The sequence below is a fragment of the Rubripirellula amarantea genome (genome assembly GCF_007859865.1).
Taxonomy (GTDB): Bacteria; Planctomycetota; Planctomycetia; order Pirellulales; family Pirellulaceae; genus Rubripirellula; species Rubripirellula amarantea.
This window is the reverse complement of record NZ_SJPI01000003.1, coordinates 806,704-922,046: the sequence shown is the minus strand read 5'-3', so window position 1 is coordinate 922,046 and position 115,343 is coordinate 806,704. Positions and strand designations below refer to the sequence as shown.

The following is a 115,343-nucleotide window of genomic DNA, read 5'->3' as shown; positions in this document are numbered from 1 at the left end:
TGCGGGAGCGGGAGGGTAGACAGCAACTTCGTCAGCCGAGTAGGCCATCGATCCGCTACGGTCGACGACGAGAGCGATGTCAATCACACCCTGTGTACAAATCGCGGTACGCTCAGGTCGGATCACAAAGCTATCGCCGAAAAACGGGAAGACGGTTGGCATACCCGCAACAGCGCCGCTTGAAAGTGCCCGCGTTGTTAAACGAACAGAGTTACCCGAACCCGAGTTCGTGAACTGATAAGCCGAATCAACGTCGTCTCGATCACTCACACCAAAGTCGAGGTCACCCGCAGAGATCGGTAGAACGTAATCACCGATCGGGTTTCGCGCGGCGGCTTCCTGGGCTGCGACTAGCGATGCGTCCTGGTCACCGGTCAGAGCATAGGTCCGCCCTGCTGCTCGGACCGCCGCATCGGTAGCGATTTGGATCTCGGTATTGGCCGATTCGATGTACGCTACGTTGATAGCCAATGCGGATATCGCGAACAGAACGGGAAGCAAGATAACAACCAACGCGATCGTAGCACCGCTACGATTTCGGTTTGCGTTGGAAGAATGATGCGGTGAAGGAACGGATGTATGCATGGTTATTCAGCTCTCAGAGCGACTGATCTAGAAAGGACTTTGTCGGCGTAGAGCCATCCACCCACGAGCGAGTTGGGGCCGCATGGTGCTTCGACGGTGACCGTAAACCAGTCACCTTGATTCAGCGTGCTCGGATCGGCCGGGTCCATCGCAACGGAGTATTGATGAACTTTGTGCCCATCGAGCAATAGCTCGCACTGATATTCGACGTTGACCTGCTTAGAGCCGGGGACAATGCCCACTCGAGCACCTTCAAACGCTGTTGTTTTCAAACGCTGTTGCACGTGCATCATGGTGCAAGCTTCGATCGTCGCGAGCATGATGATTACGAGCACGGGAAGACATACTGCCAACTCGGTGACGGCGGTGCCCTGGCGAATTCGAGTGGCACGAGGTCGAGATAAAAGCATGAACAGATTAGGTAGAGCGAAGTTCGAGATTGAATTGCATCTACAAAGAACCTAGGTCGCCGATCCATCTGACAACGCCACGATTTGGATCTCATCGTTGATGGAGCAACAAGAGCCGTTCCGGCAGTGTTGGATATTCCGATTATCCGTATAAGACCCAGCCAGGGTGCTAAGTAAGATCGCCAAGCCAGTTGGGAAAGCTCGGCTACCGAACGCTGTGCTCAGCGTTTCAAGTCAGAACTCTGAACAGGGGCTGGAGCTGTGCCTTTGAATCTCGTCTCGCTCTTTGTGTTTTGAAGCGGAAAGTGCAATGACGTGAGGCCCCGCAAATTGCGATGGTGACTCGCGCCAGGGAACGAGTAACTATTGGCTCGCGGCGTAGCGATGGACAAACGCAGCAATGCTTGCCGAAACGTAAGTCAGATCGTCCGCATTCTTAGCGAGAAGATGATCCGCCCCATGGAGCGTAACCAAGCTGGCGTTCGGGTTGATCAAACCCATGATGCGAATTGCATGGTCGTATCCCACGGTTTGGTCTTCTGGGGAATGAAGCACGAGTGTGGGCAATCCAATTTTGCCAATGAGTGAGGGCAGGTCGTGACTCCGGAAGTCATCGAGCATCTCTTTTGAAATCGACCACGTGCGACCTCCGATCGTGACCGTGCCCAATCCGTCTCGCGGAATACTCGGATTCATGCGTTCGAGCAACTTGGCCAATTGAGCGGTATCGCTTGGTGCTGCTAGCGTGATGATTGCCGACAGCGATGATCCGGCGGAAAATTCTGATCCAACAGCAAGCGATGCTGCGCCGCCAAAGCTATGCCCTATCAATGCTGCTACGGGGCCGATTTCCCCAGATGCGAAACGAATCGCTTGGCGGAGATCGTTGCAATTGGAAGTAAAGTTGGTGCGAGCAAAGTCACCTTCGCTTCCGCCCAAGCCGGTCATGTCAAAACGCAGTACTGCGATGCCCTGTTCAGCCAGGGATCGCGAGATACGAACGATTGCTTTGAGGTCTTTATTGCAAGTAAAGCAATGACTGAAAACAGCGACCGGGCTTGGTGCATCACCAGAACCCGCTGGCAGATCAATAATTCCTGCGAGCGAGTCGCCATCGCCGCCGGGAAAGTTGACTCGATATGAGCGGCGGGGTGTGACGTTCAAGGCTAAAGAGACTTTCTATTTGCAGCCGATGGTTTGGTCGGCAAGTTAGTTGTCGAGTGCTGTCGGCGCGGCGATTCGACCAGCCTTAAACGCCTCAGCCATTGCACGGGGGACTTCAGCTTCGGCCAAAACCAATTGAGAGCGGTTATCGGTGACTTTCGCTTTCATCTGTTGTTCTTCCGCGATCGCTTCGGCGCGTCGGCGCTCGGCTTGGGCACGGGCGACACGAGTATCGGCTTCGGCTTGATCGGTTTGCAGGCGAGCACCGATATTTTCACCGACATCAATGTCGGCAATGTCGATCGAAACAATCTCGAAGGCGGTCTGCGCATCTAATCCGCGGGACAGGACCTTGCGGGTAATCATGTCTGGGTTCTCCAGAACATGAAAATGCGTATCAGCAGAACCAATTGAACTGATGATGGCCTCGCCAACGCGAGCGATGATCGTATCCTCGGTAGCCCCGCCGATCAGTTGAGAGATATTGGTTCGCACGGTGACGCGTGCACGAACACGAAGCTCGATTCCATTTTTAGTGATGGCACTAAGCGTCGTCTTACCACTGCGAGCCGGATCGGGGCAATCAATCACTTTGGGGTACACACTGGTTTGCACCGCATCGAGAACATCGCGACCGGCCAAGTCGATTGCTGCGGCTTGGTCAAAGTCGAGCGGGATTTCGGCACGGTGGGCAGCAATGATCGCATGGATCACGTTCATCACATTGCCGCCGGCCAAGTAGTGAGCTTCCAGACGTCGAGTACTGATTCCGTGCTCTCGGTCGATGTCGAGGCCTGCTTGTGCCGACATCACTTTCGCCTGCACGACGACGTTGGGGTTCACCTTGGTAAAGTGCATTCGGATCAGACTAATCAAGCTCACATCGGCGACCGACATGTAAGCCTGGAACCAAAGCTTGAAGTACTTGATCAGGAAGATGAACGCGAATGAGATAATCGCAAGCAAGAACAGCCCAGCGGCTAGCAAGGCGATGCTGGTGGGACTTTGCGCAAACAAGCTTCCCGATACCAATCCAGTCGGCAAGAACTGATCCTCAACCGTCAAATTGTGTGAAACGAGTTCGTAGAGGAAGAGCGACATGGTGGAAGTCCGCGATTACCAGTCTGAAAACGTGCATGAACCAGACTCAATGATAAGGGTCACGTCGGCCACCGCAAGCAGAGAGCCCACATCCCACAGTCGTGTTTCCCCAAACGGTCTTTCAGAGAAACTTCTGGATCGCTTCAGCGACCTTGGCGGGATCGTCGTCTTTGCGAAGCTTCTCGATCTGAGCCGCCGACAGGCCCACCTTTTCGAGATGACTGGTCAGACGTTTCCAAACGGTTTCCCGCTTTTTGCCCTCGCTGAGGTACAATTCCGTAATCGCTTCCTGGGCCTTCTGCAGCCCAATGGCATCACGGTTTTGGTAATAGTTCTTGATGATTTTTTCTTGATGAGCAGATCGATCGGCGGGCATGCTGGACTCGTTTGGAGTGGAAAAGAGAAGTGATGGTTGCTGGGAACGCGATGATTGGTTCGATATGCCACGGGCGAGAATGGCAGTGCCTCGATTATCGGCGATCTGCCGCGTATTCTAAAGCACCCATTTTTTCTATAGTCATGGTTGTTAGAACAATCAGTTACTTTCGGAATCGTCAAGTTGTCGACGATTCCGCCTCCTCCCCTGCTTGATAAATCTGTCATGGAAGCCCGCAAGAACGAAGGTTCCGTCTATTGTCGTGGTGTGCGTGGCGCCACCACCGTAGAAACCGACGACCGTGACCAAATTTTGGCCGCGACAAGGCAAATGATTGCTTTGATGATTCGCCGCAATGAAATGGACCCCGCGGACATTGCCAGTGCTCAGTTTACGGTGACCAAAGATTTAACGATGGAGTTCCCTGCTTTGGCGGCTCGGCAGCTCGGTTGGTTGGAAGTCCCGTTGCTTTGCGGATATGAGATATCAGTGCCGGGATCGTTGCCGCGATGCATTCGCGTTCTGTTGCACTGGAACACGACACGAGCCCAGAGCGAAATTCAGCACGTTTATTTGCACGAGGCTCAGCGACTGCGCCCTGATCTGACGAAGCTTCCGCCTGTTGACTTTGACGAGTTGGAACAATGGATTGCGTCACAGATGCCGGCTGCAAAGTCATGATCTCCCTTGTTAGCCCCAGCAACTAGTCAAATCCCAGCAACTTTAAGGAACGAGTTCTTGCCGCGATCCGAGAGAGCCAATCGAGTTTCGGTTTTGTGGTCGGTGTCCGATGAATTGAGTGCTGCGCACGCGACCTATATCGTCGCCACCGGTGGCCAATGCAACGATCCGAAGTTAGAAGCGTTGTTGATTGATTTCGTCGTACAGATCAACACGCGATTAGCAACCGAATCTTTGGAAATGGGGCCATTCTGGAATGAATACATTCGGCAAATTGCATCGCGAATTCCGGTAGCCAACGCTACTAAGGCGTCGCTTGCATTCGCCGGGTGCAGTGAGCTGCAGCTTGACCAAACCGCTGGCGCGATTGCCAAACGATTGAGTGATGCACGAGAGGTTTACCTACGTCGATTTCCGCGTCTGGTGGAACAATTAGAACTGCGAGGCCAACCGCTGCGACAACAATGGGACTCTTTTGGAGCCGGATTGTTGCTGCAGATGGAAAAGTTGGTTCGGGATCCTGCGGCCGATCAAGCATTTTGGTCCAATCGCGTTCAAGCTCATCTGATTCAACCTTCGCGTGGCGGCGATGGGGGTTGGGATGCCGATGCAGAATTGATTTGGATTGAAGCGATGCTGACCGATGCTGATCCTTTGGTCCCCGAGGTTCTGCGAGTCGCGTGGCTGATGTTGGGGCTAGGATTGGATCTTCGCGCCGGGGATCGTAAGGAGGCAAGCGATCGTGATGTACGAGCGTTGGCGAGTGTTCCCGTCGTTCTGACCGCGGGAATGGAGCTTGGTCTTTGTCAAAGCGAGCCGCTGCCGATAGAAACCGCCATGCGTTTGTGGGGCATTGGTTCGCCTGCGTCGGCGAAAAAGGTAAGAGATTGGTGGAACGACTGTTCGGATGCCAAAACGCCGTGGATCGACTCACTTGACGAGCTCACGACACGGTTATCGTTGGCGTAACCAAGCCGTTTTTCCTGGCTATTGGCGCATGGAATCGCCCGAGGGTAAGTGGGGCAGCTTTCCAACTTGTGTTTCCTGGCAATTTCTGTGGCAAGCCGGTTGTGCCTCCCCTCCAGCAAACCGGTCGATGTGGGCTAGAATCCCGACTGTTGAAAGGTGGCGCCGCTTGGTTCAATCTGGCCGCGCGTCGCCCTATGGTCCAAAATCCTTCCTAAGCCCCCGAATCATTCGTGCTACGCACTCACACCTGCGGACAACTCCGTAAAGACGACGTTGGAAATGAAGTCACCCTCTGCGGCTGGGTGGAAAGCAAACGCGACCACGGCGGAGCGGTTTTTATTGATCTGCGAGATAGATATGGGTTGACCCAGGTAGTAATTGGGCCGCCCGAAGCCGGGGCAGCGATGATTGACGAGGCAGGCCGGGTACCCACCGAGAGCGTCGTGCTTATCCGAGGAAAGGTTGCCGATCGACTTGAAGGCAAGACCAACGACAAGCTTGCCACCGGCGACATCGAAGTTCGGGGCGAACACTTCCAAATTCTCAATGCGTGCCAGACACCGCCGTTTACTCCTAGCCAGTCAGATTTGCCAGGGGAAGATTTGCGGTTGAAGTATCGCTTCTTGGATCTCCGTCGGCCTGCGATGTTGCGAGCCCTTGTGCTGCGAAGTTCGATCATCAAGGTCATGCGAGACTACTTCGCCGAGAATGACTTCATCGATGTCGAAACGCCGATTCTTGGTCGCAGCACGCCTGAAGGAGCACGTGACTATTTGGTGCCCAGTCGTGTTCACGCAGGCAAGTTTTACGCGTTGCCTCAATCGCCGCAGCTCTACAAACAGATTCTGATGGTGGCGGGATTCGATCGCTACGTGCAAGTTGCCAAGTGCTTTCGTGACGAGGACCTAAGAGCCGACCGCCAACCTGAATTTACTCAGCTCGATTTAGAAATGTCTTTTGTCGATGCTGAAGACGTGATCGGAATGATCGATGGTTTGGTCAAACGAAGCGCCAAAGAGATCCTCGGCAAAGAAATCTCGTTGCCTCTTCCGCGAATCACCTATGCCGAGGCAATGCGTCGGTTTGGTCATGACGCGCCCGATCTTCGCTTTGGCATGGAGCTGGTCGACATCACGTCCGTCGCCAAGAAGACCGAGTTCCGAGTCTTTCGCGGTGTTGCCGATGCGGGCAACTTCGTTCGCGGGATCAACGTCAAAGATGCCGCTATGAAGTACTCTCGTCGGCAAATCGATGAGCTAACCGAGTACGTAAAGAATGACTTCGGTGCCAAAGGTTTGGCATGGTTCCGAGTTGAAGATGACGGAACGCTTTGGAGCCCGACTAGCAAGAATCTCGAAGCGGAACACCTCGACGAGATCAAGACGTTGATGTCTGGCGAACCCGGCGATTTGCTAATGATTTTGGCGGATACATGGGAAGTGACGTGCAAAGGTTTGTCGGGACTACGTCGACGTTTGGCAGCCGAACTGAAGTTGATCGATCCGGAAGAACTCAATTGCAGTTGGGTGACCGAGTTTCCGATGTTCGAAAAAGACGAGGAATCTGGTCAATGGAATGCGATGCACCATCCGTTTACCGCACCTCTGGCAGAAGATCTGGAAAAGCTCGATACCGATCCGACTCAGTGCCGTGCCCAGGCGTATGACTTGGTCATCAACGGTAGCGAAGCGGGCGGGGGCACCATCCGGATTCACGACGCCGAAACACAATCTAAAGTGTTTGGGTTGTTAGGAATTGACGATGAAACCGCGGAAGATCGCTTTGGTTTTCTACTTAACGCTCTGAAGTACGGTGCTCCACCGCACGGTGGAATTGCGTTGGGTGTCGACCGCTGGGTGATGCTATTTGCTGGGCTGGACAACATCCGCGAAGTCATTGCGTTCCCCAAAACGCAGAAGGCAGCCGATATGATGACTGAGGCTCCCGGCAACGTGGACAAAGCTCAACTAGAAGAACTGTTCTTGAGAATCGCAAAGGTCTCGAAGTAATGGCTGCGACGTACAAAGACGCTGGCGTGGACTTGGACGTATATGCCGAGTCGATGAGTCGATTGCCCAAACTGATGCACCGTACCTTCACGCCTCGCGTGATTCCAAGCGACGGTGGATTTGCGGGGCTCTTCAAGCTCGATTTTGCGGGCAAGTTGTTCGCTCGCAACTATCAGGAGCCCGTTTTGGTAAGCGGCACTGATGGGGTCGGCACCAAGCTCATCATTGCTCAGCAAACCGGACGTCATGACACCGTTGGAATTGACTTGGTTGGCATGTGCGTGAATGACTTGCTATGCACCGGAGCCGAACCACTTTTCTTCCTCGACTATGTGGCGATGGGAAAAGATGATCCATCACGACTTGAAAGAATTGTTCAGGGCATTAGTGACGGCTGCGTGGCAGGCGGCATGGCGTTGCTTGGTGGCGAAACAGCGATCATGCCTGACCAGTACGGCGAAGAGGACTATGACTTGGCAGGTTTCGCCGTCGGCGTTGTTGAGCGAAAGAGATTGATCGACGGCAAGCAGATCGAAGAGGGAGACGTGGTCCTGGGATTGGCATCCGATGGTCTGCACAGCAACGGTTACTCACTTGTTCGAAAAGTCATATCCGATGCCGGTTTGAATTGGGATGATTGCCCTGAAGTCTTTGGTGGTCACTCGCTCGCGGAGGTTTGTTTACGTCCGACACGAATCTATACCGAAGCCATTCGAAGCGTGCAGACACACTACCGAGTCAAGCAAGTTCTTCACGGACTCGCTCACATTACCGGTGGCGGTATCGAAGAAAACCTCGATCGGATTTTGCCGTCGAAGGTCGACGCGGTGATTGATGCTAGTTCATGGGAAGTGCCCGCGATTTTTCGTTGGCTCCAAGAAACTGGCGAAATCGAAACGAGCGAGATGCGTCGCGTGTTCAATATGGGCATCGGAATGATTGCTGTAGTGAACGAATACTACGCAGCCAATGTTGTTGCGCAGTTAGCCGCCTCGGGAGTGGATTGTCGAGTCATTGGCAAGGTCGTCAGCGGGACCGGCAAGGTTCATTATGCGCACGAATGATCACCTGATACGACCAGTCAGGACACGCTTCGGTCGCCTGATGTCAAAACCGTCACAAACTTGACAATCCTTACCCATAGTTTGCTTGACTGACGTTGAGTGGTAGTTAATCTGCAATCTGGATTGGTAGCATTTAAAGTGCGCCAAGTCTGGAGTTCGCGTGGATACAACCGGATGAATGCTGTTTAGGGCTTTCAGTCGAAGCTCAATGTGGCGGAAGTGTATGTTTCCGGGCGTGTCTCCCTCCACTTTGTTGCCCCCTGGTAGTCTAGAAAAGACCCCGTGAGACCCATAATGAATCGCTGCTTTAGATTCTCGAAGTTCGGCATTGTGCTGCTGAGTTGTCTTGTTCTTTCAAACGTTGCTGTTTCTGACGATTCGGCGAGTCGGTTGACTAACCGATACATGCAGGATGAGCTAGATGAGTTGCCTGAAGACAACACTGCGTTCTTCACGGAAGCTCGCGAAGTCAAGATTCAGCTTGATTTGCTGGCTGCTCTCGAGGATGTATCGAGCCTATCGGAAACCGTTGTCACCGTCGTTCGTCCTGATGGCGAATCGGAAGAGTTGGCGGTTGATGAAAATGGCGAGTTCACCATTGATAATGTGGAACGTGGGCCCCATGCGATAGTCGCTTCGGGCGATAATGTTCACGGCGCAATGCTTTATTACTTCGATGAAAAAGTGGCAGATGCTGACGGCCTGGATGCTGGCCTTGGCCAAGTAGCAGCGACCAAGAAAATGACAATGTTGCAAGTCAATGCATCCGACTTGCGAGAGTCGATTGATCGCATCCGAGACATCACAACGTTTGCAAGTAGTCGCAGTAGCGATATTCGCGTCGGCGAGACTTTTGGTTACGACGTCACACTTGGTCCTAACGGCGAGCTTGTTGGTCGCGTCATGAGCGTGAACGAATCGGCACCACTCGGCGGTACTCAAGTCAAAATCTTCCACAACGGTGTCGTCGTGGGTTCGACACAAGCTGGTGACGATGGCAGCTTCCAAATCACCGGTCTACGTGGTGGTGTTCACGGGTTGGTCGCTTCGGGACGAGCTGGATATTCGGCGTTCGCATTCAATGCGGTTCCATCGTCCGAGATTGCTCAGACTGCTTCAGTTGTCACTCAAACCTTTGTTACCAAGTTGGCGGCGGGCGACACGCTGCCCGTGGTGTTGGTTCCACCTCAAATGTCAGAGCCTTTGATCAAGGCTGTTGAAAAGAGCTATCCCGAAATCGCTCGATCAAGCGATCCTAGTGGCATCCCAGCGGATCCTGCACCGTTAGGCACCGCAGGAGCACCTCTTGCTAATTCTCCGATGGCATCGTTCTCACCTACGTCGGGTCTTACCGCATCAGCTCCCGGCGGTTATGGCGGCGGGTACGGTGGCGGATTTGGCGGCGGCGGTGGTTTCGGTGGCGGACTAGGTGGTTTGGCCGCTCTAGCTCCCTTGGCTCTGATTCCTGCTCTGACAGACGATGACAACTCAGTTCAACAACCTGTCATCGTTTCTCCTTCGAGCCCTTAAGCCTGAATCGACTGACCAACGTTAGACGGTTGGTTCGCAAGCAAATCCTGAAGCACCGCAGATTTACTGCGGTGCTTTTTTCTTAGACATACAATGCCCGCTTTGTACCGTTTGATTTTTACTAGGCTCTTCACGCATTAGCGGGGCAATGATGAAAAAGATAACGATAGCCTGCCTGTGGGTTGCGTTAGTTTCGACCACAGTTGGATGGGAGAAGTCGAAAGTATTGGCTGACGAGCAAAGTCAGTACTTAACGCTACAGCTAAACAATCTCAGGCTTGCTGTGGATCCAAACCTGGGCGGCAGGATAGTTTCATTCTCACTTGATGGCATTGAGGTGCTTCGCACGACCCGAGATGAGAAAAATTTGCAGTGGGGAAGTACTGCGTGGTCGAGCCCGCAAAGTGACTGGAACTGGCCACCGTTAGAATCTTTGGACAGCGAGCCTTACGTCGTCCGCTCCCACACGGCAGATGCGATCGAACTCGCTAGCGGCATCGACGAAACAACTAAGCTGCAGATGATCAAGCATTTCCAGATGAGGATGGGAAGCAACGGTGCGCCGCTTGCTGTCGTAAGCTACCGGATTGCCAACCGGGGATTAGTCGATACAAAGGTCGCGGTCTGGGAAAACACTCGAGTTGATTGGGGTGGCTTCACCGAGTTTTCTGCAGGTAGCCAAATCCGGCTAAGTCATCCAGAAAAAGCAGTCGTTACTGAAGACCGAAACGGGGTGACAAGGCTAGCGTTCAATGGAATGCAGCCTCATGCTCAAAAGGTTTTTGTCACGCCCGCTGAGGTGACTAACAGCAAGGGCGAAAGACAATCGTCGGTCTGGAACCGTTACCATCGTCATGATCTCGTACTGATCAAACGATGCGAATTGCTGGCCGATACGGCGCCCGGGCAAACGCCACTGGAAATTTATCTCGCGCCTCAAAGCGATTTCGCTGAATTAGAGCTACAGGGACCCTATGAATCGCTGGCACCGAACGAAGAGGTATCGCTAGTGGTTCATTGGCAACTTTTCAAAACGGAAGATCCTCGTATTGAAGACCTTCGCCAGTGATTCTTCCGAGAGTTTTCTTTTGACGTGCATCATTTGAACGCCAACGTTTAATTGTCAGCGTTCGATAACAAAGTGTGATCAGCAGAGTTTGTGCTCACAAAGCTTGTCAATTGGCCGCGCGATACTCTCCACCGGATTGTTCCGCGATTGCACTTAAGAACGCTTCAGTAGAACGGTTGATCGCAATTCCGATGGTGTTGAATTTAAGGTGACGAAAGCGATTTCGTTGCATGATGTCCTGAACAATCTCTGCTGGCTTAACGAAGTCACCAATAGTCGGCTGACCATCGGTTAGCAGAAAAACGGCTTCGAGCTGCTGGTCAAATTCGATCGCGTTCTTCAGTGCACCGTAGGTGTTAGTTCGATCTCCGTATTGAAGCCGTTTTACGAACGCTATCGCTTCACGCTTGTTTTGATCATTCGCTAGAAGCAGTGTTGATTTCCACACATGCACGTCCGTCGCATAGAACATCAGCGCGAATTCGCTTCTTGGATCGAGTTCCTCTATCGTTTTGATGAGCTCGGACTTTGCTCGCTGCAATCGGCTAAGGCCATCCCAGTATTCTTCCATGCTGCCGGAATGGTCGATGATGAACATCAATCGTTTCGCGTGAATGTCAATTCCGTAGTACTGCGACGACTTCGACAACTCAACACGGTTAGGAGAGTCGGACGCATGACTCGCGGGATAGAGTTTGATCTGTGCTGGGTTTGTTGCTTTGAGATTCTCGTCCATAGCGTCCATGTCATCTTCATCAGGGGACACCGAACCCTCGAGGGACATCGACCGCTGCCAGGCGTTAAACCTCTTTTCGTCTCCGCCAAAATCTCTGACGTCGACTTCAGTAAGTAGCTTTTTGATTTCGTGTCGGAGCTGTCCGTCGAATTCGTGACGCCATTGAGTCAATAGTTCAATAGCGCGAGGGTGTTGCATCTGAGCCAGCGCACGTATGAGGTTGAATCGAAACCCATAGTTTTCTGTAAATGCCGGATGGTCTTTAAGTTGGTAGATCGTTTCAATCGAATTGTGAAACTTGTTCTTTCCCAGCACATCCGCAGCGATCAGGACAACGTCGGTGTGTCGTGAATCTAGCATGCTGATCAGAGATTCTTCAGCTTCTTTTCGGTCGATCGTTCCGAGTGTGTAGATCAAAGTCACCGTGCCAATGCTTAGTTGATCTTCTGGGGAAAGTTCAGCGATCAGCAATTCGGCCGCCTCCTTCAATTCCGGAAGTGCCTGGTACTTCCGCTGAACAGTGCGACTGACTTCAGCGATTGCTCGGATGCGTGCCTCGTCGCTGCGACCGGCAAGGCGTGCAACCAAGCGGGTAGAAGTTGTCTCCGCTGCGTATCCGCTCAACGATATCGTCGGCAAACAGCTAGACCACAGCAGACATAGACATAGCAGGGTACGGTGGATCGCCATCCCAATAGTTCACTCCTCAAGGCCGTGCGTCGCGATCCATATCGGCACCGACATACCGCCTCGCTGATTGGCATTTGTTCACAGCCGCTAGTCAGATGGTGAGCTAGTCAGACGGTGAAAGAGACGACGCCTATTTTCTGACTTACGCCGCGTCGCGGATAGCCTCATTTCACAATCTATCGCTGATAATTTTGCACGCGATCACGAATAGTGAGCGATATGCACGCGGCATTGTGATGGGACGAGTCTAGAAAAAGCGTCCGCGATCTACGGAACCATCGTCACAGCATTGACGCTGCGCTCGACCGATTGGTGAATTTGATCTAAACGCTGTTCAAGGGCAACGTTTTGCTTGTGCAGGCGAGCCATTTCTTTTTTCATCGCCGCCAAGTCTTTTGTGAGCGTGTCGGTGTATTCCCGAATCGCTTCGGTTTCGACTCGGAATTGTTTCAAGTCGGCTTCCAGCTTGATCTTAATTTCGGCATTGGCAACCAGCATGGTGTTGCTGCGGTCAATCGCTTCTTGGAGCACTGCTTTTTGGTCGACCAGTTCCTCGCTTCGGTTAGCTAAGTTGGCCAAACGAAGCTGAATGTGTCTGAGGACGAACCGGTAATCGTTCAATGGACGCAAGTAGTATCGGTCAATCAATTTAGCAACACCGGAATCAACGAGCTGTTCTGCTGCTTCCTCCTGCATCACGATTTGATCAGTCTTCTTAAATTTGACCGAACCGTCCTCTCCACGTTGCAACCGACCATCGACGGCGCGGCCGTTGCCGTCGAAGAATCCGCCATCGACAGCACCACGCTGTTCGGGGCTATCCACCTGGATGGCATGGTTTTGCGTGAATTCAATCTTCGCCCACCGGCTCAGCGGAGGATCGTTGTCTCGAAGACGACGGCCGTCTCCGAGATAGGATTGTCGAGTTTCGGGTGTGGTGTTGGACAAGACTGAATTAACCAATGCATCATCCACGCGTCCGAGGATGTTGTCGTCATTGGGTGAGCTACCGTCGGCGATGAACGGTTCGTGCCCATCAAGGGGCAATAATTCGTAAACGGACCAACTGATCGCTTGCTGAGAATCGATCGCTTGCGCCTGGGCCGGTGCTAGTGCCGACGTGGGCTCAAGAGTGACCTGAGCTTCCGTTGATGCCTTAACGATAAATTCGCCAAGGTAAAAGGTTGGCACCGCTATTTGTGTATTGGGATCAATGAACTCGGCAAATCCGTAAACCACCAGTCCTTCGGGAATCAATGGCGGAGCTGCCGCTGCAGCCCCATCTTCGGCGGGTTCAGCTGGTGCTACGGCCGGAGCTTGCGGATTCACCAGGATAAGAGATTGGCTAGTGCCACCTTGGAGTCTGAGGTTCCGCCAACTACGTCCAGCTTCAAGTCCGATTTTGGATAGTTTGGTGGCCAAGCTGGTAACGCCTTCCGTGCCTGACGCATCGCCATACTTGAGCGATTGATATTCGCTTTCGACCTGGGCGGCCTGAACCTCAAGCTTCTCTTTTACTTTGTGCCAAGCTGCGCGGCTCTTAAGAACGCCGGCAGTTGGGAATAGCAAGGCAATCGCTAACAACATCGTGATCACGACGGGAACGATTTGGTACCAGCGCCAATTTTTGGAAGCTTTCCAAATCAGAACACCGAAGCCGATCAGAAAGAGCAGCAGAACGCCAATGATGACAAACTTCATGATTGTTTCGAGCGCACCACGGCGGAATCGGTCAAGAGAAGAGGCTCAAATGCCTCAATGAATACTAAGTTGGGCAAGTTGCGCCGTCAAGGAAATACCACGATTCGCTACATGAAACCCAAAGCTACTGGTCATACGAGCAGCTCTCGCGGGGGTGGAGCCACCGTTGTAATCGCCAAGGTCTGCGCGACCTGCACCACCGGAGGGCGCCTTGGTGTGATTTGACGGTTCAGGAGGGCAAGCACGTGGAGTCCAAGCCGGTAACACCCGAATCCGAAAGAGGGAGATGCCGCTTTTGCGTCTTGTGTCGATTTTCCCCAATGAACTGAAAACAACTCATGGGAAGCCTTTTGATGGTGCCAAAGAAGTCAATGACCAGATCTGGTGAACATCAGTCAACTTTGGATCTTGGGGTGCATACCGAGCACCTTGAAACTAGGGATGGCTGCTCTTCAGGCAACGTGGTTCTGCAAATCACTTTGGCCCTGATGGGGATCCTGATGTTGCTGGGCTCGATTGGCTGTCATCGCCAGTACTATCGAAAACAGGCGGACATGGAAGCTCATCAATTGATCGACCAGAATGCATTGCGCGTGGCACGTCCACCGAATCAACCGCTTCGAATCGACGTGGATCGTCGCAGCCGGATGTTCAATCCGTTTGACCTCGACTTCCAACCGATGCCGCTCGACGATCCTGCGTCCTATCAATACATGCAGTGCGTCGATGGACGTCGCGGCTATCCGATGTGGGAAGCGGCTGGGTTTACTAACACTGTGGAAAGTCCGGATTGGTGGCAGTTTTTGCCTTTGGACGAAGACGGTGTGTTGTCACTCAACATGGAAAACTCGGTCAAGATCGCGTTGCTTCATTCGCCCGAATACCAACAACAAATTGAGCAGTTGTATCTATCAGCGCTCGCCGTCAGCAGCCAACGCTTTGTGTTCGATACGCAGTTCTTTGGTGGTGCAGATACGTTCTTTACTCTTGCCGGCAGACGACGATCCGGCGCTAACGGACGAAGTCAATCTGCCTTCTCTGTTGGTCCGGATAGTACAAGCGCCGCTGGCAATCGCGACTTTTCCCTTGAGCGAAGATTCGCTAGCGGCAGTCAGTTGATCGTCGGGCTGGCGAACAACATCGTTTGGAACGTCAGCGGTCCTAACACTCAGTCCGCATCGACTACGCTCGACTTTGCCTTCCTGCAGCCTTTGCTGCGAGGTGCGGGGCGTGACGTGGTCATGGAAGACTTGACTCAAGCCGAACGCGCCTTGCTCGCGGACGTACGCTCGTTCGAACGATTTCGTCGCAGTTTCTTCTTGAACATCACCGTGGGGAGACAACTTGAAGGCCAGCCGCAATCCGTTGTCAATGAGGCCAGCGGGAACCTAAACATTAACGTTGCTGGACAAGGTGGCTTCGGCAATGCAAATGGTTTCTTGGGATTGCTGCAAAGCCAACTAAGGATTCGCAACCTCGAAGAGAACATTGCTCGACAAGCAGAGAACTTATTGATTCTTGAAGATTCACTAATCGAATTGCTCACCACTATTCCCGATGATGCGGGGTCAATTGTTCGGCAGCGATTGCTAGTGGCACAAACCAGGCAAAGCCTTTTGACCGCCCAGCGAAACCTGGTCAATCAGCAGGCGTCATATCAGCAATCCGTCGACGCTTTCTTGATCACAATGGGTTTGCCGCCGTACTTGTGTATCCGACTTGACGACCCGATTTTGAACCGATTTGAGTTGATCGATCGTAGACTGCTCACGCGTCGTCAGGAACTGAGTGCACTCCGCAGTTCCGTGGGCGAACTCAACGTCAAGCTGTTTGAAACTGCCCGATACAAGATTGATGAGGAGTCGGGGCTTCCTGTATCGGAAGTGGAATGGTCCGAGGAAATTTCACAGACGCTCAAGCGACTTCGCGACGAAATTGCACCTTTGAAGGAATTCAATCGTACGCTGATCGATGAAGAAATTCCGCGAATCGCAGAAGACATCGATGCCTATGAAAAGGCATTGCCCAAACGACGACGAGACGGAGTCAAACTTCTTGATCTCTACGAACAGGAAAAAGAAGGCATTTGCGGGTTGCTCAATGTCACAGACATTGATGACTCGATCTTCGCTCTCGAAGAACTCGACGAGCTTAGTGACGGCCTCCGGCAATCGTACGTTCTGCTCGAGAAACGATTTGAAAGCTACGAAGAAACAATCTCTAAGCTGCAAGCAACCCTTGAAAGCTTCACGGATGGACGAGCGGCTGAGCTCAATAATCGTGAGCTTGCGAAGACGTTAAGAGACGATATTATTCTCGAGACTCAACAGGTCCTTACCGACCTTGGCGACGACGTACTTGCACTGCAACTGATCCAAGCCCGTGCTCGAACCGAGAGCTTGTTATTGCCGGAAGTTGAAATGGACCCGCAAACGGCGTTCTATATCGCACGCCGCAATCGACGAGACTATGCCAATGCGAAAGCCAGAATCGTCGACGCTTGGCGTTCGATCGAAGTTGCCGCAGATGATTTGGAAAGTCAGCTCGACTTGGTTGTTAACGGGGACGTGCAAAACGTCGGGAACAACCCGCTCGACCTAAGGTCAAGCACAAGTCAGCTAAGGATCGGTCTGCAATGGGACGCTCCTATCACACGGTTGACCGAACGAAACACGTATCGAGAACGATTGATTCGGTTCGAACAGATCAAGCGAGATTTCTATCAGTTTGAAGACAGTTTGTGGCAATTGCTTCGTGGCGAGGTTCGCCAGTTGCAAGCGAATCGTTTAACGTTCGAACTAGGTCGCCAAGCTATCCGGATTGCTGCTTCGCAGATCGAACTTAACGCCGACATTCGTGCTCTCAATGATGCTCGTGGTCAAGGTGCTGGTCCCACGGCTGCTATTGACGCCATTCGTGCTCTTGATGCTTTGCTTCAAGCCCAGAATGATCTGCTAGATATCTTTGTTGGTTACGAAGTGACGCGACGAGGACTGGACTTCGATTTGGGAACCATGGAATTGACTCCGGATGGTTTGTGGATCGATCCGGGTAAGCTGACATCCGATTCGCTGATCTCGTTGGTGGGGACCACCGAAGGTGGCATGATGCAGAACGCATGCAATGAATGCTGCTTGCCAAACAGGCCGCTACCACAAGCACCGGTCTACTTCGAACCGATGGTGCTTGGCGAGGTCAATGCGACTGATTTTGAAACTACCGATTTTGGAGATGAGCTTCGCATGTTGGAAGCGAATGAATCAATCGGTGAGCTCAGCGATCCTAGCATCGAAGTTGATAGTGACGCACTCCGGGAGTCGATCGAATCAGGACTCGAGCCGACAGACTTACCGAGCGAAGAATAAGCTCGCTATAGCTCGAATTCGTCTGTTGCCGAGTAGAGCGGCAAGTAGCGGTAGTAGACCTCTAAGGTCAACGTGCACATGGCGGTCGTGTAAAGGCGACCGCCAACGTCTCCGAAGCGATCTTTAAAGTGCCATGAACCTTTTTCATGGCCTGTTTTCTCCTGGGTGGAGACCAGGTGATCTCGCATCTGCTGGTTCCAACGATCCCAGTCGGGGTGGCGAGCGTGATGCAGTGCGAGGGTGGCGTAGTAATCGTGATAGACGTTCGTCTTCATCGGCCCGCGTTCAGCCATTTCAGTCAATGCGATCTTGAGCGGCGTGAACTGAATTGACTCACCCAAATAAAGCATTAAAGCGAGCCCCACTGCAGTTGTTGTTGGTTGTCCGGGAGGACCTTTATAGCCAAACCAATACCTGCGATCCTCCGGGCACGTTGACAGTGCAAAGGCTTTGGCATCGCGAAGCGTGTGAGTCTGCAAGACCATCTTGTTTCGCTTAGCTGCGATAAGCGAAAGGACTTGCCACCCGGTCACCGTGAGGTCGCCGGGGCTGTTGGGATAGTATCCCCACGATCCGCTTGAATGCTGTGCGATGCACGAGAACGCGGTACCGCCACTAACGAGTTGATAGAACTCATGATTCCACGGTTCTTTTTCGTTCATCGTCATTGCCATGGCTTCCGACATCGCCATCAAAGCAATCCCATGTCCGTACATGCTGCCGTGTTGCCAGTCGAATCCTGATTCCGTTTCAGAGACGACATCGCGCAAGTAATACAGACCTCGGCGGACGTTTTGAGTGTAAGGCCCATCATTTTCATGAGTGTGTCCGGCACCCAAGAACGCCAGGAGGGCGAGTCCCGTTGCTGCAGTCGACGGAGTTGGATCTTCACCGCTTTTCTTGGAATCACGGCACTTACCATCGCACGGATCTTTCGAAAGATCAAAGGACCAACTTCCGTCTCGTCTTTGATGTGCTGCTAAGTAGGCAAGTGCCGCCTCGACGGCATCTTCGCTTTCGGGCGTCGCACCGTATTTCTTGGCAAGCTCGCTACGACGTTCTGGTGTTCGACCGGACAGTCCACCACCGGTAGCGATTTGCATGAGTCCTTGTTGACCAGATGAACCACCGCCACCACCTTTGATTAATAGATCGACTTTGGGAAGCGGAGTCGTCACTTCGGTAGGTTCGCTGGCCGGATTCGGAAGTGAAGGTTTGAAGTCCGTCGCAAAAGTAATCGCGACAGGAACCGTCGCGGTATCATGGCTCTTGTGGTTTAGCTCTTGTTGCTCAAGATCAACGGCTTGCAATGTGACTGTTTCGCTTGGACCCGTCTGGCGACCCTGAAGCTTGACGCCTACGACTGATCCTTTGGGAATCGTGACGAGTGCCAAAAGGATAAGCAGCGACGTATGTACAATCATGCTGATCAACAAAGCAGGAACTCGCGTTCTCTGGCTCAGTGGAGCGCTCGTGAGCGAAGCTGAGTTGGAAGAAACCCCAAGCTCGACCGGTTGAGCACTCGATGAGTTTTCCTGTGCCTCTGCGCGTTTAGGCGTTGGCGGCACTCCCGCCCACCGCGCACGATCGCCCCCCGTCACCGGTTGAGGTGATGAATCCGTGGAAGACGGAGGGATGCTATCGGTGGTAGCGATTATGCGGACCTTCATCGAGAGAACTCTACAGTCGACTATAGCTTGCGATATGGTCTCAGTAGAAATGCAACTGCTAATGCGAGTTGCCGTTTGCCTCGAAATTTTGGCTGACGGCGAGATCTTTTCGCCGAGATATCAACTGTTTTCCGCGATTTCCTATCCACGCGTTCCAGCGTCTACTTAGTCATCGCTGCCACTGGCAGATCCGCCATTTGATAGGCTCGCGAACGGAACAAGAATTCAATGATGTTCCCTTCGTGTGGTTGCAACCAATTCAACCGGTTTGTTGGAATCGGGCCCACATTCAACCGGTCAATCTCAACGCAACTGCCCGCCGCATCTATAAACGACTGGTCGGCGGTTAACACCGTTCCCACCAAAGTCGGGCCGATCCGTTTAAGCATTTCTGCTTGCGGGCATTCAACAACACTGACAAACGGGAACATGTACTCCTTGGCCGCGACCGCGCGATCCGGCGAGTTGGCGTGAACAACCATCGGTCGAAGATAAGCACAATGGTCTCGTTCGATGAGTTTCTCACCAAAAGCAGCAGTCATGTCTTCGACGCCACTTTCCGCAAGATCTTGTTCAACCATCGACCATGTTCCAGTCGCCATCGCTTTTACCGTGAACGCAGCCAAAGCCGCATCTGGATCACTAGGCGGAAGGACGTTGACCTCGCCAATTCGATCAGCGATCGCCGCGGCAATTTCGCGGGTATGACGACTCGCCCAAATGCCGCTGCAATTAATGCAACTTCGGCCTGAGTTACTGAGAACACTTTCGACCATCATGTCGAGATAGTTTTCCCAATCGTCGACGACATCATCGCAGATCAAAATTTTCGAAAACCCGGGACCATGAGCCTGGACCTTCGGATTGCCTTCGTGCTGCGCTACCGTTTGCGCGCTTCCAAAGATCATGCTTCGAGGCGTCTTAGTCATGATCGCACCACCCGCGTCGTGACCACCTGGGTACAAGCCAAAAGCCTCCTTGGGAATTCCAGCTTCGATGAAAGCTGAAACCATCCGATAAGGAGTCCAAGGTTCTTGCGATCCAGGCTTAAGGGCCAAGCCGATCTGAAGCGGAATCGCTGGCAGCCAAAGCGTATGAACCCCTGGTGAGTTATTCGGCAGGACGGCGCCCAGTACCGGACTTTGGCACTGGTAGCTGACCGTAACGCCGCGTCCCTCTTCGCCATAACCACGCGAAAGAATAGACAGGTCCAATCCCCGTGTAAGACAATCAAGAATCTGATCAATGTTGCTAAGAACAAAACTGTTCTTCGTCATGTTTGATCGGCACATGTGCTCTGGCAACCCGGTGCTCGCGGACTGCTGGTGCACAAACTGATCAACTGATTGCGTTGAGTCACCTACGGTCAGGTCCGCTGACTCGAACAACACTGCGGCCCGCTTGCATCGCTCGATCAAATCGTCGGTTGAATGCTGCAGTAGCGTTTCGCGCGCCTTGTGCGCTTGACGCATGTCTTTGCCGACAATTCCGCCGCCAACGTTTCCAATGCGGGCGATCGGCTCACCGGTGTCAAAGTGGACCACATTGGTATGGTCAAGTGACTCGTACGGTTTACCCCAACGAAGCGGGCTCAGTGTGATCATCGTTTCTAATCTATCTTGGAAAGGAGGCGGAGGAACAAAGTTCGCTTTGACAGCGGACCGCAATTCGTCTTAGTAAACACCAACCGTCGTTGAAGTTGCCAATTCGTGGAATGGGCGAACACCGCTTACGCCATCCCAGGGATAGGTTTCAAACGGTGCTTCACGTTCACCTTCGTCACGTTCCATGAACCCGGGTACGAAGAATTCATCCGTTAGCGTGTACAGTTTGACGCGACCGGTCTCACCGTAACCTACCACTTGGTTGTAATCGTCGAATGAAACCACTTCGGTTGCCGCCCGAGGTTGAGGCGCGTAATACGAAATCTTATAGCCCTGTTCAGCAGTGATCGGTTTGCTGCATGCCAAGCCCATCAATGTGTTTCCATAGGTTGGCGTCATGTAGATGCCGCCTTCGGACGCTGGGCCGCCAAGCATCTCTTCCACGCAAAATTTTGTCCACTGAGGCGTGAACTCTGTTCCACCCGAGAAGATACCTTTGATGCCCACTTCTTGAAGCGATGTGCCCTTCTCTTCTAACGCCTCACCAAGCGATTCAAGAAGTTTGGGAGTCGCGAACATGCACTTAATATCGTGCCCGGCCGTCAGGACCGTCACGGCTTGGTCGACGCAATGCTTCTTGTACTCTTCAAGATGTTCCATCCAGCCTTTCTTGATCAACTTCACAACCCAACGTGGGTCGAGGTCGATGCAGAAACAGATTCCACCTCGGTGCTGGGCCAAGTGCTCAACCGCCAATCTAAGTCGACGAGGTCCGCTTGGGCCGAGCATCAGCCAATTTGAACCCTTAGGAAAATACTCATCGGGAAGCGTGTCGCTGAAGAGTTCGTAGTCTTTCCAGTGATCTTCAATCACAACACGACTCTTAGGAATTCCCGTTGTGCCGCCGGTTTCGAAAACGTAGGTCGGCTTGCCCTGGTGCCCTTTAGGGATCCAGCGATCGACGGGGCCACCCCTCAACCATTCGTCCTCGAACTCAGGAAACTTTTTCAGATCGTCAAAGCTCTTAACGTCCTTCAAGGGGTCAAACTTGAGCTCTGACTTTTTTGCCAACCAAAAAGGGCTGCCCGTTTCGTCACTGAAATGCCAATGAACAGTCTTAAGCGTGTGCTCATTAAGACTATCTTTGGCCTCAGCGGCCTTTTGCTTGACTTCGTCGCTGATCGCAGTATCGGCAGTGCTCATGGTTTCCTTTCAACTCGTTTGCATGGATGAATGACTTATTATGCACGCTGGGGAAGATTGCATCATGCCCCCATCCGGCCAGAGGAAGCATTGAATCACGAAACAAAAAAACCACGGCCGAAAACGACCGTGGTTTGATGAGAGGTATTGAATCGCCTTAGGACTATCCAGGATGGCGATTCCTTACGTAGGGTGCCTAGTTTGCACCGGATGGGCTAACGATAACCGGAGCACGGATCGAGTTGTTGTCGTCGTCGATAAGTGCTGGGATCAAGGCAAGAGGAGCCAAGGCAGCCAAGCCACCGATTCCGCCGCCGAATCCACCACCGCCACCAAATCCGCCGCCGCCACCATAGCCGCCACCGTATCCAGGAGCGAATCCACCACCTGCGAGAGGCGTTCCAAATCCGCTGTCCAAGATTACTTCGCCATCAATGAATTCGCCTTCGATGATTTCTTCGCCGCAAACGCCGCAAGCATCTTCAACGATCGGTTGCTCGATGATTACTTCTTCGACGATGCTGCAAACTTCTGGCATAGGAGCAATTTGCATAGCAAACTCGGTGCAGCAGTTGCAGCAATTCTTGCGATGGTGCCCGAAACCAACCAATTGAGTTCCGTCGGTTCCAACGTTGGATGATGCGGTTGCTTGAAGCTCAGTTGCGTCAACAAGCTCAAAGCCGATTAAGCCAATACCGTTTGGACCAATGGCAAGCAACGAATAAAAGCCAGGCTCGACAGTTTCGAATTCAAACTCGCCACTATCGCCACTGAGTGTACGGTCGATTTCCATGGCATCCTTAAACAGGAAGACATTGGTCATCCCAGCACCGGAAAGTTCATCGGAAACGGCACCAGCAACGTGAAGATGACCCTTCATGCCGTTGCCTGCTTGAGCGACGCGGAACAAGTCCTGACCACAAACGCGGTCCTTCAACCCATTAAAGTTGAGTTCTTGGAAGTTCACGTTCTGTTGCTTGACAGTTGGTGGCAGGTATCGAATCACCGCAGTGTTCACAACGGTGTAGTCGACGTTCGCCATTGCGATGTCAGCCACTTGTGGGAAGTCAATTGTTTCGGCTTGTTGTGAATCAACGACGTGCATAGCACAGCATGCGAACACGTCTTTGCCACGAGCGGTTAGTGCATAGACACCACTCTTGATGTCCTCGATTTCGAACCGGCCTTCACTGTCCGTCTTAGCGCGGAGGACTTCACCGTCACGGGCAAGGACTGCGACCGAGACATTTTCGAGAGCTTCCGACTGACCGCCTGACTTAGGCAGGAAAACTCGACCGCTCAGATTACCGTCCGCTGTAAGGCGGACCCACTGATTCATCGTCAAGTGATTAACCACTTGGCTTTGGTCGCTTGAGGGTGTGTCGACAGCTTGCGCTGACGTACATGTCAGCAGAATAATAGCGGAGCAAATGAATGAAGTGATACGTCGCATGGGAAACCTCTCGGAGTAATTCTGAGTCCATAGATAGTAGGTCTATAGTAAAGATAGGTAAGCAGTGAGGCCAGTCCCTTTCATCCAGATATTTGGCATTATCTGCCAAATATCGCATGCTTTGACGTCTTTTCTAAGCGATTTGTCCACTGCTCTTGATAGGGGGTGGTCAGCAGGCCCTTTGTGGCCGTTAGCTCGCTGTTGAATGGGTTTCGATGGAGGCATTGGCACCCTTCCGTTGGTCCACCGCTTCGCAGCTACTTGATCTTCTGTTCGAAACGCACAATCGAGGTAGCCAAGCCCTGTGGATTGCTTTCGACAATTGCACCGCAAAGTCGTACGTCTTGAGTGGCTACATAGAAGTGAGTTGGTTCAAACGTTCTCGACGTACTCATCACTCGACTGATGTCGCGTCCGATGATGCTTTCGTATGGACCGCACATCCCTACATCGCACTGAAACGCTGTACCGCCCGGCAGTACAGTTGCATCCGCAGTCGGGACATGTGTATGGGTTCCGAGCACCGCGGTGACTTTTCCATCGAGGTATCGACCTAGAACTTGTTTGTCGCTCGTCGCCTCGGCATGCACGTCTACCAGGATTGGCGGTGGACCGCCGGTTGCCGTCCCCTGGAATCGATCATCCGCGGATACTTCCGCGAGCACGCGATCTAGAGCGTCAAAGGGACAGTCGACTGGGCGCATGAACACGCGTCCCATTATCGAGATGACCACCAGAGGCCCAGCTTCGGTATCCACAATTGTCCAGCAGCGTCCGGGAGAATCCAATGGATAGTTTGCGGGTTTGACTATCCGGGAACTTTTCGCCAGCACCTCGATGATATCTTTGTTTTTGTAGATGTGGTCACCCATGGTGATTGCATCCACGCCGGCGTCGGTTAGGCGTTGGAATTGTCGAGGCGTTAGACCGGAGCCATCGGCGGCGTTTTCTGCATTTACCACAACGGCATCGAGCGACAATTCCTTACGCAGAGCCGGGACCTTCTTAACCGCAGCTGTGAAGCCTGGTTTTCCCACTAGGTCTCCTAAGAACAGTATTTTCATGGAATCTAGTGGTTCGTCGATGAGTGATGATGGCAGAGAAGAACGAGAATGTAGATATCAGATAATTCGTTCGTGCTAATTTTGACGGTGCGGTCAACCGTGCGGACGGCACTTTGAAACGATCTGTTTCGGTAGGCCTTTTGAATCAACGAACGTACGAACGTCAACTAATCTGAAACGTTGAAGCAATCCTTTAGTGTCGATAGCTCTTAGCTAGATTCCTAATAGTCCTCGTTTGCTACTGACTAAACGTGGGAAAGGCAGGGTAATCTTGGCATGATCGACGCCCAGGCTTGACGACTTCGCGAGTGAGTTGCTCCTTGTTCGCTTTCAGTGTCCCCCAGTCTGCACTTTCGCGACTGATTCCGCTACGAGCGTGAGCTTTTATGGTGTTAGATCCCCTTCCACAATCACGTAAGTCTCGATGGTTTGTTCGATCATTTGGCTCGTGCCTACTGATGTTTGTCGCAGCCGTTGTTGCGGGTGCGGATGAACCATCCGAAAACCCTCTGGTGCAGGTTGAACTGGACACGTCGCTTGGCAAGATCCGGGTTCAGCTTGACTCTGATCGGGCCCCTCAAACTGTTAAGAACTTCATGGCCTACGTGGAAAGCGGCTTCTACGAGGGCACTGTCTTTCATCGCGTGATCAAAGATTTTGTTATTCAAGGGGGCGGACGTGGAACCGATCTTCGCCTCAAGGACACCCAAGCCGCCATTGCCAACGAATCGGACAACGGACTGAAGAATGATGAGTATTCGATCGCAATGGCTCGCAAAACCGATCCTGATAGCGCGACGAGCCAGTTTTTCATCAATACCGCTGGCGATAACCACAGTTTGGACCGTGACCAATGCCCCGATGGGGTTGGCTACACCGTCTTTGGCGAAGTGATTGCCGGGAAAGAAGTGGTGGATTTGATTGAGTCCGTTGCCACTCGCAGTGTTGTGGATCCGCACTTTCCAGCGATCGCTTTGGGGAATGTTCCAATCGAGCCGATCGTCATCCATCGTGTCACAGTGGTCGAGCCTAGCCCGGAAGCAATAGATTCCAGCGACGTACTCAACGATCCCTCCCCCGCAACGAAAGAGCCCAGCACGGCAACCAACCAGCCCAGTCCTGCAACCAGCGAGCCCAGCACGGCAACCAATGAGCCCAGCCAAACGACGGAAGAACCCTAAGAGACCACAGCGAAAGTCGCCTGCTACCAAACTGACATGGTCACAAAAACAACACACAAGCGATCCCGGTGCCTGGCCGAAATGGCGATGAGCCCCAAGAGACGCCACAACCACGAACGAGTTCGTTGCTTATTATTTCCAATCTCGCGATTTTCGAAGCGTCCGGCCACCCGTCCAAGCTATGAACCTATGCATGACGCGAGCCCCCAAAAACCGCAATTAGGCCATCAACGGGATTGCGCAAGCCAGCATGGCACCCACCACATCAAATACCGTGCCTCTTGACGAAAAACGCCTTTCTTACGTATTTTCTAAGGCTCGCGAAATGTACATTTCCCTTTCGTTTCAGTTTTACCACTGAAGAGGGGGCCGTTCGCGGCCATGAGACCAAAAGATGGGGCACGGCGGCGATGCCGGCGTACGCCTCGAACGCCAGCGTAGCTTCAATTGGCAGAGCATCGCATTCGTAATGCGAGGGTTGCCGGTTCAAATCCGGCCGCTGGCTTTTACTTTTGACCGCGACCTGTCCTTGGATAGGGCGAACCAGTGCGTCCCGCCGACGTTTTTCGGTGACGCTACTGAATCAAAACTTTGCATCCTTTTGTTAAACCACATTGCTTGGGCGGTAAGCTCAGGCGGGAGTTCTTTGTCGATGAGTGAAGTCGAACTCGACGTTCTCGACTTGAAGGAAATGATCCTTTCCAACAACTCGTTCGGTCCCGCAGACGTGGGTGAAATCCGCGGTGCGATTTCGGAAAACTACGGTCACTTTGGTGAGCTTCGTGACGCCGTTGGCGAAATGGAAGAGGACGAATCACTAAGTCCCGCTGGCAAGACGAAGATGGGTGTGTGCCAGTTTTTGCTGGGACGATTCAAGGACTCGCACGAAACGCTTCAGGCCGCCGATGGCAGTGCCATGGCTCTGTTCTATCAAGCTCGTTGCAATTTCGAACTTGGTCGCTACGAAGATGCCATTAAGGTCTACGAACAAGCCCAAACTTCGGGCTACAACGAAGACCAATGCAAGATTGGAATTGCCGAAGCTCATCGCTATGCCGGTCGCATCGAAGAAGCCCTGGCAATCTTAGACAACATCTTTGGCCCCGCTGAGCAAACTGCTGACTACATGTACCAACGCGCGGCAACCGTTGCTGCCGTCGGTGGACGTATGGACGAAGCGTTGAAGTTGTATCAACGGGCCGTTCAAACGGACGAACATCACGCAGGTGCTTTGTTCGGCTTGGCTCTTGAAAACGACCGTATGGGCAACGATGAAGAATCATTGGCGCTTTACGAACGAGCTGCCAAGACGTTTCCCACCGGCATCGGTGCATTGATCAATTTGGGTTTGGTTTACGAAGACAATAACCAATTCGATAAGGCCCAGATCTGCTACAAGCGAATCCTTGATTGCTATCCTGACCATCCTCAGGCCCAGCTTTACATGAAGGATGCTGCCGCGACTGGCAACATGCTTTATGACGAGGAAGCTCAGCGTCGTAACGATCGTCTGGCTCAAATCCTCAATATGCAGGTCACCAACTTTGAGCTCAGTGTTCGCAGTCGCAATTGCCTTCAGAAGATGGGCATCGAAACGATCGGTGACCTGACTCGTACGAGCGAAGCTGAACTATTAAGCAGCAAGAATTTCGGCGAAACCAGCCTCGTGGAAATTCGAGAAATGCTAACCAGCAAGGGACTCTCGCTGGGGCAATTTGCTCACGAAAAGAAGAGCAGCGATCCACCGATCGACACCTCGCACATGTCGCCCGACGAGCAAGCGTTGCTCGATCGACCGATTTCCGATCTGAACCTTTCCGTCCGTGCTCGCAAGTGTATGAATCGCTTGCAACTCAACACGATCGGCGAACTGATCCGCAAGACGGGTGACGATATGCTTGAATGCAAGAACTTCGGAGTGACAAGCCTCAACGAGGTTCGCGAAAAGCTCACGGATCTTGGTCTCAAGATGCGTGGTGATTGATCACCGCTGTGAGCTCCTTCAAATTTGAACTCAGTCACCGCGACGCGACCACTTCGGCGCGTCGCGGTGTTTTTGTTACGCCTCACGGTCCCGTGCAGACGCCAGGCTTCATGCCCGTCGGCACCCAGGCCACGGTGAAGGGTTTGACCATCGATCAGGTTCGAGCCACCGGTGCCCATATGATTTTGGGGAACACCTATCACTTAGCGCTTCGGCCTGGCCACGAAACCGTTCGAAAACTGGGTGGTCTGCATGGCATGACCGGTTGGGATGGACCGATCCTAACTGACAGTGGCGGGTTCCAGATTTTCAGCCTCGATGCGATCAATGACATCAGCGAAGAGGCGGCGACGTTTCGAAGTCATCTCGATGGAGCAGTGATTCGGTTGACACCCGAGCATTCGATTGAGATCCAAGAGTCGTTGGGCAGCGATGTCGCCATGGTCCTCGATCATGTGGTCGCACTGCCGGCGGAGCGAGACTTGGTTCAAGATGCAATGGAGCGGTCCATTCGATGGGCTGGTCGTTGCCTTAACGCTGCCACTCGCGAAGACCAAGCCAAGTTTGCGATCGTGCAGGGCGGGCTCGATGTGGAATTGCGAACTCAGTGCGCACGCGAACTCGCGTCGATGGATTTTCAAGGCTATGCGGTCGGCGGATTGAGTGTTGGTGAAGCACCGTCGGAAATGTACCGGATCACGGCGGCCACCTGCCCCGAACTGCCTGAGGACAAGCCTCGCTACTTGATGGGCGTGGGGCGGCCAATCGATTTGCTCGAAAGCGTCGCTCGTGGCATCGACTTGTTCGATTGTGTGATGCCCACTCGTAATGGACGTAACGGACTGGCATTCACGGACGGTGGCTCGCTCAAATTTAAGAACGCTATCCACCGCGAAGACAATCGTCCGATTGACGAAACGTGCCCATGTTTGGCATGCAAACATTCCCGAGGCTATCTACGGCATTTGTTCAACGCGAAGGAAATGCTTGGCCCTATTCTGCTTTCGATTCACAACTTGACTTATTACCAAACAATCATGCAGGGCGCTCGTGCGGCAATCGAGCGAGGTGAATTTGACGCTTATCTTGCCGAAAAGAAACGTGGTTGGGGCGAAGTAGCGTCGGCATAAGCGGTTGACTTCGTGCCCGTATCGTTAAGTTGTTGTTTGCGACGATTGCCCTTGGCATCGCTGGCGTTTCGCAAAGCCGTTTGCTAGGCAAGGGCGGGACGCGAAAGTCGTTTGGAAACAATCCATCGATGCTTCCCGGCCAGGTTGCCGGCCAGTTGTTTCGTTAGCGTTGTGCGAACCGCAAATCCGTCAACAAGCTGAGATAGAAGTTGCTCGATTCGATCCGTATTGATCTTTTCATTTAGGTCGAACGGTTCGATCTGAACGTCTAGATCACCTGATTCTTGTTGAATGACCTGAAAGCGACGAATGCGGTGATCGGCTTCAAGAACGTGTTTGATTGCCATTGAATGAATGTGCTTTCCCGTGCGGCTAATCAAGCCATCGTTATCACGGCCCTGTACGCAAGAAATCGGTGTGAATCCCGACTCCGGTGCGACGATCGGACTGCACGCCATGTCATCGATTTGGTAACGCAGCAATGGAAAAGACGGGTTGTTAAGGACCGTAACAACAATCGCATGGAGGCCTGAAGGTTGAGCAATGGTTTCCACCAAGACCATGTCTTCACGTATACGCAAAGTTGCATCGGGGTAGCCGCTCGCGATCAACCCGCACTCCACCGATCCGTACTCGATCGTTGCCTGGCAACCCAAAGCAGCACTGGCAGTGTCCAGGAAGAACTCAGGCGCCGGTTCAGCCGTTAGAACGCACAATCGTAACGAGTCGACTTTTACTTGCCGCATCGCGGCGTGTCGGGCCAGCGTGTAAATCGCTGAGCTGTATCCATATAGGCTGATGGGTTGAAACGATTGCATTCGCGCCAAGTGCTCGTCCAATTCATCGTTGCCAAGGCGGTACGCGCTTAGTCGTAAGCGGGACCGAAACTTATCGGACGCGGATTGGCTCCATCGCTGCATTCGTCCTGACCAACCGGGGGCGAAGCTGCCGTGGTGCCCCCAAAGAAACGCTTTCCGGTCCAAAAAATCAACATCGAAGGATTGTTCCATTCGGTATTTGGCGCGCAACATTTCTCGATGAGCCTCGTGCGACCAATACACACGGGTCGGGTCTCCGGTGGAACCGCCGGTTCGGTGCCATCGGCCGGGGGCTGGATTTCGCGACATGAAATCAGCCGGGCATCCTCGAACGGCAGATTTCGGCAGCAGAGGTACGGTCGCACGAAATTCGTCAAGGCTTTCGAAGCGTGCCGGTACCTCGCCAGATCTAAAGAGCCTTTGGCAATATGGAACCGATACGCGCGCCGAGTTCCAAACGTGATTTAATCGTTCCAGTTGAAACGATTCAATGTCAGATCGCGACCAACTTTCGCGACTTGCAAGCGTGTCGAGCGAGCGTCTAGCTGCTCGAAAGCGGGGTAGCCAGTGCAATGTATTCATTGAGACTGCCCGTGGGACGATTGGGTCAGATCATTTACTATTGCCGGTGCCGGCTTAACGACCTCGTTGGCAAGCCAGCGATGATCACCCACTGTGGTTCTGCCGCGACGTTTGCGTGATCGAGTTTCAGCGGCGTCGTAGATTTCCATCAATTTGGTATAGGTCGCTGGTTCAGTATAATGCTGCAAATAACGATCACGAGCGGATTGACGCATTTCCATCTCATCTTTGCGACTGAGTGCTTGAATTTTGAGCACTTGTTTCGCCAAGTCGTCATCAACGCCCGCGGTAAACAGGAATCCGTTGACACCATCGTCGACCAATTCTTCCATCGCACCTAGACGTGAGGCTAGCACGGGGGTGCCTCGCGAAAAGGACTCTGCGATGGTTCGTCCAAAGGTTTCGTACCACACCGAAGGCATGACTAGGAATTTCGCGTCGCCAATTCGCTGCAGCAAGTCAGCGTGCGAAAGATGGCCAACGTAATTGATTCGTGGATTCTCATTCGCCATCGTGATGACTTGTTCACGCAACGGGCCATCGCCGACGATTTGGATGGTGGGTGGATCTGGCAAACGTTTCCAAGCCCGCAAGATCACGTCGAGTCCTTTCTCTTGACTCAAGCGTCCGACGAAAATCGCGTCGCCGCTCTGGCCAGGGCCTGGACCGGGATCCGGATCAATGAAGTTGGGTTTGACGTGCACTTGGTTCGGATCAAAGCCGCCACGAACATAAACACTGCGCGCAAATTCCGATGGCGTGAAGTAAGCGTCAACGGCTCGTCGCCATGTTCCTATCGTTCGGTGAGTCCACTGCATCGCCACCACCGTTGAGGTAGCCAAGCGGTCATCGCGATAACAGGCATGTCGGATTCCCGATGTTGGGAACGACTTGGAAAGACAATCTTCACAAACTTTTCCATCCCGGAACAAGAACGAGTTAGCGCAGAAGTAGCGATAGTTGCGAAGCGCTTGGACGACCGGAACACCTGCCAATCGAGCCGGTCGATAGACCGACGCCGATAGCTGGGGAAACAAGTTGTTGCAGTGCATGATGTCGGGACGATGCAATTTAATTGCCCGATCAATTTCACGACTCGCAGAGTGACTCCAAAGAGTCCGGGCCGCCATTCCCGCTTTTCCCAGCCCGATCTGATGCAAAGCTGGCGGGTTCATGTCGCGGTTATCGCGAGTTAACGTCACGACTTCGTGGCCATGCCCGCGAAGCTGGCGAACCTCTGAATTGAACGAAAGGTCTTCACCACCAAGGAACTGATAATAGTTGTGCAGGAATAGGATCTTCATATTGCGAGTGCTCCTGCCTCGGTGCTCTCGCAGCTCAGATGAGTGGCGATACAGAGTCCCACCAGGCTAAAGAAAAACACAGAGTCGGTGCTGACGGGGCCCAGGAACGAAATGCATGTGATCGTCCAACCGGCATACCAGAACGCCGCTAGCACCATTAGATAGCGAAGCCAGCCAAGCTCGCGGGCGATGGACGCGTGGGGTTGCCGTTGTACTTGGGTGGGCGGCCAAAGCAGTTCGCGAAGTAATCGAATAGCACCCCAAGCAAATATGGCCGTTCCCACAATCCCGGTCGAAACGAGTAGCTGTAAGTAAATGTTGTGAGCGGTGTAGTTCGTTTCCGAATGCCAAACGTCTAGTTTTCCAGCAGCACTGGTCACGAAGTAGCCGTGCCCAATCCAAATGGAGGATTGGAATTCGTGCCATATCGCCGACCACATCTCGGCGCGCCCGGAAACCTCTTTCAGGTCTTCGCTAGACTGCCCTCGGGATACAAACTCGATCGCCTTATCTATCGCGTCTCCAAAAAGAACAAAGCCGGGATCCACCAGCACCATCGCAAGCATTCCGGTGGCGATAGCGATAACCCACTTCCCCTTTGCTTGAAGCGATAAGCCCCAAGCCAAAGCAATGGCTACGGTTATCAGTCCCATCGCGAGCGATGTTCGGCTTTGCGCTAGCAACAGCAGAGACACGTGCATCACGATGGCTACGCTGCAGAATGTACGTGAGCGTGAACGAGGTAACCTAAGCCAGTTCCACACGGCGAACATGAGTCCTAGTGATGCATTGGCTCCGGCAGCAGTAGGGTGCACGATTCCGATTGCGCCGACGTTGCTGTAGTCGCGCAGCAAGCCTGAGCTATCGGGGGCAATGAGGTGGCAAACGAGAACGAATCCGGTGTAGCCCACAAACATCACATTCAGGCAAACGAGAATCTGTTCTCGCATTTCGCGTGTGGTCGCGAATACTGCCACGGCAGTGGTTAGCAGCAGCATGGATCCTAGACCGATTGCTTGGCCGATAGACACCGATTTCAGTGGCGACCAAAGGAACGAACAAACTGCCCAGCCGAAGAAAGCGATCCAGGGCGTCAGCAAACGCAAAGTCTTCATTAACCGCACTTCGAAAAGTTGACTTAGCGAATCGCGATGATAGATGACCCGAGTCATCAGCCATCCAGCGATGATCCATATAGCCCCGCGAGTCGCAAGCTTCATCAGTGCGATCGCGTCCAACCCGCCGCCGCCGGTTCCTGGCATCGCGCGATTGGGCAGCGAGAAGGTAATCCAGCCCGAGGCGAATATCGCCAGCGCAATCCACATCAATGGCTCGCGAGCACTGACGCGGCTTAGCAAAGGGTGATGCCAATGGCTGTGATGCGGTTGATGCGTAACCGCTTCGGTCATCGAACCGATCCTCCGGACGAGGCGGCCACGTCACGTCGCGATCCCAGTGCGTTAGGCGAGTCGACGTGATCGCGATCGGATCGTTCATCGGTATCGCCCGAGTCCCAATCGCTTGGACGATAGAAGTCGTCCTTGTCCTTGGGCTCGAGATCCTTTTTCGCTACACGTCCCGGGCCCAACAATAGGGGAATTCCGACCAGGGCACCCAAGGTTGCAAGTCCGCCCGCAAATACGCAAAGCAGTTTGTTGGGGGAAACAGGGCGGTTTTCCAAGCTTGCCGGTTGGATGACTCGCACACTTGTGATTCGTTGTTCCTGAAGGACTTGCTCGAGGCGAGACTGTTCCAAGCGTTCGCTCTGCAGCAGATATTGCGCATCGAGGATCTTCAAATCACGCTCAAGGTTTGCGATCGTTTCAGATTGCGAGTTGAGCAATTGCACGTCGTCGGCCAGCGACTTGAGTTGTTCCTGTACGACCTCGTGTTTCTTTGACAATGCATCACTGGAAGCATTCTCAAGAGCTAGCTCAGTTTCGATGCGTTGATAAGTGGGATTGAGCCCGGTGGTGACTTCGTCGCGTCGATTACTTTGCCCGTTGAGCAGTTGGCGAGTTTCGTCGAGCTGGCGTCGCGTGCTAACCAAACGCGGGTGATCTTGCGTGTAACGGCTGGCGAGTTCTTGTTCGATCACTTCGAGCTCGAATAATTTGGAACGCATCGTTTCGAGCGAATCACTTGTGCTCGAAGTTTCTTCAACGACCGCGTTGCGACTAAGTCGAGTGAGCTCTTGACTCAATTTCTTTCGACGCGACTCGCTGGCGGCCAACGCTCCTTCGACCTCATGGAGTTGATTGCGAACTGCTGCCATCTCACCTTCTAAAAGCAGTCGTTCACCTTCGAGAGAAAGCAAACCGACTCGGTTCTTTTCCTCACGCAGCTTCGCTTGGGCTACGCTTAGTTGTTGATGAAGTTTGCTGAGTTCCGCCTTAAAGAAAGCGTAGGTCCCTTTGCTGCGGTGAAAGTCGTTGTGGTGCGAGATGTAGTTTTCGACCCAACAATCGACAACCGACTGCGCTAGTTCCGGTGACTTGGTGCGATATTCAATGTCAACGACACTTGAATCTCGTCCAGCAGATATTTGTAGCGACTTACCTAACTGCCGAATGGCTCGTTGGTCCGACGGCACAGGATCGACCCATGTTAAGGGTGCCTTGACGACCGACTTCAGCGATGACAATACGCCACCTGTGCTTTCGTTACCGTCTGCTGAGTGCGGAAGTCCTTTCAAGATCGCAGACTCGCCGACTTCATCGACGACCGCAGCAAGCAGCGACCGGCTTTGCATCACGTTGAGTGCGGTTTCAATCTCATGGTCTCGAGTTTGATGCAGCGGCATCATTTGTCCGGTTGCCGCGGCGGTTGGGTCCAAGGTCACGCTCTCGCGACCGAGTTGCAGTAACAGTTTGGCGTGCGAACGATAGACTCGTGGGTAAGTAAGTAAGACTACGATCGTCAGCAACGCGATCGTTCCGGCGGCCAGCAACGTGGGGAGCCAAGTGGCACGAAGCAGTCGAGTCCAGACGCTTGCGTCGAATCGTACCAGTAGGCCGGGCGGCGGTTCAGGAAGTTCGCCAGTGGTATCAGGAGAAGGCGAGCGCGTCATAATCGAGGCAGTAAGGGAAGCATTTTTCTGAAACAGCAATTCGACTTTCGGGGAACAAGCTCGACTCAATCGATTAAGCAAGTACCCTGGACGACCACGGGTCTAGGCTAGTCACTGAACCATCGGACAGATCGAAACCCGAATGCGTTTTTGGTAATTTTTTGCAGTAATGGCGGGCGATGAATTTCATAAGTTATTGCTGTTCGTGAGCACTTGGGGTGTTCCGTTGAACGTTTTCCGAATCCTTCTTCATAGTTAGCAACCCGACGATGAACGATGCTCCTTCATCGTCAAGCGAACCCTTGGAGGCGCATTCTTCCGTTAGCGTCAAAGAACGTGGTTCACTCTCTCGAAAAACACTTCAGGTCCGCGGTGGAGTGAGTCGGGGGGTATGGGCGATCGCCGATCAGGCAGTTATCAGTCTTTCCAGTTTGTTGGCCACGGTCGTGATCGGTCGATTCGCAGGGGCAGAATCACTCGGGCAATACGTCGTCGGTTTTTCGATCGCGGTAACGTTTAGTTGTCTTGTGCGTGCGTTGATCGTGGCTCCGTTTGGCGTGTTTATCTTTCGAGCACCCGAGGCGGACCGCTGCGTCATGCGTTCGGCCATGTGGTTGCAAGCGGGAAGTGTGATCGCACTTACTGTTGTCTTGGGAATGCTCGCGTCAGTAGCCGTTGAGCTTTTCGATGTCAGCATCTCGGGAAAGATGTTGATGGCGGTGACCTGTATCGTCACGGGCATGATGGCCAGAGAGATCGCGCGCCAAGCTTGTTTCGCTGAGCTTCGCTTTGCCTCGGCCATGGGAGGAGACGTCGTCTCGTCGTTGCTCACCATCGGGGGCATTGCCGGGCTTTGGTACTTCGAGCGGCTCACTCCAGCACTGGCGCTCGTTGCAGTCGGCACTGCGGGGTGGATAGCCAGCGCGGGGTGGTGGATCCGAATACCACTGAACAACGGGATTGACGTTTCCGAAACGATTCGGCGGTGGTCGACCACTTGGCGGTTTGGTCGCTGGGAAGCACTGGGGCAAACCTGCCAAGTGCTTCAGGGTTACGTCCTTTCGTGGATCCTTGCGATCTCAAGCGGATTCGAAGCGGCCGGTTTCTATGCAGCGACTTGGTCGATAGTCCAATTGGCGAGCCCGTTTGCGCAAGGTGCGGGCAATGCCATGGGGCCATCACTTGCTCGCGCGTTTGCCGATCATGGAAGCGTTCAACTTCGCAAAACGACGCGACATTTAACGATGGCGGCACTGGGCGCCTCGATCGTCTATCTGATAGCCATCGCGATCGTCGGGCCTGAGCTATTTCAGTTTGCCTACGGAGATCAATACCCGCGCCCCACCAGTTTGTTGATTGTTCTCGCGGGCGTCGTTTGCGTTTCCGTTATCTCGATGGCAATCACTAAAGCAATCGTGATTCTCGAGCGTCCCCACCACATCTTTTTAATTCAAGCGGGGGTGTTGGCCGGGATCGTCGGTTGCTCGTTGGCACTGGGATCGATGTATGGCCTGATTGGCGCGGCCATTGGGTTGCTTACTGCCCAGATTGGCGGACTCGCCGCCAAGGTCTGGGCTTACCGGGCTACTGCAGCTTCCCAAGAACGATAGAGACTCGTCGTTAGAGCCGGTCTTCTAGTTCAACAGCTTCCATGACCTTCGTGTTCCGCTCGACGGCAATCACGGTGGTGCGTTGACGCAGGCCATCACGGCTTTCCGCCGTAACCGGAAGTACTTGCCGTTTGTCGGCCAACTCCATACGAACGGTGAATGAGCCATCGGCTTGAAGTTTGACGGGATTACCGCCGATTTGCACCGATGCCGAAGGAACCGTTTTTCCGAACACGATGAGTTCAGCGTCAACTTCGAACGGCAGGCTAACTTGACGAAGCAGTGAAGGTTCGGTGACCGTTTGGCCTTGTTCGCCACGTAGTGGCATGCTTCGGCGAAGTCGTTCCTCGAATACTTCCTTTAGATCGCCACAGTCCGTGTCGTAACCACCACTAAGTGAGTAGATACGCTCGTAATCTTCGGCGATGTCATGCCAATGTTCGTCGAGTCGTTCGCATTCACCTGGTCGGGGTGTTTCAACGACGTTGCTGCGGCACAGTGTGTAGAACTCACCGTTTGGCACAGCGTATCCAACCAGGACGCGGAAACGCGATGGTGGCTCGTCAACGTCGATGTACCAATTGTTGACGCCACCATGAATGGGAATGTCTCGGGCGATGCTTTCGGCCGCGTTGCTGTCTACTTCGCCCACACTTAGGACTCGCAGTGTGGGAATCGCAGTGTGCCAACGTTCGGCCAACGACGACTGGGCTCGTTGAACCGAAGCACGCGTGATTTCCCAAGTCGCTTGCAACCAGAACGCATCGCGAACCAATAGCACAATTCGATCTTGGTGAGGTTGGTTGCCTTTGACACGATTGGCCCCATTTTCGACAGCCGCGCCTGCGACGAGAGTTCCCGTCGAAAGGTCGCGGTTCTTTTGCATGGTTTCGCGGCGGCGACGGATCTGTGCTCGGATGCGAGCGGTCTTGGGGTCGATCCGTGGCTCGGGCAGCTTTGGCATCGGTTTGTTCAGGCGTTTTTGGTCAGCCTTTTGAGCAGCCGTTTTGATGGGCTTGCGTGCTGGCTTGATGTCGTCGTCATCCGACGTTCGGGCTTTCAAGCTTGCCGCCGCCGTCGATTTGGCGGAGGAAGCGGAGCTCCCGTTGCGGCTGGACTGTCGAAGTTCAGCGGATTTGACTTGCTTTGATTTTGAGGGTGCCGATTTGGCGGTCGGTGACGACGCGGCTTTGGTTGTCACCGATTTAGAAGATACGGCCTTGGAAGTGGTTTTGGATGCCGTAGCCCTGGTCGTCGAAGTCTTGGATGCAGCGGTTTTGGTCGTGCTGCTGGACTTGCGTCTCGCTTTTCGCTGAACCTTTTTGATTTCGTCGATTAGCTCATCCTTTTTGAGTCCATGCCAGCCAACAACTCCGTAGTTTTTGGCCAAGTCGGCTAATTCTCGTCGAGTTTGGGCTTTTAGATCGGCAGTAGTAATCACTTGCAGGCACCTCCCAGGATTTGTCGCATCAGGCGATTGGTTCGCTGAGCGTTTTGAAACAACTAATAATTTGAGATGCAAACCTTCCTGGTTCGACCTCAAGACCCCGTCAAAATGGCATCCATGGCAGGCGATGAAATCCACACCCCCCAGTCATCTCGATGACTTTAGGGAGCGATGCAATAGCATTGCGGACTCCCGCACGTCGAGCATTTGCACAATGCAAACCAGCTAGCCAAGGCGACTTGAGGTGGAATTGTGTTCAGCGTGCAGGTGATCGGTAATGGCATAATCGTCACCTGAAACATTATGCCAAGGGGGGCCGGTTTGTTCTAGTTGCCCTTTTGTGGTTTTGGTCACATTCGCCGGAAAACAACCCAGATCAGACGGTACTCTCGGCCGCATTGCTACATCTTTTGGGCGTTGCTGACATGGATTCAGGTTTGGACCGGCTTCGCAATTACGCAACTGATATCCTGCCATATCAGCAGGACACTGTGATTTGCCAAGCAGGATTTGCCAAACAGCAGAGGGGGCCAGGGCACGTGACTGACGTGAACGCGACCCGTGATGAGGCCCCGATGACACCTCGATCCCAAACATCTCGATCCAATGCATTTCTGCCCGATGGACCCCCTGCTAAATGAATCTCAGCGCAATGATCTTCTGCCAATGATTTTCTGCCAATGATTTTCTGCCAATGATTTTCTGGGCAATGAACCTTCGGTCCGATGGCATCAAGGCACCATGGCACGATGACATCTAGATGGCACCTCGGCGGCCAAGGTGAATCCATAGGTGGGTGATTCAGGGAAGGCGATTGGGCGAAGCGGCAGGTGGGAAGCGGCAGGTGGGAGTCGTCGAACGCCCGCTTCGCCCGAAGCTGATGACGTTTAGCATCTGCGGTGATTTTGTCGTTGCATGGCATTCGTCACCGGCATTCGTCACCGGCACGCGTCACCGGCACGCGTCACCGGCACGCGTCACCGATGTTGTGTCGATGGGCATCCGGTCATCAAACTGGTGATTCACGCATCGAGGGTGAAGCGGCACCGGTTGCAATGGAGATCGCTGGGCAAAAAGATTGCTTTTTAGGTGCGGCTATCCGTCGCTGCCTCTGGCGGTTGGCAATCGTCCGATCAAACTACGCCCGTCCAAGTTCGACGTTGCCCTTCCCGAAGAGCGAGTTGAGATGTCCGACCAAGAACCTGATTCACCCCAATCTAGAGAGGATCGGTCGCGATGGATGCAGTTCGCTGCGATGGGCGTTGAGTTAGCTGGAATGACCATCGCCTGTTTAGGGCTTGGTTATTTGGTCGACTATTACCTCGAGGCTCAAACCTTGTACGGATCTGCGTTCGGGGCTCTGGTAGGATTTAGCTTCGCGATGTTCAGATTCATTCAAAAGGCAACTGCCTTGTGAGTGTTGACGGCATCCGCGAGTTCGCCGCTTTTAATTTTGTCTTCGATCTTTTTGTCACTGTTCTTGATGTCCAACGTCACTCCACTTCCGCCGGTCGATCGCTTGCCAGTAGTGGCAATGCGTTTGTTCGGGCGAGCTGCAGTGCGAGTGGTGATGGTTTCGGCTGTCGGGCTCGCGGTGTTGGTGGCGACGTATCCGCTGCTGAATTGGCAACTGTCGCAGCTTGCCGTAGTGATTATTTCGCTGCTAAGCGTCGCGACATCCATCGCAGCGTTGATTCCGGGATATTCGATCGCCAATTCGATTGCTAATCGCGTGATTCCCGATTCGGTGGCTGCAGCGTTTAGCCAAGATAAAGATGAAAAAGACGAAGCCGCCAAAGCCAAATATGTAGGGCATGTGCGTCAGGCATTGGGCAAGCTGTCGCAAGTCGCAATGGTTGGTGGGACCGCCGCGATGGCAATTCGTTCGCTAGGCACCGTTGCACTGTTTGCAGTGTGCCGTTATCAATTTGCCGAAGTCGTGAATCAAGTCGCTTTTCTGGTGATTGGTTGGTACGTGCTCTTGACGGTCACCGAGGTTGTCAGCCTCAGTCGCGGTGCGGCTGTGCTTGATACCTTCGCGGTGAACAGTCATGATCGCCGAACACTGGCCAACACGGACTTGCCCGTCACTTCGACAGGCTGTTTTGGGCCCGCAAGCCGAGTCAGCTCACCGTCAAATTTCTTCGTAGAGTGGTTGAGATAAATTGTCTGGGATGCTTTCGATAATCGCCTCGGCCGGAAACCCGGTCACTCACGCGGTCCCGCATCGGATCGGCGACGAAGTCTTTTCGGTAAATACCGGGGGCGGTGATATTCCTGCGCTGAACATCTATGACGGTGTTTATCGTTTCTTTGTCACCAATCACCTGATCATGTCGCTGGTCTCCGCGATCGCCGTGATTTTGGTTTTCTGGTTCGTTTCGCGGCGAGTTCGCGTCAAGGGCGATGATCTTTCGTCCTATCAGACGCGTGGTCGTTTTTCCCAGTTGTTCGAAACGATGTGTTCATTCATTCGGGACGAAGTGGCACGGCCAAACTTGCACGGGCTGACCGACAAGTACATCTATTACATTTGGACGATCTTTTTCTTTGTCCTGTTCGCCAATGTGCTCGGGCTAATTCCTTTTGGTTCGATCATCTACATGATCACCGGGAACCCGCATCACACGCACCTTGGTGGAACCGCGACAGGCAACTTGTCGTTGAACCTTGTGTTGGCGATGGGCAGCTTTATCGCCATCGTGTTCATCGGCATTCGCGAAACGGGTGCCAAGGCGTTCTTCTCGCACTTCAATCCGATTGGCTGGGATAATCCTGCCATGCTTCCAATCGGTATCCTGCTCTACTTCTTGGAATGGTTGGGTTTGGGTATCAAGTGCGTCGTGCTTGCGATGCGGCTTTTTGGAACCATGATGGCAGGTCACTTGGTCATCGCCGCGTTCATCGGGCTGATATACATGGCCCGTGAAGTTTCCAATGGGCTAGCTTACGGTGTGCAGCTTTCGGTCATTGGTGGCGGCATCGTGTTAACGTTGCTGGAGCTGTTTATCTGCTTCCTGCAAGCGTTCATATTTACATTTTTGACCGTGTTGTTCATCTCGTTGGTGGCCAGTCACCATGACCACGAGCATCACGAAGAAGAAGATCCGTTCAGCGACGAAGGTCAGATGGACCTCGACAAATTGATTTCGCCTGAGCGGATAACACCGATGGCTGACCCCGCCAGCTAGTGTTTTTCGATAAAACATGTTGCCTGGGATCAAAGCGTCCTTGGCAACGATAGAAGTTCAAGAGTTTACTGTTCCCCTATTTCCCTTAGACCCTTAACTCATCCGCACTTGGATGGGACCACCGAGAAGAATTCTCAGGAGTAGATGAAAGATGTTTGAATTGGCAATGTTGCTGGCCCAAGAAGCGGTAGCGGACTACGGCACCATCGGTGTTGGTATCGGAATGGGTCTGGCGATCCTTGGCGCTGGTCTTGGTATCGGTCGTATCGGCAGTGCTGCTGTCGAATCAATCGCACGTCAGCCTGAAGCTGGCGGAACGATCGCGACTCAGATGCTGATTTCAGCCGCTCTGATCGAAGGTGCGACCGTGATCGCGTTGATTTTGTTGTTGATCCGATAAATCCGCAGGCCAACCGTTGCGGCTCGGCATGATTTCGGTCTGTTTGTCGTCTCGGTCCTAAAAGGAATTCCGATGAGTTTCGTTGATTCGTCCGCTATGAACCGATTGCGTCATCTCGTGGCTTTGCTCGCGATGATGGGTTTCGTTGCTGGCACCCATGTTGTCGTGACGGCTGATGAGGCCGCAGTGGTCGATGCTGCTCACGCAGACGACCATGCTGATGCAGATCATGATCACGCTGATTCGTTGACAGGCCTTGCGGCCGGTCATGACGGCGATGCCCATGGCGATGCAGAACACGGTTCCGGACACGATGGCGAGGAAGGCGTTCCGCCGCTTTTGCAATTTGACTTCGGTTCGGCGCTTTGCAACCTGGCAATTTTCCTGGGTGTGTTCGCGATTCTTGCTAAGTTTGTCTGGCCAGTGATTCTCGATGGATTGAAGGCTCGCGAGCAGAAGATTCACGGTGACTTGATTGCAGCTGAAAAAGCAAACGCTGAAGCGCGGGCTTTGCTGGCTGAATACCAAGTCAAGTTGGACGAGGCATCCGGCCAAGTGCAAACAATGCTCGCGGGTGCACGAATTGACGCCGAGGCAAGCGGCAAGCGGATTGTCGAAGAAGCAAAGGCCGAAGCCGACGCTCAGCGTCAGCGTGCCTTGTCTGATATCGAAACCGCTAAGAAGGTTGCGTTGTCTGAGTTGGCCGGTTCAACCTCGGACATGGCCATGGCCATTGCTGGTCAAGTTGTCGGTCGTGAACTCCGCCCCGAAGATCACTCGGAATTGATTCGCAGTTCCATCGAGCGAATGCCTAGCAACAACTAGGTCTAGTCGACCGAGTTCTCTTGTGGACTCGGTCATGTGTGGCGGGCGATTGCCTGTCACTTCGATTTGTAACGTTCTTATATATTTCCTCCTCATCGCCATCATCACTGATGACTGAACCTATCAAACACGACACCGTGCTAGACACCGGAGCCGAACAGCTTGGGAAGACCTATGCACGGGCTCTGATCGGTGCGGCTCAGAATGAAGGCCATGGTGTTGCCGACACCGTGGTCGAACAACTTGGCCGCTTGGTCGATGAGTACATCGCCGGCAATCCCAAGTTGGCCGCCGCCCTGCGATCACCTCGCGTATCCGAGAACGAAAAGGTTCGCGTGATTGATCGATTACTTGGCGGCGAATTCCATCCGTTGTTGATCAAGTTCTTAAAGGTGATGGCTACTCGCGATCGCCTTGGGTTCATCGCTGCGGTACGCACCGCTGCGGACTCAATTCTTGACGATATGATGGGGCGAATGGTCGCCTCGGTTCGCACCGCGGTGCCATTGGACGACAACCTGCGTGCCCAGATTGTTGATCGTCTTTCTTTTACCATGAATCGCCAAGTGCGTTTGATTGAATCCGTCGATCCAGCATTGATCGGTGGAATGGTCATTCGCGTTGGAGATAAGGTTTTCGACAGCAGCGTCGCCAACCGACTTGACGCAATGGCTCATCGAGCACGAGCGGGTTTCTCCAGCAAGTTGCTTGAGCGATTTGAGCAGTTCACATCCCAATAAAATCGTTTTGCATCAGACACAGTCATGAAATTTAGCAGCGACGAAATCGCATCGGTCTTGCAACAAGAGATCGAACAATTCGACAGCAAGATCGACGTTCGTGAAGTCGGCACCGTCCTCGAAGTCGGTGACGGTATCGCACGCGTTTACGGTCTCTCCGGCGTTATGGCTGGTGAGATGGTAGAGTTCCAGAACGGAGCGATCGGGCTGGCGTTCAACCTCGAAGAAAACTCCGTCGGGGTTATCATTCTTGGTAACTACCTCACCATTAAAGAAGGCGAAGAAGTCAAGGCTCTCGGGACTCTTCTCGCAGTACCATGCGGCGATGCCGTGATGGGACGAGTTCTCGACCCACTTGGCAACCCTCTCGATGGCAAGGGGCCTGTTCAGACGGACTTAACTCGTCCGGTCGAAGTCATCGCGACGGGCGTGGCCGAGCGTCAACCCGTTACCGAGCCGATGCAAACCGGCGTCAAGGCGATTGATGCCATGACACCGATCGGACGCGGCCAACGTGAATTGATCATTGGTGACCGCAAGACTGGTAAGACTGCGATCGCGATTGACGCGATTTTGAACCAGAAGGGCAAGGGCGTTAAGTGCTTCTATGTCGCGATCGGTCAAAAGGACTCTGCGGTTGCTTCGATCGTAGACGTGCTCGAGAAGAATGGTGCGATGGAATACACAACCGTCGTCGTCGCCGGCGCTTCGTCCCCTGCTCCATTGCAATATGTTGCTCCATACGCCGGTACCGCGATGGCCGAACACTTCATGTTCAATGGCGGACATGCGTTGGTGGTCTACGACGATTTGTCGAAGCAAGCTACCGCTTATCGTCAGATGAGCTTGTTGATGCGTCGCCCACCAGGTCGTGAAGCTTACCCTGGTGACGTGTTCTATTGTCACAGCCGTTTGTTGGAACGTTCCGCGAAGCTATCGGATGCACTCGGTGGCGGTTCGATCACGAGCTTGCCAATCATCGAGACGCTTGAAGGCGAAGTTTCCGCTTATATCCCCACCAACGTGATTTCGATCACTGATGGTCAAATCTACCTGCAACCCGACTTGTTCTTCGCAGGGATTCGTCCCGCTATGAACGCCGGTATCTCGGTGTCCCGCGTGGGTGGTGCTGCTCAAGTGAAAGCGATGAAAAAGGTGTCGGGCGGCTTGCGTCTTGACCTCGCAGCTTTCCGTGCTTTGGAAGCTTTTGCTCAATTGGGTACTGATCTCGACGATGCTACCCAGCAGCAACTCGATCGTGGATATCGCATGGTTGAGCTGTTGAAGCAGCCTCAGTATCAACCGATGAGTGTGACCGACCAAGTCCTAAGCCTTTATGCCGGTACACGAGGTTTCCTTGACGACGTGCCAGTGAAGTCCGTTCCTCAGTGGGAAAAAGACTTCTTGCAGTTCGTTCACGATAAGCATTCCGCTACGGTCAGTCTCATCGACGATAAGATGGACCTGACTGACGAAGTCGTAGAGAAGATCGAAGCTGCGATCAATGACTTCAAGAGTGGCTACAAGATTGTTGAGCACATCGCTTAGTAGATCCGTTTTTGTCTTGCTCAAGAAGATTGATGCTTGAGCAAGATTTGTTTGACAGTATTCCCCTCCAATCCGCGATCGCACCGCAATCCTGATTTCGGAACACGAAGAAGACCATGGCCAACGCTCGCGCTCTCGATAAACGACGCAAGTCCATTCGCAACATTCGCAAGATCACGCGGACGATGGAATTGATCGCTACGGCGCGCTACAAGAAAGCCATGGATCGCGCCGCCGCTGTAACCGCTTACACGGATCGACTTTCTCACATTGTGAAAAGCTTGGCCGCGAGCGGAACCGAGGTCCAGCATCCGCTGCTTCAACCTCGCGACGAAACCAAAGCGGCACGGATTTTGGTGCTTTCGAGTAATCGTGGATTGTGCGGTGGGTACAACGCAGGCATCCTTCGTGCCACGATGCCGCTAGTGAAAGAGCTGTCAGCTTCAATTCCTAAGGTTGATATTGATGTCAGCGGGAAGCGAGGCATCAACGGTTTGAAGTTCCGCGGGTTGAAGGTTCAAGAAGAGTACATGCAGTTTGAAGATCAACCTGCTTATGCCGAAGTCGAGAAGATCGCTTCGATGTACTTGGATCTTTTCATTTCCGGAAAGATTGATCGTTTGGACGTTGTTTACACCAAGTTTGTCAGCACCAGCAAACAGATTCCCACAATCGAAACGCTGTTACCGCTTGGATCGCTTGCCGACGGTGATGATCAACCGGTCACGGTAGGCCCCAATAAGGAATACGAGTTCTTGCCATCGGCTGAAAGCATCTTGGAAGAAGTGGTGCCGACAAGCTTTAAGGCGAAGCTATTTAAGTGTTTCCTGGATTCCGCCGTCAGCGAACAAGTTGCACGAATGATCGCCATGAAGGGTGCTACCGAGAGTGCGGGCGACATGATCAAGCAGCTTTCCATGACTTACAACCGTGCCCGTCAAAGTCAAATTACCGGCGAGATCATGGAGATCATCGGCGGAGTTGAAGCTCTCAAAAAATAGTTTCAATAAATAATCTAACACCTCAACCTAACCCCTAAACACCTATTCCCCTCATGTCCACCGTAACTGAAAACTCTGTCGGACGCGTCACGCAAGTCATCGGTTCAACCTTTGACCTTGAGTTTCCTGAAGGCCAACTGCCACCGATCTACAACGCCGTGACCATCAAGTCGCAGCACAAGGGCGTGACGATTGATTTGGTTGGTGAAATTCAACAGCACCTCGGTGGCGGACGTGTTCGAGCCATCGCTTTGGGTTCGACCGAAGGCATGATGCGAGGCATGGAAGCAGTCGACACAGGGAAGCCAGTGTCGGTGCCAGTGGGGCAAGATACTTTAGGCCGCGTGTTCAACGTGTTGGGGCAGCCGATCGATGGTCGGGGTGAAGTCAATGCAGATGAGTACCGTCCTATCCACCGCCAAGCTCCGATGGTCAGCGAACTGTCGACAAATACCGAGGTCTTCGAGACCGGGATCAAGGTGGTCGACCTGCTAACCCCGTTTGTGCGTGGTGGTAAAGCCGGTTTGTTCGGTGGTGCGGGTCTTGGGAAGACGGTTATTTTGACCGAGTTGATTGCTCGGATCGCGTCGGCTCACGGTGGTTACTCGGTGTTCGCGGGGGTCGGTGAGCGAACTCGCGAAGGAACTGACCTTTGGCTTGAAATGCAGGAAACTGCCATCGGCGATACTGGCCGCAAGGTTATTGAACAGACATGCATGGTGTTCGGTCAAATGAACGAGCCACCAGGATCGCGTCTTCGTGTTGCCCTTTCGGCACTGACGATGGCAGAGTACTTCCGCGATTCCACGGGAGCGGACACGCTGTTGTTCGTGGACAATATTTTCCGCTTCTCGCAAGCGGGATCGGAAGTTTCCGCGTTGCTCGGACGGATGCCGTCGGCCGTTGGTTATCAGCCGACTTTGGCTACCGAGATGGGAGCGTTGCAAGAACGAATTACCTCGACCAAGAAGGGCGCTATCACGTCGGTTCAAGCCGTTTATGTGCCTGCTGATGACCCGACGGACCCTGCTCCGGCGACCGCATTCGGCCAGTTGGACGCGTTCATTTACCTTGAGCGTTCGATCTCGGAGAAGGGTATTTACCCGGCAATTGACCCGTTGGCATCGAACTCGCGAATTCTGGATCCGCAGTACGTTGGCGATCGCCACTACACCATCGCTCGTCGCGTTCAAACAACGCTGCAACGTTACCGCGAACTTCAAGACATCATCGCGATTCTTGGTGTCGACGAACTTAGCGAAGCTGACAAGACGATCGTTCACCGCGCTCGCCGCATCGAACGCTTCATGTCTCAGCCGTTCCTCGTCGCGGAAGTGTTCACGGGCAAGAAAGGCGAAATCACGCCACTGGCTGACACCATCCGTAGCTTTGAAGAAATCTGTGACGGTAAGTGGGATCACCTGCCCGAGCAAGCGTTCATGTACGTCGGTTCAATTGAGCAAGCGGAAGCTCAAGCGAAGAAGATGGAAGAAAAGGGTAAGAAGTAAGCATGGCGATTCGCTGCATTGTTGTCACACCTGAACGGACCGAGCTTGATCGCGAGGCGGATTATGTTTCGCTGCCGATGAACGACGGTGAATTAGGTGTCTTGAAAGGTCGAGCGCCGATGATCGGTCGTCTAGGCTATGGAGTGCTACGGCTAAATACTGCTGCTGGTCCAGAGAAGTATTATGTCGACGGTGGCTTCGCGCAGGTGGAAGACAACGAGATCAGCATCCTTACCGGCAAGCTCATTCCGGCGGACTTGATCAATGGAGACGAAGCTCGCGCTGCCTTGGAAACGGCACGCGAGATGTCCGGAAGCAAACCCGAAGAAGCGGATGCGAAGAACATCGCCATCGCTCGGGCACGCGGCCAACTACGAGCTTCTCGCTAGTTCGCGGTTAAGTCTATCTTTCTGGATTATGGATCAGGTCCCTATGTGGACACTATTTGAGGCCTGATCCGCTGGGGCGTTTCGAAAGTGCCCCGCGTATCCCAAGTTCGCGTGGATCACGAGCGATCTTATCGGTGAAGATTCGAACGTCGTCCAAAATGGGTCGCACACGTGCGGTCGCCTCTTCGATGTTTTCGACAGAGCGGCGTACTTGGAAGTAGATGTCATCGTCTTCGAGGAAGCGTCTAAGCGAACCATCACTGTTGTTCAGCGTTTTTCCAAACTGCTCAACCTCAGTAAGTGTGCGTTCTAAACTGGCCAATGTGGTTAGCACTTGGCTGGCAAATTCGTCGCCGCGATTGGCAAACGGGCGAGTAAATTGTTCGAGGTTTGCAAACGTCTTTTCGGCGTTCTTGACCGTGTTGCCGAGCCGTTGCTCAGTACGTTCGACGGCTGACCTTGCTGACTTCACGGTTTCTTCAGCGGCTACGCCTACTCGTTCAAATTGCTGACCTGCTCGATCGATAGAATCGAACGTCTTCTCAGTTCTGCTGAGTGCCTCTTGGGCGTTCTGAAGCAGTAGGGGGAGCTGTTCGAGCGAGGCTTCTAGGTTTTGCTGAAGCTTGGGATTGCCCACGATTGCACGAACGTCGCGCATCGCCCCTTGGAATTCTTCGAGTGCTTTCTTGGCTTCAATTGCGACCTCGTCGATCCGCCCGTCCGTTCCGCCCACCACTTCACGAACTTCGCGAGCGAGTTGATCAACGCTTTCGCCAGCCGATGCGATCGATTCGCCGGCGACTCGAATGGATTCGAAAGTGCTTTGCAAATCATCCTGCATTTCGAAAATGCTCTCGGACTTGGCTCTGGATTTTAAGAACTCACCCGGCGAATACGGACTCTCGATCAATTGCCTGTCTTCACCAAACAACGACGTGAGTTCACGCTCGCTGGCTTGCACAAATTCTAGTTTGGCATCACCGGTAACAAGATTGGCCGACCCGATTCGAGGAATGTATTGATGCGTTAGCGGCTTGTCGCTATCCATCGAAAGCGATACGAGCACGCCGCCTTCGGGACGCAACGCAATATCAGAGACTCGGCCAATACGGACCCCGTCCCGCACCACCGATGTGTTTAGTCCAATGCCTTCAGCAGAAGGAAAGACCACCGAAAGTGGGTATTCGCTGCTAAGGACGCTGGGGAAGGCGCCGAAGAGAAACGTCAAGATGATGCCGATTCCGATCGACGAAATCACCAGCACGCCAACACCGAATCGTAGTTTGTTCTCGTCCATGAGTGTGCCGCCTGCACTTATCCTTGGCTTGCCAATTCACGAATGCGATCGCCCGCTTCACCGCGGACAAATTGTCGAACACGTCGCTCTTCGGCGTGTTCGAGATCGCTGGGAGGCCCATCAAAAATGACTTGAGATTCGTGAGGATCCAAGCGTCGTCGTGGGAAAAACATAAGCACGCGGTCGGAAACCTTGCGAGCGGTGTGCATGTCGTGAGTTACAACCACACTGGTGACGGGATATCGACGTCGCGTATCGAGAATGAGTTCGTTGATGACGTCGCTCATGATTGGATCAAGTCCCGTCGTTGGTTCATCGTATACAACAAGTTCGGGGCGTAGGATCAACGCGCGAGCTAGGCCAACCCGCTTTCGCATCCCTCCGGAAAGTTCGGCCGGCCGTTTGCGTGTTACGTCACTGGGAAGCCCGACTTCCGATAGGTGTTGCATGACGCGTTCTTTCACCTCGCTCTCTTTGACGCTGCGGTCGCTTTGACGAAGTGGGAATGCCACGTTGTCAAAGATAGACATACTGTCGAACAAAGCCGCATTCTGAAACACGAACCCAATCCTGCGTCGAAACTTCGCAAGTTCCGAGCCGTTCATTTTTGCAAGGTCTTGATGATCGAATTGAACAGTACCCGAAGAAGGCGTGACCAAGCCAACGAGCGTTTTCATGAACACGGTTTTGCCGCATCCGCTTTCCCCGATGATCGCGAGAGTTTGCCCACGAGGAATATGAAGGTTGATATCTCGAAGAACCCATTGTCCATCGAAGCCCACGGAAACATCGTCGACCTCGATCAAGTTTCCGTTGCTAGGGTTCGTTGCAGTCGGCTGATTGTCGCTCACAGGAATGACGCTCCCGACGGATAGAAGGTGTAGTAGATGGAATTGAGCACGATGGTCAAAAACAAGTCGACAGCTAGGATCAAAACGAACGAGTACACGAACGCGGTCGTTGCCGCCTTGCCGACGCCTTCGGCACCGGGTTGGCAGTGGAATCCTCGATAACAACTGACGATGGCAATGATGCCGCCAAAGAATATGCTCTTAAAGATGCCGCTGAACAAATCGAATCCCGCTACGCCCTCGCGAGAGTGGTTCAAGTACGCTGCGTGATCGATGCCCAAGATGATCACGCTGTAAAAATAGCCACCGACGATGCCCATGAAGTCTGCCATAATCGTGAGGGCAGGTATCAGCAGAATGCATGCCAAGAACCGAGGCACGACAAGGTAGTGAATCGGGTCGGCACCCATCGTCGTCAACGCGTCGATTTGTTCAGTCACGCGCATGGTGCCCAGAACTGCCGCCATGGCACTGCCAACGCGACCAGCGAGCATGGTTGCCGCGAGCACCGGGCCGAGTTCTTTGACCAGCGTGCTATTGATGACGGCACCGAGTCGAGTGTCGAGTCCGATCGCATGAAATTGAGCGTAGCTTTGCACAGCCAAGACCATGCCGATGAATGTGCCCGTTAACGCAACGACTGGCAAACTGAGTGCGCCAACTTGGTAGAAGTTGATCATCACCGTCCCGCGGCTAGGCAATCGCGTGAACATCCAACCGAGCATGCGGTAGGTGAACATGGCCAAGTCACCGATCGTCATGACCCCGTCGACAACCGCGGATCCCCAGTCGGTGATCCAGCGCGTCAACGCAGTACCACGCTGATTACGCGGGAGGCTCGATATGGAGGCGGCCGATTCTGACACGAGCTTCTGGTGACCCTGGCTGAAAGGAGTTTCCGTACTCCCTCTTTATCGGCTAGGTAAACCTTGCGGCTTGAGTAAAGTGTGTAGGCTCAACGGCGATCCGCAGGAATCGATCCGATCGAGTCGTCAGTCGTCCGGGAATAACGCAAACTGCGCAAAAGTAACCGGTCGGACAGCAGCCAACCGATCCGAAATCTGCAGGGTGGGCAAATTACCGGGCAAAAAGAGACTCGATCAAAACCATTCGGAGTCGCTCGAAACTAGGTCGTTGCCACAGCTTCTTCTAGACCAAATGCAAACAGAGTTTCACGCAGAAATTCCATTTGATTTTCGTCCAATGGTGTCATCGGTAAACGCAATTCACCGGTGTCGCGTCCGACCATTTGCATTGCTGCTTTGATCGGGATCGGGTTGGTCGCAATACCTAGCATGTTGCTGCATAGCTTGTACATGCGGTGGTGGATGTTACGCGCGGTTTCGAAATCGCCTTGGGTGGCCGCATTGACCAGTTCGATCATTGGCTTGGGAGCAACGTTACCGACCACCGAAATCACGCCTTCGGCTCCCACGCTCATCATGGGCAAAGTCAACGAGTCGTCTCCGCTAAGGACCGTCAGGTTCGTTGTGCTTAGGATAGCGGAGCACTGGTCAAGCTTGCCGGTCGCTTCCTTGACCATCGTAATGCCAGCAAGATCCGACAAGCGTTGGATCGTTTCCACATCAATTTCTTTGGCTGAACGTCCAGGAATGTTGTAGACGCAAACTGGAATGTCGACGTCTTCGGCAATCGCTTTGAAGTGCTGGTAAAAGCCTTCCTGAGTGGGCTTGTTGTAGTACGGAGCCACTTGCAGCGTAGCGTCGGCGCCTTCTTTGGCAGCCCGCTGAGTCAATCGCAATGCTTCCGCAGTGCTGTTGCTGCCGGTTCCCGCCATCACCTTGGCTCGGCCAGCGACGCATTGGATGACTTCCGATATCACGCGCTCATGTTCATCGTGCGACAGGGTTGGCGATTCGCCGGTAGTGCCCACAGGAACGATGCATTTGGTACCCGCTTCGATCTGGAACTCGAGTTGTTCCCGAAGACGGGAATAATCGACTTCACCGTCGGCGAACGGCGTGATAATGGCGACGGATAATCCGGCGTAGTCGGACCCTTTACGCTGAGTCATGGAAGCAGCCTGAGAACGGATGATAGGAGTTTTAAGTGGTTTTGCTAGGACTGGAGTTTAGCAGCGAACTTGCAGTGCCGGGAGGGCCGAAAATTGGGAAAGGCCTACCGCTGAAGGCCGCGGAGTTGGTAAGAGTGCCCGAGACGAGCAAAAGTTCGCGGTGGTTTTCCAACGCGAGTTTCACGAAACTTTCGCTCCCTCTACCACTTAACTATTGGTCCACTGCCATCGTGCCCACCCGTCTGACGCGATACGTGTTGCTCGAGATCCTTAAGATCTTTGTGGTGTCCTTGGTTGCGCTGACGCTACTGATCTTGCTGATTGGTGTGGGGCGGGAATTGATTCGTCGTGGACTCGGCGCGATGGCCGTTCTGCAGCTTCTGCCATTTGTGCTTCCGATATCGCTGCAGTTTGCGTTTCCAGCGACTGCTTTGTTCTCGGTATGCTGCGTTTATGGCCGAATGGCTTCCGATGGCGAGGTCGCAACGGTGAAGTCTTCTGGCATTTCACCGCTGAAATTGTTGCAGCCAGCCTTAGTTTTTGCAGCGTTACTGAGCCCGATTGCGGTTGGAGTTTCGGATTTGGCGGTTTCCTGGGGACGTCCGGGGGTCAACCGCGTCGTGATGTTGTCGATCGAAGACATCGCCTATCGCGTACTTCAATCGGACCATGTTTATCGCTCGGACCACGGTTTTTCGATCCACGTTCGCGAAGTGGTGGGCAGACGTCTAATCCAGCCTGAGGTGACGCTGCACAATGGCAGCAAGAATGGGCCGATGAAATTGACGGCTCGCGAGGGCGAGTTAAGTCTTGATCCAGACACGCAAATGTTGCTGCTTCGAGTCGTCGACAGCCAGGTCACCGCGGGAACGTCGTTTCAAAGCATCATGCCTGGTGAGGAAGTCATTCGCATCCCGCTGGCCGAAGCGATGGCGGAACGGGACATCAGCACTCGCAGTCCTAGCGAATTGCCGCTGCGATTGATTAGCAGTGAACGAATCCGTCAAGAAAGTCGCACGCATGCGGCGACGGGACGATTGGCGGCTCACACAGGCTTCGCCATCCTGACGTCCCGCAGCGAAGAAATTGAGGGGCCTGGCGGACGCTTGATCACCAACGAGTTGCATCAAAGCAAACGCCGGCTGACGAAGTTGCAAACGGAACCTTGGCGTCGTTGGGCGTGGGGGTTCAGTTGCTTTTTCTTTGTGGTCGTAGGAGCCCCGCTGGCGATGATCGCCAAGACCAGTGACTACTGGACGACGTTTGGGCTTTGCTTTTTGCCGACCCTGATCCTGTACTACCCGCTCTTCATTTTGGGGCTTGAGCAAGCCAAGGATGGTAATGTTCCGCCCTACGGGGTGTGGTTGGGAAACATCATCCTAGGCGCAATCGGGACCGTTTTGATTGCCCGTGTGCGACGCTATTGAGCGGGGACGAGTTGGTTCCGGCGGGATGGTTCAAACGCCATTTCGCCGTGCGCTTTCTAAACGCCCGTTTTAGGCTCTGGTGCCGTGTAGGCTTTGGTGCCGCGTGGTCTTTCGCTTTGCCAACACCAGCCATTTCACAAAAAAAGCCTCTTAGTGATCGAGTTCACCAAGAGGCTTTTTAGATTGATCGGGCCGACAGGACTTGAACCTGCGACCTCCACCACCCCAAGGTGGCGCGCTAGCCAGACTGCGCTACGGCCCGTTTGTAAGGCAAACTCACTGTCCGGAACGAAAATCCGTCCGAGTTTTTCTCTCACAATCCAGATGCTAATCAACGCGTCGGCGGTTCGCTAGGTGACATTGACGATGCGGCTTGCAGGGCTTCAGATTGGAGGCAAATGTTGTCTGTTCACGCTGGAATCTCACCATGTCGCTCGCTGATTCGACCTTTGCCGATTCGTTGGCCCAAGCCGTCCAAGCTACTCGTTCGGTCACTTGCGTGGGGCTTGATCCTCGCAAGGCAAGTCTTCCACCTGCGATCACGAAAGACCTCGTGACTTCGGGCGCTGGATCGGCGGACGCGTGGGCAGCCGCCTACACGCAATTTTGCACCGAAATCATTGACGTTGTCGCTGGCAAGGTCGCGTGCGTCAAACCACAGGTCGCGTTCTTTGAGCAGCTTGGACCAGCGGGCTGCATTGCGCTGGGCGAGGTGATTCGCTATGCACGTTCGAAGGAGTTGCTAGTCATTGTTGACGCCAAACGCAACGACATTGGTAGCACCGCCGAGGCCTATGCGGATGCTTACATGGGCGCGGCGAGCCCATGGGGTGGCGATTCGCTAACGGTTAGTCCCTATCTTGGTGAAGACAGCCTAGAGCCCTTTGTGAAGGTGTGTGACGAGCGAAACGCGGGCATATTCGTACTCGTCAAGACATCGAACCCCGGGGGTGGCTTTCTACAGGATCGCAAAACCGGTGATGAAACGGTGTATCAGTCAGTCGCTAGTTTGGTGCGCCGTTTGAATGAAACGCGACTGGGTAAGTGCGGCTACGGGCCCGTTGGTGCGGTTGTCGGCGCGACCTATCCAGATCAATTGGCGGAACTGCGTGCAGCGATGCCGACAAGCTGGATTTTGATTCCAGGCTTCGGTGCCCAAGGCGGCGGTGCAGACGATGTGAAGGCCGGCTTTGACGATTCGGGACTCGGAGCCGTAGTGAACAATTCGCGAAACATCATCTTCGCTCATCAACGACCTGAGTTCAAAGATCGTTTCCAAGATGGCCAATGGCAGGATGCCGTCTGTGCTGCCGTTGACGAAATGAATCAGCAACTTCGATTCTAAATCGTTGCACTAAATCGTTGCACTAAATCGTTGCACTAAATCGTTGCACTAAATCGTTGCACTAAATCGTTGCACTGGGTAGCAAGATTTTGGACGTTCGATTGACCGTTCTTAAAAAAGCGATTCAGCTAGGCCATCGCTCGAGCATCCAATCGACGATGCGCTGGGATGCTTTTCCATCGCCGTACGGATTAAGGACGATTTCGTCGCGATTGCCTTGGCTGTTCTTCGCGTTTTTCGAACGCTCGGCGATCGCGTGGCTCACTCGCGATATGATTTTTTGCTTGTCGGTTCCTACCAACTCAGCCAGTCCTGCATCAACAGCCTCGGGGCGTTCCGTTTTCTCGCGAGTCACCAATACCGCACAGTGCAACGACGGCGCTTCTTCTTGCACGCCGCCCGAGTCAGTAAGGACGACGGACGCTCGGTCCATTAGCCAGACAAATTCGGGATAGTCGGCTGGTTTCACTAAGTGAACATTAGGCAGTCCACCAAGTCGTTCATGGACGGGGCCCTGCACGTTGGGGTTCAGGTGAACCGGATAAATGAACTGAGTTTCTGCGTGGGTCTTGGCCAGTTCCATGATCGCGTCGCAGGTATCGGCTAGCCCGCCACCGAAGTTCTCGCGTCGATGTCCGGTGATAAGCACCACTGAATCGGCAGTTGCGGCAGGATACTTTTCTCTTAGCGCCGCATCATCGCTGCGTTCTTTTGCCACCGTGTGCAAAAGCGCATCGATGACGGTGTTGCCGGTGACACGTATTTGGCTTTCGGGCACTCCTTCACGCCGCAACGCATCAGCGCTTCGCTCTGTTGGGGCGCAATGCAGTTCGGTGACAATTCCAGCCACCCGGCGATTAAACTCTTCGGGCCATGGAGCCATCAGGTCGCCGGTGCGTAGGCCCGCCTCGACGTGAACGACGGGGATTTGGTGGTAAAAGGCCGCCATGGCCGAGGCCATCACGGTCGTGGTGTCACCCTGGACGACGACACAATCCGGTTTCTGGTCCTGGATCACTTGGTCGACCGCCGTCAAACAGGCTGCCGTCAGCCCAGTGAGTGTTTGGCCTGGTTTCATCAGACCGAGGTCTATATCCGGTTGGATTCCGAAGTAGCCCAACACCTGAGCGAGCATTTCGCGGTGTTGGCCGGTGCTGCAGATAATGGGAGCGATTTCCGTGGGCCGTTTTTGACATTCGATCAAAATCGGGCACATCTTGATCGCTTCGGGACGAGTGCCGAATACGACAAGAGGACGTAGGGGAGCGGATCGGGCGGGGTTGGACGGTTTTAAAGTCATCTGCAATGTTGTTTTCGGGCTATTTCGGTGGCTAAGAAGCAGGCTTGGCCTTGGGTGATAAATGATCTGGGGCTATACATATAGCTCGGCAACGGCAGCTTTACGAATTGCCACCGAAAATCTTCGGTCGGGTTGCCCTATATTCACAGAAAAACTCCCGCGATCGCCCCACCTACCCAATTTGGCCGAGCTGACATGCCCGCCAACCTCTCGGGTCTGGCCATCGCCTTTTCCACCCGACGCGGCGTGAAATGCCCCGTCCCTTCCTGTTGAAGAAATCACTCCATGCGTTCAGATCATTGGAATTTCCTAGCCAATCTGCTGGGAACCCCTGGGCCGGCTCAACCTCCTAAAGCGAAGGAAGAGAAGCCCGCAAAAGAAGAATCCCCGAAACAAGAAACCACCGAAGACAAAGCTGATCCAAGTCCAAGTGACGCTGCCATCGAGCCAACCAAGGCTGATGAGATATTTGGCGGTTTTAAAGTGGAAGACGCGGATGAGCCCGCTGTCGCCAGCAAGGCGCCCGAGGACACCGATGACACCGATGACGGTGGGATTGAAGAAATTGACACCGGCGACGTGTTGCAAGCACTCGCGGCTGTAACCCCGCCCGCTGTCTTACCTGGTTTCGGTGCACCGACTCGTAAGGAAGGCCAATCCAGCTACGAAAGACCAGAGCGTCCGGTCGCTGATGCTAAAGACCTCGATGCGGTGGTCGGTAGTCCAGAACGTTCGTCCGAGTCATCTCGAAATGACTCGCGACGTCCCGCTCGCGATGAGCGTCCATCACGCGAAGATCGCTCAGTTCGCAGCGAACAAGTAGCTCAGGACGACGGTTCAGAAGAATCGACGGATAGCAGTTTTGGTAAGAAATCAAGTGACTCGGAAGATCGGCCGCGCCGTGGTCGACGAGGCCGTCGCGGCGCTCGCCAGCGGGCCAGTGAGCAAGATCTCGGTAGCGAGTCGAACGAGTCGCTAGACGATGAAGAAGTCGTCAGCGAGTTCGTGACTGATCGCGACGACGACGAATCAGATCGTGACGGCGAATCAGAGCCTCGGCGAGGCCGTGGACGTCGGGGTGGACGTGGTGGCCGTGGACGCGGACCACGAGGAGACAACGATTCTAGTCGCGGTGACTCGCCCCGTGGCGAGTCGGGTCGTGCAGATTCCGGACGCGATGAGCCAGCCCGTAGCGAATCTGGGCGGGGTGAATCTGGACGGGGCGAATCTGGACGGGGTGAATCCGCACGGCGAGAGCCTGCTCGCGGTGAGCGTTCAGGAAGCGACGCTGATGGTGCTTCCGAGCGATCTAGACGTCCACGTGGTCGCGACGAAAGCGAAACGGTTTCCCGTGGTGATCGCCCGCGTCGCCCTGCTCCTCGTGATGACGACGATGATGATGGCTTCGGTTCAGGATTACTATCGTCCAGCGATAGCGACGGTGGTGATGACCGCGGACCCGCAAGTGATGACGATGCACCACGAAGTCGTTCACGACGACGTGGTCGGCGTGGGCGTGGGCGAGGCCGAGGCCGCGATGAAGGCACGAACACCGAGTCCAACGAAAAGTCGAGTGACGATTCCGATGATCCATTGCTGCGTTCGTCCGCGTTTGGCGACGATGACGATGGGGATGTTGAGGAAGTGCAAAGTGACCGTCGTCCGCAACGAGGCGGTGGTCGATCACGTGATGAGTCATCGCGTTCGGATAGCGAGCCTCGTTCCCGATCTAGCGAAGATGATTCCGAAGGCCGCACTCCGCGTCGTGGACGTGGACGCGGCGGCCGAGGTCGCGATCAGGAAGGTCGAGATCAAGAACGCGATGATCGCCCTCGAGGCAGAGATCGTGGTCCGAGCCGAGACAGTGACGAAGGATCAAGCGATCGTGAGCCGCCACGTCGTCGCGCCAACGCGCCGACGTGGCTCGAAACGATTGACATCTTCGTCGAGAACAACATCGAAAACCACAAGAAGAACCGTGGTGGTCGTGGCGGCGGCGGAAACAACAATGGCAGCGGAAACGGTGGTGGCGGCCGAGGACGGCGTCGCTAGTGGATCCAAAGCCGGCGTCGATGTGAATTCATTCACGTGAATTTTGTTCTGTCGGCTTCCGCAATCAGTGGGATTGCCCTTATCATGAAGGACGCGGTGCTTAATCGCTTGCGACGGGTCGAATGACCCCAACAAGCGACCCGGCTACCAGCGAAGAAGTGCGAAAACGACTGTTTGGAGGTGGCGGCCCTTGCGACTGTGAGTCGTGAACCTGGTCAGGCCTTAACTGGAGCAGCCATAAGCGGTGTAGCTTTGTGTGAGGGTCGCCGCCTCCGAGCAGTCTTTTTTTTCGCCCATGATGCTTCAAGAGGAAGCACACCTATCGACTGGAAGTTACCCGTCGCGAGTGACGCAGCCCAGAGCATTCCCCTTAGAGTTGAATTCCGGTTTTATGTCCGCAGCCGCACGCTCCGATGGTGATTCCAACAACGGCGGCAACTACGTCGTCGTCGCCCGTCGCTATCGACCGCGAGCCTTCGACGAATTGGTGGGACAAGAGCACGTTGGCCGCGCGCTAAAGAACGCGATCGAAACATCTCGGGTTGGGCACGCTTACCTGTTCACCGGTGCCCGTGGAGTCGGCAAGACAAGCACGGCTCGGATTTTTGCCAAGGCTCTTAACGCCCCGGGTGGTCCAACCGCCAGTCCCGATCCCGAGTCGGATATAGCGCAAGCAATCGACTCGGGCGAAGACGTGGACGTGATTGAAATCGACGGTGCGAGCAATCGCGGTATCGACGAGATCCGGTCGTTGCGTGCAAACGTTGGTGTTCGACCGAGTCGTTCGCGGTACAAGATTTACATCATCGACGAAGTCCACATGCTGACCGGCGCAGCCTTCAACGCGCTGCTGAAGACTCTCGAAGAGCCTCCTGAACACGTTAAGTTTATTTTCTGCACGACGGATCCCGAAAAGATTCCGATCACCGTGTTGAGTCGTTGCCAGCGATTCGACTTTGCACCCGTAGAAGTTCAGAAGATTGTTCAACGGTTATCTGAGATCATCACGGCCGAAGGCGCTGAAGCAGACGAAGCGGCTCTTGAATTGATTGCGCGCCGTGCTGCGGGGTCGATGCGAGACAGCCAATCACTGCTTGAACAAGTCCTCAGCTTCAGCGATGGCAAGCTTACCGCTGACGCCGTCCATTCCATGTTGGGAACTGCGGACGATGCGAGATTGCACGAATTGGCTACCGCGATGGCTGATCGAAATTCGGCCGATGCAATGCGGCAAATCGATGCAGCGATCGATGCCGGCGTGGACGCAGGTCGCCTTGCCGAACAATTGCTGGGGTACTTCCGAGATCTGATGGCGGTCACGGTAGGTTGTGATCCTAGTTTGTTAAGGCACACTTCCGCTTCAATGCGAGAGGACCTTGCTGAACTTGGCAATCGTTGGGGACTGCAAACGGTGTTGGCCGTGGTGGGACTGGTGGATCAAACACTCGTCCGAATTCGCCACAGCGTTTATTCGCGAGTGTTGTTAGAAGCCACGTTGATCCAAATCTGCAATCTGCCCGACCTGCAGCAGATCGCCGACCTGGCTTCTGCGGCCAAGCAATCCGGCGGTGGCAAAATTTCTGCAGCATCGGCCGCCGAAAAAAAAAAGCTAACGCTTGATCGTCCTGCTGCGGTTGCCTCTTCCGGGACCCCCGCCGCCGCAGTTCCGGAAGCGTCAGTGAACAAAGCCAATGCTGATAAAGCGGTTGTACCAACTCCCGCATCGGAGGTTGCGTCGCAGTCAGTCGCGGTTGCAGCACCAGCCGAAAAAGCATCGCCACAACCAGATCTTGCATCGGCACCCAAGGTGACGATGTCACGGACGCAAGCTGAAACCGTTTGGAAAAACGCACTTGCCGAAATGGAAGACATGACCGCAACGCTTGCCAACAGCGTGATGGCGGTAGAGGCGTCTGGACCGGGAAGGCTAGACTTGATCTTCCCCGCCGAGTCGGCACTTGCACTCCGGCGCTGCGAGGCGCCCGAGCATTTTGGCAAGATCGTGGAAGCAGTCTCGCGACACGCGGGAATGGCCGTCCACGTCGAACTGCGTGCTGCGGCCCCAGTTGCGGTCGTGAAAGAAGCCGAGCCAACCGTGAAGGCGCCCTCTCGCATGCAACGAATGAAAGAGATCGAATCAAACGAACTCGTTCAGTCTTGTATCGAAATGCTTGGTGCTGAAATTGTTCGCATTGACCGGCAACGCTAGCGAGTTCGCTCAGGCTTACTTGCCGGCGACTTTCCAGTTGGGATTCGGAACGTGAGCTTCTGCCATCATCGCAGCAGCTTTCTTGACCAAGTCAGGATGGTCATTGGCTACGTCTTTCGTTTCACCGATGTCTTCGGACAAGTTAAAGAGCTCGATTTTACCGGTCATCATTGGCTGACGGATTGCTTTCCAGTCACCAAAACGAACTGCCTGGCGACTCCCCTGCTCGTAAAATTCCCAATACAAGTATTCGTGTTCGTCCTGCTCGTTGGCATCACCTTTCAGCGTGGGCAAGAAGCTGATGCTATCTATGTGGGCCGGTACTTCCGTACCCGTTAGTTCGCACATTGTTGCCATGAAATCGCCAAAGTACGCGATGTGATCCGTCGTCGAACCAGCGGCAATTGTTCCGGGCCACCAAGCGATCGCGGGAACGCGAATGCCGCCTTCATACAACGCTCGTTTGATTCCTCGCAGCGGACCTGAGGGATTGAATCGTTTCGTGTTGTGGCTGGCCTCGTTGTGAGGGCCGTTGTCACTGGTAAAAAACACAAGCGTGTTTTCGGCGATCGCCAACTCGGTCAAGCGATCCAAGATCCGTCCCACGTCGCTGTCCATTCGAGTAATCATTGCGGCTTGGCCCTTGTCAGGGTTGGGCCAATCTTTCGTTTGGTAGATGCCGTAGTCGGGAACCTCAGCACCATCACCTGTCATTTGCGAACCTTCATTGTTGGCGTGCGGGATGGTGAGTGCCAAGTACAAGAAGAAGGGACCGTCTTGGTGGTCGTCAATGAAGGTCAGTGCCTCATCAGCAAATAGATCATGGGAGTAGTCGATTCTTTTAGTTGCCGTACCGCCGGTGAAAGCGCCGTAGGATTTGGGAGAAGGATCGACCTGATTGCGGAGCGAGATTTTCTCTACGCCATCCCAAAGAAACTCGGGGTAATAATTGTGCGCGTGTGTTTGATTGAGGTATCCGAAGAAACGATCGAACCCTTGATCCAATGGATGCCCTGGGCTGTGGAGTTCTCCTAAGCCCCATTTGCCAATCAGTCCGCTCGTGTAACCGGCTGCACCAATAACCTCGGCCACAGTAACGTCCTGCTCACGAAGCGTCTGGGCCGACATATCTGAACGACCAGCATTGCCCCGAACGTGAGTGTGACCCATGTGCTGGCCAGTCATCAATACACTGCGACTCGGTGCGCAAACCGTGTTTCCCGCGTAGAACTGCGTGAACTTCATTCCCTGCGCGGCCATCTGATCCAAACGCGGGGTTTGAATGACCGATTGTCCATAGCAACCCAAGTCACCGTATCCCAGGTCATCCGCCATCACAAAAATTACGTTCGGCTTATTTGCGAGACAAAAGGGAGATGAGACACCAAACAGCAGAACTGCCAATACGAGCGAGCAATAGCGAGACATTGTCATTTCAAGCGAAGGGAAGGAGTGGTGGGACTTTCGCCCCTTGCGCAGGAGCGATTTGCCCGCCATTATACGTACCCAGAGCTTCGAGGTTGTCGGTTTGGTTTATAACTTGCCTCTCGACCAACCCAATTTGATCAGTTCCATCTTTTCTCGTTCACTCGTAAACCTGTCGACGGCGTCATGATTTCAACGGACCAGGATCTTTCGAAATGGCTAGGACAGGTTCATTTGGGCGATTGCGTGGAAGCAATGGGCCAGTTGCCCGATAGTTCGGTCCAACTCGTGTTTGCGGACCCGCCATTTAATATCGGCTATGCGTACGACGAGTACGATGACCGACTTGAGTCGCAGCAGTACATCGAATGGTCGGCGCAGTGGATGAGCGAGGTCTACCGAGTGCTCGATGCTTCGGGAGCTTTCTGGCTTGCGATCGGCGATGAGTACGCGGCCGAGCTTAAAGTCGAGGCCCAAAAAATAGGCTTCAAGACTCGTAGCTGGGTTGTCTGGTACTACACCTTTGGCGTTCATTGCACAGCGAAGTTTACGCGGTCTCACGCTCACCTGTTTCATTTTATCAAAGACGAAAAGAGCTTCACGTACCATCCATCCGAAGTGGCTGTCCCTTCGGCGCGTCAGTTGGTTTATGGTGACAAAAGGGCGAATCCAAAAGGACGAAGTCCTGATGACACATGGATCTTGCGACCGCAGGATTGTGTCGATGGCTTCACACCCGACGAGGACACTTGGTACTTTCCACGCGTGGCGGGAACGTTTAAAGAACGGGCTGGCTTTCATGGTTGCCAAATGCCCGAACAACTTCTCGGACGCATCGTGCGGTCTTGTTCGAATCCGGGCGATACGGTGCTTGATCCGTTTTCGGGAAGTTCGACGACTCTGACTGTCGCCAAGAAACTGGGCCGCCAGTTTTTCGGTTTTGAAATGTCTCAGGACTACGCGAAGCTTGGGAACGAGCGACTACATTCGTGCAGCGTTGGCGATCTGCTGGAAGGCGCCGCTGAACCAAAAGCCAGCGCCCCGGCGACATCGTCTAAGCAAGCGAGACGACTTCCGACGGCACCGCACAATGAACGTGGATTCGATAACCTAGCTAAGGGATTGAATCTCGATGATTCTCATTTCCCTGCAATCATCGAAGCGTTTGCAAAAGCCAATCGAGGCTACTCGGTCGACCGAGTGGTGGCTGATCCTTTGCTGAATGAAGACTTCCAACTGCAATGTGATCGCGGTGCCGTGGCAGGGACGACCGCAGAACGTAATCGGATGCTGTTTCGTGTACGCAAATCAGGGCAATTAAAAGCATCCGGAATTGAAACGTCAAAACGCACCGCGTTTTCTTGGGAACAACTTGATCCATTCTTGTATGCGTCCGAAATTGCGTGGCGTCGATTAAGCGACTTGTATCCCGAGACGAGTCTCGATGAAATTCTTTGTGATCCGCGGATGGCCGAGCAGTTCGACCAGTACGCGTCGGCGATAGCGCCCGGGTTCTTGCAACTCGAATATCGCTGGGCAGCGTTGAAGCTTCGAAAAGAACGACACCAAGTTCAAAAACGGATGGAGAATGCTTCAGCCAAAGACTTGGGACTTCGGAAGTTCAAACCCAAGGACGCGATATCGATCAAAAAGTTTAAGGCTGACAAGATCGAGGGTGGCCCGGGAGTGTACGCGATTCGAGCCAAGGATGAGTCAGCGTACTTGTACGTGGGCGAATCGAGCGACTTGCAGTCGCGTCTCGCTTTGCAGCTTGCGGACTCATCGAGGCAAGGCTGGCTGCCGGGAACTCCGGCTGCAAAATCTCTTGAGGTTTGCACGCTGCACCTACCAACGGTTTCAGACGCGCGGCTCGCTCGCCAAGGATATCTTGTGAAGTGGTACAAGCCACTTTGGAATTGCGATTTCTAGTTCGTTGTTTCGGTTCGCCTGCTCATCACCAGACCCAGCGTGAAGAGAATCGCCGAAGCGGTTGTAACAAAGCCTGCAAAGGCGTGCCAGAAAATCAATTGATGCATTTGATCGGTCGATGGAAGCGGCAACATGCACAAGAATACGGTCGCAATGGTGAAGAATCCTGCGACCAGAATAATCCAGAACGCGGCGCGGCGGATTTTAGGGAAACGCTCGCTTCGAACCGCGCGAACAAGTCCGGTGATTCCGAACGCCGGAAGCACAAACACCATCGCTCCGCTGGCCATCATGTGTGCGAGCAGCCAACGGCCTTCCAAATGACCGCCACCGATCACTGGGATCGCGGTAATGGTTAGCAGGGCAATGATTACGAGCAACCCTGCTGTTAAAACTCGATCGATCCAGATACTCATGATGCATCTCCTTTTCGTGTCGTGCTTCCCGATAGTTTGGTTAACGACGAAGCAAACACTGCGAGCCCAAATACAAAGGTAAAGAAGAGCATTATCAACGAACCAGCGATAACGTATTTGAAAGTTGCCCGCCCACCGAAGAGTTGGTTCCACGCCTTCCGTTCGATAGCATCGCTGCCCTGGATCGTCGCCATGCTGACGGTCGTTCCCTCACCTGGGACAGGCCCATCGGCCGAAACAGTGGAAGCAAAGATTAGTCCATCGTCGTTATGGCATTCGACACATCCTTCCTTGCCAAGGGACCAGCCCGCTGGGCGGACATTGTGAGCCATGGGCCAAGTGATCATATCGACCGACGATGTCGCAACATCCTCGAGAATTCGAAGAGAATCACCGTCGCCCGTCGCGGCGTAGACTTTACCCGTTGAAACATAAACCGCGTTAGAGATCCCGAGTTCCTTCTCAATCGCATTCAAGCTCTTGGCAACTTTCTCTTTAAAATCAGCATCACCGAGTTCACGCTGTCTTGCATTAACTTTGTCGACCTCCGAGGTGGTCCACTCGTCTGGTTTGAGCTTCCCTCTTTCTGGTCCTAGCAATGCGTTGAGCTCACTGGACTTTAGTTTGGGAAGCATGATTTCCTCGATGAAGCTCCTGCGAACGCGAAGCGATTTGCGAGTCCAGTCGTAAACTTGGTCGGGAACGAGAGGCTTGAGCTTTTTGTCGTCGGTCAATTCTGCCCAGTAGGCGGGCCACATGACCTTATGAGGGTAAATCTTTCCATCGTCCGCTTTGGCAAACACGGGGGCCAGGATCGCAGGCAACTCTTCGCCCGTTCGATGCCCCTTTTCACCCAGACCGTGTGCGAGCGAGGTCATGATACGTACGGCTTCCTCGCGTGGAGCTGGACCACCATGGCACGCGGTGCACGAAAGCTTTTCAAAATGAACCGGCGGTAATCCTTCATGCAGCGGTTGAGGTGATCCTAGTCGACCCGCTCGCGAGGTAATGCTTGTGCTGTCGTCGCCGCCTAGGTGACACCCTTCACATGACAGCGTTTCGAATGACTGGCCACCGGTCGCTACCTGATCGACAAACCCTCGCGCCATGTCGTGGTCTATACCGTTGCGATGGCAATCCACGCACTGCATCCCCGCCCGCAAGTGAACATCCTCGTCATGAATCCAACGTTCTTCAATGCCATTTTCGTTAATTGATCGTTGGCTATGGCATTGATAACAAGCGTTGGATGTTGGTTCACGCACTAGGTCGATGAAAACAGAACCGTCGAGGTTGAAACGGCGCGAATCGTAGGTGACCGTGGGTAACTTTTTCTTAGTCGCTTCATCGTCCGGTGAGGATCCATCCTTGATACGTGAGACATCACCCTTAATCTCGCCCATTCGCAAAGCTGCAGTTGGAGCCCAGGCGAAATTCTGGCGTTCAATTTGTTCGCGTCTCGCGTTCATGTCATAAACGCCATCGACTGCATGGCAGGCTAAGCAGTCAATTTCCAGATTGCCCGTTAATAGCCAACGAGAGGTTTCAGCGATTTCCTCTGCTCCACCTGGGGCTGATTCGCCTTCCCGTAGCTCGCCTTCCTGTGGCTCGCCGATCCCACCGCCTGGAATCCTTGCTCCGAAGTGTGCCGTCATTGACCATTCGGATAGCCCTAGGTCTCGCGGATCAAACGTGTGCGGCCAAGGTCGATAGGACAAAGGAAGCTGGGTCCCCGTACGAGGATCGGTCCAAATCCACGGTTCCCCTTTGCGACCCGCATCGGCCTCTACGTCAAAGGCATTAAAGTGCCATCCATGTGAAATCGTTTCGTAGCTGTGGCATCGGCCGCATGTGTTTTTGGGCGAATAAGGCGTCTGGGATTCCGCCGTGATCTTGCGATTTGCCGTGTCGTAAAGGTCGATGTGGTGCAGGTAGCGGGCATTACTATCGCTTCTCGCTCGCGCCGTATCATCGGCGTTGGCTTGAAGTGGCAACCCGCACCAAATGATGGCGATGCTGATGATCGAGCATTGAAGTGTCGGTTTGCTCATGAATGCCTAGTCATAATTGAGAAAATGGGGATGCAGCGGGCTGTCCCTACCCGTCGCAATCACTTGCGTCATCTTATCGGCAACGGGCTCGCCAAAAAACCTGGGCGACATAAGGCCAGTCTGTGAGCGGACGATCGAGTTGGCGATTACAATTCTGACGTTCATTTCGTCGCCACCATACTTGGATGTCCGTTTCTATGCCAACTCGCGTCGCTGTCTACACGGGGTCGTTTGACCCAATCACGCTGGGACACTTGCACATTATCGAGCGCGCAGCACCCTTGTTCGACCGGTTGGTGATCGGCATCGGTATCAACGCAGAAAAGAAGTCGCTCTTTGCTCCCAATGAACGTGTTGAGTTGGTTCAACAGGTGACCGGAGACCTAGACAACGTCGAAGTCTCAACTTTCGAAGGGTTAGCGGTCGACTACGTTCGCAGCGTCGACGCGCACGTGATGATTCGCGGAATTCGACCGCTGACTGATATCGCAGGCGAATTCACAATGATGATGGCGAACCATCAACTCGACCCAGGGATCGAAACCCTTTTCTTAATGGCAGCCGACCGATTTGCTCACGTGAGCAGTTCGCTGTTGAAGCAAATCGCGGCATTGAGCGACGACGATGAACAGCTCGCAAAGTTTGTTCCCCCTGAAATCATCGCTCCTTTGCGTGCGAGAATGCGGGGGGACGCTTAAGCGGCCCGTCGTTCGTCTTGGACCGTTTCGACGACTTGAGAGTCTGCGTTTGGTTCATCCGCGATCGTCGTCTCATCGACGATCTCGTTGTCATCCTCGTTTTCATCGCGTGGTGACATTGGTTCAAGCGAATAGTCGGGTTCGATCCGATCGAACACCGCACCCATCAAACTTGGATGGAAACAAACGTAGGCCCATGCGAGGCCCACGGACGCCGATCCAAATAAATCGCTCGTAAAGTGAGCACCGCAAAATGCTCGCTGCACCATCGTTCCCACGCAAAGCAAACACGCCAACCAGCGGACGCGCGGCGCGATCACCCACAATCCAGCGGTTAGCGCCGTTGCGGTTGCCAGTGAAGCGCTAGGGAATGCACGAGTCGCCGGATCGAATGTCGCGACCTGCGACAACGTCCAATCGAATTGCCAGATCCACGCATATTCAAAGTTAGCCGCGTCCAAATACAAACTGCCGGGACGTGGTCGCAGAATAAATAGCTTGGTTAACGTTGCCACTACGGCACCACCAACGGCTAGGGTTGCCAATCGTGGCACGTACCATCGCCGCTTTGGCGACAATGCGATCAATAGAGCCAGGACAATGAACACGCCAGTGCCGTGGGAATAGAAGACTGATAAGTCAAGCAAATGCGACGACCATTCCGGGAACTCTTGCGCATTGATCCACCTGGCAACGGGCACGTCGATCAATGTTGTCATCGGAACCATCAACAAAGTGATCGTCGCTACCCACAAGAGGCTGACCATTTTGAAGCTGTCAGGGCTTCCGACTAGCGAATGAGTGGGACGCGAGCTAAGCAGACGCGATGGCTCGCGACGAACGCGATTGAGTCGATGAGTGGAGTCGTGGTCCATAACACTTCTTTTGGCGTTGTTTTGCTTCGACCAGCCAAGCGTTGACGTTGATTCGCTTCAATCGAATCAACGGGCGATGAAGTTTGTTCTCGCAATCGATCGTGAAACTGCAGAGCCGTTTGTCGCGTTTGCGAAGACCATCTTGGCAACTCGGAGGTATCAATTTTTGCGAACCCAAAGCAAGGTCACCCCGCCGAAGTCGAGCCCGCCGAATTAGAATGCATTGTCGCAAAAACTCCTGACAACCGAGACCGGCGTCACTATCGAGATTAGCGTCGCTATGGAGATTAAGGTTGCGGATGCAAGGCCGTCGCGACCAATACATAATCGCACCCTGCGGTCGTCAGAACGTCCACGTCATCCGAATGTCGCACGCCGCCACCCGAAAAGAGCTTTGAATGGGGGAATCGTTTTTTTACTCGGTGACAAATTTCGGCGGTGCAAACACCTGACTTAGCACCTACGGCGTGCAAGTCGAGCACGATAATCTCTCGCAAACCCAATCGTTTAGCAGTCTCGATCCAAGTTGGCTCGTCGTCTTGCCGACTTTGAAGAATGCCCCCGCGATAATCGAGACTCAATACGCATTCATCCGCGGCAATGGTTTCGGTCAGACGACGGAGCGATTCCTTATTGAGCATCGTTTCAGTGGCAGCGATCCACCGCATTGAAGGATAAGTTTCGTTTAGTCGAACGATACGGTTAATGTCTTCGGCCACGGTGGAATCATTCCATCCGATATCGACGAGGATCTCTAATGGTTGACCGTTACAGTTGCGAACGAATTCGGCTGCGGTCCTTTCAATGTCCCGTTCGCTAACGGAGTCGTGACAAATGCCATCGAGATCGGCTATGTACAGCCGACGTATGCCAACGGATGCATAGTGGGCAGCAAGAATCGCTGCGTCACCGTTACAGAATTTGACCGCTTCGTAACATGTTCGTTCACCGCGAACGGCATGGACAGCTTGGCCAGCTTTTAAGTCGATGACACCGACCAAGCGATCGGTATGACTGCAAAGATTGTGTGACGACACTGGGATCAGTGTGAGTCGTCGCCAATGGAGAACAGCGATTCTACTTTGACAATTGCATAGTCATCAGGAAATGTGTGAATCGCTTGAATGCGCATCGAACGTAAACGAGTTTCGATGCTGACGTAGCTCAGGGCTCCCAAAGCCATTCTGCCACTTGCGTCGAATTTGTGCAGCAGTCCTTCGGTGGGGCCATTACCCAGTTGTTGCTGGACCATCCAAAACATATCGGGGCTGACCGGTTCCAACTGAAAGTGGGTCCGATAGCTCACTTCGCCGCGGCAATCGGCTCGTTCGGTACGGCTACCTTTCAGGGCTTTGGATAGCAGCAACCGACGTTTGGGCAACGGCTGTTGTGCGCTCGTTGCGACCTCGCAGAGTGTGAGTGTGCTTTTGCAGGCCACACCATCAGCGTTGGCGCAAATTTCAGGATCCGAATTGCCAAATGGATTGTCATTGGCGGTCGGCATGTGCGCGTTCCACGTCACCACATGACCGCAATTAGTAATGTCGATTCGAGCACGATAATTTTCGCGTTCAATGCACCGAGATTGGTGAATGGTGTAGAGCTCGGGATGGAGCGAACGAGAAAAGACGTGGAAGGCGAGTTCCGCAACTTTGGGGCGAACCGAGAGCACAATCGTGTACCGTTACTGAAGCGACTATGAAAAATTCAACTCAACTTGAGTCGGGGAAATAGGACAAGAGCTCGACGGGCGATTGCGGGCAGAGACCGATCTGATCAGGGGTCTCACTTCGAATTACGCGGGGCAGTGCTCAAGTATTGGGGTAGCTCGACGAATCAATGGCGATTTTGAAGCCTGGGCGGTTGCTTTGATTGAAGTTCAGATAGATGCTGAGACACTCTAATCGCGCTTTCGCCGACTTCATTATACGCACCGTATCGCAACTGGCTAAAGAGCGTTTAAGCTGTTGAATTGTAGAAACTGTTTTTTCATTTTTTGACGCAAATTTGCATTGACATTCTAAGTCGGAACTCACCCATGGTCGTCGTCATTGACAACTACGATTCGTTTACCTTCAACCTCGTTCAACGAATGGGCGAGATCGATTCGTCTTTGGATGTGCGAGTCTTCCGAAACGACGAGATCGACGTTGAACAGATCGCAAAACTTCAGCCTTCGCGACTTCTGATATCGCCCGGTCCTTGCACCCCCAACGAAGCCGGCATCAGCGTCGGTAGCGTCGAAGCGTTCATCGGAAAGATTCCCATTCTGGGAGTCTGTTTGGGGCATCAATCGATTGGACAGTGCTTTGGCGGTAAAATTGTGCGTGCACCTGAGTTGATGCACGGCAAGACCGACGAGATATGGCACGACCAAAAAGGTTTGTTCGCAGGTTTGGACAATCCCTTTGTTGCTACACGTTATCACTCGCTTGTCATCGAACCATCGAGTTTGCCGGAATGCTTAGAAGTTTCGGCATGGACGGACACCGGCGGCACGCGGCAAATCATGGGGGTGCGGCATCGAGAACACAAACTTGAAGGGTGGCAGTTTCACCCCGAAAGTTTCCTGACTCAGCCGGGCATCGAACTGATTCGTCGCTTTTTGCATTGGTAGCCCAAATCGGTCTTGCAGCCAGTTGAAGAAACTTGCGATAGCCAGATGGAATATCGACTCGCCGGCGTAAGTGATGCCCGCGAGGATACTTTCTGGAGACCTTCAGCGATGACTTCGATGCTGTCACGAACACAACGCCCTCACCTGTTAGCTACCTCTCGTCATCTGCTTTGCGCAGCCATGATTGTGAGCACCCTTTGCTTGGCCTCGCCCGCCACTATCGTTTCGGCAGAAGAAGCGGCTCCGATGGGACCTCTCAATCCCATGAACTGGAAGATGCCCGAATTCAAGATGCCGTCTTTCAAAGCACTGCTTCCAGGTGAAGAAGAAAAGACCCGTATCAAGACCAAGAAAGACGGACTATTTTCGGAAGTCACTCAAACGGCCTCCGATAGCTGGAACCGAACCAAGGAAGCATTGAACCCGCAAAAGCTCAATCCAACTCGGTTCTTCACGGCGTCATCGAAAACGCCTTCTACGGAAACCGAAGAAACCAAGCCGGGGTTCTTCCAGTCGCTATTCATGGGACCCGCCGAAACGAAAGAGCCAGAAACGGTCACCGATTTCCTGCGACAAGATCGAGTGAACCCTTAGTCCACTGCTCGTTGTGAGCGTTTGATAATCCATGCAAGGGAATCTTCTTCCGATAACTCGGTGGAAGGTTCCCTTTTCTTTTTCAACCCGATTGGAAGCGACGCCCAAAAATTACCACGGGTGGGAAATTACCGCGGGTGGGCTAAGCGATCACTAACGATCGGCCGGACCGCGGTCGGAAACAATCCTGTAATCTGGCTCACTCCACAGGACCTTCATAGCTTCTAACGCGCACGCCTTTGACCACCACCGCCTCAACGCGTTCGATCACGCAAGGCGGTGAAGTTCAGCTACGTCACTTGGAAAGACTTCCTCAGAAACCAATACCGATGGATACGCCACGACGACCGACACCGATCGAAGTTCCGCGACCATAACCAAATCCTGAGTATCCGAAACCGCCATACCGTGAACCAAACGATGGCGAGCCATAGCCATAGGATCGGTATGGGCTAGGCACATAGCCGCCACGATAACCCGAACTGTAGCGAACGACTGGACTGCGGTAGGGTGGCACTGGACTGCGATAGCGTGATCCATAGTACGATCCGTGATGGGACCGATTGTGACCATGACTACGGCTGTAGCAGTCACCTGCCATTGCTTCACTTGAGATTGATGCAAATGCACCAGTCACAGCGACCGTTGCCGCCAAGCAGAGAGACTTAATCATAAGTTGTCCTTAGACGAGGGAGGGATTCTGGTTGCTTTGCGTCACACTCGACTTTCCGTCGACGCCAAGCACCGAACTTAACCTGTGCATCGTTTGGACCAAATTCAATCGGATTCTCTTCGATGATCGTGTAATCCGAGGCCTGTAAAACACTTACGCAAAATTCGAAAACTCGTGGTCAGAGTAATAGTGCGATCATTATGAGGTCGCGTTGAGGTATCATTGATCACGATATTTGCTCCCGCCGAACTCACACCGTCACCGTTTCATGAGTGATCCCAGCAACATTCCACCGAATTTTCGCGACTCAGCGAATCCGTATCAGGCTCCGATGAATGAAGGTGTTTTGCCGCCGGGTGTTTCCCCGACGGGAGCCAACTTTGCACCCTGTCCTCAATGTCAGCAACAAGTCGCCAACGCCGTTTCGTTTTCGTGGTGGGGCGGTGTGTTGGGGCCGAAATTGCTTACCCACGTCAAGTGTGGATTCTGCGGGCATAAGTACAACGGCAAGACTGGCGGTTCAAACACGCTGGGGATTTCGATCTATCTTGGAGTCGGCGTGATTTTCGGCATCATCGTCGCCGTGATGTTCTTCATGTAGCGGGACGATTTATCCGGCGACCGCTAGCTACCCAGCACGCGGTAGACTTCCGCTTCGTCGGTGATGCCTTGTTTGACCAGTTCGTTCGCTTGATCTCGCAACGAAACGTAACCGGCTTCGCAGGCTGCCCTGGTCATTTGATAGGTGGAATGGCCCGCCTCAAGACTCACTGCGAAAGCTTCGCCAACCTGGTCGCTGCCATCAAACCTCACGCATTGTGCCACTGCCGTGCGGCCATGGTACCGCGTGCCCCAGCAGCTTTGGCAAGTAGCCGTCGCTGCGGGTGAATGATCGCACTGGGTGCAAAAAACGCGAAGCAGACGCTGTGAGATGACGGCTCGCAATCCGCTGCGAACGACATGAGTGGGAATTCCGTAAGCAACGAGACGTTTCAATGTCGCCGCAACATCAGTCGAATGTACCGATGAAAAGATGAGGTGTCCCGTCATCGAAGCTTGCATCACGGCTTCGGCAGTTTCAGGATCGCGTACTTCGCTAACTAATAACACCTCGCTATCTTGCCGCACAGCACTTCGCAATGCGGATGCCAACGTCATACCTTGGCTTAAATCAAGTTCACTTTGACAAACCCCACGAATCTCGGCTTCCACAGGATCCTCGATCGTCAGCACGCTGCGTTTGGGCACACTCGCTGCGATTTGGCGAAGCATTGCATACATCGTTGTCGTCTTGCCGCTGCCCGCAGGTCCGGTTAGCAGTAGGGCACCGTCGTTCTGCTGGCAAAGGTCTTGTACCTGTTGAACGACGGATGGATCAAAACCCAAGTGATCAAGTGAGTGTGGTTGTTCGTCATTGCGTAGAATTCGAACGACTGCTCGAGCTCCATGCACCGTCGGGAATACGCCTAGGCGAGCGGGCAAAGTTGAATCTGCTTCGTTCCCAGGAATTGAGATACGACCTTCCATCGGTTGGCCCGATCGGTAGGTTGGCAGACGAGCCATCACCATCAGTCGAGACACCAAGTCGCTTTCGCCAGATTTCTGGATGTAGCCAAGCGAAGAGAGCACCCCGTCCACTCGCAGCATGACTTCCCAGCGACCGTGGGCGGGTTGCAAATGGATGTCTGAAGCGCGTGCTTGAACGGCAAGCGGAAGCAAGCGGTCAATGAATGCTACCGCAAAGTTCGCATCCGACTCGTTCAGCCCTTGCAAACACTGGTCTCGCAACCCAGAGAGCTCACTCACAACGTTTGTCCTCCGTCGACAGACAAAATTTGTCCGGTGGTCATGGAAGTTCCTAACGCGAAAAATATCACGGCGTCGGCAATGTCATCGGGACTGGATGGCTTGGGGATAGGATAGTCAGCGACCATCTCGTCGATGCTCCAGCCCGGAATCCCCTCGCGGATCCAGCGACTATCAATCGGACCGGGGCAAACCGCATTGACCCGAACCTTTGGAGCCAACGTTTTGGCCAGCGACTTCGTCATCGAGTTCACGCCTGCCTTCGAAGCAGCGTATGCAATCGACGAACCCATTCCTGTGATCGCCGCCACCGAACTAACGTTCACGATGGCACCGCCCTGCCCCGCCGTTAACAACTCAGCCGCAGCACGAGAAACAAAAAAAGTACCTTTCAGATTGACCGCGAGTACGCGATCCCATTTCGCTTCAGTGAGCCCCTCTAAATCTGAATAGGGTACGAAGTCCGTCATCGCCGCATTATTTACGACGACATCCAAGCGACCATGCTGCTGGCGTAGTCGATCGAGCATCGCTCGAACCTCAGCATCTTGCGAAACATCACACTTCACCGGTGTGATTGTGGTCCCAAAAGCACCCGCATCGCTCGCGGTTTGCAAAGCGTCGGACTCGCTGCGCGAATAATTTAGGAATACATCAAAGCCACGCTTTGCGAGTTGAAGCACGCAAGCACGCCCAACGCCCGTGGCGCCGCCGGTTACGATCGCGACAGGATTGTTTTGTGAGGTCATAGGTCAGGTGGTGGTAGTTCAAATAGTCGGGATATGGGAGGCAACACAAGCTGTGAAGCGTCGAAGCAAATAGCGAAGTTGCGAACAAGCGAAGAACGAAGCGTTTCGAAAAAGAAAACCAGATCAAAAACGGACCAAGCTCACTTCCCCGCTTTCAATCGTAGTCATTCCGTCCTCTGTTTGAACGTTCATTCGGCCATGTTCATCAATACCCAAACATTCGCCTGACCGATCCATGCCATGATACTGGAATGTGATACGTTTCCGCGTAAGTAAGCATCGCGATCGGAATTCGTTGATGACGTGATCATCGTGACTCTTCATTATGTCGCTGACTTGAATGATTATTGATTCGAGCACTTCTAGCTTGTCGATGGGACGCCCCGTTGCGGACATGAGCGAAACGGCTTGCTCGGGAGCGCTGCCGACATTGATACCCATTCCCACCACGGCTAGTTCGGGGGCGACGGAACTGCGTTCAATCAAAATGCCCGCTAGCTTGGAATTGTTGAGCCAAATGTCATTCGGCCACTTCAACTGCACCCGCATGGGTGCAATTTGGTGTTCGATGGCTTGAGCGATGGCAACGCCTACGCTTATCGGAAGCAGTTTCGCCGATGGACTCGCGACCTCGCCCGCATCGACCACCATTGAGACCGCAAGATTGTCGGTCTCACTGATCCATTGCCGCCCGTGTCGGCCTCGGCCTGCAGTTTGAATGTCCGCTAAAAAGACCCTTGGACAATCTGTCGGCAATAATTCACCTTTGTGAATTTGGTCCAGAGCCGTTGTGTTGGTCGAAAGCGCTCGATCAGCATGCCACGCTGACCGACACACTCCGTCGCTAATCAGTTGCGAAAGTACGCGTGAGCCGCGAACGTCCGCTTGCCCTTGAATCGTCAGCAAGTCTGTCATTGTGAGAACGCTTGCAACAACGATATTACTACGGGACCGGCGAAGACGAGCAACAGGACCACTGCCACAAGACGCCAAATCATTTTCGTTTGAGTGTTGCTAATCGAAGTGCCGTAGTTTTCGCTTACAAACTCTTCGTAGTCAAAGTCGTCTTCATATTCGTCCTGGTACTCATCGTTGTTGTACTCATCGTCGTTGTGTTGATCGTCTCGGTAGTCGTCCTCGTCATTATGTTTGTAACTCATGCCATGATTCTATCGTAACTCGCTACCGTCAATCGAGACGTCTCTGCAAGGTTGCCCCGATCTTCGCATTCCCCAGATGTCGCATCATCAAAGTGGAACGATCCCGAGATAATCCTTGTGTAATTGACGGGGAACCGTACCTAGTCTGGTAATCAAAAGTACGAGGAACAAGCGGTGTATCGAAACGGCCTGCGGCATAACGGTGGGGATGGTTGACACATTGCAATTCAACAGCAAGTGATTCATACGCGCAGGCAACGCGGTCCCAGTGAACAGCCAGGATAGAAAGCGTGCGTGTGGGTGGTAGCGAGAAAAAAGTCTGTTCAACTCGAGGGTGTAAGAACTGAACTTCTGCCCATGCCCGCAAGAGTCGTTCGGGATGCTTCAAGTTTCGCGATGCGCTTCGCAGTCTGCCGCTGGCGTCTTCAAGATCATCGGCAAGTCGCTCATAGGCACGTCCGAACTCGCGAGCTTGGTTCACTTCACGTTCAAATCTCAACATCGCATCCCGGTACTCATCTGCAGCACATTCTAGGGGCGTGCCATGCGAAGCCGAGGCTGCAGTGTTGGATAGTCCGAGGGTGATGAGAGCCAAGATGATGAGGCCGGCCGACTTGGTTGATCTGAGTTTCATGACAATGACATTTTGCGTGTTGAAGATTGTGAGTTGCGTTGGCGTGAATCGCCATGCATCGTGCGTGCCATTGGGCGGGTGTTCGCAAAAACTTGCGTTTCACAGCCGCGATGTGCATGTTTATCAAGGGAAATTTCTTCTCTGCGTCCAAACGTGTCGACATCCCGTTGCAATGAATCTCGATCGCTGTGTATCAGTTCGAACACGTGGGACATCAAATTGATGCTTCTCGGTTTTGACTCTGGCTAACGCGTTAGTGAAACACGAGCATGAAGAAAAATTGAAAATTCAGTTCAATTTGCCTAACCGGTAAGGTCGATACCTTGATAGCGATGATCGATCTTCCCGGATGGATGATCGCAACCTCCCCACGATATATGTTCTCGATTTGAAAGTTCTTCCTGATGTCGCAACCTTCCCTACGCATCTACCCAACGAACCATCTTGATCGTCGTCGACAACGCGAACTTGATCAGGTGACGGGCATGGCAGAGCCGAAACGCGTTTCGGTGCCATTGTCGAAGATGGTGCCGTTATTGATGGAAGCGGCGGAAAGCAATCGTGCTTGGTTGCATGACTTTGCGAACGACACAATTGAGATCGATTCGGATTTGTTCGACGTTCTAATGGCGTATCACTCCATGCGTGGGACTGCGGCTGCCTAGTGCGTTAGTCAGTTTTTTCTTCCACGGAATTAGGCACGAAAGGAATCACCATGCGTTCAATAGCTGTGATCAATCAAAAAGGCGGCGTTGGTAAAACCACCAGCTCCGTCAACCTCGCTGCGGCACTTGCCAATACGGGAAAGCGAGTGTGTTTGATGGACCTTGATCCTCAAGCTCACGCGTCACTGCACCTCGGTATTAGCGCGGTGGATGGCGATGCGACGATGTACGAAGTGCTGTGCGGCGAAGCATCGCTGGAGCAAGCTCGTCGTGTTGTTACCAGCAACTTGTCCGTGGTCCCGGCTAACCTGGATTTGGCGGCGGCCGAACTTGAACTCGCCGGTGAAGTCGGTCGTGAAATGATCCTGCGAGACCGTGTCGAAGACGATAGCGAAAAGTTCGACTACATGGTTTTGGATTGTCCACCAAGTCTAGGAGTGCTGACGGTCAACGCGCTTGTTGCGGTAGGTGAGGTCTTTCTTCCCCTGCAACCGCATTTCTTAGCCCTGCACGGACTAAGCAAACTGCTTCGAACCATCGAAGTTGTCTCGCGACGACTCAACAGCGATCTGCGTTTATCGGGCGTCATGTTGTGCATGTATGATTCCAACACCCGTTTAGCTGCCGAAGTGAGCAACGATTTGGATGAATTCTTCCAAGCTGGTCAAAACGGTCGCGAATTCTTTCGTGGTGCAAAGTTCTTCGACACTCGAGTGCGACGCAATATTCGCTTGGCAGAAGCGCCCAGTTTTGGGAAGTCAATTTTTGACTATGCTCCCGAAAGCAATGGTGCCACAGACTACCTTGCGTTGGCTGAGGAAGTGCTGCAGCAAGAATGCGTCAAGAATGGGCAAGTTGTCCGAGCAGCGGCCTAATCAGGTTATGATTTGGGCATGAGAATTTGGATTGACGCTGACGCGGCCCCGCGAGACGTTAAAGACGTCGTCTTTCGAGCCGCCAAGCGATTGGAAATCGAAACGTTGTTGGTCGCAAACCGAAGACTTGCCACTCCCGCCGATGCACCCATGGTGCGATCCGTGGTGGTTGTCGATGGTGCTAATGTCGCCGACCAGTACATTGTTCAGAATGCTTTGAGTGGTGAGCTGGCCATTACGGCGGATTTACCGCTGGCCGCGGAGTTGGTCGACAAAGGAGTTCACGTTATCGACCCGCGAGGCGACCTGTTCACGCCCGACAACATCGCGGGGCGTTTGTCGATGCGGAACTTCATGGATGAATTGCGAGGCACCGGCGTGCAAACCAGCGGAGCCGCTCCGTACGGAGACCGTGACAAGAAAGAATTTGCCGCCTCGTTCGATCGGACATTAGCCAAGGCCCTCAAACGATGGGACCGGAACTCTTAAGTGTCATGCTAGTGTCATGTTTTTTCTCTGGCATCGATGGGGCAAGATTGTCTAGACCATAGGCTCGCTGACAACTCTTCTCAATCTTTTCTTTGGTTTCACGTCATGCTCCAGTCTTTTCTGCGTCTGTTTTCCTCGCCTCAGCCGCCACGGAAAATTGAAAGTGGCCTCCCCAACGTCACTCTTTACGCAAAAGTGCCTAAGCCGGTCGACCTTCATGCACCGCAGGCCACCCCAAAAACGCAATCGCGAGGGTTGTTGCAGAACCAACCCCAACCTGTTCCCCATGTTCCCACGGTAAGCACCCATCGCCAGCGTTTGTTGTCGATGAAGCTTGAACACACGCGAATCTGTAGCCCTCGGCGTGCGGAACGACTCGCTGAACTAGGGATCGAGACCGCTGGCGATTTGGCGAACTGTGATCCGGATCGGATCGCCAAGAAGTTCGGTTCGCCTAAGAAGGCTGCTCATATTCTTCGTCAGTATCGGCGGGCTGTTCGATTGGCGGCGTCCGTTCCCGGAATGATGCCTCGTGACGCCATGTTGTTAGTTTGCATCCATCGCCGCAGCGTCCGTGGCCTAGCACACGAAAAACCGGTTGTTCTTCATCGAGACCTTGAACGTTTTGCCGAAAGTTCAACTGGTCAATCTCAGCTTCGTGGCCGACGTCTACCCAGCGTCCGCAGGCTAAAGCGATGGATCGAGCATTGTGAGTCGATGTATGTCCGGCATGCGGCACAAGCGCGCGTTGCTTAGACGTATCAGAGACCACGCTTCGGCCAAATTGGTGCATTGAGAGCGAACCCTAGAATCCTTAGATATTCCGCGCCCTGGGTCTATCTATAATGGAGCCTGTGTTAACACCCCGGTTATCCAGTTAAGGTGACTTGCTCATGCATGCTACGAACGTAACGCTTCGATACTTCGGTGATGTCATCGAAGCGGAACTAATACGCAGTCGTTTAGCTGTGGAGAATATTAATGCCACTTTGCATAACGTCACCCATGCGGCGGATATTGGAATTGGTGAATCTGCGATTCGACAGGGGGCACGATTAGAGGTAGCGGTCGAGGATTACGATCGTGCTGTTGCCATTCTCAAACGTGATCAAGAAACTCTTGAACTCGCGGGCGACTGGACTTGCGGCGAGTGCGGTGAGCCGAACGAGCCAGCGTTCGAGCTGTGCTGGAATTGCCAGGCTCCTCGATCCGACGGTTCAGGTGACCTAGTGCCCGATGCGAATCCCTTGCAACCGCCAACCTATGCGCAAGAATCCGAAGCGAAACTCATTCAAACCGAACCTCAGTCGAATCCTTATCTGCCGGTCTTGATTCCAGCGGATCATGACACATCTGTAGACGGTGTGACGGTTCCAAGGCGAGTTCCCAAGATGTGGGTTGTCGCTAGCTTCGTCCTGTTGGTGGTGATCGCTTTGCTCTTGATCATTGCTGGTTAGATAAAATTGTCTTACGCAGCTTTGTCGAAAGAGAATCCGGTCATTGCATCCTGTCCAGCTTTGAAACCCGCTCGAATTAGGGTGGCCGGTTGGCTGAAGTCAAACCAGGATACGTGCCCGACGTCCGGACGAATCACCAGATCAGCTTTGGTGGTCTGGTAAGGTCGCATCAGTTGCTCGCTGATGTCGCCCACTCGCATGGTGATCTCCATCGCGGAGTCGCACTTGACGATGGGGGGCAACTCTTGCGCGACGTCAACGGCTACGACATACTTGGCTCCGTGCTGGCGCGCCAATTCAACCGGGGCTGACTCGATCACACCCAAATCGCAAAGCAGCAGGTTGTGTCCTCGCTGAAGCTTGTTGCTTTGCCAACGGACAGGCGGAAAGATTCCTGGGATAGACATCGATGCGCGGACGGCTAGCCTGAGCGGCCCTCGATCGAGCGTCACTCGCCTTCCCGACAACAAGTCAATCGCCGCAATAGAAATGGGAACGCGTGTTTGGGCTATGTCGATGTCGGGCAACAGGTGGTCAATCGCTTCGCGTAACCAAATGTCGGACAATAGCCCTGCACTGGTCAGGCCACGCGAAAGGCGTCGATGAGCGGCAACCATTCGTTTGGCTTGAGCAAACCATTGAAAGTAGCTTTCGGTGTGGTCTGGCTTTGATGGACCTGACGCCATCGCTAATTCTGACTTCGTGCGAGCGAATGACTTTGATTTGAGCAGTGTGAACGCTTTTTGCTGGGCATCGTGCGCATTGTCACTCGTTGCGTGCAAAGCCCCTACCAATGCACCAATACTGACACCCAAAATGCGGTCGATTGCGATGGACCTCGCCTCCATGGCACGCAGAACTCCGAGGTGGGAAAGTCCGCGCGCCCCACCACCACCCAAAACTACAGTGACTCGATCGCGAGGATGATTCTCGCGATTGTCGATTCCTAGATAGCGAAGCCAATTCATAGTCGAAAATCCGTAGCGGTGATTGCGTGATGCCTGTTCCCCTAAGACTTAGTCGTTGTATCGCATCATTATCTCGTTCGGTTTCGCAAACTCGATTTCCTTCCAACCGTGCTCGGCGATCATTTTGCCAAGATCGGTGACTTGGCGGAAATCAGCATCGCTCGGACTGCGACCCGTGAGTCGTGATCTCAGTCGCCGGCACAGCGCGTCACTAGCAGCTACCAAGATTTGATCGTCCATGGAGGAAGATTGGAAAGAAGTGGTGTGCAACGCGGTTACCAAGATCACAATCGCATCCTGCAATTGAGACGACAACGCAGACATGCGGCACTGTCGGTCAGCGAGTTTTAGTTGATGCTGACGCATGACGGCACTAATCGCCATGCCACTACGCGAGAGTACTTTCATCGCATACTTCGCATGATTTGCCATTCCATCAGGCAAAGGTGGCAATGCCGTCGCGGAGCTCCTTGCGAATTTGCGTCCCAAATACCAGCGAGCGTAATTCATCATCGGCCGACGCAACATCCACACATGGCTTGGGTTGGCTAGATTCGGTTTTCGTACTCCCCGTTCGTGTAGCGTTTTGCCAATCGATTCGAAGTACTCTTTGCCATGATGCTTAACGAGAGATTTGAAGAATGCCATGCCCAGCATTTCTCCTTCGCCTTCGTAAATGCACGGCGCTAAGAAATCGTGCACGTTGTCACCGAACGTGTGCCCATGCAAGAACGAGCGGCCTCCGTGCGTTTTCATGAACCATTCGATGGCGGCTTCCTTTTGAGCTTCGCTGCCGTAGATCTTTGCCACGATGCATTCCATCTCTCCTCGATAGCCCTGATCGAGCAAACCTGAGCACCAAGCCGTGAGTGCATCAGCAGAGACGATTGCCCCGGCCAAATGCCCAATTCGGCGACGCACTAGCTCCCGTCGATCAATAGGTTGTCCATAGGTTACTCGCATCGCCGCCCAAGGAAGCATTTCCGCGAGCATAGCCCGCATTGTTCCAGCCGCATTCGCACATAGTGCAACTCGACCGAGATTTAGCCCGTGATAGGCGATCGTCAATCCATCACCCATCGCGGGTGTGAGCAAATTCTCGACTGGCACACGGAAGTTGCGGAAGATCAATCCGTTGTTGTGAGCACGTCGCAAAGCATAGATGCCGTAACGGCGAATTTGAAACGTTTCGTCTTCTTGTTCGGGAAGATCAATGACAAGGACACTCGGTTTGTCTTTGATCTTGCACACCAATCCCACCGTTCGGCCGTTGGTCGCATTCGTGATGAAAAGTTTCTCACCGGTGACGTAGTAGTAATCTCCCTCGCGTACCGCCACCGTTCGCAGTGCCGTAAGATCGCTGCCGGCACCCGGTTCGGTCAAAGCAAAGCCTGATAACCGTTGGCCGCTCGCTAAGCTGGGAAGAAACCGTTGTTTTTGTTCATCGGTTCCAAACGAACGCACTGGGTCAACCGCACCGATGCAGCCATGTACCGACGCCAAACCCGCAATGGTTGGCTCAATCATTGCCATGCGAGTGATCATCTTTGCGAACTGAGTCATTGTCGCGCCGCTACCTCCATACTTCGGATCGACTAGCAACCCGAAGTATCCTGCTGCGCCCAGTTCCGCTAGCACGGATTCGCTGACTTTTCCACGATCGTCATACAAAGAGTTCGCCTTCTGATGACGCAGAACCACGTCAAGGGAATCGTGTGTCACCTTTTCCACCGCGTTCGATGCTTCCGCAGAGGCAGGAACGAACAATTCGGTTGGCAAATGAGAATCCCAAACCGCGCGGTGAACCGGACTCAATCGCGTTTGGTACTGAGGTGCGAAGAAACCCTCCACTTGATCATCTGCGGTGTCGAGCACTCCGGTGCGTTTTGCTTCATCCGCACTAGCCCCACCGAGTGTGAGTGCCATTTCCGCAAATGACGTAGCTTCTTTGTCGACGTTGGTTTTTTTGATATCGGTACTCATGACATTTCCCTGACAGTTTGAGTAAGAGGGTCCGTCGCTGGACCTAGTGAGAAGCGTTCCCCGAAGTGACGTTCCAAATTGGTTCTCTGGGCATCAAAGGTTTCGAAGCCAATTTGCTTAATTACCGACAAAGGGCCACCTAGGTGCGGCGCAAATCCCGTGCCCAAAACCATCGCCAAATCAATCGCCCATGGGAACTCAACCACGCGTTCGTCCACACAACGTTTCGCTTCGATCAACATGGGGTAGATCAGCCGACGCTGGATGGCCGTCATTCCATCATCGCGATCTGCGAGTATTGCTGGCGGAGCCAAGCGATTTCCAATGGCCAAACCCGCGATCGAGCTCTCACGCGATGTCGTCTTTTTGCCTTTGTGATAGTGGTAAAACCCTTTGCCAACTTTTTGCCCTAGTTCACGTCGCTCGACCATCCGAGCAAGCATCGTTTGAGTCGCCGAGTTCTCTTCCTGAATCTCGCCGAGTGATCGTGCCACTTGCAGTGCTACGTCCAAACCAACTTGGTCAAGCAGTTCGATTGGTCCCATTGGCATTCCAAAATCACGAGCCTCGGCATCAATCGTTTCCGGTGCGATTCGCTCCATCACCATTCGCATCGCTTCACTGAGGTAGGGGAACAAGATGCGGTTGACCACGAATCCGGGTGAGTCGTTGGTGACTACTGGAACTTTCCCAAGGGAACGAACAAACGTGATCAAATCGCCCATCGCAGCCTCATCCGATTTCGTGCCACGGACCACTTCGACCAAATCCATTCGGTGAACCGGATTGAAGAAATGTAGTCCGGCAAACCGGTTGGGATGCATCAGATTGCTCGCCATATCATCAATCGACAACGACGATGTGTTGGACACGACCAAGGTGCTGGGCCGAACGATGCTTTCTATATCCTGGAAGACTGCGGACTTGATCTTCATGTTTTCAGCAACCGCTTCGATCACGAGGTTGGCATCAGCGATATCGCCAAGAGTAGCCGTGACAGAAATTCGCGATTTCACGTCGGCGGTTTTTGTGCTCGACCAGTTTTGCCGCTGGGCCAAGGAGTGGATTGACCGATGAATGCGATCTTGGGCAGACGCCGCAATGTCCTGATCGACCTCCTTCAAAACCACGTTGAAACCGCGTATTGCAGCCCACTGACCAATTCCTGCTCCCATCACGCCCGCGCCAATCACCGCGACATTCTGGATGGGCCGGCGTGGCAGTGGGCTTTGGGGTCCAGATGAAATCCAAGTCGTTACCTTTTGCGCTCGCGTGCGAGACAAATACAAGCCGAGCAGATTGCGACAGGTAGGCGTATAGAGCAGATCCAGGAATTCGGCGCGTTCCACTAAATAGCCGTCAAACGCTGGGTCGAACGAAATCGCCGCTGCACGGACGGCGGCGGGCAATGCGGGATAGTGTTTTGCTCGACGATGGATCGAACTTTCCGCTTTGCGAACGACCAAAGCACGAACGATTGCAGTGTCCGTGATGAATCGTTTCAATCGCTGCGTGAACGAACGACGACCGTTTATGTTGTTTACGATGATTTGCGAAATGAACGCATCGATTCCTTCCTCCCATTGATCCGCTTCGATAGCCTCGTCGATCAGTCCGATTTGAAGTGCTTCCGCCGGGCGAACCGATTTCCCGGTCAGGATCATAGGAAGTGCTAGATGCAACCCGATCAGCCGGGGCAGTCGTTGGGTTCCGCCCCAGCCGGGGATCAGGCCAAGTTTAATTTCAGGCAAGCCGAGCTGCGTGCTGGCAACGTTGCGAGCGATTCGATAGCGACATGCCAAAGCCAGCTCAAGACCGCCGCCCATGCAGGGACCGTCGATGACGGCTATGGTTGGAAATGGAAGGTTCTCGACTCTCTGAAACAGCATTTGGCCCAGCTCGATCACTTTGCCAGCCTCATGGCGGTCGGCGATCTCAGCAATCGCGTTGACATCGGCACCGGCCAGGAATCCGCTCTCTTTGCTGCTACGAATAACGACCGCACTTATTTCACGACCGTGACTTTGTTCCAACTGCGTCACGATGTCCGCAAGCTCGGCGATCACCTCAGCATTCAGGACGTTCAAGGGGCGGTCGACCACGTTGAGTGCAAGCGTGACGACGCCGCTTTCATCGGTCGTGAGTTGGAAATGACGATAGGAATTCTTTAGTTTCATGATTCAGATCCTATTTGGGTTTCGACAACCATAGCCATTCCCTGGCCGCCTCCGATGCAGAGGGTAGCAAGGCCACGATGAAGGCCGCGTGCTTTTAACGTTCGAAGAAGTGTTAGGACCAATCTCGCGCCGGTCGCACCCACAGGATGCCCCAACGCAATCGCTCCTCCCAGCACATTGACTTTAGGTTCAGGCCACTCGCCGAGCGCTTGACGACGGTTCAGATAATCTGCGGCGAAATGTCGTGACTCGATCGCTTTGCGGCAGGCAATCACTTGCGCAGCAAAGGCCTCGTTGATTTCAATCAGATCAAAGTCATTGAGTGTGTAACCCGTCTGATCCATCAATTTGGCAATCGCGTACACGGGGCCCAGCCCCATTCGCGACGGATCGCATCCCGCGATCGAATAAGCGGTCACGTAACCCAGCGGTTGGTCGGTATACTCCGACACGTGCTCGGGTAAGCAAAGTGCTAGTGCCGCTGCGCCGTCGGTAAGCGGGCTGCTGTTGCCCGCCGTGACACTGCCTTGTTTAGCGAACACAGGCTTGAGTTTTGCAAGTGCTTGCATGGTTTGGCCGACACGAATAGTGTTGTCGCGTTCAACCTTCTTCCCGTTTTCCAGTTCCACTGGCGTGACCTCGCTGGTCAGGTAGCACGCTTCGAACGCGGCTTCAGCCTTATGATGGCTTTCCAGTGCAAACCGATCTTGATCTTCGCGGCTGATCCGGAATTCTTTTGCCAGCAGTTCGGCGGTTTCTCCCATGTTCATATGGCAAACTGGATCAGTGAGGCCCAGCCGCAACCCAGCAATGGGACGCATGAAGCTCGGTCGGAATCCTCGGATGGTTCGAAGCTTTTGCAGCCAGGATTTAGAGCGTCCCAGTTGAGTGAAATAGGCTTGCGCGTCTTTCGAAAAGAAAAGCGGGATCGACGACATGGATTCGGTTCCACCGGTGATCACTAGTTTCGATCCGCGATGATTGATTGCTTGCCAGCCACCCAGAATTGCTTCCATCCCAGACCCGCAGTTGCGGTGAACGGTGTGCGCGATCGTGTGATAGGACAGCCCTGAACGCAACGCGATCACGCGTGCGATGTTGGCTGCATCAGCGGGTGATCCCACGTTACCGAAGATCACTTCATCCACATCTTGGCATCGGCAAGAGAGCTTCGTTAGCAGTCCGGTCATCGCGGTGCGTCCGAGTTCGACTGCGGAAACGCCACTTAGGTCGGTGAACGCTTTGGCGAACGGAGTCCTTACAGCATCGAGTACAGCGATCGGCGAATGCGTGTTCATGATGCAACCTCGTTTTTCGAATCAGGGATGTCCACCGGTGAATCAGCTGAACCGTCCTTACCGGGGTGTTGAACGCCAGGGTCGTGGCGACTGTCCTCTCGCAAAGATCGATGGATGACCTTGCCCAAAAAATTGCGAGGAAGGTCGCCGGTTACCAGCTCGTAGACACGAGGTTGCTTATGTTTCGACAATCGGTCGTGGCACCAAGACCGAACGGCGGATTCGTCCCACTTGGCTTTCGTTGTTGCCACAATGAACGCTTTGACAACTTCACCCCGCTTGTCGTCTGATATTCCGATCACAGCCGCATCAGCAACCCCGGGGGCCGAACGAAGAACGGCTTCGACTTCGCTGGGGTAGACGTTGAATCCGGACGTTATGATCAAGTTTTTCTTTCGCCCAACGATCTCATAAGTGCCATCATCGTGCTGCACGGCTAGGTCGCCCGTGCAAAGCCAACCGTTGTGAAATGCTTTTTCAGTAGAATCCTGGTCGTTCCAGTAGCCCTGCATGACTTGCGGCCCACGAATCAATAATTCGCCGATTGATCCCGGCGCGACGGCTTGGTCTAAATGGGTCGGCGACGCTATCTTGCAAGCGGTTTCGGGCAGCGGATAGCCAATCGTTCCATAGTGAGGCGGTCCGAATAGGTCGCCGACGTGAGTCACCGGTGATGCTTCACTTAGGCCGTAGCCTTCGACAACCAACGCCCCGGAATGTTGAGCAAATTCGTCAGCCACCGCCGCATCGAGCGACGCTCCCCCGGAAATGACCCATTTCAACGAGCGAGAATGCAAGGGATGCGACCGGAATTTTTCGTTCATCGCCACCAGCATCGCCGGCACCGCATGAAAAACCGTCGGTTCGAATTGGTTGAGCAACTCGATCGTTTTGTGGGTGTTGTATCGGTGATGAGAAACGAGCGTGGCCGCCATCGCAGTTCCCGCCATCACGATGGCCGACATACCGTAGCTGTGAAAGAAGGGCAAAACGGCCAACATGGTTTCTACGCCAAATGACTGACCCGTCCACATGTATTGTTGCCACGCGTTGGCTACCATGTTCTCGTGCGTCAGGGTGACGGACTTAGCGGCTCCCGTGGTTCCGCCGGTCGGAAGAATGTACGCAGGAGTTTTGGCGGGGTCGAAACTTACCTGCGGAGCTGCGTCCGAGGTGGCATGAGTCTCACGCCAAAATCCATGATGTCGTTCGTCCCCCACCAATGTCCAAGCTCCGATGCTTTGCCGTCTCATCCAGAGGTAGCCGAGCTGGTTGACCGTCGATAATTGCTCACGAATGGACACCAGCAGCAACTTGACACTCGGGCAAGTAATCGTGCTGGCCAACACATCGAGACAAATTACCCAATGACAATCCGTATGCTTCAACAGAGACTCAATCTCTGATGAAACCATCAAAGGACTAATTGCTACAGCGACTGCTTCACAGCGCCAGATAGCGTTCACTGCAATGATGTATTCAGCAGTGTTCGGCAACAGGATGCCAACACGGTCGCCCGGTTGAATTCCCTTCCTTGTCAGCATGGCAGCAGCTTGTTGGGACAACTGCTCGAGTTGCCCGTATGTCCATGCTTGGTCACCCTGGACGATTGCCGTACGGTCGGGAACTTGGTTAGCCGCGTGAGTTAACAGCTCGAACGCAGCGAGTCCGCGATAGGTCGAAATGCCTCGGGGTGTCGCTTGACCATGGTCATCGGTATGAGTGACCGGAAGCGTTGACGAAGACAGTGAGTCGAGCGTACCCGGAAAATCCTTCGACGGATTGTAGTCGGGCTGCGCATCACGGCCAGGTGAATCGAGTGGCAAAAAACCCATGATGGATCTGTTCCGATTCCGATTGGCACGTCCGTGCACCGTTCGTTGTACGACGGTGTTGCCGGCTCTCAGTCACCGTGTGGGGTGAACCGAAATAATGCGGGAAGTTAGCCGCGATCTTGCGAGACTCACCTCTAACTTTCCCAGGCAGCAGACGGCCGACATCGTGAGCCGGACCAGCCGACGCCACCTAGCCCATTATACGGCCTGCTGCCAAATTTGGGTTTCGATTTTTTCCGCAGGGACGTTTACGGGTGGGTAAGCTTCCGTAAAAGGCTGTGTCGAAAGCAGCTTTTTCGCTCAGATAGGCGCTTGCCACAGTCCTAGGGCTGGATTGCGGATGAAGTAGAATTCGGTCCCATCGGTGTCCATGTGGAACCCGTCATCTAATTTGCTCACATCGTACCGCTTCATCAGTTCGTTGACGTCGCCGTATTCGTAGCCGACCGACTCAACTTCCTCGGCGGACAGTTTTCCAGCACCATAGATCACGCGAAAACGATTTTCCGGTGAACCGTGAACAAGGTGAGCTGCGGCCGACGGGTTGGCGGCAAGGTCTTCGTTTTCCGCGACCAGCTTGACCACCTCTTCCTTGGTCCGATAGCCGTACTTGCGAATCAGTTTATCGATTTGCGCATCCTCGCCAAACTCTTCGACTGCGGGGCCTAGCACAGTCAACTTTCCACCGGTCGCGATGGCTAGTCGTGTTCGATAGATCGACTTGTTTCCCAGCCAAGTGCTCTTGAATTCGCTAGGGTCGAGATACGCCACGACATGCTGTGGAGCACGATCGAGATGCGTAATGTTGACTTGGTACGCCAAATCAGCGGCTTGGAAAAAAGTTTCGTGATCATCACCAATGTACAAACCCCGCGTATGCAGCGTTCCATCGGGCATCTGTTGCACGACTGTCAACGCATAAAGAAGCGGCATGTCTTTGCAAAAGTGATCTTGAGCGTAGTTGAGTATCTTTCGCAGCGGAGTGTCCGCACGACCGAGCGTTTGTTCAATTCCGCAAATGGCGCTCAGGTAGTGGCTCTCGTTAATGCCTTCGACGCCGCCAGTTCCGACAAACACATTCTTGTTGTAATTGGCCATTCCAATCACTTCATGGGGGACGACTTGCCCCAACGAAAAGATCAGATCGTGGCCGCCATCACGAAGCAGCTTGTTGACCTGGGCTTTCCAAGCCGACGTATAGACTCCTTCGGTAACCTCGGATACGAATTCCGCGGGGACTTCGCCAAGCGTCACTACGTCATCACGCCAGCGATGCGGACGGAAAAGTTCGTGAGGAACTCCTGGGAACATATGGTCGAGTTGTCCCGGCTTCATTGGCGAATGCGTGCCCAAGGCAGGCATGATGTCCTTCACCTTGTCGCCGAGCAGTTCGTAACAAATCGCGGTCATTTCCCCGGCGCGGCTGAACATCCGAGTTTGATCGGGCGGCAGCAACAGAACCTTGTTTCGCTCGCCAATCTTGGCAAATGTATCGACAATAGCTGCCCGCAAATCTTCGTTAGTCAGAGACGTCGTTTCGCTGCCGCGAGCGTAATAAGTGGTCATGAATTAGGTCTGGGAAAAGGACGGTGGTTAATCAACTCTCTATCAGCCTAGCAAATTCGCTACGGCTTGACTTCGGGCCCGCGTTTGGCGTCTTATAAGCGAATGAGCGAACAAGAAATCATGAACCGTATCCCCCATCGAGCTCCCATGCTCTTGGTGGACGAAATTGTGTCCGAAACGGACTCGTCGATTGTATGCCGAAAGTCCTTTTCGGCGGACGAATTCTTCTTTCACGGGCATTTCCCCGATTCGCCAATCGTGCCGGGCGTGATTCAGTGCGAATGCTGCCTGCAAGCCGGTGCTGTGCTGCTTTCCAAAGCCAGTGAATCCGCAAGCAGTACAGCTTTGCCTGTGGCCACTCGGATGGACTCGGTCAAGTTCAAGAAGATGGTTCGTCCAGGCGACACGGCTGAGATCGAGGTCACGCTAAACGAGCAGGTCAGCAATGCGTACTATCTCACCGGCAAATTGAAGGTTGCTGGCAAGCTGGCGGCACGTTTGGATTTTACCGTCACGATGAGTGAGCCCGAGGTTTCAGTATGAGCGAGCGTGAACCCGCTTTCGATTTTTTGAGTCTGTCTGACAAGACGGTTCTGGTAATGGGAGTGGCTAACAAGAAAAGTGTGGCCTATCGGATCGCCAATATTCTTGAAAGCTGCGGCGTCAACGTGATCTACACCCTGCGAAGCGAAGCCCGTCGAGAAAGTCTCGCTAAGCTGCTCGCTGGCCGGACAACACTAATTTGCGATGTCGAAGACCAGGCCCAGATTGATGCGATGGCGGCGAAGCTGAAGTCCGACGGCGTCGAGTTGGCCGGCTTGGTTCACTCGATTGCATTTGCGGATTATCCCGAAGGGATTCGTCCGTTTCACGAAACGACACGCCAACAGTTCTTGCAAGCGATCGACATTTCAGCATTCTCTTTGACGAGTGTTTGCAATGCATTGAAGGACTGTTTTGCGAACGATGCATCCGTCGTCACGATCGGAATTAGCACCACGCGCATGGCTAGCGAAAGCTACGGTTTCATGGCGCCGATCAAAGCGGCGCTTGAATCATCGCTTGCATTCTTAACGAAGTCGTTCAGCCGATTTAGCGAAGTGCGCTTCAATGCCGTGGCGGCCGGTTTGCTTAAGACGAGTGCTTCGGCTGGAATTCCCGGCTACGTTGATTCGTATTTGTACGCCGAGAAAGTCATCCCGCGTGGCCGAGCAGTGTCCACTGACGAGGTCGCATCGACGGCCGTCTTTTTAATCAGTCCACGTAGCAGTGGTATCACGGCCCAGTCCGTGGTCGTTGACGCAGGCATGTCCATTAACTATTTCGATGCCTCCGTTGTTAGTGCTGTGACATCCGCCGACGTCGATTAAGATGAACGCTTCTTGCAGCTAGCTATCTATTTCTTTTTAAGCATAACTCTTAGATTTTTCCGATGAGCCAACAAATCTATATCAACGGCGAGTACTTCTCGCGCGAGAATGCCAAGGTTAGCGTTTACGATCATGGCCTGCTGTACGGCGATGGCGTTTTCGAAGGAATGCGAATCTACAGTGGACGCGTCTTTCGTTTGCAACAGCACCTTGTTCGGCTTTGGGAATCTGCTGCTGCAATCGCGTTGCCCATGCCCATCTCAATCGAAAAGCTCACTGACGATGTAAACGAGTGTGTTGCTAAGAACGCACTCGACGATGGGTACATTCGTTTGGTGGTGACTCGTGGGGCCGGGCCGTTAGGGCTTGATCCTTACAAGTGCAGTAATCCACAAATCATCATCATTGCGGACAAGATCAGTCTCTATCCGGAACAAATGTATGAAGACGGTTTGGAGCTGGTGACTGCGGCAACGATCCGTAATCACCCTGCTGCCTTAAGCCCGCGAATCAAGTCGCTGAACTATCTCAACAACATCATGGCCAAGATGGAAGGCTTGAAGGCCGGATGTGTCGAAGCAGTGATGCTGAACACCAAAGGTGAAGTAGCGGAATGCACCGGCGACAATCTTTTCATCGTGCGGCGCGGGGAACTTTCAACGCCGCCGATTGATGCCGGAATTCTTGAAGGCATCACGCGTGGTGCCGTGTTAGAACTCGCCAAAGCGGCCGGAATCAAGACTCATGAAGTGCCGCTTACGCGTCACGACATCTTTATCGCGGACGAATGTTTTTTAACCGGTAGTGCTGCTGAAGTGATTGCCGCCGTTAAGCTCGATGATCGCGTGATCGGAAACGGTAAGCCTGGTCCCGTGACGACGAAGCTTAACGAAGCGTTTCGAAAACTCGTTCGCGAGCAGTAGTCATCGCTACGGCGTTTGCCAATCAAGGTGAACACCAATGTCTTGAGACGAGGCAAGCCAGAGCTTACGCCGCTTGCTTCTTTTCCTCGGCAGCGTTGACTTTGTTGTAGAGCGTCTTCAGGCTGACGCCGAGTTCTTCAGCGGCGGCAGGTTTGTTGCCATCATTCCGCTCGATTGCCCGCTTGATCGCGAGCATCTCGAGATCTCGCAATGTCATCGGCCCCGATTCCGCAATCTCTTTGCGTAGTTTGCGTTTGCCGAAATGTTGAGGTAAGTCGTCACCACCGATGGGCAGCGATTCGCACAGGATCGCGGCATGCTCGATCACGTTGGCAAGCTCACGAACATTACCAGGCCAGCGATGGGCAAGCAGTTGTTCCATTGCCTCATCAGTGAATAGATTGTCATCGCTACCATCGCTGCGATGCCGACGCAACAAGTGCCTGGCAAGGGTTGGAATATCTTCGGGGCGTTGTCGAAGTGAGGGGACGCTGACCTCGAAGGTGTTGATGCGGAACATCAAGTCTTCGCGGAACGTACCGTCTTCAACCATTTGCTCAAGATCCCGGTGCGTGGCACACACCACTCGGACGTCGACATGTACGGTTTGGGTATCGCCGAGTCGTCGGATATCGCCTGTTTCTAGAACCCGCAGCAACTTAGCTTGCATGGCCAAAGGAAGTTCACCAATCTCATCAAGGAAAATAGTGCCACCCTCGGCGACTTCGAATAGTCCCGTGCGAGCTGCATCGGCACCGGTGAAGGCACCCTTGCAATGACCAAACAGTTCGCTCTCGATGAGATTCTCGGGGAGAGCACCACAGTTGACAGGGACCAACGGCTGATCGGCTCGCAAGCTGGCGTCGTGGATCGCGCGTGCGACGAGTTCTTTACCACAACCGGTTTCACCGCGTATCAAGACCGAGCTGTCGGTGGGGGCAACCTTTGAGATCAAATTCTTGACTGCGTTCATGGCCTTACCGGATCCAACCAAAGTGGATCCCCCCTCAGCCGCTTTCACTCGGTGAGACAAAGCAGCCAACTTTCGTTTGCTCTGGCGTCGTTCGGCAACTCGTCCAAGTAGGCCCGCGATGTCGGCTAGTCGCGATGGTTTGGTCAGATAGTCAAACGCTTGATGACGCAACGCCGCGATCGCGGTTTCTTGGCTCGGCTTTCCTGTCATCACGACCGCTTCGATTTCGGGCCGCAGGCTTCTTGCCTTTTCGATCACCTCGATTCCGTTCATCCCCGGCATATCGAGGTCGACGATCATGCAGTCGAACGATTCCTTTTCCAACGCTGCGACTGCGGTTAACCCATCTGGGCAAACCGTGACGGAATATCCCATGCGAGGCAGTTCTGTGCGCATGAGTTCTTGCAAGTTCTTCTCATCATCGGCAAAAAGAATGTGCATCGCTGGCTTCTTGTTTTTAGTTGATGTCATGACGATCAGTTTGCAGTGAGTCGATAGGAAGCGTTGTAGTTAAGTCGCGTTGTAATCGCGCTTGTATTTAAGTTCGAGTGACCAGAGACAAACCGCTCTGGCCGTTGGTTTTGCCGCGGCTAGGCGGCATGACTGGTTGCGGCTGGTGCAAGAACTTTGAACCGGTGGCTCGCCAAGTTGTCTTCGCATTCCGGTGAAATCGGTAGCGACATCTCCATCCGCGATCCGCAGCCTTCACCATCGCTGTACGGGATCAAGGAACCGCCGTGTTGAGACACGATTCGGTAGGTGATGCTTAACCCAAGACCCGTACCCGTGCCATCGCGTCGTCGGGTAAAGAATGGCTCGAATAGATGCTGCATGACCTCTTGGGTCATCCCGCATCCATCGTCCTGGACGACAACGGTAGCGATATTGTCATCCATCTTGACGGAGACCGTGACGGCACCGTTGGTGTCAACGCTTTCGAGGGCATTGGTAACCAAGTTCAGCACCACTTGGCGAATTTCTTGCGGGTTGACGTGGGCGAACGCCTGCTCGGGAGCATCCACGTGGATCGTTTTGCAACGAAATTTTCCGACGGTGCTCACCATTGCGACCACGTCGTGTACCAATTCGACCAAGTCAGTTTTCGCACGTCGAATTTCGCTAAGTCTGCTGAAGTCGAGCAGCTTCTCGGTGATGCCTTTGCAGCGATAGGCTTCATCTTCAATACGACGCAGGTTTTCAGAAAGCTGTTGGGTTAGGTCTGGTGCGAAAGATTGGGAACCATCACCCGAACCCGCCATTTCAACCAAACGGGACTGCAGTGATTCAGCACTCCAGGCGATGGTGGCGAGCGGGTTGTTGATCTCATGAGCAACGCCGGCTGCCAAGAACCCAACGCTTGCAAGTTGTTCGTTCTGAATGACTTCACGCGTGCGTTCGCGAACTTGGTGATCCAGTTCGGCGCATAGCTTGTCGGATTGCTGTAGTGCGTTTCGGAAGCGACGAGTCATGTCATTCATTGCCGAGGCAAGTTCACTCAGTTCGTCATCGGTGCCCAAGTCAATGACATGGTGGAATTCGCCGCCGGCAACAAGCCGAGAGCCGACGATCAATGTCCGGAAAGGCTTAACGACAAGTGATCGAAACGCGATCAGGAACACCACGACGATTAGCAGCGCGCAAATGATACTGACCCAAGCAATCCCAATCGAGGTGCGATACTTGCCGCGAACCTCAGTGCTGAATTCAGCCATGCCCGTATGGATGGCGGTCAGGTGATCATTAGTTTGGTCAACAAGGCCATCGAGGCGTTTTTCGAGTTCAGCTCGCCGGGAAAAGTCTAGGGGAAGCGGAGCTCGAAGGAATTCTTCAAGTGAGTCAAATGACGCACGGATCTCACCCAGGCTACGTTGTTGGCGAGCGGTGTCGACGAGCAACGATTGCTGTTCGGTTGCTTCTTGAATTTGAGTTTGATACTTGCGGATGGCCAGATCGAAGCTGAGCAACGTTTCTGTGAAACGATCTCGTTCAAGGGCTGCGATGTCAAACAACGGATCAAAGCTAGACGTTTCGATCATGCGTTCCTGGTTGTCAATTTCACTGCTGCGAATATGACTCTCGCGAATCGTGAGCGCTAGTCGGCTCAGATCGTTCGCCAGCGGAATTTCGACTGCTCGTTGGCTAATCGAATTGGCAAGTTTGCGGTACTGATAGAGCCCCCACAAACCGCTAGACGCCAGCAACAGCACCACCGCCGACAACAATGTCAGAGCGATGATAAGCTTCGTACGAATTGGCCAACGTTTAACCACGCTCTTGCCCTCCCTAGCTCGGTGCGTGAAACATCCTGTCTCGATTCCACACAGTATCGAGCCGAGTGGCTTTGGGCAAGATGAATCAAGGCGTGGATTGAAGAGTCGCAATTGCTTGCATTAGGGGGCAGTTCGACGGAACATCGAGCCCACGACGGTAGTTTTCCAATCGTTTTCTTGATTCCTCGGCCAACATTCGACGCACCTCACGACGTTTTCCTTTGACGCGAGGAATTTTCATGTCGTCGTAGGCGGTGGTCTGATGACGCATCCAAGCGATGACCGCGGACTCGGCTCGCCGTTCGATCGGAATGCGTTGAGTCCTCGCCACTGTGCCGCTGCCGACCGGGGTTGCCAACGTTGTGACAGCGGTCGCAAACTTCTGGGCGACGGATTGATAGCGTTTGTCGAACCTTAGGAAGTCCAGCACCGCCCCGTGAAAGTCTTCCACGTAGGCAGTTTGCTTTTTCTCGCGACGAGCTGTGTCAGTAGCTTTCCTTCGAGCGTACGCCGGGTCAGCACGATCCGCTGCCACCGATTGCTTCGCGGCTTCGATTTGTGCCGATGGCGCCCAAACGCCATGCGAAAAAACCTTGCGTCCCTTTTTTTCTTTCACGGTCCAGGTTGGCCCCGTTGATTTGACTCGGCGAGTCAGGCCAGCGTCGCCCGGCGGCAGCAGGCTCCAATCGGCGGGAACCTGTTTGATGGTGCCATCGGTGAACCGTACGCTGCGTTCGTCGGGACCGGGACCGACATCCAATGCTTCCTGTTTTTTCGCCAAGTTACGTCTCTTAAGGTTGTCCTGATCTAGCTTTCGAGTCTCATTCCACCCGCACTTCGGACCAAAGCCACTCGCGGTAATTTTCCAACAAGCTGTTCAGTACGAAAGAAGAATTCGTCTTCCTGACCTGGCTCGGGAGGTTCCATTCCAAGAAACACCAAAGCGGCGTCGCGACTGGTTGTCTGAATGGCCGATGCGGGGTCGCTTGATACCACGACCTTAGTCTTTCCGGCAATGCGAGCTTCACGCAAAAGGCCATCGAGGTGCGAACGTACTTCACTTATTCCCGCATCAGTGTCGACCACGCGAAGCAACCTTAACGTTCGGTTTTGCCAGGAAGGATTTTCCAACAATAGGTGTGCCAGCAACACCATCAGCTCTCCGTTCGCACGACCTCGCCACCAAACATCAATCGTTCCGCGTGGCGCCACCCAATCATTGTCAGGTTCATCCATCCGGCGAAGCACGACTACGCTACGACCGAGGCCTTCAAGATTGCGAAGCAGTCCACCAAACACTCGCATCCGGTCGACCGTCAGTGGGCACCCCAGCAAGATAGTATTGGGACGCAATCTTCCGAGCCCTTGGCATTGGACCAGGGCTTCGACGCCCGCGATGTAGTCGGCTGCAACGACAACGGCTGGGAACGCGCTGAGGTTGTGTTCGCTGATCATGCTGTGCAGGATGCGTTCCTGGGAATCTCGCCGTCGGTGCCGATCGTCAAGTTCACCGGGTATGACTTGTCCGAGGGTTAACACGCCGGTTTGTGATGTTAGCCAACTTCCAAACACCACCAAATGAGGTCGACTGAATCCTGTCCCGCTGAGTGCCAATACAAAGGGACGCCAGTTCTTGGGGTGATACAGTTCGTCTTCGAGCTTAAGTAAGTTCCGACGTGTGCGTTCAAACAATAAGCCGCTTTGCAGGTTGCCCCAGTCCGACTTCACATCAATCCGCGAAAGATAGGCGTGCAAACCAGCGACTAAACCGATGGCCACAATCGCCCATCGCCAATCGATAAGGACCATGACAAGTCCGCAGCCAATCGCACCGGCAAGCGATGTGGACCAATGGCAAAGCTTGAACTGAGGACGGTAGCTGGGGTTCTTCGTGATCGCCTCGTAGAACGTGGCGAGGTTCAACAACCCATAAGTGACTAGGAAAGCCATCGTGATCAAAGGAGCAATCGTATTGAGATCCGCCAACAGGATCGCTGCTTGCGAAATTAGGAACGTGGTCAGGATGGCGCGTCGAGGCTCTCCATCTCGATCCGAACCCACACCAAGGGGCTGGAGAACTTGATACAAACGATCACGAGCGAGTGATTGCAAAATGCGTGGGGCTCCCATCATGCTGCCTAAAGCCGACGAAAGGGTGGCGGCGAACACACCAGCGGCAATGAAGGCCGGCAGGATCGCAATGTCGGACATGACCATCGCGTTTTCGACCAACGCGGATCGTGGGCGTGATCCAGCAAGCAAGAACGCTTGCGACAAGTAGATAACCGCTGTGACGCCAATCGCAGCCAACGTTCCGCGAGGAATCGAACGCGCAGGATCACGCAGGTCACCTGACATGTTCGCCCCCGCCATGATCCCGGTCACCGCCGGGAAGAACAAGGCAAACATCGTCCAGAACGATTCGCCATGATCAAACTGCGGCATAAAGTTTTCGCTCAACATGTGAGTGTCGAACGATTGATAAGCGCCAAAGTAGAACGAGGCCAACGAGGCGACAATCGCCGCGAGTATGAAAAATTGCAGCTTTAGGGTCCATCCAGCGCCGATGACCACGCATGCGAAGACTGCGAAATTGGTTAGCGTTGCGACCAGTGTGGGAGAGATCCCGGCGGGCAAGTAGCCGGCGGCGGCCTCGGTAAAACCCATCACGTACATCGACACGGAAAGGGCTTGCGCAGAGAAGAACAATATTCCAATCGCACCACCGAACTCAGGCCCGAGCGAACGACTGATTAAAAAGTACGCTCCGCCACCTTCGACCTTGGTGTTTGTGGCGATTGCCGAAAGTGACAACGCGGTCAACAACGTGATCAGCTTGCTGGCGATGACGATGCCCAACGTCATCAGTACGCCGGCCTGGCCAACAACGAAGCCAAACCTCAGGAACATGATGACGCCCAGGATCGTCAACACGCACGGCGTAAAGACGCCACTCATCGTGCCAAACTGGTTGCCTTCGTCTGACGATTCGACTTGGCTCATATAAAATTGCCGTCCTGGCACTAGCGATACAACGTAAAGTGGCTGAACCACGATTCTAACGTTGCAAGCGCTCGACTCGCCAGGGCGAACCGGTTGTGATGTTGCTATGGGAAGGTCGGACGTCGTAGTCGACCTACAGCGATTCGAATTGAGAGGCTGCTAGCTCGCTGGACCCACGCGTGCCCAGTGCCCCCCACAAACCGTAAGGGCTCGGTGGATTAACATCGGGATAACTGCCGGGGTAGACGGTTTTGGCGGATGGGTTTCCCGCATCGATCGAGTCCGTTACGAAACGCACGGCACCATCAGCCAAGCAAACGTGAACACCGCCTTCATGACGACTGCTAGATGGCAAAACTCCGTCGCTGTCATCGCGGTTCTCATCAAGAATGATCCCGAAGTTAGGAGCCGAAATCGTTTGGAATGATGTATAGAGTGGCATTCCATCAGCCCATCGGTATCCACGTTGCTGGCCCAGTTGGCTTAAAGACTTACCGAGCTGGACTTCATCATTCCAGAAGTTAGGTCGTTCCGGATCAACAAGTGGGCTGGTCTCAGCCATGTTGGGCTGGTCGCGCAGCGAAGCCGACGAGTCGACGAGTGATGCAATCGCTGGGGTTGTCCGCCAATCCCCGTCACTCAATCCGGTCGCAATTTCACCAAGCAAGATCGTTTGTGATCTGCCGTCATCTATGTCCTTCAACCGTGTGACCTGTCGAGGAACGAAGATCCCTCGCATGGAAACGTCAATCGTCTTTTGCAATTCATCGTCGTGAACATAGCGACCATTCACTAGCTTCATTGCACCGGTGGATGAACCGACGATGCCATCGCCAATGCATGCTGCGTAGTTGATGCGTCCTAACGATGGACTCCCATATCCGGGATCGCTTGGGCAACGGAACGAAGGAATTTCGGTGACCCAGGGTCTGTACTGATGGACAAAAGGTTCAGGGCCACCAGCACCCCAGAACTCATCTTGAACGTCGTCTTTCGCATCCTCGAAATCCATATTGCCCATATCGCCCATGTCGCTCATCTCGTACCCATCGTTCCAACCAGACGCCACGTAGGACGGCTTAGGTAGCGGCTGTGCGATCGCGTCGGCAAATTGCTCTTGGCTTATGAATGGAAGTATGGCAACGAAGATGCTTAGCCTGCGATCGTTGTCGTGGTGCAATACCTCACTGCCGTCGGTACCAGACAATTGAACCGGGAACTGATCGAAAGTGACGTGATATCCGGTGACCGCAAGGCCGATTTGAGCCAAATTAGAACTGCACGAAATTCGGCGTGCTCCTTCGCGGGCACTCTGGACGGCCGGTAGCAGCAAGCCCACCAACATTCCAATCACAACGACAACGGCAAGCAGTTCAACGATCGTAAAACCGGCGTGCGCAATCGTGGCTCGCGAAATCGGTTTGTGTGTCAGTAGATTCACTTGAACTTCCCCAGGCATGGCGGAACCGCGAGTGCGGGATCGTAGCGATGGCTCTGTTCAGACATTCTGTCTGTTTTGGGTGGGGATGTCAACGCATTTTCTTGGTGACTTCATGCCAGCGTAGACAAAGATCGGCTCGCACCCAGATCAGCACGCACAAAGATCAGCACGCACAAAGAAGATTAGCACAGGCCAGAATCCGCGCCGGCCAAGATCGTTAACTTTGCCAGCGAGTGTGCGGAAGGTTAGTCGCTCCGGTTCGCTACCTTCCTGTTACTAATGGCACTTGCGACTCGATACTACCAATGAAGTGAACCGCTAAAGGAAAGCACGCCACCGAGTCTTACTTACCCAGACCGGTCATCATTTTGACCTTGGTGGGCGAACGCTCTTCATTGACCTCACTACCGGTGGACTGATTAGGGGATCCCGTCCGAGAATTGCTACGCTGCTGCATCAAACGATCCAGTCGATTTTCGATCATCGAAGGACGTTGGCCGCTTTGACGCATGCTTCTATCCGTGAATTCAGTCGGTAGTTGTTGTGACAAATCGCCGAACTGATCAAGAATCTCAGTCACTGACATCGGCGAAGCACCCGTTTCCTTGCTGGCACGGGTCATTTGCAAGACGGCTTCCATGGGAACGACGCCTTCGCTGCGAAAACGTATTCCGGTCACAATTGGCCCAGCGGGATACATTCCCATCAGGACCGTTTTGGCGAACCGAATCTCGGCCGAGATGGTAGGGATGGGCGAATGGAGGCGTTCGTTGCTGACGTCCAAACGATGCAGTGTCTGTCGATCGTCGCTAGTAATAAAGACTCGCACGTCAGGATTGTCGACGGTTGATTCGGCAGGCAAATGCAGCAGCAAGAGCTCAGTCGTGACTTTAGGCTTGGTGGAGGTAAGCGCAAGCAGGCCTTCCGCTTTCTCGAAAGTGAACGCCATGGCTAGCGTTCGGCCGAGAACTGTATTGGTTTCTTGCATGCCACCGGGCGAACTAATTCGGGCGCTCGAGCCATCGCCGACGATACCTAAGGCTCGGAAACGTTGAACGGCGGTTTCGATCATCGGCTCGGCATCCACGGTGACCCCGGGTCGATCAAGTTCAAAGAATGCTGTTTGGCAATCGGTACCGAAGTACAAGTGTCCCGATTCGTCGTGGAACAAAATCGGCTGCACGGAAAGTCTGTGCTTTCGCAAGTACTTCTCAACCTGCGTGCGAGTGACGGTGGGTAACTTGTCGATTCCCTCGCTGCCTAATGTCAAGCCGATGGTGAACGTCGGGATTCGACCATAAGTACCGACTCGTCCTGGTCGAGCACCGGTGCGAGCGGGAACCACTGGCGAACCTGGTACCAACATGCGGCATGCGCGATCCGCAGACGCGGTGTAGATCCGGCGAATTTCGGTACCTGTGTAAGGCAAATGGCTGATCGTGGTTACTTCTTGGCGATCAGGCGTGGAACCAATTTTCCCAACCTTCAATATAAGTTCGGGCGAATCGACCTTGGTGGTCTTGTTTGTGTCACTTTCATCGGACTGCGAAATACCATCGCCGAAATTACCAAGGCTAAGATCACTGATCGGAGTGGGCTTCACTTTGGATTGGCTAGACGTCGCATCGGCGTGAGCGGTTGAATGGGACTGTTCTTGTTGCATTAGGGACCATCCCAACATCCCGGCAACAAGAGCAAACATTCCGAGGGTCGCCATTTTCAATGTAGCTTGGTTGTTCATAAACTTGCTCAGATGATGATTCCGTAGGCGGCACTATGAACCGCGAAGTCATTTTGAAATTTGCTCGTCGACCAGACTCGTCCAGAGTGATGCCAAGGCCAAGCATCGCTCCGCCGCCGCGACCGTTCCGACGTGCCTCCACGATAGCGAAACACTGTCACTTGTTTCCCATATTGTGATTGCTAGCTGCCCATTTGACTGCATTGGGGCAAGGAACTCGATGTCTTTTAGCTTAGCATTTCCGATGAAATGCGTTTTTTTCTGGTCATGCGGGCTCAAATCGCTCGTCCTGGACTCCAGTCCCAATCGTCGTCCAAACTTCAAATTTGATAGACACGTCACGCTTGCAGTAGGGAGAAACCAGCGAAGCTTTTCAACCGTGGGAAATCCCAACGGAATGGACTCAAGAATTTTCATGCCATCGGCTAGTTCGTGCGCGATTCCGTGCTCTCGAACATAGGTCAACTGTTTCTGTACACCTTCAACGCAATGGTCCACCGATTCCAGTTCTTCATGCCGCCTTCGGACAAAAGCAAAGCCAACATGGTTGTTCGTTTCGCGGCGTTGTTTCCAAGTACGGGTTTGTACAGGATTCATCACGCATAAGTATCTGCCCCACCTCGGTGATATGATTTGGCTAAGCGCTTTAAGAGTAATGGCGACCGAGAAGTCGTTAAGAGTGACACTCTTTCGACGCAGATGCTGTCGCAATCGCGAGGAGGTGTGCTGGCCTAGCGTGGTTCGTACGAACGGTCCGTGTGATTCAACAAGCGATCGTTGAAGATGGTCCGATTCGAGACTGGGTAATCTGTCGTGTGAATGTCGATCCAGCATCGCGTTGTGCCCGCGAATGGTTACCCAGGCGTTTCGTGGGTTGGGAAGGCTAATCAAACGTCGCTTAACCGCTGCGTTCGCATTGCTGTCGCTTGGACGATCGGATTGCTTCGATGTCTCGTCAGTATCGGCATCATTTGCAATTCGTTTGGTCGGACTGCCTAGCGATTCGGATTGATACTGACGAAGCACAGCGGTGACGATTCGGATCGCACCCACGCCATCGATGGCCGAATGGTGAAAGAAGAAATGCAGTCTTGAAACGCATTCGCTCGTCTCGACCTGATGAATCACGAGCCTTCCAGCGATGCCTTGTCGAGGCGCTATGGAGGCAATCAATTGATCACGATTGTACGCTGATCCATTGGCAATTTCGATCTTCCATTCGTCTGCGCTAAAGGGACGCAAGTTCCATTTTTGTTTCGTTCCTTTGCCCGACAGCCTTGCAAACAGACGCGGTTGAAATTGAACCACCAAATGCCACGACTGTGTTAATCGTTCAAGATCAATTTCGCCTTCGACGGATACCGCGCCATCGAACACCATTCCCGAACCGTGGCACGGTCGCGCGAAGTAACGCTCAACGACGGTAGATGTGACTTCGGAATTCTTCGCTGAAATCAATTCGGCGACAGAATCAGGCACGGATGCTAACTCCACCGTCGACAATCAATGTTTGCCCCTGGATTAAATCGCTAGCGTCGCTACATAGGAACGCGACTACTTCGGCAACGTCTTGCTCGCACAACTTGCGTTTGCCCACCATCATGCGATCGGTTGCAGCATCGACCAACGCATCGGCGCCCGGCATGCTGGCGATTGCGTCGGTAGCAATAATTCCCGGCAATACACAGTTAAAATTCACTCCATCGTCCCCATGTTCGAGCGCCAGGTGGCGCATCAAACTTTCCAGGGCTGCCTTGGAAGCACCGATCGCTCCATAGTGAGGCACCGCCCAGCGAGATCCGTGACTGCTAACGGCAACCATCTTGCCATGATGATTGGCGGACTTCAACGCTTTGGCGGCAGCTTGCGCTAACCAAATCACGGGTGCGGAGTTATTGCGAATGGTGGCTTCAAAATTGACCGGAGTGAGGTCCGCTAGATCACGGAACCCACCCGCGGCAGCATTGCTAACGATCGTGTCGAGTGCACCGAATTGATGTTCGACCTCGGCAACCATAGCAGCGATGTCGTCCGCTGATGAGATATCGGCTTTGACCAACATCACGTCGGCGCCCATTTGATCGATGGCCCTTGCTACTTCAACCGCGGCACTTTGTGAATTCAGGAAATTCACGGCGACGCGAGCGCCTTGGCGGGCCAGTTCGAGCGCGATTGCGCGACCAATCCCTCGGCTTGCGCCGGTCACCAATGCGGTTCGTCCTTGGAGATCGTTTTTCATCGTTTCCGAATGTGTCTGTGTCGTGTCAGTGGAACGTCGGTTGCCCTAGAGCATATTCAATCATTCTGCTCGTTGCGTCAGGAAGGCTGGGATAATTCGGCCCAATTGGTTTGAAACGCGTGAAGTCGCTCTTCACAGCGACCAAAAATTCGAGAGCTGACGGTTCGCCCACCGGTTTCGGGCACACTCGCAGCGGCGACCATTCCGGCTTGAATCTTAGGAAAGATCGCTGCATCCTCATCTAGGACTTTGCGAGCGAGGCCTTCGGCGGTTCGTCGCAGCGCCGCGCTGATGCTTCGCTTGATTGGACTTGAAGACGTGACCCGAGGCGTGAATCCAAATACCCGAAGCGCGCAGGTTTGATTACCGGTCGGATACACTTGGTAGATTAAGCTCAGCGAATCCGTCAAAGATGCCATCACACCGGGGAAAACATGCACATGCCGGTAAGTTGGGTCAAAGGAACCCGTTAAGTACCGTATCGTGCGCTCTTCCAAACGTGTCAAGAATGCGTCATCCCGAAGCGTAGTAGAAAACGTGGTTCCCCAGTCTCGCAATTCGTGATCGCTGTTTTCTTCACCTGGATCCTTCCCAAACGTTTCGGCGTGAACTTCCGACAGGTGATAACTTTCAAGCGACCCTTCGACCACAATTTTCCAGTCGCACGGGTATTCAAGTTGATCGGTGAAACTGAATCGCCATCGCTTGGGATCTGTTCGATCAGCAAACAAGGTCTTCCATGAAGCTTGGTCGTCCATGGATCGGTTCGGACCGCCAAGGTGAGCAAACACAAGTGAACCGACCTGCTCTAGCGAAAATTGAGGTAGCCGATAATCATCTCGCTCAAACTTGGGGAAGTTTGACGCGCCTGGCAATTTCCTGGTCCGGCCGTCGGCACCATATCGCCATCCGTGGTAGGGACACTTAAGTTCTTCGGCGTGACCACACCCTTGGTCAACCAATTGACAATGGCGGTGGGCGCAAACGTTGTGCAACGCTGTCAGTTGGCCATCGTGATTACGTATCAGGATTGGAACGCCCATTCGCTCGTCGGCCACATAATCACCAGCATTCTTAAGCATGTCGGTGACGCCAACAAGTTGCCAACTCTGTTCGCGAAAGGTGTGCGTGTCGCGCTCGGATGCCGCCGTGTCAACGTAGTCACTTGCCGGCAGGACTGCGGTCAGAGAGGTTTCACTTTGGTACATTCGCCTAACTCAGCCATCCAACTCGATAACCATCGAGCCGCAAGATGAGATCTCGATTTTGGCCGGCCAAGACTGCTGACAAACGTCCTCCAGCAATTTCGCTAGTTGATTCTTCAAGTGAGTCTACCCAGCGGACAACGACGCGAAGCGGTTCGCCAGGATGGGGTAGTCGTCCCAATTCAATTTCGTCGAAGAGAACTGGCAAACTAGGTCTATTGCCAACTTGGTATGCCAACATTCCCGCGGCATACAAGACCGCATCCATCGTCGCGGGTGATATGGTCCAACCCACTAAAGGCCGCGATTCACCGGCAAGGTGTGCGGGACTCGGGGCCACGATCGTTCCTAACGCGACCGGGATCTGGCCGTCCATTGCAAACTCGATCTCACGAAGGCACTGCAGTGATGGGCCGTGATATACCGGCGCGTCTTCGGGCATGTACTCGATCGCTTTTGCATCGACTCGCAAGTGGTCAAGCAAGTCCACGGAATCGTATCGCGTAGGTTTGCATGCGGTCGCGTCTTCTAATTCAACACTCGCGGTAAAGTGCTCGCGAGCAGCCTCCACCAACCTTCCGTCGCGACGACGCAAGTCACTCACCAATTTCCAAGAATGCGAATCATTGCCGGGGATCAATTCGACTGCGAACGCATCATCCGTTAAGCACTTCAACGGCCGGATAGCTTGCACGTTACGTAGCGAACTCACACGTTGCGGCTTTCCTGATGAAAGTGATTGATGAATCGACGCGGCTTCGCTAAGCATTTCGATCGCCATCACGAATGGCAATGTCGGTCGTCCCTGAACCAAGTGTTCTTTCAAGAATAGATCACGTTCGGGATCAAGGGTTACCTTGAATGACGTATCGCGAAGGTTGTGATCGGACCATCCATTCTCTGATGGATCTAGCATTGCTGCCGGTGCGGCGAGAACATCAGTGGATGTGTGTTGTTCGTTGGGGAAAAACTTGCGAACGTATCGACGATCGGTGATCAGTACTTCTGCATCATCGCCACCGTTTTCAATCTCGTTCAGGAAGTGTTGCAACCCCTCTTGAGCTGGCATGAACTCCATGCCAATCATGTCTAACGCGAGTTTGGCTTCTGGTTTTGTTGCCATCCCGACATCACCCCACGCGTGCCAATGAAAGGTCACGCATTTGGTATGGGGACGCTCGGCGCGAAGACGTCCAATTATCTTAGAAAGCATGTCATTGGCGGCGCTGTAATCGGTGTGCCCATTAGCGCCGAACCGGCCGCTGATCGAACCGAAGCCAACAAACCATTCAAGCGGGTCAGCTTGCGTGGCTGCGGCAAGGGAAACACAGCCGTCAATCTTCGCATCTAAACATTGTTGGACTTTGTCGGGACGTTTGCGATCAAATCGAGCGTCTTGACCGGAGCCAGCACCCTGAATTACACCCCGTATAGGACCATCGGATCGGCGGATACTCGCAACAAGTTGGGCAACGTCTTGCGCGTCGGAGACATCCACGCTGTGATAAGTTGCTTCAATACCACGCTCGCGACATTGCTGTAATGTTTGGTCAATCTCGATCGCTTTTTCGTAGTTGCGCCAATGCTTGACCGGGTTGCCGCCGCTTTGCTGGACGCGATTCATGGTGTCGCGTCGCAGTTGAGCCCGATCGATTTGCGCTCGCTCGCGAGTGTGCGGATCGATCGGTTCGGCTTTGGCCATACCAAGCAAGTGCAGTTTAAGACCGTGTCGCTGAGCTAATTCCATCGCCGTCATGGCGGTGATGCCACGTCCGCCGCCCGCCACAAGCCAGACTCCACCCGGTGTGATATTAACCGAATGAACGCGATCGGCGGCTAAGTTTGCTTGAGGGATCGGTTGATACTGGGCCCGTGTTGCTCGGCGTAAAGGCCCATCCACGATCACTTCTTCGTCGTAGGAAGGCACTGCAAGTTCTCGGAAGCCGCCATCGACGATTGCGTCGGCGGTAGCGTTCTTTGCACCGTCGACGACCAGCATGGGAGTGTCACGATAACCACGCATCCAAGCCTCAATCAGCATTGCTTTGGTGAGTCCTGCAATTCCACCCGACTCGGCTGAACGATTCGCTAGGTTTTCGCCGCTGCCCGCATCAAAGCCAAACTGGCCGCCATTGCGAACAAAAGAGACCAACGAGGATTGATCCATCAATTCATCGTCGATGACTTTTTGCATCCATAATTGACACACGCGATACGGGATCGAAAGCGCTGCGACTTTTCTTGCTTGCCATGCGCGAGCGTCCAGCGTCGACCAACTGGCTTCCGCGTCGTGGGGCGTCGTCAAAAACAAATGTTGGGATACACCGTCTTTCCAAATCGATTGAATGATCGAATCAATTTGGTCCCAATTCAAATCAGAGCCGATTTGATGATAGGGCAATCCGGTCATCTTCCAACGCTTGATGATCGCGTCAGCGATCGGATTGTCCCCGACAATCAATGCTGGTCCGCTAAACCTTGGCTGATTCGGCGTGCCCTCGTACCGAGGAGCCTCGCAAGTTCTCAGGACGAAGCGGTGAGTACCCTGGGCCGGCGTCTTCAACGGTGCCGGCTCCGTTTGATAGGTCGCTTGCTCAGTTAGGGTAGGAGATTTTTTTTTTTCGCCGCTGTGGTTGGCGGTTTGGTTGGCGGGCTGCTCTTTTTCGCTATCGGCCGAGGTCAAGTGCTTAAGCACATACGCGTGGATCGACGCGAGGGTCGGGAAATCAGACAGCCGCAAATTCTGTTCGCGGATAGATTGCAACTCGTACTGCGTTTCAAGCTCACCCAGCAATTGTGCCCGTTTAATAGAATCGACGCCAAGTTCACCCTCCAGGTCAGCATCCATGTCGATGATGCTTTCATCGTAACCCGTCTGGTCGACCACCAAGTCGATGATCATTCGTTGAAGCGATTCGGAAATATCTTCGTTCGAGCTTGCCGGTGCGTCGACATGAGTGTTCAGCTCGCTGCTGACTGCGTTATCTGCTGTGTCGTCTTCGCCAACTAGAGCCAGGATATCCGCAAGCGAAGCAAACTGCGCCAACCGCATCGACTGCATGTCAATTTCCAGATTGCCCCACTGAACGACTTCGCCAATCAATTGAGCTTTCTTGATGCTGTCGACACCCAGTTCACCTTCGAGGTCGGCGTCGAACTCAATGATTTCAGGGTCGTAGCCGGTCAAATCAACGACCAAGTCAAACAAGAATGCTTTGGCGGATTCGCGTTTGCTTACGCTAGCCTTAGCAACTGATGCCGGTGATGTCGCTCTCACTTCTTGAGGGTTGGCCTGGTTGGAAGCAACCGCAGGAATGCTCGCGATTTCATTCGTAGTACGAATGGCACTTGGGTATCGGTTGGGTTGAGCAGCGCCGGGTTTCGGGGTTCGATGCACGACGCCGTTAGCGTTTCCGTTGCGAGACGCAGGTGATGGCGCGATCGTTTCGTCGCCGCCACGATTGCGACGTGTGACATCGACGACATCAAACTTGGAAGCGGAGGATGATGGTGCACCGTCAACCAAGATAGAACCATTCTTCGAAGGCGAGGACGTAAGTGCTGCACTGCTGGGTGGCTGTTGAACATCGTTCGATGTTGCGCTGCGTATGGTTGATCCAGTGAATGCTTCGCAGGCTAAGTCAATTAAAGCCGTTCGCAAATGCAGAGGGCGTCCGCGATCATCAGCAGACAGGCAAATTGCGTTTTTGGTGAGTGTCGACTTCGCCAACCGCGTCAGAACGTCGCTTGGACCGACTTCGATGAACAATCCACATCCATCGTGTGCCAAGCGTTCGACAGCACTGGTGAAACAAACTGGACGAGTAAGTTGATCGATCAAATTAGTGATAATGTCGAGCGGTTCAGCCAAGTAGCGGTTGCTGATCGCAGACAAGAACCCGAATCGAGGTGGCTTGGCGACTTGTGAACCGAATCGAACTCGCAGCAAATCTTGCGCTGGCTTCATCGAAGGTGTATGAAACGCTGCCGGCACTGGGATGACGATTGAAGCAAGGTTGGCACTGGCAAGTACCGCCTTCGCATTGGCAATCTGAGGCTTGCTACCCGCGATTACGGTTTGCTCGGGTGCATTGTGGTGGGTGATGAAGTACGTGATGTCATGACCGCTCAATGCAGCGTCGATTGCAGCGGGTTCAGCACGTACCGACAACAATTCACCACCGGTAGCCGCTGCGGTAATTACCGCGTCACTGCGGTACTTCGCAAACTGAATTGCTTGTTGAGTCGACATAACTCCGGCACACCATGCGGCGGTGCATTCGCCAAAGCTGTGTCCGAGGACAACATCGGGTCGATGACCTCGTTGTAACATCGACTGAGTCATCGTCGTTCCGACGGCCAGGACCCAAAGCTGAGTCCACCAAATGTTACGTCCTAACTCATTCCTGGGGTCGTCAAGCCGATGACCGACCGGTTCTAACCCCATTGCCGTCAATTGTGCGTCGAACTCATCCAGGAACCCTTGCGATAATTCGCTGTTGCAAATCAGTTCTGGTTTCTCGGCATACTGCGATCCTTGGCCGGGGAACAGCCAGGCTGATCTTGAGCCGCAACTTGGGAAACGAATCCAACCGCAATGACGGGGCAAAGCTTTGCTGGTTGAGCTTGCGAATGGACCCTCAAGGATTGCCTTGGCAGTTTCGCGAACTTCATCAAAAGATTGGCCAACGATACCGGCTTGAATGACGCCGGTCGCATCATGGCTGAAGTGACATACCTCGCCCACCCATTGATTAGGTTCGCTGCTAATGACGCTTTGAAGCGACGCCTGCATCTGCTCGGGCGACCCTGCTTCTAAACGCAACGTGATCAGATCCCTCGCTATGCGAGACGAAACTTTTTTCTCCACGTTGGTGATCGGATGACTCGATTGGGATTCGCGTGCGGGCATCAAAGTGGAAACAGCCGGTATTGGATCAAAGGATGATTGTGCGTCATGGTTCACGGCGATCGGCGACTTCGTGCCGCGCGACACTCGGTAGCTTATTTGGTAGCCGTCGTCCGCGGTCTCTTCAATGGATGTGACCCGCGGTTGACTAAGTTCGTTAGGGTCAGCAATGGTGGCTGCAATCGTTTGAACTAAGCCCTGAGCACCTCCGAGGTGTCCAATGGTTCGAACAAGCTGATAGCCAGATATTTTGTCGTGGTTAATCGAACGTTGATAGGACTCGTTTCTTGATTGTTGGACATTGTCTGACCAACTCTCTTTAACGCCGTCTATCACGCCATAGATCTTTCGTCCCTGGGTTATGGCATCGTCGAGGCGTTGCAATATCATGCTTGCCACACCCTCCCCCGGGAAGATTCGGGAACCGTTATTTGGCAGATCTTCGACTCTGCCGGACTCCACTAACTGGTGTTTTCGATACAACTGGTCAAATGCCACCAAGTCCATCGCCCGATGCGTTGCACCGCAAATTGCGACATCCACATCATGAGTGTTCAATCGCTCGATCGCTGTCATCAATGCGAGACCGCTCGACGCCTCGTCGGCGTCCACCGCGTAGGCTCCACCCATCAAATTGAATACACGTGCGATTGCTGATGCCAACGTGCTGGCTGTGAAGCCACCTGTTTCATCCAGTAGGGCCGGGTAACGCTCGAGAATCAATTCGCGGTATTCCAGCAGCAAATCGGACACGATTTGGGAACCGATTCCGTGTCGGGCCGCTGCCTCGGCGAGGTGCTTGCCGATTTCAGGGAGCCGCAGCCCGATTTGCAATTGATTGCTAAACTCGCCGCCAAAGATCGTTCCTACCGCGACTCCCACGCGTTTGCGGTCAACGGTCCATTGATGGTTGTCGAACTCCTCGATTGCTTGGCGAGTCGCTTCAATCAACATCAATTGCGCTGGATTGGCATTACGCACAAGCTTGGGTGGAATTCGATACGACTGAGCGTCAAACTTAAAGTTCGTTACGTAACCACCTCGGCAATGAGGCGTCGAAAACTCACTTCCATCGTTGCTGCATCCGAGAATCTGGCCAGGATGAAACGGATCGGCGAGCCAGCGATCTGCTGGCGGATCGGTAATTTGGCACGTTTGACTTGCGAGCAAATCGCCAAACGCTTCAATAGAATCGGCGCCCGGCAAGATCACTCCGCGGCCAACGATTGCAATCGGTGGTGATTCCTTCCGAGTTTTCGCGACCGCTTTCGGTTTTGAGCCTGACTCGGGTGAGTTTTCTTGTTCGATGATCGCATGGGCATTGAGTCCACCAATGCCGAAAGCGTTGACACCGGCAACTCGCGACGATTGCGACTTAGGCCAAGGCAAGACGGTGTCCACGATCTTGATGGGAGAATCGTTCCACTGATACAGGTCGGTGGGTTCAGCAAAGTTGATCGACGGAGGAATTTGTCCTCGTCGCATCGACAGCAACACTTTCACCATCCCGACCAAGCCAGCCGCTTCAAGCAGGTGGCCAAGGTTGCTTTTGACACTGCCGATTGGTAGTTGTTCGTTGGGCGGTTGAGGAGACGACGAGTTGTCATTGGTTTCACGCAGCAGCGTCGTCAAACTTTCGAGTTCAGTGGCATCACCAACTTGCGTGCTAGTCGCGTGGCATTCTAGATAGTCGATTTGCAAAGCGCGATCGAGTTTTACTCTGGCCCGCTTCATCGCCAATTGTTGACCCTCGCTGCGCGGTGCCCATAATCCTTTGCCCTTTCCATCGGAAGCAACGCCAACCCCTCGTAGCACAGCGTGAATCGGCAATCCCAATTCTTCCGCAACACGACGTCGCACCAATACGATCGCGACATAGCCTTCGCTGCTGATCAATCCACTGGCGCGACGATCAAATGGGTGGCACCCCGAATCACTGCACGCTCCTGATTGTGAAAACAATGCTAAGTTGTCGACGTTATTAAAGGTCGCTCCACCGACAATCGCCAAGTCCAGATGATCGGCGTCGATTGCCAACGCTGCGTGCTGAAGGGCTAAAAGAGAAGACGAGCAAGCAGCGTCAATCACTTCGCGGCGACCCTGCATACCGGTAAGTTTCGCGGCTAGCGAAGCAGCGGAATAGGCGTTCAAGTGAGGTCCGCCATCGTCTTGCCGACGCGGTCGCGATTGACGGATTGCCTCGGTCGCTTCACGAACCATGCGTTCTTTCGTCGGCATGCTAAGGGAAGCTGCAGCCGATGTCTCATTGATCAAACAAGTCGCCGTTTCGGCCATCGTTGCCATGGCAAGTGGACCGCCAAGTTCGGTGCCTCCACTGTGACCGACAAAAACGCCGCCGCGTTGCGGGTCCAGACCGTCCACCTCAAGGAGCTTGCGATTCCCAAAAACCGCCCGAAATGCGGCTGTGGCGACATGTGCAAATTGACGGTGGGTCAAATCGTAGGCGCCGAGAGCTTCAATTTCGCGTTGGATATTTTGGTCGATCGGGAGCGGATCGACGCAGCCACCGAGTTCCGTATACGTCTTGCCGGGAACGCCACGCCGACTATCAAAGTACAACGAACGATCGAGGCGATCAGCAGGCATCAGGTCGATCGCCGAACGACCTTGAAACAACAATTCCTCGAACTCATCGACATTGTTGACGTTACCGGGCAGGCGAACCGAATAGCCGCAGATCACCACATCGTCGGGATCGTTGGGTTCACTGCTGACGGTTTGAATGGATGGTTTCGCCAGCGTTGAATTGGTGGGTGATGTCGGTCGTTTGAGTTTCTGACGCTGCGGCGCTGGTGCCGACCAATTCTGGATCATGCTCAATAGCTCATCTTGAGCTATGGAGGGCGTTGGATCGAGATCGGTTTCAGCGATCACCCGATCAATCTGAGTGCGGTCAAACTTGGGGTCGTCTCGGAAGTACGGTAAGAAGGTGCGAACAAATGGATCAGCCATTTGGTCGATCTCTTTCTGCTGGTCCGCGGATATTTCTTTCTTCGCGGAACCGTTTGATCGAACACGTCGCCCTGCGAGCCATGTTTGAGTAGCCGTGCGGAACGCAGAATCGAGGGTTTCGATTGCTGTGCCGTCTGGTGTCGTCAGGTGATACGTTTTACCGTGATACTTTGGCGACGTTGCAATCGTCGCAACCGCACGCGAGATCCAATCAACGTCGACTAAGTTCTTTCGTTCGTTGCCTCGGAACCCAAGATTGCGGAACCAAACCCCATCATCAGGCAATCCAAACTTCGCCGACAACATCTGGTACATGGAAAACGCACCATAGATGGTACGGTCACCTGATACGGGTGCGATGCCAGTTCGATCAATAACAATCGAAGGCCGATAGATCGTCAGGTTGGACTCTCTGAATGCATCGTTGACCATTTGCTCAGCAATTGATTTGCTTCGCTCGTAGTCATTCGCAAAGGATTGACCGACGTCATTCTCGTTTTCCCGAACGGTACCTGATCGCGTTCCGCAAACGTAGGCGGTCGAAATTTGGTGCCAACGTTTGATGCCAATCTGCTGACAAAATTTGATTAGGTGGCGCGTGCCGTCGACGTTCGTTCGATAGGGTTCGTTGTCAGCGTTCTCGGTCGCCGGAGCGAAGCTTAAGCTCGCTGCACTATGGATGATTTGGTCACAGTCATTAGCGATCGCACGTTGATCGTGATGAGGGATACCCAAGCCGGGCTGGTCAAATGAGGCTTCAACTACTCGCGGACGCGGCAGAGTTTGATTCCAAGCTTGCTCAAAATCTTGCAGGATGTTCTCGATACGCTCGGCGGCGGATTGGCGACCCTTGGAACGAGCAGTCACAACCATTGGGATGCCGCGTCGTAGCATTTCTGCCATGACGTACGAACCCACCATGCCAGTGGCACCAGTGAGCAAAGTAGAACGAGAGGTCGTGTGGTCAGGCATGAATGATTGCAGAGTCGATGAGGAGAGCCTGATGGGCCGAGACGCAGCGTATGCAAGATACCAAAATCATAGAATTACCATCGGTATAGTCTATTTTGATTAGGTCTCACATAAAGCCCAGCCGAGCTTCGCGAAGCGGTCGGGGGAGCGTTGCTAGCCTGCCTAATACGTCGCGTTGCGATCGCGTTTGCCTTTGCGCCGAGCTTGGGAGGCCACGAATCACCTTAGAAAGGATTGTTAGGAATCTCAGTCATTTTTGGCAAAACCATTCGGTAAAATCGGATTCCTCCCACCCAAAACGGCCCAACCGGTCGAATCCCACTATTTGACACTTTTAGATAGGTCCCGACTCAATTAGGTTCCTATCAAGCTAGAACTGCAATTGACTGGTAAAACAGCCGTTCTCACACCCCAAAGACCCTTATGGTTGCGCTCCCCAACATTCCCGAGTCTCATTTAAGGTGCTTGCTTATTCAGCCCTGCTTTGAGCAAACGAACTATTGGAACTTTGTCGAGAGTGCGCGGGCGATCGGTGCCAAAGCAACCGCTCCGCCTTTGGGCTTGATGACGGTGGCCGCTCTATTACCCGATGAATGGGAATTCCGTTTAGTGGACCTTAATGTTGGTCCATTGTCCGAAGACGATTGGAAGTGGGCAGACGTCGTTTGCACCGGAGGAATGTTGCCGCAGCAACCCGGCATTCTTGAACTGATCGCGAAAGCCAAAGCCGACGAAAAGTTTGTCGCCGTAGGTGGACCCGATCCAACCAGTCAGCCACAAATTTATGAAGCGGCCGATGCGGTGGTCATGGGTGAAGGAGAAATGACGATTCCGATGTGGATGGATTCTTGGCGAGATGGAAATCCGCGAGGCGTGTTTGAATCGGTCGAGAAACCCGATGTGACGACGACGCCGGTCCCTCGATTCGAATTGATCGATTTTAACGATTATCTGCACGTCGGCGTTCAGTCGTCTCGCGGTTGTCCTTACAACTGCGAGTTTTGCGACATCATTGAACTCTTCGGTCGCCGACCGAGAGTAAAGACACCGGACCAATTCATAGCGGAACTACAAAAACTCTATGACCTCGGTTATCGAGGATGGGTCGACTTTACCGACGACAATTTCATTGGCAATCGTAAGCTCATTAAGCCGTTGCTGGTCGCACTAAAAAAATGGAACGAGGAGCACAACTACCCATTCGTTTTTTCGACCGAAGCGAGCATCAACCTGGCTGATGACGACGAACTCTTGCAGTTGATGCAAGACGTTCAGTTCCGCTACGTGTTCTTGGGCATCGAATCACCGGACGAAGAGACATTGATTCATACTCAAAAGCGGATCAACACGGTTCAACCGATCATCGAGCGGGTTCGAAAAATCTACGCTCACGGGATCTCGATCGCGGCTGGACTCATCATTGGCTTCGATACTGATAAGCCAGGCACTGATGGGCCAATGATTAAGTTTATCCAAGAAAGTGGAATCTCTCTCTCGATGGTCGGTCTGCTTAGCGCGTTACCCAACACTCAGCTCACGCGTCGACTCAGCAAAGAACGCCGTCTAATCGATTCCGAGCATAACTGGATTAGTGAACCGGGGGCTGTCTACGAACTTCGCAGCACCGAATCGAAAGACCAAACCATTAGTGGTCTTAATTTTGTGACCACGCGAGACCGTGTGGAAATCTACCGGGAACTTCGTTCGATCATCGAGGCGGTGTATTCGCCAGAGGCATTCATGGCCCGCGTGATGGATACCACCAAGCGGATGAATATTCAAAATAAACACATCCCCAATGGTTGGGAATTTCGCCGAATGTTCAAGGGTTTTCGAACCATTGCTTGGCGGATGTTAACTGACAAACGGACTCGTTGGTTGTACATCAAGAACTTCATTCGCGCTGCAATGATGGGGCCGACCAAATTTGAGTATGCGCATACGATCATGGGCAGTTTCTTGCATTTTGATTTACAGACTCGCAAGATTCTCGAGACGCTTGATGTTTCGATCGACTATGCCGAAAACCATGCTCCCTATCCACGCAGCATCAAGGATGCCAAGTATCAAGCGGCGATAGCTTCGAACTCGTTGCCAATCGCTGAATCGTGTGGCGGTTGCTCGAGCGTTGATTCAGAGTCTGTCGCCCACGGGTTTTAGTCCTTGGGTGTAGTTCTGAAGCCTTGATTGGGTGAATGGGTAGATTGCCAAATCGGTGCGTTGCCGCAGATGATGAACTGCCACAAGCGGTGCAATCCAATGAATTGTTCCAATTGGAACAAGCCTCTCACTAGTCGGGGCCATGCTTGGTACTGTGGCAGGTGTTCGACCTGTCTTTCGTGACACTAGTTACACTATCCGGTGTCACGCACGTGAACGTTTTGCTAACTGATTGAATTGAAATTTGGAGTGATCGATTGGGAACCGCTGCCGCCAAGAACAGCTCATTGCTGGCCGTTGGTTTATTCTTGCTGCTTGCCTTCGTCGGCGTCGTCGCGGGTTTGGTGATGTTTGGCTGGGGTGGCAATAGCTACCAAACGCGGTTGAACTTGATCCTCGTTTCATGCGCAAGCGTTTCACTTGCGTCGCCTGTTTTGACGGCGATGCTAAAGCGGCCTTACGATATTTTTCATCCGCTCAACTTCATCGCCTTGTCGCTGTTCTTTGGTGTGTTCGGCCGGATCATCTACGTGTTA

At 53.6% G+C, this 115,343-nt stretch carries 91 protein-coding genes, 2 tRNA genes, 1 other RNA gene and 1 pseudogene (2 of these 95 only partly in view); 43 read left to right on the top strand and 52 right to left on the bottom strand.

Translation table 11 applies throughout. The features are described 5' to 3' along the window. The 5 genes from Pla22_RS23575 to Pla22_RS23555 form a co-directional block, all read right to left on the bottom strand. Positions 1-585: the 5' portion of a VWA domain-containing protein gene (locus tag Pla22_RS23575; RefSeq protein ID WP_146517280.1), read on the bottom strand. It extends 558 nt beyond the left edge of the window; only the first 585 of its 1,143 coding nucleotides appear in the window; the start codon lies at positions 583-585; its stop codon lies beyond the left edge, outside the window. A gap of 2 nt (positions 586-587) precedes the next feature. Continuing rightward, positions 588-995, bottom strand: coding sequence for a TadE family protein (locus tag Pla22_RS23570; RefSeq protein WP_146517279.1), 408 nt, complete (start codon positions 993-995; stop codon positions 588-590). 363 nt (positions 996-1,358) lie between these two features. Continuing rightward, positions 1,359-2,159, bottom strand: coding sequence for an alpha/beta hydrolase family protein (locus Pla22_RS23565; RefSeq protein WP_146517278.1), 801 nt, complete (start codon positions 2,157-2,159; stop codon positions 1,359-1,361). 45 nt (positions 2,160-2,204) lie between these two features. Further along, positions 2,205-3,260, bottom strand: coding sequence for a flotillin-like protein FloA (gene floA / locus Pla22_RS23560; protein ID WP_146517277.1), 1,056 nt, complete (start codon positions 3,258-3,260; stop codon positions 2,205-2,207). Between the two features lie 121 nt (positions 3,261-3,381). After that, a complete protein-coding gene (locus Pla22_RS23555; RefSeq protein ID WP_146517276.1) occupies positions 3,382-3,636 on the bottom strand; it encodes a hypothetical protein in 255 nt (84 codons plus the stop codon). Between the two features lie 225 nt (positions 3,637-3,861). Between Pla22_RS23555 and aroH the strand changes: the two genes are divergently transcribed. The 6 genes from aroH to Pla22_RS23520 all read left to right on the top strand — a co-directional run bounded on the left by aroH (position 3,862) and on the right by Pla22_RS23520 (position 10,958). Further along, entirely contained in the window at positions 3,862-4,317 is a 456-nt protein-coding gene (gene aroH / locus Pla22_RS23550) for a chorismate mutase (protein ID WP_146517275.1), read from the top strand. 57 nt (positions 4,318-4,374) lie between these two features. Further along, positions 4,375-5,286, top strand: a complete 912-nt coding sequence (locus Pla22_RS23545) for a hypothetical protein (RefSeq protein ID WP_146517274.1) — start codon at positions 4,375-4,377, stop codon at positions 5,284-5,286. Positions 5,287-5,516: 230 nt separating this feature from the next. After that, the gene (aspS, locus tag Pla22_RS23540) at positions 5,517-7,295 is read left to right on the top strand and encodes an aspartate--tRNA ligase (protein ID WP_146517273.1); all 1,779 of its coding nucleotides are present in this window, start codon (positions 5,517-5,519) and stop codon (positions 7,293-7,295) included. After that, positions 7,295-8,359 (top strand): phosphoribosylformylglycinamidine cyclo-ligase, encoded by a 1,065-nt coding sequence (gene purM / locus Pla22_RS23535; protein ID WP_146517272.1) that lies wholly within the window; start codon positions 7,295-7,297, stop codon positions 8,357-8,359. Before aspS ends, purM begins: the two co-directional genes overlap by 1 nt. 294 nt (positions 8,360-8,653) lie before the next feature. Further along, positions 8,654-9,889 carry a hypothetical protein gene (locus Pla22_RS25430; protein WP_165440810.1) on the top strand — a complete coding sequence of 412 codons (1,236 nt, stop codon included), beginning with the start codon at positions 8,654-8,656 and terminating at the stop codon, positions 9,887-9,889. Positions 9,890-10,040: 151 nt separating this feature from the next. Then, positions 10,041-10,958: a hypothetical protein gene (locus Pla22_RS23520; RefSeq protein WP_146517270.1), complete on the top strand. Its 918-nt coding sequence runs from the start codon at positions 10,041-10,043 to the stop codon at positions 10,956-10,958. Positions 10,959-11,064: 106 nt separating this feature from the next. On the opposite strand, the gene Pla22_RS23515 is transcribed toward Pla22_RS23520, so the two are convergent. Both Pla22_RS23515 and Pla22_RS23510 read right to left on the bottom strand, forming a co-directional pair. Next, a complete protein-coding gene (locus Pla22_RS23515; protein ID WP_165440809.1) occupies positions 11,065-12,282 on the bottom strand; it encodes a VWA domain-containing protein in 1,218 nt (405 codons plus the stop codon). 369 nt (positions 12,283-12,651) lie between these two features. Then, positions 12,652-14,085 (bottom strand): hypothetical protein, encoded by a 1,434-nt coding sequence (locus Pla22_RS23510; RefSeq protein WP_146517268.1) that lies wholly within the window; start codon positions 14,083-14,085, stop codon positions 12,652-12,654. A 371-nt stretch (positions 14,086-14,456) separates the two neighbouring features. Here Pla22_RS23510 and Pla22_RS23505 point away from each other — a divergent pair, with 371 nt between their 5' ends. Continuing rightward, positions 14,457-17,450: a hypothetical protein gene (locus tag Pla22_RS23505; RefSeq protein WP_242632289.1), complete on the top strand. Its 2,994-nt coding sequence runs from the start codon at positions 14,457-14,459 to the stop codon at positions 17,448-17,450. A 5-nt stretch (positions 17,451-17,455) separates the two neighbouring features. On the opposite strand, the gene Pla22_RS23500 is transcribed toward Pla22_RS23505, so the two are convergent. From Pla22_RS23500 to Pla22_RS23475, 5 genes are all read right to left on the bottom strand, one after another. Next, positions 17,456-18,874: a prenyltransferase/squalene oxidase repeat-containing protein gene (locus Pla22_RS23500; protein ID WP_146517267.1), complete on the bottom strand. Its 1,419-nt coding sequence runs from the start codon at positions 18,872-18,874 to the stop codon at positions 17,456-17,458. Positions 18,875-19,281: 407 nt separating this feature from the next. Next, a complete protein-coding gene (locus Pla22_RS23495; protein WP_146517266.1) occupies positions 19,282-20,724 on the bottom strand; it encodes an aldehyde dehydrogenase family protein in 1,443 nt (480 codons plus the stop codon). Between the two features lie 69 nt (positions 20,725-20,793). Further along, positions 20,794-21,927: an acyl-CoA synthetase family protein gene (locus tag Pla22_RS23490; protein WP_146517265.1), complete on the bottom strand. Its 1,134-nt coding sequence runs from the start codon at positions 21,925-21,927 to the stop codon at positions 20,794-20,796. A gap of 196 nt (positions 21,928-22,123) precedes the next feature. Further along, positions 22,124-23,380, bottom strand: coding sequence for a peptidase associated/transthyretin-like domain-containing protein (locus tag Pla22_RS25595; protein WP_207310462.1), 1,257 nt, complete (start codon positions 23,378-23,380; stop codon positions 22,124-22,126). A gap of 257 nt (positions 23,381-23,637) precedes the next feature. Further along, positions 23,638-24,444, bottom strand: a complete 807-nt coding sequence (locus tag Pla22_RS23475) for a TIGR00282 family metallophosphoesterase (protein ID WP_146517263.1) — start codon at positions 24,442-24,444, stop codon at positions 23,638-23,640. A gap of 458 nt (positions 24,445-24,902) precedes the next feature. On the opposite strand from Pla22_RS23475, the gene Pla22_RS23470 reads away from it, so the two are divergent. The 4 genes from Pla22_RS23470 (at position 24,903) to tgt (ending at position 28,739) form a co-directional block, all read left to right on the top strand. Next, on the top strand, positions 24,903-25,625 hold the full coding sequence (locus tag Pla22_RS23470; RefSeq protein ID WP_207310461.1) for a peptidylprolyl isomerase: 723 nt from the start codon (positions 24,903-24,905) through the stop codon (positions 25,623-25,625). A gap of 431 nt (positions 25,626-26,056) precedes the next feature. Continuing rightward, positions 26,057-26,130: transfer RNA gene (locus Pla22_RS23465), tRNA-Thr, on the top strand. Positions 26,131-26,277: 147 nt separating this feature from the next. Next, positions 26,278-27,609, top strand: coding sequence for a tetratricopeptide repeat protein (locus Pla22_RS23460; protein ID WP_146517261.1), 1,332 nt, complete (start codon positions 26,278-26,280; stop codon positions 27,607-27,609). An 8-nt stretch (positions 27,610-27,617) separates the two neighbouring features. Then, a complete protein-coding gene (tgt, locus tag Pla22_RS23455) occupies positions 27,618-28,739 on the top strand; it encodes a tRNA guanosine(34) transglycosylase Tgt (RefSeq protein ID WP_146517260.1) in 1,122 nt (373 codons plus the stop codon). Between the two features lie 83 nt (positions 28,740-28,822). On the opposite strand, the gene Pla22_RS23450 is transcribed toward tgt, so the two are convergent. The 4 genes from Pla22_RS23450 to Pla22_RS23435 form a co-directional block, all read right to left on the bottom strand. After that, entirely contained in the window at positions 28,823-29,866 is a 1,044-nt protein-coding gene (locus tag Pla22_RS23450; protein ID WP_146517259.1) for a phenylacetate--CoA ligase family protein, read from the bottom strand. A gap of 269 nt (positions 29,867-30,135) precedes the next feature. Continuing rightward, complete coding sequence (locus Pla22_RS23445) at positions 30,136-31,443, bottom strand: glycosyltransferase (RefSeq protein WP_146517258.1); 1,308 nt, start codon at positions 31,441-31,443, stop codon at positions 30,136-30,138. Next, the gene (locus Pla22_RS23440; RefSeq protein ID WP_146517257.1) at positions 31,440-32,852 is read right to left on the bottom strand and encodes an O-antigen ligase family protein; all 1,413 of its coding nucleotides are present in this window, start codon (positions 32,850-32,852) and stop codon (positions 31,440-31,442) included. The genes Pla22_RS23445 and Pla22_RS23440 overlap by 4 nt, the downstream gene beginning before the upstream one ends. Further along, positions 32,849-34,513 (bottom strand): GumC family protein, encoded by a 1,665-nt coding sequence (locus Pla22_RS23435; protein ID WP_146517256.1) that lies wholly within the window; start codon positions 34,511-34,513, stop codon positions 32,849-32,851. Before Pla22_RS23435 ends, Pla22_RS23440 begins: the two co-directional genes overlap by 4 nt. A gap of 269 nt (positions 34,514-34,782) precedes the next feature. On the opposite strand from Pla22_RS23435, the gene Pla22_RS23430 reads away from it, so the two are divergent. Then, complete coding sequence (locus tag Pla22_RS23430; RefSeq protein ID WP_146517255.1) at positions 34,783-36,123, top strand: lipopolysaccharide biosynthesis protein; 1,341 nt, start codon at positions 34,783-34,785, stop codon at positions 36,121-36,123. Positions 36,124-36,133: 10 nt separating this feature from the next. Here Pla22_RS23430 and Pla22_RS23425 read toward each other — a convergent pair whose 3' ends face one another. After that, positions 36,134-37,087, bottom strand: a complete 954-nt coding sequence (locus Pla22_RS23425) for a DUF4912 domain-containing protein (RefSeq protein ID WP_315854257.1) — start codon at positions 37,085-37,087, stop codon at positions 36,134-36,136. A 67-nt stretch (positions 37,088-37,154) separates the two neighbouring features. Between Pla22_RS23425 and Pla22_RS25925 the strand changes: the two genes are divergently transcribed. After that, a complete protein-coding gene (locus tag Pla22_RS25925) occupies positions 37,155-37,439 on the top strand; it encodes a hypothetical protein (protein WP_315854258.1) in 285 nt (94 codons plus the stop codon). A 47-nt stretch (positions 37,440-37,486) separates the two neighbouring features. Here Pla22_RS25925 and Pla22_RS25920 read toward each other — a convergent pair. Then, positions 37,487-37,564 (bottom strand): annotated as a pseudogene (locus tag Pla22_RS25920) (hypothetical protein); the annotation flags it as partial. A 1,192-nt stretch (positions 37,565-38,756) separates the two neighbouring features. Here Pla22_RS25920 and Pla22_RS23420 point away from each other — a divergent pair. The 10 genes from Pla22_RS23420 to atpC all read left to right on the top strand — a co-directional run bounded on the left by Pla22_RS23420 (position 38,757) and on the right by atpC (position 47,172). Beyond that, positions 38,757-38,987, top strand: coding sequence for a hypothetical protein (locus Pla22_RS23420; RefSeq protein ID WP_146517253.1), 231 nt, complete (start codon positions 38,757-38,759; stop codon positions 38,985-38,987). Positions 38,988-39,053: 66 nt separating this feature from the next. Then, complete coding sequence (locus tag Pla22_RS23415; RefSeq protein ID WP_146517252.1) at positions 39,054-39,734, top strand: hypothetical protein; 681 nt, start codon at positions 39,054-39,056, stop codon at positions 39,732-39,734. 10 nt (positions 39,735-39,744) lie between these two features. After that, positions 39,745-40,761 carry a F0F1 ATP synthase subunit A gene (atpB, locus tag Pla22_RS23410; protein WP_146517251.1) on the top strand — a complete coding sequence of 339 codons (1,017 nt, stop codon included), beginning with the start codon at positions 39,745-39,747 and terminating at the stop codon, positions 40,759-40,761. Positions 40,762-40,912: 151 nt separating this feature from the next. Then, positions 40,913-41,161 (top strand): ATP synthase F0 subunit C, encoded by a 249-nt coding sequence (gene atpE / locus Pla22_RS23405; protein ID WP_146517250.1) that lies wholly within the window; start codon positions 40,913-40,915, stop codon positions 41,159-41,161. Between the two features lie 72 nt (positions 41,162-41,233). Beyond that, entirely contained in the window at positions 41,234-41,986 is a 753-nt protein-coding gene (gene atpF, locus Pla22_RS23400) for a F0F1 ATP synthase subunit B (RefSeq protein ID WP_242632288.1), read from the top strand. 110 nt (positions 41,987-42,096) lie between these two features. Continuing rightward, on the top strand, positions 42,097-42,726 hold the full coding sequence (gene atpH / locus Pla22_RS23395; RefSeq protein WP_146517249.1) for an ATP synthase F1 subunit delta: 630 nt from the start codon (positions 42,097-42,099) through the stop codon (positions 42,724-42,726). A 24-nt stretch (positions 42,727-42,750) separates the two neighbouring features. Next, the gene (gene atpA, locus Pla22_RS23390; protein WP_146517248.1) at positions 42,751-44,274 is read left to right on the top strand and encodes a F0F1 ATP synthase subunit alpha; all 1,524 of its coding nucleotides are present in this window, start codon (positions 42,751-42,753) and stop codon (positions 44,272-44,274) included. Between the two features lie 116 nt (positions 44,275-44,390). Continuing rightward, positions 44,391-45,275, top strand: coding sequence for an ATP synthase F1 subunit gamma (gene atpG / locus Pla22_RS23385; RefSeq protein ID WP_146517247.1), 885 nt, complete (start codon positions 44,391-44,393; stop codon positions 45,273-45,275). A 53-nt stretch (positions 45,276-45,328) separates the two neighbouring features. After that, positions 45,329-46,783 carry a F0F1 ATP synthase subunit beta gene (atpD, locus tag Pla22_RS23380; RefSeq protein WP_146517246.1) on the top strand — a complete coding sequence of 485 codons (1,455 nt, stop codon included), beginning with the start codon at positions 45,329-45,331 and terminating at the stop codon, positions 46,781-46,783. A gap of 2 nt (positions 46,784-46,785) precedes the next feature. Beyond that, positions 46,786-47,172, top strand: a complete 387-nt coding sequence (gene atpC, locus Pla22_RS23375) for an ATP synthase F1 subunit epsilon (protein WP_146517245.1) — start codon at positions 46,786-46,788, stop codon at positions 47,170-47,172. A gap of 52 nt (positions 47,173-47,224) precedes the next feature. Here the strand turns inward: atpC and Pla22_RS23370 are convergent, their stop codons facing one another. From Pla22_RS23370 to dapA, 4 genes are all read right to left on the bottom strand, one after another. Continuing rightward, positions 47,225-48,469 (bottom strand): MlaD family protein, encoded by a 1,245-nt coding sequence (locus tag Pla22_RS23370; protein ID WP_146517244.1) that lies wholly within the window; start codon positions 48,467-48,469, stop codon positions 47,225-47,227. Between the two features lie 17 nt (positions 48,470-48,486). Beyond that, positions 48,487-49,320, bottom strand: coding sequence for an ABC transporter ATP-binding protein (locus Pla22_RS23365; protein WP_242632287.1), 834 nt, complete (start codon positions 49,318-49,320; stop codon positions 48,487-48,489). Next, entirely contained in the window at positions 49,317-50,081 is a 765-nt protein-coding gene (locus Pla22_RS23360; RefSeq protein ID WP_146517402.1) for an MlaE family ABC transporter permease, read from the bottom strand. The genes Pla22_RS23365 and Pla22_RS23360 overlap by 4 nt, the downstream gene beginning before the upstream one ends. A 365-nt stretch (positions 50,082-50,446) precedes the next feature. Next, positions 50,447-51,355, bottom strand: a complete 909-nt coding sequence (gene dapA, locus Pla22_RS23355) for a 4-hydroxy-tetrahydrodipicolinate synthase (protein ID WP_146517243.1) — start codon at positions 51,353-51,355, stop codon at positions 50,447-50,449. Positions 51,356-51,585: 230 nt separating this feature from the next. Between dapA and Pla22_RS23350 the strand changes: the two genes are divergently transcribed. Then, on the top strand, positions 51,586-52,782 hold the full coding sequence (locus tag Pla22_RS23350) for an LptF/LptG family permease (protein ID WP_242632285.1): 1,197 nt from the start codon (positions 51,586-51,588) through the stop codon (positions 52,780-52,782). A 187-nt stretch (positions 52,783-52,969) separates the two neighbouring features. Here the strand turns inward: Pla22_RS23350 and Pla22_RS23345 are convergent. Beyond that, positions 52,970-53,044: transfer RNA gene (locus Pla22_RS23345), tRNA-Pro, on the bottom strand. A 165-nt stretch (positions 53,045-53,209) separates the two neighbouring features. Between Pla22_RS23345 and pyrF the strand changes: the two genes are divergently transcribed. Next, a complete protein-coding gene (gene pyrF / locus Pla22_RS23340) occupies positions 53,210-54,127 on the top strand; it encodes an orotidine-5'-phosphate decarboxylase (RefSeq protein ID WP_146517242.1) in 918 nt (305 codons plus the stop codon). Between the two features lie 124 nt (positions 54,128-54,251). Here the strand turns inward: pyrF and wecB are convergent, their stop codons facing one another. After that, positions 54,252-55,427, bottom strand: coding sequence for a non-hydrolyzing UDP-N-acetylglucosamine 2-epimerase (gene wecB, locus Pla22_RS23335; protein WP_146517241.1), 1,176 nt, complete (start codon positions 55,425-55,427; stop codon positions 54,252-54,254). A 285-nt stretch (positions 55,428-55,712) separates the two neighbouring features. On the opposite strand from wecB, the gene Pla22_RS23330 reads away from it, so the two are divergent. From Pla22_RS23330 to dnaX, 3 genes are all read left to right on the top strand, one after another. Then, entirely contained in the window at positions 55,713-57,479 is a 1,767-nt protein-coding gene (locus Pla22_RS23330) for a hypothetical protein (RefSeq protein WP_146517240.1), read from the top strand. 179 nt (positions 57,480-57,658) lie between these two features. Then, positions 57,659-57,753, top strand: an RNA gene (gene ffs / locus Pla22_RS23325) — signal recognition particle sRNA small type. Between the two features lie 21 nt (positions 57,754-57,774). Continuing rightward, entirely contained in the window at positions 57,775-59,688 is a 1,914-nt protein-coding gene (gene dnaX / locus Pla22_RS23320; protein ID WP_242632284.1) for a DNA polymerase III subunit gamma/tau, read from the top strand. A gap of 15 nt (positions 59,689-59,703) precedes the next feature. On the opposite strand, the gene Pla22_RS23315 is transcribed toward dnaX, so the two are convergent. Continuing rightward, complete coding sequence (locus Pla22_RS23315; RefSeq protein ID WP_146517239.1) at positions 59,704-61,116, bottom strand: arylsulfatase; 1,413 nt, start codon at positions 61,114-61,116, stop codon at positions 59,704-59,706. Between the two features lie 183 nt (positions 61,117-61,299). Here Pla22_RS23315 and Pla22_RS23310 point away from each other — a divergent pair, with 183 nt between their 5' ends. After that, positions 61,300-63,042 (top strand): DNA-methyltransferase, encoded by a 1,743-nt coding sequence (locus Pla22_RS23310; protein WP_146517238.1) that lies wholly within the window; start codon positions 61,300-61,302, stop codon positions 63,040-63,042. On the opposite strand, the gene Pla22_RS23305 is transcribed toward Pla22_RS23310, so the two are convergent. Both Pla22_RS23305 and Pla22_RS23300 read right to left on the bottom strand, forming a co-directional pair. Beyond that, positions 63,039-63,458, bottom strand: a complete 420-nt coding sequence (locus tag Pla22_RS23305; protein WP_146517237.1) for a hypothetical protein — start codon at positions 63,456-63,458, stop codon at positions 63,039-63,041. The two genes, Pla22_RS23310 and Pla22_RS23305, sit on opposite strands and share 4 nt — an antisense overlap. Further along, positions 63,455-65,509 (bottom strand): hypothetical protein, encoded by a 2,055-nt coding sequence (locus Pla22_RS23300; protein WP_146517235.1) that lies wholly within the window; start codon positions 65,507-65,509, stop codon positions 63,455-63,457. Before Pla22_RS23300 ends, Pla22_RS23305 begins: the two co-directional genes overlap by 4 nt. A 197-nt stretch (positions 65,510-65,706) precedes the next feature. On the opposite strand from Pla22_RS23300, the gene coaD reads away from it, so the two are divergent. After that, on the top strand, positions 65,707-66,207 hold the full coding sequence (gene coaD / locus Pla22_RS23295; RefSeq protein WP_242632283.1) for a pantetheine-phosphate adenylyltransferase: 501 nt from the start codon (positions 65,707-65,709) through the stop codon (positions 66,205-66,207). Here the strand turns inward: coaD and Pla22_RS23290 are convergent. The 3 genes from Pla22_RS23290 to Pla22_RS23280 all read right to left on the bottom strand — a co-directional run bounded on the left by Pla22_RS23290 (position 66,204) and on the right by Pla22_RS23280 (position 68,586). Continuing rightward, the gene (locus tag Pla22_RS23290) at positions 66,204-67,082 is read right to left on the bottom strand and encodes a phosphatase PAP2 family protein (protein WP_146517231.1); all 879 of its coding nucleotides are present in this window, start codon (positions 67,080-67,082) and stop codon (positions 66,204-66,206) included. The two genes, coaD and Pla22_RS23290, sit on opposite strands and share 4 nt — an antisense overlap. 287 nt (positions 67,083-67,369) lie before the next feature. Further along, a complete protein-coding gene (locus Pla22_RS23285) occupies positions 67,370-68,119 on the bottom strand; it encodes a HisA/HisF-related TIM barrel protein (RefSeq protein ID WP_165440808.1) in 750 nt (249 codons plus the stop codon). Between the two features lie 5 nt (positions 68,120-68,124). Next, positions 68,125-68,586 carry a DUF2617 family protein gene (locus tag Pla22_RS23280; protein WP_242632282.1) on the bottom strand — a complete coding sequence of 154 codons (462 nt, stop codon included), beginning with the start codon at positions 68,584-68,586 and terminating at the stop codon, positions 68,125-68,127. Positions 68,587-69,120: 534 nt separating this feature from the next. Here Pla22_RS23280 and Pla22_RS23275 point away from each other — a divergent pair. Both Pla22_RS23275 and Pla22_RS23270 read left to right on the top strand, forming a co-directional pair. Continuing rightward, complete coding sequence (locus Pla22_RS23275; protein ID WP_146517226.1) at positions 69,121-69,699, top strand: anthranilate synthase component II; 579 nt, start codon at positions 69,121-69,123, stop codon at positions 69,697-69,699. A gap of 108 nt (positions 69,700-69,807) precedes the next feature. Continuing rightward, positions 69,808-70,293 carry a hypothetical protein gene (locus Pla22_RS23270; RefSeq protein ID WP_146517224.1) on the top strand — a complete coding sequence of 162 codons (486 nt, stop codon included), beginning with the start codon at positions 69,808-69,810 and terminating at the stop codon, positions 70,291-70,293. A gap of 313 nt (positions 70,294-70,606) precedes the next feature. Here the strand turns inward: Pla22_RS23270 and Pla22_RS25805 are convergent, their stop codons facing one another. Further along, a complete protein-coding gene (locus Pla22_RS25805) occupies positions 70,607-70,966 on the bottom strand; it encodes a hypothetical protein (RefSeq protein ID WP_146517222.1) in 360 nt (119 codons plus the stop codon). A gap of 268 nt (positions 70,967-71,234) precedes the next feature. Between Pla22_RS25805 and Pla22_RS23260 the strand changes: the two genes are divergently transcribed. Next, the gene (locus tag Pla22_RS23260) at positions 71,235-71,567 is read left to right on the top strand and encodes a hypothetical protein (RefSeq protein WP_146517220.1); all 333 of its coding nucleotides are present in this window, start codon (positions 71,235-71,237) and stop codon (positions 71,565-71,567) included. Between the two features lie 23 nt (positions 71,568-71,590). Here the strand turns inward: Pla22_RS23260 and Pla22_RS23255 are convergent, their stop codons facing one another. The 5 genes from Pla22_RS23255 to Pla22_RS23235 all read right to left on the bottom strand — a co-directional run bounded on the left by Pla22_RS23255 (position 71,591) and on the right by Pla22_RS23235 (position 75,315). After that, complete coding sequence (locus tag Pla22_RS23255) at positions 71,591-72,772, bottom strand: GspE/PulE family protein (protein WP_165440807.1); 1,182 nt, start codon at positions 72,770-72,772, stop codon at positions 71,591-71,593. Then, entirely contained in the window at positions 72,769-73,521 is a 753-nt protein-coding gene (locus Pla22_RS23250) for an SDR family NAD(P)-dependent oxidoreductase (RefSeq protein WP_146517216.1), read from the bottom strand. Before Pla22_RS23250 ends, Pla22_RS23255 begins: the two co-directional genes overlap by 4 nt. 123 nt (positions 73,522-73,644) lie before the next feature. Next, positions 73,645-74,436: a biotin--[acetyl-CoA-carboxylase] ligase gene (locus tag Pla22_RS23245; RefSeq protein WP_146517214.1), complete on the bottom strand. Its 792-nt coding sequence runs from the start codon at positions 74,434-74,436 to the stop codon at positions 73,645-73,647. Further along, positions 74,433-74,681 (bottom strand): hypothetical protein, encoded by a 249-nt coding sequence (locus Pla22_RS23240; RefSeq protein WP_146517212.1) that lies wholly within the window; start codon positions 74,679-74,681, stop codon positions 74,433-74,435. Before Pla22_RS23240 ends, Pla22_RS23245 begins: the two co-directional genes overlap by 4 nt. A 28-nt stretch (positions 74,682-74,709) precedes the next feature. After that, complete coding sequence (locus Pla22_RS23235; protein ID WP_146517210.1) at positions 74,710-75,315, bottom strand: hypothetical protein; 606 nt, start codon at positions 75,313-75,315, stop codon at positions 74,710-74,712. A 404-nt stretch (positions 75,316-75,719) separates the two neighbouring features. On the opposite strand from Pla22_RS23235, the gene Pla22_RS23230 reads away from it, so the two are divergent. The 5 genes from Pla22_RS23230 (at position 75,720) to Pla22_RS23210 (ending at position 78,801) form a co-directional block, all read left to right on the top strand. After that, positions 75,720-75,980: a hypothetical protein gene (locus tag Pla22_RS23230; protein ID WP_146517208.1), complete on the top strand. Its 261-nt coding sequence runs from the start codon at positions 75,720-75,722 to the stop codon at positions 75,978-75,980. A 50-nt stretch (positions 75,981-76,030) separates the two neighbouring features. Further along, positions 76,031-76,855: a ParA family protein gene (locus Pla22_RS23225; RefSeq protein ID WP_146517206.1), complete on the top strand. Its 825-nt coding sequence runs from the start codon at positions 76,031-76,033 to the stop codon at positions 76,853-76,855. Positions 76,856-76,873: 18 nt separating this feature from the next. After that, positions 76,874-77,344, top strand: coding sequence for a YaiI/YqxD family protein (locus Pla22_RS23220; protein ID WP_146517204.1), 471 nt, complete (start codon positions 76,874-76,876; stop codon positions 77,342-77,344). A 105-nt stretch (positions 77,345-77,449) separates the two neighbouring features. Further along, positions 77,450-78,100 (top strand): DUF4332 domain-containing protein, encoded by a 651-nt coding sequence (locus Pla22_RS23215; protein ID WP_165440806.1) that lies wholly within the window; start codon positions 77,450-77,452, stop codon positions 78,098-78,100. 137 nt (positions 78,101-78,237) lie between these two features. Next, on the top strand, positions 78,238-78,801 hold the full coding sequence (locus Pla22_RS23210; protein ID WP_146517200.1) for a putative signal transducing protein: 564 nt from the start codon (positions 78,238-78,240) through the stop codon (positions 78,799-78,801). Positions 78,802-78,812: 11 nt separating this feature from the next. Here Pla22_RS23210 and Pla22_RS23205 read toward each other — a convergent pair whose 3' ends face one another. The 6 genes from Pla22_RS23205 to Pla22_RS23180 all read right to left on the bottom strand — a co-directional run bounded on the left by Pla22_RS23205 (position 78,813) and on the right by Pla22_RS23180 (position 88,628). Further along, complete coding sequence (locus tag Pla22_RS23205) at positions 78,813-79,769, bottom strand: patatin-like phospholipase family protein (RefSeq protein ID WP_146517198.1); 957 nt, start codon at positions 79,767-79,769, stop codon at positions 78,813-78,815. A gap of 48 nt (positions 79,770-79,817) precedes the next feature. Next, a complete protein-coding gene (locus Pla22_RS23200; protein ID WP_146517197.1) occupies positions 79,818-81,752 on the bottom strand; it encodes an acyl-CoA dehydrogenase family protein in 1,935 nt (644 codons plus the stop codon). After that, positions 81,749-83,929, bottom strand: a complete 2,181-nt coding sequence (locus Pla22_RS23195) for a 3-hydroxyacyl-CoA dehydrogenase NAD-binding domain-containing protein (RefSeq protein ID WP_146517195.1) — start codon at positions 83,927-83,929, stop codon at positions 81,749-81,751. The genes Pla22_RS23200 and Pla22_RS23195 overlap by 4 nt, the downstream gene beginning before the upstream one ends. Then, positions 83,926-85,227: a thiolase family protein gene (locus Pla22_RS23190; protein ID WP_146517193.1), complete on the bottom strand. Its 1,302-nt coding sequence runs from the start codon at positions 85,225-85,227 to the stop codon at positions 83,926-83,928. Before Pla22_RS23190 ends, Pla22_RS23195 begins: the two co-directional genes overlap by 4 nt. Further along, positions 85,224-87,062: an AMP-binding protein gene (locus Pla22_RS23185; protein WP_146517191.1), complete on the bottom strand. Its 1,839-nt coding sequence runs from the start codon at positions 87,060-87,062 to the stop codon at positions 85,224-85,226. Before Pla22_RS23185 ends, Pla22_RS23190 begins: the two co-directional genes overlap by 4 nt. Before the next feature lie 300 nt (positions 87,063-87,362). Further along, on the bottom strand, positions 87,363-88,628 hold the full coding sequence (locus Pla22_RS23180) for a lactate racemase domain-containing protein (RefSeq protein WP_146517189.1): 1,266 nt from the start codon (positions 88,626-88,628) through the stop codon (positions 87,363-87,365). A gap of 120 nt (positions 88,629-88,748) precedes the next feature. Here Pla22_RS23180 and Pla22_RS23175 point away from each other — a divergent pair, with 120 nt between their 5' ends. The 3 genes from Pla22_RS23175 to ilvE all read left to right on the top strand — a co-directional run bounded on the left by Pla22_RS23175 (position 88,749) and on the right by ilvE (position 90,921). Further along, positions 88,749-89,171, top strand: a complete 423-nt coding sequence (locus tag Pla22_RS23175; protein WP_242632281.1) for a 3-hydroxyacyl-ACP dehydratase FabZ family protein — start codon at positions 88,749-88,751, stop codon at positions 89,169-89,171. Then, positions 89,168-89,998 carry an enoyl-ACP reductase FabI gene (locus Pla22_RS23170; RefSeq protein ID WP_146517186.1) on the top strand — a complete coding sequence of 277 codons (831 nt, stop codon included), beginning with the start codon at positions 89,168-89,170 and terminating at the stop codon, positions 89,996-89,998. Before Pla22_RS23175 ends, Pla22_RS23170 begins: the two co-directional genes overlap by 4 nt. 62 nt (positions 89,999-90,060) lie before the next feature. Beyond that, a complete protein-coding gene (ilvE, locus tag Pla22_RS23165; RefSeq protein WP_146517184.1) occupies positions 90,061-90,921 on the top strand; it encodes a branched-chain-amino-acid transaminase in 861 nt (286 codons plus the stop codon). Positions 90,922-90,985: 64 nt separating this feature from the next. Here the strand turns inward: ilvE and Pla22_RS23160 are convergent, their stop codons facing one another. The 10 genes from Pla22_RS23160 to Pla22_RS23115 form a co-directional block, all read right to left on the bottom strand. Next, positions 90,986-92,335, bottom strand: a complete 1,350-nt coding sequence (locus tag Pla22_RS23160; protein WP_146517399.1) for a sigma-54-dependent transcriptional regulator — start codon at positions 92,333-92,335, stop codon at positions 90,986-90,988. 149 nt (positions 92,336-92,484) lie between these two features. After that, positions 92,485-94,164 carry a sensor histidine kinase gene (locus tag Pla22_RS23155; RefSeq protein ID WP_146517181.1) on the bottom strand — a complete coding sequence of 560 codons (1,680 nt, stop codon included), beginning with the start codon at positions 94,162-94,164 and terminating at the stop codon, positions 92,485-92,487. Positions 94,165-94,249: 85 nt separating this feature from the next. Beyond that, a complete protein-coding gene (locus tag Pla22_RS23150) occupies positions 94,250-94,945 on the bottom strand; it encodes a DUF2293 domain-containing protein (protein WP_146517179.1) in 696 nt (231 codons plus the stop codon). A gap of 26 nt (positions 94,946-94,971) precedes the next feature. Then, positions 94,972-97,167: an APC family permease gene (locus tag Pla22_RS23145; protein ID WP_165440805.1), complete on the bottom strand. Its 2,196-nt coding sequence runs from the start codon at positions 97,165-97,167 to the stop codon at positions 94,972-94,974. A 133-nt stretch (positions 97,168-97,300) separates the two neighbouring features. Next, complete coding sequence (locus tag Pla22_RS23140) at positions 97,301-98,626, bottom strand: DUF1559 domain-containing protein (protein WP_146517178.1); 1,326 nt, start codon at positions 98,624-98,626, stop codon at positions 97,301-97,303. Between the two features lie 325 nt (positions 98,627-98,951). Further along, positions 98,952-100,349 carry a hypothetical protein gene (locus tag Pla22_RS23135; RefSeq protein WP_146517176.1) on the bottom strand — a complete coding sequence of 466 codons (1,398 nt, stop codon included), beginning with the start codon at positions 100,347-100,349 and terminating at the stop codon, positions 98,952-98,954. Between the two features lie 48 nt (positions 100,350-100,397). Further along, positions 100,398-101,828, bottom strand: coding sequence for a hypothetical protein (locus Pla22_RS23130; protein WP_146517174.1), 1,431 nt, complete (start codon positions 101,826-101,828; stop codon positions 100,398-100,400). Beyond that, the gene (locus Pla22_RS23125) at positions 101,821-102,588 is read right to left on the bottom strand and encodes an SDR family oxidoreductase (protein WP_146517173.1); all 768 of its coding nucleotides are present in this window, start codon (positions 102,586-102,588) and stop codon (positions 101,821-101,823) included. The genes Pla22_RS23130 and Pla22_RS23125 overlap by 8 nt, the downstream gene beginning before the upstream one ends. A gap of 77 nt (positions 102,589-102,665) precedes the next feature. Continuing rightward, on the bottom strand, positions 102,666-103,796 hold the full coding sequence (locus Pla22_RS23120) for an aromatic ring-hydroxylating oxygenase subunit alpha (RefSeq protein ID WP_146517171.1): 1,131 nt from the start codon (positions 103,794-103,796) through the stop codon (positions 102,666-102,668). 4 nt (positions 103,797-103,800) lie between these two features. Continuing rightward, positions 103,801-112,647, bottom strand: coding sequence for a type I polyketide synthase (locus Pla22_RS23115; protein ID WP_146517169.1), 8,847 nt, complete (start codon positions 112,645-112,647; stop codon positions 103,801-103,803). Positions 112,648-113,070: 423 nt separating this feature from the next. Between Pla22_RS23115 and Pla22_RS23110 the strand changes: the two genes are divergently transcribed. After that, positions 113,071-114,807: a DUF4070 domain-containing protein gene (locus Pla22_RS23110; RefSeq protein ID WP_146517167.1), complete on the top strand. Its 1,737-nt coding sequence runs from the start codon at positions 113,071-113,073 to the stop codon at positions 114,805-114,807. 257 nt (positions 114,808-115,064) lie between these two features. Further along, positions 115,065-115,343: the start of an O-antigen polymerase gene (locus tag Pla22_RS23105; protein ID WP_146517165.1), read on the top strand. It continues 1,179 nt past the right edge of the window; 279 of the gene's 1,458 nt are visible here — the first part of the coding sequence; its start codon is at positions 115,065-115,067; its stop codon lies off the right edge, out of view.

What these genes read in the sequence shown, in the direction of transcription:
- Pla22_RS23195 (WP_146517195.1), bottom strand. Translation starts at nt 83,929, where the DNA reads ATGAAACTAAAGAATTCCTATCGTCATTTCCAACTCACGACCGATGAA.
- Pla22_RS23135 (WP_146517176.1), bottom strand. Translation starts at nt 100,349, where the DNA reads ATGAACAACCAAGCTACATTGAAAATGGCGACCCTCGGAATGTTTGCT.
- atpF (WP_242632288.1), top strand. Translation starts at nt 41,234, where the DNA reads ATGAGTTTCGTTGATTCGTCCGCTATGAACCGATTGCGTCATCTCGTG.
- Pla22_RS23425 (WP_315854257.1), bottom strand. Translation starts at nt 37,087, where the DNA reads ATGCCAAAGCTGCCCGAGCCACGGATCGACCCCAAGACCGCTCGCATC.
- dapA (WP_146517243.1), bottom strand. Translation starts at nt 51,355, where the DNA reads ATGACTCAGCGTAAAGGGTCCGACTACGCCGGATTATCCGTCGCCATT.
- Pla22_RS23435 (WP_146517256.1), bottom strand. Translation starts at nt 34,513, where the DNA reads ATGACGCGCTCGCCTTCTCCTGATACCACTGGCGAACTTCCTGAACCG.
- wecB (WP_146517241.1), bottom strand. Translation starts at nt 55,427, where the DNA reads ATGACTTTAAAACCGTCCAACCCCGCCCGATCCGCTCCCCTACGTCCT.
- atpB (WP_146517251.1), top strand. Translation starts at nt 39,745, where the DNA reads ATGCTTTCGATAATCGCCTCGGCCGGAAACCCGGTCACTCACGCGGTC.
- Pla22_RS23300 (WP_146517235.1), bottom strand. Translation starts at nt 65,509, where the DNA reads ATGAGCAAACCGACACTTCAATGCTCGATCATCAGCATCGCCATCATT.
- Pla22_RS23250 (WP_146517216.1), bottom strand. Translation starts at nt 73,521, where the DNA reads ATGACCTCACAAAACAATCCTGTCGCGATCGTAACCGGCGGCGCCACG.
- atpH (WP_146517249.1), top strand. Translation starts at nt 42,097, where the DNA reads ATGACTGAACCTATCAAACACGACACCGTGCTAGACACCGGAGCCGAA.
- Pla22_RS23120 (WP_146517171.1), bottom strand. Translation starts at nt 103,796, where the DNA reads ATGTACCAAAGTGAAACCTCTCTGACCGCAGTCCTGCCGGCAAGTGAC.
- Pla22_RS23280 (WP_242632282.1), bottom strand. Translation starts at nt 68,586, where the DNA reads ATGCCGACCGCCAATGACAATCCATTTGGCAATTCGGATCCTGAAATT.
- atpA (WP_146517248.1), top strand. Translation starts at nt 42,751, where the DNA reads ATGAAATTTAGCAGCGACGAAATCGCATCGGTCTTGCAACAAGAGATC.
- Pla22_RS23310 (WP_146517238.1), top strand. Translation starts at nt 61,300, where the DNA reads ATGATTTCAACGGACCAGGATCTTTCGAAATGGCTAGGACAGGTTCAT.
- Pla22_RS23500 (WP_146517267.1), bottom strand. Translation starts at nt 18,874, where the DNA reads ATGATTGTACATACGTCGCTGCTTATCCTTTTGGCACTCGTCACGATT.
- atpE (WP_146517250.1), top strand. Translation starts at nt 40,913, where the DNA reads ATGTTTGAATTGGCAATGTTGCTGGCCCAAGAAGCGGTAGCGGACTAC.
- atpC (WP_146517245.1), top strand. Translation starts at nt 46,786, where the DNA reads ATGGCGATTCGCTGCATTGTTGTCACACCTGAACGGACCGAGCTTGAT.
- Pla22_RS23205 (WP_146517198.1), bottom strand. Translation starts at nt 79,769, where the DNA reads ATGAATTGGCTTCGCTATCTAGGAATCGACAATCGCGAGAATCATCCT.
- Pla22_RS23235 (WP_146517210.1), bottom strand. Translation starts at nt 75,315, where the DNA reads ATGAAACTCAGATCAACCAAGTCGGCCGGCCTCATCATCTTGGCTCTC.
- purM (WP_146517272.1), top strand. Translation starts at nt 7,295, where the DNA reads ATGGCTGCGACGTACAAAGACGCTGGCGTGGACTTGGACGTATATGCC.
- Pla22_RS23360 (WP_146517402.1), bottom strand. Translation starts at nt 50,081, where the DNA reads ATGACGATCGGTGACTTGGCCATGTTCACCTACCGCATGCTCGGTTGG.
- Pla22_RS23230 (WP_146517208.1), top strand. Translation starts at nt 75,720, where the DNA reads ATGTCGCAACCTTCCCTACGCATCTACCCAACGAACCATCTTGATCGT.
- Pla22_RS23240 (WP_146517212.1), bottom strand. Translation starts at nt 74,681, where the DNA reads ATGAGTTACAAACATAATGACGAGGACGACTACCGAGACGATCAACAC.
- Pla22_RS23495 (WP_146517266.1), bottom strand. Translation starts at nt 20,724, where the DNA reads ATGATCACACTGAGCCCGCTTCGTTGGGGTAAACCGTACGAGTCACTT.
- Pla22_RS23570 (WP_146517279.1), bottom strand. Translation starts at nt 995, where the DNA reads ATGCTTTTATCTCGACCTCGTGCCACTCGAATTCGCCAGGGCACCGCC.
- Pla22_RS23115 (WP_146517169.1), bottom strand. Translation starts at nt 112,647, where the DNA reads ATGCCTGACCACACGACCTCTCGTTCTACTTTGCTCACTGGTGCCACT.
- Pla22_RS25430 (WP_165440810.1), top strand. Translation starts at nt 8,654, where the DNA reads ATGAATCGCTGCTTTAGATTCTCGAAGTTCGGCATTGTGCTGCTGAGT.
- Pla22_RS23305 (WP_146517237.1), bottom strand. Translation starts at nt 63,458, where the DNA reads ATGAGTATCTGGATCGATCGAGTTTTAACAGCAGGGTTGCTCGTAATC.
- Pla22_RS23110 (WP_146517167.1), top strand. Translation starts at nt 113,071, where the DNA reads ATGGTTGCGCTCCCCAACATTCCCGAGTCTCATTTAAGGTGCTTGCTT.
- Pla22_RS23145 (WP_165440805.1), bottom strand. Translation starts at nt 97,167, where the DNA reads ATGAGCCAAGTCGAATCGTCAGACGAAGGCAACCAGTTTGGCACGATG.
- Pla22_RS23290 (WP_146517231.1), bottom strand. Translation starts at nt 67,082, where the DNA reads ATGGACCACGACTCCACTCATCGACTCAATCGCGTTCGTCGCGAGCCA.
- Pla22_RS23225 (WP_146517206.1), top strand. Translation starts at nt 76,031, where the DNA reads ATGCGTTCAATAGCTGTGATCAATCAAAAAGGCGGCGTTGGTAAAACC.
- Pla22_RS23420 (WP_146517253.1), top strand. Translation starts at nt 38,757, where the DNA reads ATGTCCGACCAAGAACCTGATTCACCCCAATCTAGAGAGGATCGGTCG.
- floA (WP_146517277.1), bottom strand. Translation starts at nt 3,260, where the DNA reads ATGTCGCTCTTCCTCTACGAACTCGTTTCACACAATTTGACGGTTGAG.
- Pla22_RS23470 (WP_207310461.1), top strand. Translation starts at nt 24,903, where the DNA reads ATGTTTGTCGCAGCCGTTGTTGCGGGTGCGGATGAACCATCCGAAAAC.
- Pla22_RS23260 (WP_146517220.1), top strand. Translation starts at nt 71,235, where the DNA reads ATGAGTGATCCCAGCAACATTCCACCGAATTTTCGCGACTCAGCGAAT.
- Pla22_RS23370 (WP_146517244.1), bottom strand. Translation starts at nt 48,469, where the DNA reads ATGGACGAGAACAAACTACGATTCGGTGTTGGCGTGCTGGTGATTTCG.
- Pla22_RS23215 (WP_165440806.1), top strand. Translation starts at nt 77,450, where the DNA reads ATGCTCCAGTCTTTTCTGCGTCTGTTTTCCTCGCCTCAGCCGCCACGG.
- Pla22_RS23475 (WP_146517263.1), bottom strand. Translation starts at nt 24,444, where the DNA reads ATGAAAATACTGTTCTTAGGAGACCTAGTGGGAAAACCAGGCTTCACA.
- Pla22_RS23330 (WP_146517240.1), top strand. Translation starts at nt 55,713, where the DNA reads ATGCGTTCAGATCATTGGAATTTCCTAGCCAATCTGCTGGGAACCCCT.
- Pla22_RS23270 (WP_146517224.1), top strand. Translation starts at nt 69,808, where the DNA reads ATGACTTCGATGCTGTCACGAACACAACGCCCTCACCTGTTAGCTACC.
- Pla22_RS23125 (WP_146517173.1), bottom strand. Translation starts at nt 102,588, where the DNA reads ATGAAAAACGATCTCCAAGGACGAACCGCATTGGTGACCGGCGCAAGC.
- Pla22_RS23275 (WP_146517226.1), top strand. Translation starts at nt 69,121, where the DNA reads ATGGTCGTCGTCATTGACAACTACGATTCGTTTACCTTCAACCTCGTT.
- Pla22_RS23445 (WP_146517258.1), bottom strand. Translation starts at nt 31,443, where the DNA reads ATGAAGATCCTATTCCTGCACAACTATTATCAGTTCCTTGGTGGTGAA.
- Pla22_RS23220 (WP_146517204.1), top strand. Translation starts at nt 76,874, where the DNA reads ATGAGAATTTGGATTGACGCTGACGCGGCCCCGCGAGACGTTAAAGAC.
- Pla22_RS23245 (WP_146517214.1), bottom strand. Translation starts at nt 74,436, where the DNA reads ATGACAGACTTGCTGACGATTCAAGGGCAAGCGGACGTTCGCGGCTCA.
- Pla22_RS23450 (WP_146517259.1), bottom strand. Translation starts at nt 29,866, where the DNA reads ATGTCGCGAAATCCAGCCCCCGGCCGATGGCACCGAACCGGCGGTTCC.
- dnaX (WP_242632284.1), top strand. Translation starts at nt 57,775, where the DNA reads ATGATGCTTCAAGAGGAAGCACACCTATCGACTGGAAGTTACCCGTCG.
- Pla22_RS23170 (WP_146517186.1), top strand. Translation starts at nt 89,168, where the DNA reads ATGAGCGAGCGTGAACCCGCTTTCGATTTTTTGAGTCTGTCTGACAAG.
- Pla22_RS23440 (WP_146517257.1), bottom strand. Translation starts at nt 32,852, where the DNA reads ATGACCGAAGCGGTTACGCATCAACCGCATCACAGCCATTGGCATCAC.
- Pla22_RS23415 (WP_146517252.1), top strand. Translation starts at nt 39,054, where the DNA reads ATGTCCAACGTCACTCCACTTCCGCCGGTCGATCGCTTGCCAGTAGTG.
- Pla22_RS23175 (WP_242632281.1), top strand. Translation starts at nt 88,749, where the DNA reads ATGAACCGTATCCCCCATCGAGCTCCCATGCTCTTGGTGGACGAAATT.
- Pla22_RS23210 (WP_146517200.1), top strand. Translation starts at nt 78,238, where the DNA reads ATGCATGCTACGAACGTAACGCTTCGATACTTCGGTGATGTCATCGAA.
- Pla22_RS25595 (WP_207310462.1), bottom strand. Translation starts at nt 23,380, where the DNA reads ATGCGACGTATCACTTCATTCATTTGCTCCGCTATTATTCTGCTGACA.
- Pla22_RS25925 (WP_315854258.1), top strand. Translation starts at nt 37,155, where the DNA reads ATGTCGTCGTCATCCGACGTTCGGGCTTTCAAGCTTGCCGCCGCCGTC.
- pyrF (WP_146517242.1), top strand. Translation starts at nt 53,210, where the DNA reads ATGTCGCTCGCTGATTCGACCTTTGCCGATTCGTTGGCCCAAGCCGTC.
- Pla22_RS23505 (WP_242632289.1), top strand. Translation starts at nt 14,457, where the DNA reads ATGACCAGATCTGGTGAACATCAGTCAACTTTGGATCTTGGGGTGCAT.
- Pla22_RS23185 (WP_146517191.1), bottom strand. Translation starts at nt 87,062, where the DNA reads ATGGGTTTTTTGCCACTCGATTCACCTGGCCGTGATGCGCAGCCCGAC.
- Pla22_RS23555 (WP_146517276.1), bottom strand. Translation starts at nt 3,636, where the DNA reads ATGCCCGCCGATCGATCTGCTCATCAAGAAAAAATCATCAAGAACTAT.
- Pla22_RS23190 (WP_146517193.1), bottom strand. Translation starts at nt 85,227, where the DNA reads ATGAACACGCATTCGCCGATCGCTGTACTCGATGCTGTAAGGACTCCG.
- Pla22_RS23200 (WP_146517197.1), bottom strand. Translation starts at nt 81,752, where the DNA reads ATGAGTACCGATATCAAAAAAACCAACGTCGACAAAGAAGCTACGTCA.
- atpG (WP_146517247.1), top strand. Translation starts at nt 44,391, where the DNA reads ATGGCCAACGCTCGCGCTCTCGATAAACGACGCAAGTCCATTCGCAAC.
- Pla22_RS23510 (WP_146517268.1), bottom strand. Translation starts at nt 14,085, where the DNA reads ATGAAGTTTGTCATCATTGGCGTTCTGCTGCTCTTTCTGATCGGCTTC.
- Pla22_RS23490 (WP_146517265.1), bottom strand. Translation starts at nt 21,927, where the DNA reads ATGAGCACTGCCGATACTGCGATCAGCGACGAAGTCAAGCAAAAGGCC.
- Pla22_RS23520 (WP_146517270.1), top strand. Translation starts at nt 10,041, where the DNA reads ATGAAAAAGATAACGATAGCCTGCCTGTGGGTTGCGTTAGTTTCGACC.
- Pla22_RS23430 (WP_146517255.1), top strand. Translation starts at nt 34,783, where the DNA reads ATGAACGATGCTCCTTCATCGTCAAGCGAACCCTTGGAGGCGCATTCT.
- Pla22_RS23180 (WP_146517189.1), bottom strand. Translation starts at nt 88,628, where the DNA reads ATGACCACTTATTACGCTCGCGGCAGCGAAACGACGTCTCTGACTAAC.
- Pla22_RS25805 (WP_146517222.1), bottom strand. Translation starts at nt 70,966, where the DNA reads ATGATTAAGTCTCTCTGCTTGGCGGCAACGGTCGCTGTGACTGGTGCA.
- Pla22_RS23140 (WP_146517178.1), bottom strand. Translation starts at nt 98,626, where the DNA reads ATGCCTGGGGAAGTTCAAGTGAATCTACTGACACACAAACCGATTTCG.
- Pla22_RS23460 (WP_146517261.1), top strand. Translation starts at nt 26,278, where the DNA reads ATGAGTGAAGTCGAACTCGACGTTCTCGACTTGAAGGAAATGATCCTT.
- ilvE (WP_146517184.1), top strand. Translation starts at nt 90,061, where the DNA reads ATGAGCCAACAAATCTATATCAACGGCGAGTACTTCTCGCGCGAGAAT.
- Pla22_RS23160 (WP_146517399.1), bottom strand. Translation starts at nt 92,335, where the DNA reads ATGCACATTCTTTTTGCCGATGATGAGAAGAACTTGCAAGAACTCATG.
- coaD (WP_242632283.1), top strand. Translation starts at nt 65,707, where the DNA reads ATGCCAACTCGCGTCGCTGTCTACACGGGGTCGTTTGACCCAATCACG.
- Pla22_RS23315 (WP_146517239.1), bottom strand. Translation starts at nt 61,116, where the DNA reads ATGTCTCGCTATTGCTCGCTCGTATTGGCAGTTCTGCTGTTTGGTGTC.
- aroH (WP_146517275.1), top strand. Translation starts at nt 3,862, where the DNA reads ATGGAAGCCCGCAAGAACGAAGGTTCCGTCTATTGTCGTGGTGTGCGT.
- atpD (WP_146517246.1), top strand. Translation starts at nt 45,329, where the DNA reads ATGTCCACCGTAACTGAAAACTCTGTCGGACGCGTCACGCAAGTCATC.